This is a genomic window from Vibrio campbellii CAIM 519 = NBRC 15631 = ATCC 25920 (assembly GCF_002163755.1).
Classification (GTDB): Bacteria; Pseudomonadota; Gammaproteobacteria; order Enterobacterales; family Vibrionaceae; genus Vibrio; species Vibrio campbellii.
The window spans coordinates 576,715-692,057 of the sequence record NZ_CP015864.1 but is presented as its reverse complement, the minus strand read 5'-3'; the positions used below and the strand labels follow the sequence as shown (position 1 = coordinate 692,057).

At 44.6% G+C, this 115,343-nt stretch carries 103 protein-coding genes and 3 pseudogenes (1 of these 106 running past the window's edge); 62 read left to right on the top strand and 44 right to left on the bottom strand.

From position 1 onward, the window contains the following. From A8140_RS18970 to A8140_RS18915, 8 genes and pseudogenes are all read left to right on the top strand, one after another. On the top strand, positions 1-258 hold the 3' portion of the coding sequence (locus A8140_RS18970) for a cytidine deaminase (RefSeq protein WP_010648722.1). The gene continues 153 nt to the left of window position 1, outside the view; 258 of the gene's 411 nt are visible here — the last part of the coding sequence; its start codon lies off the left edge, out of view; it ends in the stop codon at positions 256-258. Between the two features lie 134 nt (positions 259-392). Continuing rightward, positions 393-727 (top strand): annotated as a pseudogene (locus tag A8140_RS25460) (5-carboxymethyl-2-hydroxymuconate Delta-isomerase). A 139-nt stretch (positions 728-866) separates the two neighbouring features. Continuing rightward, positions 867-1,391 (top strand): GNAT family N-acetyltransferase, encoded by a 525-nt coding sequence (locus A8140_RS18950; RefSeq protein ID WP_005530754.1) that lies wholly within the window; start codon positions 867-869, stop codon positions 1,389-1,391. A gap of 167 nt (positions 1,392-1,558) precedes the next feature. Next, the gene (locus tag A8140_RS18940) at positions 1,559-2,194 is read left to right on the top strand and encodes a LysE family translocator (RefSeq protein ID WP_005530757.1); all 636 of its coding nucleotides are present in this window, start codon (positions 1,559-1,561) and stop codon (positions 2,192-2,194) included. A 154-nt stretch (positions 2,195-2,348) separates the two neighbouring features. Further along, positions 2,349-3,086, top strand: a complete 738-nt coding sequence (locus tag A8140_RS18935; RefSeq protein ID WP_005530759.1) for an SDR family NAD(P)-dependent oxidoreductase — start codon at positions 2,349-2,351, stop codon at positions 3,084-3,086. Between the two features lie 146 nt (positions 3,087-3,232). Continuing rightward, a complete protein-coding gene (locus A8140_RS18930) occupies positions 3,233-3,769 on the top strand; it encodes a GNAT family N-acetyltransferase (RefSeq protein WP_005530760.1) in 537 nt (178 codons plus the stop codon). 365 nt (positions 3,770-4,134) lie between these two features. Beyond that, entirely contained in the window at positions 4,135-4,596 is a 462-nt protein-coding gene (locus A8140_RS18925) for an SAM-dependent methyltransferase (RefSeq protein ID WP_005530762.1), read from the top strand. Between the two features lie 156 nt (positions 4,597-4,752). Beyond that, positions 4,753-5,208 (top strand): GNAT family N-acetyltransferase, encoded by a 456-nt coding sequence (locus tag A8140_RS18915; protein WP_005530766.1) that lies wholly within the window; start codon positions 4,753-4,755, stop codon positions 5,206-5,208. A gap of 249 nt (positions 5,209-5,457) precedes the next feature. Here the strand turns inward: A8140_RS18915 and gcvP are convergent, their stop codons facing one another. From gcvP to A8140_RS18900, 3 genes are all read right to left on the bottom strand, one after another. Next, on the bottom strand, positions 5,458-8,322 hold the full coding sequence (gene gcvP / locus A8140_RS18910; protein WP_005530769.1) for an aminomethyl-transferring glycine dehydrogenase: 2,865 nt from the start codon (positions 8,320-8,322) through the stop codon (positions 5,458-5,460). Between the two features lie 129 nt (positions 8,323-8,451). Further along, positions 8,452-8,832: a glycine cleavage system protein GcvH gene (gene gcvH, locus A8140_RS18905; RefSeq protein ID WP_005431364.1), complete on the bottom strand. Its 381-nt coding sequence runs from the start codon at positions 8,830-8,832 to the stop codon at positions 8,452-8,454. A gap of 51 nt (positions 8,833-8,883) precedes the next feature. Beyond that, positions 8,884-10,179: a serine hydroxymethyltransferase gene (locus A8140_RS18900; protein ID WP_005530771.1), complete on the bottom strand. Its 1,296-nt coding sequence runs from the start codon at positions 10,177-10,179 to the stop codon at positions 8,884-8,886. A 378-nt stretch (positions 10,180-10,557) separates the two neighbouring features. Between A8140_RS18900 and A8140_RS18895 the strand changes: the two genes are divergently transcribed. Both A8140_RS18895 and gcvT read left to right on the top strand, forming a co-directional pair. Next, positions 10,558-11,181, top strand: coding sequence for a helix-turn-helix domain-containing protein (locus A8140_RS18895; protein ID WP_005431308.1), 624 nt, complete (start codon positions 10,558-10,560; stop codon positions 11,179-11,181). A gap of 267 nt (positions 11,182-11,448) precedes the next feature. Continuing rightward, the gene (gene gcvT, locus A8140_RS18890; RefSeq protein WP_005530773.1) at positions 11,449-12,567 is read left to right on the top strand and encodes a glycine cleavage system aminomethyltransferase GcvT; all 1,119 of its coding nucleotides are present in this window, start codon (positions 11,449-11,451) and stop codon (positions 12,565-12,567) included. Positions 12,568-12,776: 209 nt separating this feature from the next. Here the strand turns inward: gcvT and A8140_RS18885 are convergent, their stop codons facing one another. Then, on the bottom strand, positions 12,777-13,502 hold the full coding sequence (locus A8140_RS18885) for a TetR/AcrR family transcriptional regulator (protein ID WP_005530775.1): 726 nt from the start codon (positions 13,500-13,502) through the stop codon (positions 12,777-12,779). A gap of 275 nt (positions 13,503-13,777) precedes the next feature. Here A8140_RS18885 and A8140_RS18880 point away from each other — a divergent pair, with 275 nt between their 5' ends. The 4 genes from A8140_RS18880 to A8140_RS18865 all read left to right on the top strand — a co-directional run bounded on the left by A8140_RS18880 (position 13,778) and on the right by A8140_RS18865 (position 19,862). Continuing rightward, a complete protein-coding gene (locus tag A8140_RS18880) occupies positions 13,778-14,740 on the top strand; it encodes an efflux RND transporter periplasmic adaptor subunit (RefSeq protein ID WP_227740727.1) in 963 nt (320 codons plus the stop codon). Continuing rightward, positions 14,740-15,801, top strand: a complete 1,062-nt coding sequence (locus A8140_RS18875; RefSeq protein ID WP_005530779.1) for an efflux RND transporter periplasmic adaptor subunit — start codon at positions 14,740-14,742, stop codon at positions 15,799-15,801. The genes A8140_RS18880 and A8140_RS18875 overlap by 1 nt, the downstream gene beginning before the upstream one ends. Continuing rightward, the gene (locus A8140_RS18870) at positions 15,801-18,860 is read left to right on the top strand and encodes an efflux RND transporter permease subunit (protein WP_005530781.1); all 3,060 of its coding nucleotides are present in this window, start codon (positions 15,801-15,803) and stop codon (positions 18,858-18,860) included. The genes A8140_RS18875 and A8140_RS18870 overlap by 1 nt, the downstream gene beginning before the upstream one ends. A gap of 288 nt (positions 18,861-19,148) precedes the next feature. Continuing rightward, positions 19,149-19,862, top strand: coding sequence for a hypothetical protein (locus A8140_RS18865; RefSeq protein ID WP_005530782.1), 714 nt, complete (start codon positions 19,149-19,151; stop codon positions 19,860-19,862). A gap of 231 nt (positions 19,863-20,093) precedes the next feature. On the opposite strand, the gene fruA is transcribed toward A8140_RS18865, so the two are convergent. From fruA to fruB, 3 genes are read right to left on the bottom strand one after another with little or no spacing between them, the layout of a single operon-like run. Next, positions 20,094-21,839 carry a PTS fructose transporter subunit IIBC gene (gene fruA, locus A8140_RS18860; RefSeq protein WP_005530785.1) on the bottom strand — a complete coding sequence of 582 codons (1,746 nt, stop codon included), beginning with the start codon at positions 21,837-21,839 and terminating at the stop codon, positions 20,094-20,096. 19 nt (positions 21,840-21,858) lie between these two features. Next, positions 21,859-22,833 (bottom strand): 1-phosphofructokinase, encoded by a 975-nt coding sequence (gene pfkB, locus A8140_RS18855; protein WP_005530787.1) that lies wholly within the window; start codon positions 22,831-22,833, stop codon positions 21,859-21,861. Between the two features lie 11 nt (positions 22,834-22,844). Further along, positions 22,845-23,978, bottom strand: a complete 1,134-nt coding sequence (fruB, locus tag A8140_RS18850; RefSeq protein ID WP_005530788.1) for a fused PTS fructose transporter subunit IIA/HPr protein — start codon at positions 23,976-23,978, stop codon at positions 22,845-22,847. 394 nt (positions 23,979-24,372) lie between these two features. On the opposite strand from fruB, the gene cra reads away from it, so the two are divergent. Further along, positions 24,373-25,368, top strand: a complete 996-nt coding sequence (cra, locus tag A8140_RS18845; protein ID WP_005530790.1) for a catabolite repressor/activator — start codon at positions 24,373-24,375, stop codon at positions 25,366-25,368. Here the strand turns inward: cra and A8140_RS18840 are convergent. After that, positions 25,358-26,311: an endonuclease/exonuclease/phosphatase family protein gene (locus A8140_RS18840; RefSeq protein ID WP_005530792.1), complete on the bottom strand. Its 954-nt coding sequence runs from the start codon at positions 26,309-26,311 to the stop codon at positions 25,358-25,360. The two genes, cra and A8140_RS18840, sit on opposite strands and share 11 nt — an antisense overlap. A gap of 126 nt (positions 26,312-26,437) precedes the next feature. Between A8140_RS18840 and A8140_RS18835 the strand changes: the two genes are divergently transcribed. After that, complete coding sequence (locus tag A8140_RS18835; RefSeq protein ID WP_005530793.1) at positions 26,438-26,977, top strand: RNA-binding S4 domain-containing protein; 540 nt, start codon at positions 26,438-26,440, stop codon at positions 26,975-26,977. A 113-nt stretch (positions 26,978-27,090) separates the two neighbouring features. Here A8140_RS18835 and A8140_RS18830 read toward each other — a convergent pair whose 3' ends face one another. The 7 genes from A8140_RS18830 to A8140_RS18800 all read right to left on the bottom strand — a co-directional run bounded on the left by A8140_RS18830 (position 27,091) and on the right by A8140_RS18800 (position 33,645). Further along, on the bottom strand, positions 27,091-27,909 hold the full coding sequence (locus tag A8140_RS18830; RefSeq protein WP_005530795.1) for an EAL domain-containing protein: 819 nt from the start codon (positions 27,907-27,909) through the stop codon (positions 27,091-27,093). A 92-nt stretch (positions 27,910-28,001) separates the two neighbouring features. Beyond that, the gene (locus A8140_RS18825) at positions 28,002-28,922 is read right to left on the bottom strand and encodes an amino acid ABC transporter permease (protein WP_005530798.1); all 921 of its coding nucleotides are present in this window, start codon (positions 28,920-28,922) and stop codon (positions 28,002-28,004) included. Between the two features lie 170 nt (positions 28,923-29,092). Next, positions 29,093-29,911 (bottom strand): transporter substrate-binding domain-containing protein, encoded by an 819-nt coding sequence (locus tag A8140_RS18820; RefSeq protein WP_005530799.1) that lies wholly within the window; start codon positions 29,909-29,911, stop codon positions 29,093-29,095. A 9-nt stretch (positions 29,912-29,920) separates the two neighbouring features. After that, the gene (locus A8140_RS18815) at positions 29,921-30,718 is read right to left on the bottom strand and encodes an amino acid ABC transporter permease (protein WP_005530801.1); all 798 of its coding nucleotides are present in this window, start codon (positions 30,716-30,718) and stop codon (positions 29,921-29,923) included. Between the two features lie 3 nt (positions 30,719-30,721). Beyond that, entirely contained in the window at positions 30,722-31,456 is a 735-nt protein-coding gene (locus A8140_RS18810) for an amino acid ABC transporter ATP-binding protein (RefSeq protein WP_038863588.1), read from the bottom strand. A 135-nt stretch (positions 31,457-31,591) separates the two neighbouring features. After that, on the bottom strand, positions 31,592-32,230 hold the full coding sequence (locus A8140_RS18805; protein ID WP_005530803.1) for a lysoplasmalogenase: 639 nt from the start codon (positions 32,228-32,230) through the stop codon (positions 31,592-31,594). 266 nt (positions 32,231-32,496) lie between these two features. Next, complete coding sequence (locus A8140_RS18800; protein ID WP_005530805.1) at positions 32,497-33,645, bottom strand: iron-containing alcohol dehydrogenase; 1,149 nt, start codon at positions 33,643-33,645, stop codon at positions 32,497-32,499. A 181-nt stretch (positions 33,646-33,826) separates the two neighbouring features. Between A8140_RS18800 and A8140_RS18795 the strand changes: the two genes are divergently transcribed. Further along, complete coding sequence (locus tag A8140_RS18795) at positions 33,827-34,708, top strand: AraC family transcriptional regulator (RefSeq protein WP_005530807.1); 882 nt, start codon at positions 33,827-33,829, stop codon at positions 34,706-34,708. A 278-nt stretch (positions 34,709-34,986) separates the two neighbouring features. Continuing rightward, the gene (locus tag A8140_RS18785) at positions 34,987-38,148 is read left to right on the top strand and encodes a chitinase C-terminal domain-containing protein (RefSeq protein WP_005530809.1); all 3,162 of its coding nucleotides are present in this window, start codon (positions 34,987-34,989) and stop codon (positions 38,146-38,148) included. Positions 38,149-38,259: 111 nt separating this feature from the next. On the opposite strand, the gene glgC is transcribed toward A8140_RS18785, so the two are convergent. From glgC to A8140_RS18765, 4 genes are all read right to left on the bottom strand, one after another. Next, positions 38,260-39,474 carry a glucose-1-phosphate adenylyltransferase gene (gene glgC / locus A8140_RS18780; protein ID WP_005530811.1) on the bottom strand — a complete coding sequence of 405 codons (1,215 nt, stop codon included), beginning with the start codon at positions 39,472-39,474 and terminating at the stop codon, positions 38,260-38,262. 379 nt (positions 39,475-39,853) lie between these two features. Further along, positions 39,854-41,602, bottom strand: coding sequence for a formate--tetrahydrofolate ligase (locus A8140_RS18775; RefSeq protein WP_005530813.1), 1,749 nt, complete (start codon positions 41,600-41,602; stop codon positions 39,854-39,856). A gap of 236 nt (positions 41,603-41,838) precedes the next feature. Then, positions 41,839-43,143, bottom strand: coding sequence for an inosine/guanosine kinase (locus A8140_RS18770; protein WP_005530814.1), 1,305 nt, complete (start codon positions 43,141-43,143; stop codon positions 41,839-41,841). A 130-nt stretch (positions 43,144-43,273) separates the two neighbouring features. Next, on the bottom strand, positions 43,274-43,747 hold the full coding sequence (locus A8140_RS18765) for a CreA family protein (protein WP_005530816.1): 474 nt from the start codon (positions 43,745-43,747) through the stop codon (positions 43,274-43,276). 213 nt (positions 43,748-43,960) lie between these two features. On the opposite strand from A8140_RS18765, the gene A8140_RS18760 reads away from it, so the two are divergent. From A8140_RS18760 to A8140_RS18750, 3 genes and pseudogenes are all read left to right on the top strand, one after another. Continuing rightward, positions 43,961-44,470, top strand: coding sequence for a hypothetical protein (locus A8140_RS18760; RefSeq protein WP_005431602.1), 510 nt, complete (start codon positions 43,961-43,963; stop codon positions 44,468-44,470). Between the two features lie 107 nt (positions 44,471-44,577). Continuing rightward, positions 44,578-44,826 (top strand): annotated as a pseudogene (locus tag A8140_RS18755) (HD-GYP domain-containing protein); the annotation flags it as partial. Positions 44,827-45,068: 242 nt separating this feature from the next. After that, positions 45,069-45,737 (top strand): HAD-IA family hydrolase, encoded by a 669-nt coding sequence (locus A8140_RS18750; RefSeq protein ID WP_005530820.1) that lies wholly within the window; start codon positions 45,069-45,071, stop codon positions 45,735-45,737. A 520-nt stretch (positions 45,738-46,257) separates the two neighbouring features. Here A8140_RS18750 and A8140_RS18745 read toward each other — a convergent pair. After that, positions 46,258-47,688 carry a methyl-accepting chemotaxis protein gene (locus tag A8140_RS18745; RefSeq protein ID WP_005530822.1) on the bottom strand — a complete coding sequence of 477 codons (1,431 nt, stop codon included), beginning with the start codon at positions 47,686-47,688 and terminating at the stop codon, positions 46,258-46,260. Between the two features lie 608 nt (positions 47,689-48,296). On the opposite strand from A8140_RS18745, the gene A8140_RS18735 reads away from it, so the two are divergent. Both A8140_RS18735 and A8140_RS18730 read left to right on the top strand, forming a co-directional pair. Continuing rightward, on the top strand, positions 48,297-48,893 hold the full coding sequence (locus tag A8140_RS18735; protein WP_033000057.1) for an acyl carrier protein phosphodiesterase: 597 nt from the start codon (positions 48,297-48,299) through the stop codon (positions 48,891-48,893). A gap of 107 nt (positions 48,894-49,000) precedes the next feature. Then, complete coding sequence (locus A8140_RS18730; RefSeq protein ID WP_005530829.1) at positions 49,001-50,254, top strand: DEAD/DEAH box helicase; 1,254 nt, start codon at positions 49,001-49,003, stop codon at positions 50,252-50,254. A 29-nt stretch (positions 50,255-50,283) separates the two neighbouring features. Here the strand turns inward: A8140_RS18730 and A8140_RS18725 are convergent, their stop codons facing one another. Both A8140_RS18725 and A8140_RS18720 read right to left on the bottom strand, forming a co-directional pair. After that, positions 50,284-51,072 (bottom strand): EAL domain-containing protein, encoded by a 789-nt coding sequence (locus A8140_RS18725; RefSeq protein ID WP_005530830.1) that lies wholly within the window; start codon positions 51,070-51,072, stop codon positions 50,284-50,286. 196 nt (positions 51,073-51,268) lie between these two features. Continuing rightward, complete coding sequence (locus A8140_RS18720) at positions 51,269-51,901, bottom strand: hypothetical protein (RefSeq protein ID WP_005530832.1); 633 nt, start codon at positions 51,899-51,901, stop codon at positions 51,269-51,271. 130 nt (positions 51,902-52,031) lie between these two features. On the opposite strand from A8140_RS18720, the gene A8140_RS18715 reads away from it, so the two are divergent. From A8140_RS18715 to A8140_RS18705, 3 genes are all read left to right on the top strand, one after another. Next, positions 52,032-52,274, top strand: a complete 243-nt coding sequence (locus A8140_RS18715) for a DUF2164 domain-containing protein (RefSeq protein ID WP_005530834.1) — start codon at positions 52,032-52,034, stop codon at positions 52,272-52,274. Between the two features lie 174 nt (positions 52,275-52,448). Then, the gene (locus tag A8140_RS18710) at positions 52,449-52,988 is read left to right on the top strand and encodes a cytochrome b (RefSeq protein WP_005530836.1); all 540 of its coding nucleotides are present in this window, start codon (positions 52,449-52,451) and stop codon (positions 52,986-52,988) included. Then, entirely contained in the window at positions 52,985-53,554 is a 570-nt protein-coding gene (locus A8140_RS18705; RefSeq protein ID WP_005530839.1) for a YceI family protein, read from the top strand. Before A8140_RS18710 ends, A8140_RS18705 begins: the two co-directional genes overlap by 4 nt. Positions 53,555-53,671: 117 nt before the next feature. Here the strand turns inward: A8140_RS18705 and focA are convergent, their stop codons facing one another. Continuing rightward, positions 53,672-55,123 carry a formate transporter FocA gene (focA, locus tag A8140_RS18700; RefSeq protein WP_005530841.1) on the bottom strand — a complete coding sequence of 484 codons (1,452 nt, stop codon included), beginning with the start codon at positions 55,121-55,123 and terminating at the stop codon, positions 53,672-53,674. 286 nt (positions 55,124-55,409) lie between these two features. Between focA and A8140_RS18690 the strand changes: the two genes are divergently transcribed. Beyond that, positions 55,410-56,315, top strand: a complete 906-nt coding sequence (locus A8140_RS18690) for a LysR substrate-binding domain-containing protein (protein ID WP_005530843.1) — start codon at positions 55,410-55,412, stop codon at positions 56,313-56,315. Between the two features lie 296 nt (positions 56,316-56,611). Then, the gene (locus A8140_RS18685; protein ID WP_005530845.1) at positions 56,612-57,091 is read left to right on the top strand and encodes a DUF1097 domain-containing protein; all 480 of its coding nucleotides are present in this window, start codon (positions 56,612-56,614) and stop codon (positions 57,089-57,091) included. 140 nt (positions 57,092-57,231) lie between these two features. On the opposite strand, the gene A8140_RS18680 is transcribed toward A8140_RS18685, so the two are convergent. Next, positions 57,232-58,866 (bottom strand): DUF2813 domain-containing protein, encoded by a 1,635-nt coding sequence (locus A8140_RS18680; protein ID WP_005530847.1) that lies wholly within the window; start codon positions 58,864-58,866, stop codon positions 57,232-57,234. A gap of 273 nt (positions 58,867-59,139) precedes the next feature. On the opposite strand from A8140_RS18680, the gene A8140_RS18675 reads away from it, so the two are divergent. The 3 genes from A8140_RS18675 (at position 59,140) to A8140_RS18665 (ending at position 62,901) form a co-directional block, all read left to right on the top strand. Further along, a complete protein-coding gene (locus A8140_RS18675) occupies positions 59,140-60,882 on the top strand; it encodes a bifunctional metallophosphatase/5'-nucleotidase (protein WP_038863590.1) in 1,743 nt (580 codons plus the stop codon). Positions 60,883-61,411: 529 nt separating this feature from the next. After that, on the top strand, positions 61,412-62,431 hold the full coding sequence (locus tag A8140_RS18670; protein ID WP_005530850.1) for a TerC family protein: 1,020 nt from the start codon (positions 61,412-61,414) through the stop codon (positions 62,429-62,431). Positions 62,432-62,709: 278 nt separating this feature from the next. After that, the gene (locus tag A8140_RS18665) at positions 62,710-62,901 is read left to right on the top strand and encodes a hypothetical protein (RefSeq protein WP_005530851.1); all 192 of its coding nucleotides are present in this window, start codon (positions 62,710-62,712) and stop codon (positions 62,899-62,901) included. A gap of 99 nt (positions 62,902-63,000) precedes the next feature. Here A8140_RS18665 and A8140_RS18660 read toward each other — a convergent pair whose 3' ends face one another. Then, positions 63,001-63,906: a homocysteine S-methyltransferase family protein gene (locus tag A8140_RS18660; protein ID WP_033000061.1), complete on the bottom strand. Its 906-nt coding sequence runs from the start codon at positions 63,904-63,906 to the stop codon at positions 63,001-63,003. 253 nt (positions 63,907-64,159) lie between these two features. Next, positions 64,160-65,320 carry a histidine decarboxylase gene (locus A8140_RS18655; protein ID WP_038863593.1) on the bottom strand — a complete coding sequence of 387 codons (1,161 nt, stop codon included), beginning with the start codon at positions 65,318-65,320 and terminating at the stop codon, positions 64,160-64,162. A gap of 813 nt (positions 65,321-66,133) precedes the next feature. Here A8140_RS18655 and A8140_RS18650 point away from each other — a divergent pair. From A8140_RS18650 to A8140_RS18640, 3 genes are all read left to right on the top strand, one after another. Then, complete coding sequence (locus A8140_RS18650) at positions 66,134-66,724, top strand: riboflavin synthase subunit alpha (protein ID WP_331437024.1); 591 nt, start codon at positions 66,134-66,136, stop codon at positions 66,722-66,724. A 141-nt stretch (positions 66,725-66,865) separates the two neighbouring features. Beyond that, the gene (locus A8140_RS18645) at positions 66,866-67,222 is read left to right on the top strand and encodes a hypothetical protein (RefSeq protein WP_005531280.1); all 357 of its coding nucleotides are present in this window, start codon (positions 66,866-66,868) and stop codon (positions 67,220-67,222) included. Positions 67,223-67,362: 140 nt separating this feature from the next. Further along, complete coding sequence (locus tag A8140_RS18640; protein WP_005531281.1) at positions 67,363-67,794, top strand: GNAT family N-acetyltransferase; 432 nt, start codon at positions 67,363-67,365, stop codon at positions 67,792-67,794. 167 nt (positions 67,795-67,961) lie between these two features. Here the strand turns inward: A8140_RS18640 and A8140_RS18635 are convergent, their stop codons facing one another. From A8140_RS18635 to A8140_RS18610, 6 genes are all read right to left on the bottom strand, one after another. After that, positions 67,962-68,204 (bottom strand): hypothetical protein, encoded by a 243-nt coding sequence (locus tag A8140_RS18635; RefSeq protein WP_080619517.1) that lies wholly within the window; start codon positions 68,202-68,204, stop codon positions 67,962-67,964. Between the two features lie 509 nt (positions 68,205-68,713). Further along, entirely contained in the window at positions 68,714-69,142 is a 429-nt protein-coding gene (locus tag A8140_RS18630; protein ID WP_005531282.1) for an SRPBCC domain-containing protein, read from the bottom strand. Positions 69,143-69,661: 519 nt separating this feature from the next. Continuing rightward, entirely contained in the window at positions 69,662-70,219 is a 558-nt protein-coding gene (locus A8140_RS18625) for a PhnA domain-containing protein (protein ID WP_005531283.1), read from the bottom strand. A 279-nt stretch (positions 70,220-70,498) separates the two neighbouring features. Further along, positions 70,499-70,708 (bottom strand): YgdI/YgdR family lipoprotein, encoded by a 210-nt coding sequence (locus tag A8140_RS18620; RefSeq protein WP_005531284.1) that lies wholly within the window; start codon positions 70,706-70,708, stop codon positions 70,499-70,501. Between the two features lie 133 nt (positions 70,709-70,841). Next, a complete protein-coding gene (locus A8140_RS18615) occupies positions 70,842-73,250 on the bottom strand; it encodes a VolA/Pla-1 family phospholipase (RefSeq protein WP_005531286.1) in 2,409 nt (802 codons plus the stop codon). Positions 73,251-73,272: 22 nt separating this feature from the next. Further along, complete coding sequence (locus tag A8140_RS18610; RefSeq protein WP_005531288.1) at positions 73,273-74,523, bottom strand: outer membrane protein transport protein; 1,251 nt, start codon at positions 74,521-74,523, stop codon at positions 73,273-73,275. A 412-nt stretch (positions 74,524-74,935) separates the two neighbouring features. Here A8140_RS18610 and A8140_RS18605 point away from each other — a divergent pair, with 412 nt between their 5' ends. After that, complete coding sequence (locus A8140_RS18605; protein WP_050557401.1) at positions 74,936-75,964, top strand: site-2 protease family protein; 1,029 nt, start codon at positions 74,936-74,938, stop codon at positions 75,962-75,964. A gap of 77 nt (positions 75,965-76,041) precedes the next feature. Here the strand turns inward: A8140_RS18605 and A8140_RS18600 are convergent, their stop codons facing one another. Continuing rightward, the gene (locus A8140_RS18600; RefSeq protein ID WP_005531292.1) at positions 76,042-76,827 is read right to left on the bottom strand and encodes a M48 family metallopeptidase; all 786 of its coding nucleotides are present in this window, start codon (positions 76,825-76,827) and stop codon (positions 76,042-76,044) included. Positions 76,828-77,019: 192 nt separating this feature from the next. Here A8140_RS18600 and A8140_RS18595 point away from each other — a divergent pair, with 192 nt between their 5' ends. From A8140_RS18595 to cutA, 5 genes are all read left to right on the top strand, one after another. After that, on the top strand, positions 77,020-77,457 hold the full coding sequence (locus tag A8140_RS18595) for a hotdog fold thioesterase (protein WP_005531295.1): 438 nt from the start codon (positions 77,020-77,022) through the stop codon (positions 77,455-77,457). Between the two features lie 12 nt (positions 77,458-77,469). Then, positions 77,470-77,703, top strand: coding sequence for a DUF3389 domain-containing protein (locus A8140_RS18590; protein WP_005531297.1), 234 nt, complete (start codon positions 77,470-77,472; stop codon positions 77,701-77,703). 79 nt (positions 77,704-77,782) lie between these two features. Next, on the top strand, positions 77,783-79,489 hold the full coding sequence (locus tag A8140_RS18585; protein ID WP_005531299.1) for an SgrR family transcriptional regulator: 1,707 nt from the start codon (positions 77,783-77,785) through the stop codon (positions 79,487-79,489). Continuing rightward, on the top strand, positions 79,473-79,724 hold the full coding sequence (locus tag A8140_RS18580) for a hypothetical protein (protein WP_005531301.1): 252 nt from the start codon (positions 79,473-79,475) through the stop codon (positions 79,722-79,724). The genes A8140_RS18585 and A8140_RS18580 overlap by 17 nt, the downstream gene beginning before the upstream one ends. Before the next feature lie 9 nt (positions 79,725-79,733). Then, positions 79,734-80,066 (top strand): divalent-cation tolerance protein CutA, encoded by a 333-nt coding sequence (cutA, locus tag A8140_RS18575; protein WP_005531303.1) that lies wholly within the window; start codon positions 79,734-79,736, stop codon positions 80,064-80,066. On the opposite strand, the gene A8140_RS18570 is transcribed toward cutA, so the two are convergent. Next, complete coding sequence (locus A8140_RS18570) at positions 80,028-80,624, bottom strand: DUF2238 domain-containing protein (RefSeq protein WP_005531305.1); 597 nt, start codon at positions 80,622-80,624, stop codon at positions 80,028-80,030. The genes cutA and A8140_RS18570 overlap by 39 nt on opposite strands. Before the next feature lie 222 nt (positions 80,625-80,846). Between A8140_RS18570 and A8140_RS18565 the strand changes: the two genes are divergently transcribed. Further along, positions 80,847-81,686, top strand: a complete 840-nt coding sequence (locus A8140_RS18565) for an isopenicillin N synthase family dioxygenase (protein ID WP_005531307.1) — start codon at positions 80,847-80,849, stop codon at positions 81,684-81,686. Between the two features lie 113 nt (positions 81,687-81,799). Beyond that, a complete protein-coding gene (locus A8140_RS18560; protein ID WP_005531308.1) occupies positions 81,800-82,420 on the top strand; it encodes a DNA-J related domain-containing protein in 621 nt (206 codons plus the stop codon). A gap of 115 nt (positions 82,421-82,535) precedes the next feature. On the opposite strand, the gene A8140_RS18555 is transcribed toward A8140_RS18560, so the two are convergent. From A8140_RS18555 to A8140_RS18540, 4 genes are all read right to left on the bottom strand, one after another. Continuing rightward, on the bottom strand, positions 82,536-84,191 hold the full coding sequence (locus tag A8140_RS18555) for an ABC-ATPase domain-containing protein (protein ID WP_005531310.1): 1,656 nt from the start codon (positions 84,189-84,191) through the stop codon (positions 82,536-82,538). A gap of 72 nt (positions 84,192-84,263) precedes the next feature. Further along, on the bottom strand, positions 84,264-86,174 hold the full coding sequence (locus A8140_RS18550) for a bifunctional diguanylate cyclase/phosphodiesterase (protein ID WP_005531312.1): 1,911 nt from the start codon (positions 86,172-86,174) through the stop codon (positions 84,264-84,266). 206 nt (positions 86,175-86,380) lie between these two features. Beyond that, entirely contained in the window at positions 86,381-87,580 is a 1,200-nt protein-coding gene (gene fabV / locus A8140_RS18545; protein ID WP_005531314.1) for an enoyl-ACP reductase FabV, read from the bottom strand. Positions 87,581-87,663: 83 nt separating this feature from the next. Further along, positions 87,664-88,266, bottom strand: coding sequence for an arylesterase (locus A8140_RS18540; RefSeq protein WP_005531316.1), 603 nt, complete (start codon positions 88,264-88,266; stop codon positions 87,664-87,666). Between A8140_RS18540 and A8140_RS18535 the strand changes: the two genes are divergently transcribed. The 3 genes from A8140_RS18535 to A8140_RS18525 all read left to right on the top strand — a co-directional run bounded on the left by A8140_RS18535 (position 88,265) and on the right by A8140_RS18525 (position 93,200). Further along, entirely contained in the window at positions 88,265-88,966 is a 702-nt protein-coding gene (locus tag A8140_RS18535) for an ABC transporter ATP-binding protein (RefSeq protein ID WP_005531318.1), read from the top strand. The genes A8140_RS18540 and A8140_RS18535 overlap by 2 nt on opposite strands. Continuing rightward, a complete protein-coding gene (locus A8140_RS18530) occupies positions 88,957-91,413 on the top strand; it encodes an ABC transporter permease (RefSeq protein ID WP_038863211.1) in 2,457 nt (818 codons plus the stop codon). The genes A8140_RS18535 and A8140_RS18530 overlap by 10 nt, the downstream gene beginning before the upstream one ends. A 353-nt stretch (positions 91,414-91,766) precedes the next feature. Next, complete coding sequence (locus tag A8140_RS18525; RefSeq protein ID WP_005531320.1) at positions 91,767-93,200, top strand: FAD-dependent oxidoreductase; 1,434 nt, start codon at positions 91,767-91,769, stop codon at positions 93,198-93,200. A 53-nt stretch (positions 93,201-93,253) separates the two neighbouring features. Here the strand turns inward: A8140_RS18525 and A8140_RS18520 are convergent, their stop codons facing one another. From A8140_RS18520 to A8140_RS18510, 3 genes are read right to left on the bottom strand one after another with little or no spacing between them, the layout of a single operon-like run. Beyond that, on the bottom strand, positions 93,254-94,189 hold the full coding sequence (locus tag A8140_RS18520) for a 5-oxoprolinase subunit C family protein (protein ID WP_005531322.1): 936 nt from the start codon (positions 94,187-94,189) through the stop codon (positions 93,254-93,256). Further along, complete coding sequence (locus A8140_RS18515; RefSeq protein ID WP_005531324.1) at positions 94,186-94,869, bottom strand: 5-oxoprolinase subunit B family protein; 684 nt, start codon at positions 94,867-94,869, stop codon at positions 94,186-94,188. Before A8140_RS18515 ends, A8140_RS18520 begins: the two co-directional genes overlap by 4 nt. Then, a complete protein-coding gene (locus A8140_RS18510; RefSeq protein WP_005427206.1) occupies positions 94,869-95,624 on the bottom strand; it encodes a 5-oxoprolinase subunit PxpA in 756 nt (251 codons plus the stop codon). The genes A8140_RS18515 and A8140_RS18510 overlap by 1 nt, the downstream gene beginning before the upstream one ends. A gap of 286 nt (positions 95,625-95,910) precedes the next feature. On the opposite strand from A8140_RS18510, the pseudogene A8140_RS18505 reads away from it, so the two are divergent. Together A8140_RS18505 and galE are read left to right on the top strand one after the other, a co-directional pair. Beyond that, positions 95,911-97,869 (top strand): annotated as a pseudogene (locus A8140_RS18505) (diguanylate cyclase domain-containing protein). 54 nt (positions 97,870-97,923) lie between these two features. Beyond that, complete coding sequence (gene galE / locus A8140_RS18500; protein WP_005531327.1) at positions 97,924-98,940, top strand: UDP-glucose 4-epimerase GalE; 1,017 nt, start codon at positions 97,924-97,926, stop codon at positions 98,938-98,940. A 469-nt stretch (positions 98,941-99,409) separates the two neighbouring features. Here the strand turns inward: galE and A8140_RS18490 are convergent, their stop codons facing one another. Then, complete coding sequence (locus tag A8140_RS18490) at positions 99,410-101,581, bottom strand: TonB-dependent hemoglobin/transferrin/lactoferrin family receptor (RefSeq protein WP_038863218.1); 2,172 nt, start codon at positions 101,579-101,581, stop codon at positions 99,410-99,412. Between the two features lie 233 nt (positions 101,582-101,814). Here A8140_RS18490 and A8140_RS18485 point away from each other — a divergent pair, with 233 nt between their 5' ends. Beyond that, positions 101,815-102,702 carry a LysR family transcriptional regulator gene (locus tag A8140_RS18485; RefSeq protein WP_005531328.1) on the top strand — a complete coding sequence of 296 codons (888 nt, stop codon included), beginning with the start codon at positions 101,815-101,817 and terminating at the stop codon, positions 102,700-102,702. 124 nt (positions 102,703-102,826) lie between these two features. On the opposite strand, the gene A8140_RS18480 is transcribed toward A8140_RS18485, so the two are convergent. Next, complete coding sequence (locus tag A8140_RS18480) at positions 102,827-105,460, bottom strand: bifunctional acetate--CoA ligase family protein/GNAT family N-acetyltransferase (RefSeq protein WP_005531331.1); 2,634 nt, start codon at positions 105,458-105,460, stop codon at positions 102,827-102,829. A gap of 230 nt (positions 105,461-105,690) precedes the next feature. On the opposite strand from A8140_RS18480, the gene A8140_RS18475 reads away from it, so the two are divergent. The 4 genes from A8140_RS18475 to yciH all read left to right on the top strand — a co-directional run bounded on the left by A8140_RS18475 (position 105,691) and on the right by yciH (position 108,228). After that, the gene (locus tag A8140_RS18475; RefSeq protein WP_005427030.1) at positions 105,691-106,260 is read left to right on the top strand and encodes an SPOR domain-containing protein; all 570 of its coding nucleotides are present in this window, start codon (positions 105,691-105,693) and stop codon (positions 106,258-106,260) included. Positions 106,261-106,410: 150 nt separating this feature from the next. Continuing rightward, positions 106,411-107,400: a D-alanine--D-alanine ligase gene (locus A8140_RS18470; RefSeq protein WP_005531333.1), complete on the top strand. Its 990-nt coding sequence runs from the start codon at positions 106,411-106,413 to the stop codon at positions 107,398-107,400. Between the two features lie 128 nt (positions 107,401-107,528). Continuing rightward, a complete protein-coding gene (locus A8140_RS18465) occupies positions 107,529-107,912 on the top strand; it encodes a DUF3319 domain-containing protein (RefSeq protein WP_005531335.1) in 384 nt (127 codons plus the stop codon). Positions 107,913-107,916: 4 nt separating this feature from the next. Further along, positions 107,917-108,228: a stress response translation initiation inhibitor YciH gene (gene yciH, locus A8140_RS18460; protein ID WP_005531338.1), complete on the top strand. Its 312-nt coding sequence runs from the start codon at positions 107,917-107,919 to the stop codon at positions 108,226-108,228. Positions 108,229-108,530: 302 nt separating this feature from the next. Here yciH and A8140_RS18455 read toward each other — a convergent pair whose 3' ends face one another. Beyond that, positions 108,531-108,899, bottom strand: a complete 369-nt coding sequence (locus tag A8140_RS18455) for a DUF3693 domain-containing protein (RefSeq protein WP_005531340.1) — start codon at positions 108,897-108,899, stop codon at positions 108,531-108,533. Positions 108,900-109,102: 203 nt separating this feature from the next. On the opposite strand from A8140_RS18455, the gene A8140_RS18450 reads away from it, so the two are divergent. From A8140_RS18450 to A8140_RS25455, 10 genes are all read left to right on the top strand, one after another. Continuing rightward, positions 109,103-109,504 carry a hypothetical protein gene (locus A8140_RS18450; protein WP_005531342.1) on the top strand — a complete coding sequence of 134 codons (402 nt, stop codon included), beginning with the start codon at positions 109,103-109,105 and terminating at the stop codon, positions 109,502-109,504. Between the two features lie 3 nt (positions 109,505-109,507). Beyond that, positions 109,508-109,723 (top strand): hypothetical protein, encoded by a 216-nt coding sequence (locus A8140_RS18445; protein ID WP_005531344.1) that lies wholly within the window; start codon positions 109,508-109,510, stop codon positions 109,721-109,723. After that, entirely contained in the window at positions 109,707-110,852 is a 1,146-nt protein-coding gene (locus A8140_RS18440) for a replication initiation factor domain-containing protein (protein WP_005531346.1), read from the top strand. Before A8140_RS18445 ends, A8140_RS18440 begins: the two co-directional genes overlap by 17 nt. 3 nt (positions 110,853-110,855) lie before the next feature. Then, positions 110,856-111,212, top strand: a complete 357-nt coding sequence (locus tag A8140_RS18435; protein WP_005531348.1) for a DUF1293 family protein — start codon at positions 110,856-110,858, stop codon at positions 111,210-111,212. Between the two features lie 9 nt (positions 111,213-111,221). Further along, entirely contained in the window at positions 111,222-111,467 is a 246-nt protein-coding gene (locus A8140_RS18430; RefSeq protein WP_005531350.1) for a hypothetical protein, read from the top strand. Positions 111,468-111,490: 23 nt separating this feature from the next. Continuing rightward, positions 111,491-111,703 (top strand): hypothetical protein, encoded by a 213-nt coding sequence (locus A8140_RS18425; RefSeq protein ID WP_005531352.1) that lies wholly within the window; start codon positions 111,491-111,493, stop codon positions 111,701-111,703. Positions 111,704-111,829: 126 nt separating this feature from the next. Next, positions 111,830-113,269 carry a hypothetical protein gene (locus A8140_RS18420; RefSeq protein WP_005531354.1) on the top strand — a complete coding sequence of 480 codons (1,440 nt, stop codon included), beginning with the start codon at positions 111,830-111,832 and terminating at the stop codon, positions 113,267-113,269. Between the two features lie 2 nt (positions 113,270-113,271). After that, positions 113,272-113,604, top strand: coding sequence for a DUF2523 family protein (locus A8140_RS18415; RefSeq protein WP_038863206.1), 333 nt, complete (start codon positions 113,272-113,274; stop codon positions 113,602-113,604). Next, entirely contained in the window at positions 113,604-115,016 is a 1,413-nt protein-coding gene (locus A8140_RS18410) for a zonular occludens toxin domain-containing protein (RefSeq protein WP_005531358.1), read from the top strand. The genes A8140_RS18415 and A8140_RS18410 overlap by 1 nt, the downstream gene beginning before the upstream one ends. Before the next feature lie 42 nt (positions 115,017-115,058). Continuing rightward, positions 115,059-115,217: a hypothetical protein gene (locus A8140_RS25455; protein ID WP_005531359.1), complete on the top strand. Its 159-nt coding sequence runs from the start codon at positions 115,059-115,061 to the stop codon at positions 115,215-115,217. Positions 115,218-115,343 lie beyond the last annotated feature (126 nt).

Sequence of the window (115,343 nt, the reverse complement as noted above, 5' to 3'; positions counted from 1 at the left end):
CTATGCATGGAAGTGGGTGCTTATTTAGAGGCTCACAAACTCAATGAGCGAGTGACTCACTCATTATGTCTGTGTCGTGAGAACGAGAACGATGAATTTCTAATCTTGTCACCATGCGGAGTTTGCCAAGAGCGTCTTGTCCACTGGGGTGGGGATGTCAAAGCAGCTATAACAACTCCAGAGAATGCATTGGTTTTCAAAACTATACGAGAATTAATGCCTCATCATTGGTCACTTGTAAACGGTAAAGCGCTATAACAAACTGTTCAAGAGTGATTCGCAACGCGTGGCATTTTCACTATGCGTTGCGTTTGGTGTTTAAGATGGTATGTGGGAGCATCGGTATTGCGTTGCTCACACCTTAACAGGGCGTTATATTTAAGGAGCAAGTTTTGCCTCATTGTATTATTGAACATTCATCACCTATCGAGCCAGTAGAGTTGAATCAGAAGGTGTTTTTGGGGCTCTAGAGTCGAATTTGTTTGAGCCAGATGGTAGCGATATAAAGGTTAGAAGTATCGCATATGAAAATTATCAAACGGGCTCTAACAAAGAGAACTTTATTCATGTAACTCTATGTATTCTTTCCGGTCGCAGCGAGCAGGACAAGTTACTTTTGTCTAATAGTGTTATGTCTAAGCTGAAATCAATCCAGTTAGTCGGTGCTTCTTTAACGGTAGAGGTTGTCGATATAGACAGAAACAGCTATTCCAAGCAGGTAGTTTAAATATAACAATCTGTTTAAGAGTGATTCGCAACGCTTGGCATTTTTGCTATGCGTTGCGTTCTGTGTTTAAGGTGGTTTGCGGTAGCTTCGGTATTGCGTTGCTCACACCTTAACAGGGCGTTAGGCGAATGGAGGCATAATGAACTACGAGAATGACGTTTTTAGAATTAGGGAGCTTCGAGAAACTGATGCAGACTCATTGTTTAGTTTGTACTCTGGCTCAATTTCTTCTGCAAAGTACATTTCGACATTGCCTCATGATACGGTGGGAACTACGCTCTCAAAAATTCAGCAATGGAGAAAATCCTATTTGGAAAGCCGTCCCAAAGTGCTAGTTTATGGTGTCGCAGAAAGCCAAAATGACTTTGTGTTTGGGGTGGTTGTGTTTGTGTTCAATGAACAGCATGCTGAGATCCATTTTGGTATATCAGACAAATTTAGTAATCGTGGAATTGCGACGCAATTGTGTCGTACTGGCTTGGAATATTTAAACAGCTTGGGTATCAAGGAAGTAAGAACAAATCCATTTGTTGGGCACATAGCAAGTGTAAGGGTTTTAGAAAAGTCAGGTTTTTCAAATCATGGAACGCTAAAAAACTATGCGCGTTTTCCAACTTTAGGTGACGGTCTTTTCAATTGTGCAGATATGCGCATAAGCCTTTGAAAATTCGCCTAACAAATTGTTCAAGAGGGATTCGCAACGCGTGGCATTTTTACTATGCGTTGGGTTTAGTGTTTAAGGCGGTATGCGGCGGCATCGGTATTGCGTTGCTCACCCCTTAACAAGGCGTTAGGGCTCAATCGCGCAAGTTATTACAAGGATAATTATAAATGCTGGAGCAATACTTATTTCTACTGCCAATCGCTATGCTGTTACTCTTTGGTGCGATGACACCAGGCCCTTCATTTATCTTGGTAGCGCAAACAGCTATGTCAAAATCTAGATCTGAAGCCATGTGTATTTCTATTGGTTTAGGTTTAGGGGCAAGCATATTTGCATTTATTGCCTCAATGGGGCTCATTGCACTTTTTGATGCTGTGCCAGAATTTTACGTAGCTTTCAAAGTTTTTGGTGGTCTATATCTATGTTATCTGGGCGTGAAAATGTGGCGATCGAGCAAAAGCAAAGTGAACTCTACTGACGCAGAGCTAACTAACAAACCAGCTCATTTTAAGGCAGTATTTCTTGGCTTGGCGACACAGTTAAGTAATCCAAAGACTGCAATTGTATTTAGCAGTGTGTTTGCAGCTATGTTACCCGTGAAAGTGCCTGCTCATACAACATCAGTATTGGTTGCGGGTGTGTTTGTCTTAAATTTCTCTTGGTACTTCCTAGTTTCTGTTTTGTTGTCAAGCCCAAAGGCTCAAGCCAGCTATTTGCGGTTTAAGTCCTACATCAACAAAGGTGCAAGTGTATTAATGGGGTCAATGGGCAGTAAATTTGTTGCTGAGAGTTTCAAGTCCTAACAAGCAATTTAAGAGGGATTCACAACGCTTGGCGCCCTCACTTCAAGTCAGTTTAGTGCTTATGGCACAATGCTTTAGGCTTGGGTGGAGGCGTTGTTCACCCCTTAACAGGGCGTTAGCCGTCAAAGCACACAAATAGGAAAGGAGTACTAAATTGAAAATCGCATTAGTCACTGGTGGTTCAAAAGGAATCGGTTTGTATTCAGTTCTTCGGCTCGTGAAACAGGGATATAAAGTTGTTACGTGCTCACGTTCGAGGGAGGTTTGGCAACATGCCATGCAGAAATACCCAGAATTACAAACTGTCGATTACCAGTTGGTTGATATTGCCGATGAACAACAGTTAGACGGTTTATTTACTCACATCGCGGAGAGCTACGGGAAGTTGGATGTAGCGGTCAACAACGCTTCTCCGGCTCTTGCTTCTAGAGGCTACCTGCCAGAAATTGATGTAACACTTCTCAAAGAAACGCTTCATGTGGATTTTTTGTGCCAAGCTTTGTGTTTAAGGTCTGAACTGAAACTAATGGAAGCAGGGGCCTCCATAGTAAATGTAAGCTCTGTAAATGGTCTTAGACCAACTCCTAATGCATCAATGTATAGTGCTGCTAAACACGCCCTTGAGGGGCTGACTAGATCTGTTGCCCTAGAAAGCATCAAATCTGGAATTCGAATCAATGCGGTTGCCCCAGGTGTAACGTGGACTCCTCGATGGGAAGAAAGGCAACTTGAAAACTCTAATATCCGCGCAGATGTTTCTGATGTAGTACCAATCAATCGCTTTGGAGAAATCGACGAAATCGTCAATGCCATTGAGTTTTTGTTATCAGATAAAGCCAGCTATATCGTGGGTCACACGTTGGTAGTTGATGGTGGGCTATCGTTGGCATGAGCGACTAACAAGTATACGGATTCCCAACGCTTGGCACTTTCGGTTTACTTCAGTTTAAGTGCTTATGTCATAATGGTTTAGGTAGGGTGGTAGCGTTGCTCACCACTTAACGCGGCGTTATGCCTCACAAGGAAAAGGAACTTTCGATGTTTAAACTCGAGACTAAGCGTCTGATTATTAGGGATATGACTCTGAACGATGAAGATGCTTTTGTTGCTATATCTCAGGATGCTAAATATCAGCGTTTCTATGACGAAAGCGATTGCGACCCTAATAAATACCGAGAGTTAACAAGCTTGTTTGTCGCTCAGGCTTCTGAGAAGCCAAGAAGATCATACCAATTAGCTGTCGAGTGTAAGGTGTCAGGTGAGTTCGTTGGGACTGTTTGTTTACGGCTAGAGGACAATCACCAGGCTTCGATGGGGTGTGCATTTTCGAGAGCCTCTCAAGGTAATAAGTTAAGCCATGAAGCAGCCTTGGCTCTGGCAGATTTTGGGTTCTCGGAGTTGAGAGTTCACCGCATTTATGCGGAGACAATCAGTAAAAACCTGCCAGCTATTAAGCTCTGTAAGTCTCTGGGTATGCGCCAAGAAGCACATTTTATGGAGCATCGTTTTTTCAAAGGACAGTGGTGGGATACAGTTGTTTTGGCAGTCCTTCGTGCCGAGTGGGGCAAGGCATAATAAGAGACTATGGTTTCAAGATACTTTTTTATACCTGATCTTGATGCAACTAAGTCATTTAAGCTAACAAGGTTTTGTCCAAAAGCTTCTCAGGCTGAATTTTTAGCCGTGGCACTTTTTAGCTCGAAAGTGCCCCTTTATGGCTTAGGGCAGATACTCACACACATTCTGTAAACTGCGTTTGTCCTACAAAAAGTTATTTAAACTCAGCACACTAAGGAATTATGCATTCACTGTGCACTCTAACTTTTTAACTCACTCATTAGGCTATTGATTTTCAGTTGAAGAGTTAAACGATAGACCGCATTATATCTACGTAAAGAGCGCCTTATAGATAGCGTTAGCACCCGGAGGAGAAAATAATCATGGAAGAAATTAGGCTTGTTCCTATAGGAAAAGTTGAATCAACCAGAAGTGAGATGATTGACGATAATTGGGATAAAGAAAACGCCTCTATAGCTATTGATGCTGCGTTCGGGGCGGAAGCTCTTATCGAACTTTCTGATTTTTCTCATGTTGAAGTGACTTTTTATTTCAACAAAGTTGATAAGTCAAAGATTATAACGGGTGCAAGGCATCCAAGAAATAACACTGATTGGCCGAAAGTTGGTGTTTTTGCCCAAAGAGGTAAAAACCGACCGAACCGTTTAGGTTCTACAATTTGTGAAGTGATTTCTGTTTGTGGGAATGTGCTACATGTTAGAGGATTGGATGCTATAGACGGTACGCCAGTGGTAGACATTAAGCCAGTAATGGGTGAATTCTTACCAAGAACAACCGTCGAGCAGCCCGAGTGGTCAAAAGAAATTATGTCAAATTACTGGTAGTCAGAGTGCTAGCAAATTGTTCAAGAGTGATTCGTAACGCGCGGCATTTTTACTATGCGTTGGTTATTGTGTTTAAGTTGGTATGCGGTAGCTTCAGCATTGCGTTGCTCCCCCCTAAGCGGGGCGCTAGCAGCCAAAAGTAATAAGGAACTATAGATGGAATTAAAGTATCGTTCAGCTGATTTTGAAGATTTGGAAAGTCTTGTTGCTTTGCTTTCAAATGACCCGCTTGGTAGTAAAAGAGAAGACGCGTCTGTTCCGCTGAATAGTGCGTACATTGAAGCGTTTGAAGCGATTACACGAGATCCAAACAACGAATTACTGGTTGTTGAACTGGAAAACTCTCTAGTCGGGATGCTTCAAATTACTTTTATTCCCTACCTTACACATATTGGTGGTTGGCGTTGTCTTATCGAAGGTGTTCGAATCCATAGTGACTACCGTGGACAAGGCTTCGGTGAGCAAATGTTCGCACATGCTATCGAACTGGCAAAAAGCAAAGGCTGTACCATCGTTCAGTTAACAAGTGACAAGCAGCGTCCTGATGCAATCAGGTTCTATGAAAAACTTGGATTCAAAGCAACACATGAAGGGTTTAAACTCGCGTTATAGGCTGTCTGCTAACAATCTGTTTAAGATTGATTCGCAACGTGTAGTATTTTCACTATGCGTACTGCTGATCTGATCAAGTGATGCTGGATAATCACATAACGAATTTATCGATACTTTTACTAATTTAAGCTTTGTTAAAGTAGCAATCTTGCTAAAACGGAATTGTCCATAAACAAGTTTTAAAAGTCTTGCTCCAAAACAAAAAGGCGAACCATTCGGTTCGCCTTTGTCTATTTAGATTCTACAAAATTAATCTTCGTAGTTATCAATGCTTGGGCACGAGCAGATTAGGTTACGGTCGCCGTATACGTTATCCACGCGGTTTACTGTTGGCCAGTACTTCCAAGATTTGGTTGCTTTTGAAGGGAAGCAGCCAAGTTCACGAGAGTAAGGGCGATCCCATTCTTCTTTCGCTAGGTCAATTTGAGTGTGTGGCGCGTTAACAAGCGGGTTGTTATCTAGCGGCCATTCACCGTTCTTAACCTTAGTCATTTCTTCACGGATTGCGATCATCGCATCACAGAAACGGTCTAGCTCTTCTAGATCTTCCGATTCCGTTGGCTCAACCATTAGCGTACCTGCTACAGGGAACGACATAGTTGGAGCGTGGAAACCGTAGTCCATTAGACGCTTCGCGATATCTTCTTCGCCGATGCCTGTGTCTTCTTTTAGTGGACGAATGTCGATAATACATTCGTGCGCTACACGGCCGTTTGAGCCACGGTAAAGAATAGGGTAGTGAGGGCGCAATTGCTCCATCACGTAGTTTGCGTTCAGAATCGCTACTTTTGTTGCGTCTGTTAGGCCAACTTCGCCCATCATTGCGATGTAAGCCCAAGAGATAGGCAGGATAGACGCGCTACCCATGTCTGCTGCGGATACTGCGAAGTTTTCGCCGTCTGCACCGTTTTCAATGTGACCTGGTAGGAAAGGCGCTAGGTGCGATTTCACACCGATAGGACCCATGCCTGGACCGCCACCACCGTGTGGGATACAGAAGGTTTTGTGTAGGTTTAGGTGAGAAACGTCAGAGCCGATGAATCCCGGCGTTGTTAGACCAACCTGTGCGTTCATGTTTGCGCCGTCTAGGTAAACCTGACCGCCCGCGGCATGAACCATTTCACACACTTCTTTCACTTGCTCCTCGTATACGCCGTGCGTAGAAGGGTAAGTGATCATGATGCTTGATAGGTTGTCTTTGTGCTTCTCGATTTTCGCTGCTAGGTCAGTGACGTCGATGTTACCTTCTTCATCACACTTAACCACAACCACTTTCATTGACACCATAGACGCTGTCGCAGGGTTAGTGCCGTGCGCAGAGCTTGGGATCAAACATACGTTGCGGTGACCTTCGCCACGGCTTTCGTGGTAGCGTTGAATCGCGATAAGACCTGCGTACTCACCCGATGCACCAGAGTTTGGTTGTAGTGAGAAAGCATCGTAGCCTGTGATTTCACATAGCTTTTCTTTCAGATCTTTTGCTAGTGCTGCGTAACCGGCTGCTTGTTCTGCTGGTGCGAACGGGTGGATCGAACCAAACTCAGGCCATGTTACTGGGATCATCTCTGCTGCTGCGTTCAGCTTCATCGTACAGCTGCCCAGTGGGATCATGCCGTGCGTTAGCGAGAAGTCTTTGTTCTCTAGCTGTTTTAGGTAACGCATCATCTGTGTTTCGCTGTGGTGCGTGTTAAACACAGGGTGCGTTAGGTATTCTGTTGTGCGGCGCAGTGCTTCTGGAATCGCTGCAAACTCGTTGCCTGCAATTTCCGTTGATAGTGCTGCGACTTCTTCTCTCACACCGAATACTGCGAATAGGGCTTCTACGTCTGCCACGGTTGTAGTTTCGTCGAAGCTTGCACCTAGCTGAGTACCCAACTTACGTAGGTTGATGTCTGCTGCTAGTGCTTTCGCGTAAAGGTCTTCAGTTTGTGCACCAGTATTGATGGTGATGGTGTCGAAGAAGCTGTTGTGAGCAAGCTCGAAGCCGCCTTTAGTTAGGCCAGCAGCTAGGATAGCGGTCATGTGGTGCGTACGACGAGCAATTGTGCGTAGACCTTCTGCGCCGTGGTAAACCGCGTAGAAAGACGCCATGTTCGCTAGTAGCGCTTGAGCCGTACAGATGTTTGATGTCGCTTTTTCACGACGGATGTGTTGCTCACGCGTTTGCATTGCCATGCGCAGTGCTTGGTTGCCGTTAGTATCGATAGAAACACCGATAACACGACCTGGCATTGTACGCTTGTGCTTGTCACGTGTTGCCATGAAGGCTGCGTGTGGACCGCCGTAACCCATAGGAACGCCGAAACGTTGTGCTGAACCGATTGCTACGTCTGCGCCCATTTCACCCGCAGGCTTTAGTAGGGCAGAAGCCAATAGGTCAGTTGCTACCGTTACTAGCGTTTTGTTTGATTGCGCTTTTGCGATGATGTCCGTTAGGTCACGAACTTCACCCGTTGTGCCTGGGTATTGAACGAGTGCGCCGAATACGTCTTGTTCTGGCAGTGAATCTAGAGAACCAACTAGGACTTCAAAGCCGATGAATTTCGCACGAGTTTTTACTACTTCGATGGTTTGTGGGTGAACGTCGTCAGCAACGAAGAATACGTCACTCTTGCTCTTACCCGCACGCTTACAAAGTGTCATCGCTTCTGCGGCTGCCGTTGCTTCATCAAGCAGTGACGCGTTTGCGATTTCCATACCAGTAAGATCCATCACCATTTGTTGGTAGTTTAGAAGTGATTCCAAACGACCTTGTGAGATCTCTGGTTGGTAAGGTGTGTAAGCGGTGTACCAGCCCGGGTTTTCCATCACGTTACGTAGGATTACGTTTGGCGTGAAGGTGTTGTAGTAACCCTGACCGATGAAAGTACGTTTGATTTGGTTTTGATCTGCGAATTTACGCATTGCTGCCAGCATGTCTGCTTCGCTTTTTGCTTCTGCCAAGTTCATTGGCTGCTCAAGGCGAATTTGTGCTGGTACGGTTTCGTCGATAAGCGAATCTAGGCTTACTGCGTTGATCGCTTCCAACATTTTCTGTTGGTCAGATTTGTTTGGTCCGTTGTGGCGAGCAACGAACTCATTTTGTGTGCTGAGGCTTTGAAGTAATTCAGTCATTGTCCTTTACCTACTCCTTGGTTCGGGTAACGGATTTGCGTTACTGATAAATTAAATTATACGTCCGAACCTAGAAAAAAAGCTGTCCACTAATCGTTATGCTAGGGGACAGCTTTCGTCTCATCCTAATTACTCTTCTTCGATAGAGCTTAGGTATTCTTCCGCATCTTTTAAGTCATCCAACTCAGATGGGTCTGAAAGCTTCACTTTCACAATCCAACCACCTTCGTATGGTTCTTCGTTGATTAGCTCTGGGCTGTCTTCTAGTTCTTCGTTGATTTCAACTACTTCGCCAGTGATTGGTGAGTAGATGTCTGAAGCCGCTTTTACAGACTCCACCAAAGAAAAGCTTTCGCCCGCTTCGACTTCATCTTCCACGTCTGGTAGGTCAACGAATACCACGTCACCTAGCATTTCTTGAGCGTGCTCAGAAATACCGATAGTTGCTGTGCCGTCACCGTTGTCACGTACCCACTCGTGGCTATCTGTAAACTTCAGTGTTTTGTCCATTGCTTAATCTCCAAATAACTTGTCAGGATTTATTCTGATATAAAAAATCGTTTACTGGTAAAGAGGGAAGCGACTGCAAAGCTCTTTAACTTGCTTGCGTACGCGTTTTTCTACTTCTGCGTCACCTTCTGGGTTGCTAACCAAACCATCCAGTACGTCACCAATCCAATTACCAATGAGTTTAAATTCTTCAGCGCCAAAGCCGCGGCTTGTACCCGCAGGCGTACCTAAACGGATGCCCGATGTAATCATAGGCTTCTCTGTGTCGAATGGGATGCCATTTTTGTTACATGTGATGCCTGCACGCTCTAGTGCTTCTTCTGCTTTGTTACCTTTCAAACCTTTAGGACGAAGGTCAACCAGCATTAGATGCGTGTCAGTACCACCAGTTACGATGTCGCAACCGCGAGTTTGCAATACTTCTGCCATGACTTTTGCGTTACTGATAACTGAATCAATATAAGTTTTGAATTCAGGACCTAGGGCTTCACCGAATGCCACTGCTTTAGAAGCAATCACGTGCATCAGTGGGCCGCCTTGTAAACCTGGGAATACCGCAGAGTTGATTTTCTTAATGATGTCTTCGTGGTTAGTCAGGATCATACCGCCACGTGGGCCACGCAATGTTTTGTGTGTTGTCGTAGTAACAACGTGCGCGTGAGGAAGCGGGCTAGGGTGCGCGCCTGTTGCGATAAGACCAGCGATATGCGCCATGTCGACCATAAGAATCGCGTTAACTTCGTCTGCGATTTCACGGAATTTTGCGAAATCGATAGTACGTGGAATTGCACTACCACCTGCGATGATCATTTTAGGTTGGTGCTCAAGTGCTAGCTCACGAACGTCGTCGTAGTTGATTTCTAGTGTTTCGCGGTCAACGCCGTATTGCACTGCGTTAAACCATTTACCAGAAAGTGCAGGGCGAGCACCGTGAGTTAGGTGGCCACCTGCGTCTAGAGACATACCAAGAATGGTGTCGCCAGGTTGAAGCAGTGCCAGTTTTACAGCACCGTTTGCTTGTGCGCCTGAGTGTGGTTGAACGTTTGCGTATTCACAATTGAAAAGTTTTTTCGCGCGTTCGATAGCAATGGCTTCCACTGTATCTACGTGCTCACAACCACCATAGTAACGGCGACCTGGGTAACCTTCAGCGTATTTGTTTGTTAGGCATGTGCCTTGAGCTTGCATTACCGCTTTAGAAACGATGTTCTCAGAAGCGATAAGTTCGATTTGTTCGTTTTGGCGAGCGAATTCTGCCTGAATTCCAGCAAAGACAGCGTCATCTGTCGCAGAGAGGTTGGTAGAGAAAAAGTTTTCCAAGCTGTGGTTAGGGTAACTCTTGTTCATGGTAGTTGACCTTCCAAATCTGAAAATGAACCTGCAGTAAAAATAGTTGTTTGATTGCGATGGTGGTTCATTTGTCCTCAAAACAGCTGAACTGCATAGCAGAACAGAGTGACTTTCGGCCCGAATAAGTGGGCAAAACTCCGTCGGATTGTGGTTTTCCTTCTCCAATCTCTTACGGAAATGTGCATCTCTACATCTAACAAGTTGGTAACATAGCGCCTGCGGCACGAACAATCAACCAAAAATTTCCTATAGGAAACGAGATTTCTGGTTTTGTTAACAAGAGCACGCTTTAATTAACTCGATGGACTTTTATCCACTATAGGCTTCATGCACAATGCTAATAGAAAGGAATAAGGGAGTTTTAAAGAGGGATTTATGGCAGAAAGTATTTACGATGAATACCCGTCAATGACGTTGGCAAAAGAGCAGCAAGACCAAAATATTGAACCGCTTAAGCTCGGTCAACGCATCAAAGATATCCGCTCCAAACTCGGCATTACGTTAGAAGAGGCAAGCCAACGTACTGGCCTAGCGCGTTCTACGCTAAGTAAGATAGAGAACGAACAGATTTCTCCGACGTTCCAAGCCATGCAAAAATTAGCGCACGGCTTGCAAATTGATATGCCGCAACTGTTTGAACCACCTAGAAAAAAGGTTGCGACAGGGCGTAGAGATGTGACCAAGAAGAAAGAGGGTAAACCACACCCAACCCAAACCTACGAGCATGAGCTTCTGGCGACTCAACTTTCCAATAAGAAAATGATGCCTTTTAAGAGCCAAATCCGTGCCCGCAGTTTTGATGAATACAAAGACTGGGTTCGTCATGATGGCGAAGAGTTTTTGCTTATCTTGTCCGGTGAAGTGATGTTTTATTCTGAGTTCTATGAGCCTGTTGTATTAAGCGAAGGCGACAGTGTGTATTACGATGCGAACATGGGTCATATGTTGACCAGTGTGAGTGAGGAAGACGCGCACATTTTGTGGGTCACAGCCAAATAGTGTTAAATAGCTGTAAATTTCCTATAGTGAAGGCAAACGATTGCTATTGGTTTTAAATGCGTTATGATGGCGCTCTGTTGATGATATCTCACTCAACAGAGCGCCTTTTTTGTGCGTTTTGTTGTGATTAAAATGTTAAAAGTCACACTTTTGAAAGTCGAGGGATGTCTTGTTCGTGCAAAATTGAACCAAGCGTGTTTATTATTGGAAACATTATTCGATGCGAATGCCGACAGCATTCTCGGGTCTATCTAAATGGAGACGAAAATGACTCAAGAACTTCTGAAAACACCACTGCATGCACTTCATGTTGAAGTAGGCGCAAAGATGGTCCCGTTCGCGGGTTACGACATGCCAGTTCAATACCCACTAGGCGTAAAGAAAGAACACTTACACACTCGTGATGCAGCAGGTCTGTTCGATGTTTCTCACATGGGTCAACTTCGTTTGATTGGTGACGGTGCAGCAGCATTCCTAGAAACTTTGGTTCCAGTGGACATTATTGACCTAGGTGCAGGTAAACAGCGTTACGCGTTCTTCACTAACGAGCAGGGCGGCATCATGGATGACTTGATGGTGGCTAACCTTGGCGATCATCTGTTTGTTGTAGTAAACGCAGCATGTAAAGAACAAGACATTGCACACCTTCAAGCGCATCTTCCTTCTGGCATTGAGCTAGAAATTATCGATGATCGTGCACTGCTTGCGATTCAAGGTCCTAAAGCGGCAGAGGTACTAGCACGCTTTGCTCCTGAAGTTGCAGAGATGCTGTTTATGGATGTTCGCAAAGTTGAACTACTCGGCGTTGAGTGCATTATTTCTCGTAGTGGTTACACGGGCGAAGATGGTTACGAAATCTCGGTACCGGCTGACAAAGCAGAAGAGCTTGCTCGTAAGCTAACTGGCGAAGAAGAAGTTGAGTGGATCGGCCTTGGCGCACGTGACTCACTGCGTCTAGAGTGTGGTCTGTGTCTATACGGTCATGACCTAGACACAACAACAACGCCTGTTGAAGCAAGCCTACTATGGGGCATTCAAAAAGTACGTCGCGCTGATGGCGAGCGTGCTGGTGGTTTCCCAGGTGCAGACATCATTCTTAAGCAAATCGAAACGAAAGATGTTGCTCGTAAGCGTATTGGTTTAGTAGGTCAAACCAAAGCACCAGTACGTGAAGGTGCAGAACTGTACGATGCAGACGGCAACAAGATTGGTGTGGTAACCAGTGGTACAGCAGGTCCTAACGCAGGTAAGCCAGTATCAATGGGTTATGTACGCGCAGACCTTGCGGCGATCGGTATAGAGTTGTTCGCAGAAGTACGTGGCAAAATGCTACCAATGACGGTAGAAAAAATGCCGTTCGTTCCACAACGCTACTACCGCGGATAATTAGCTTATTGGTTTAGTGAGCTAATTAAAGATCGTCATTCAGCGAGACTAGGAATCTACCTCCCACGCGCTGCATAACTACAGTGCTGCGTTTAGGAATAAGTAACTATGAAGTAGCTTCCTTTCGTTTCATATCTGAAGCGACAAGTACAAACAAAAATGCCGAGCTCAGTGCTCGGCATTTTTTATGTTTGTTGAACAGGCGTCTGTTAAGCGGTCAGTTCTTCAATTGGACAGCACATTTTAATCACGATTTCACTCAAATGCTCTGGGTGAATCATGTCTTCTTTGCTGATGCCAAATTGGTTCGCCATTATGGTGTTGAACAGCTCCCAGTGGTTGATCAGTAGCTTATCTCGGTTTTCTGCCATCGCTGGCCATGTTTTTTGCATCATCGGCGTTAGGCTCACTGCGCCATGAGCGAACAACAGCATTTGCCATTTTGATTCCCATTGATCGGTCGGTGTTTCAGGGAACTCCCGATTATATTCTGAGAATAGCTGAGTGAAGATCGCCGCGAATTCATCTTCCGAACGCAAGAAGTATTGCAGTAGGGCGTCGTCGTCTTGGCGAATCGCATCTGCAATCATTTGGATTGGGTGCGGGTTCATGAGTGCAAATGCCAACATTCTTACCATGAACAAGTAGATTTTTTGATTAGACGGAGTGTTTTCTGGCATTTCGTTGACCAGCTGCGCCATATAGCTTTGCAAGAAGTCATCCATGCCGTCGCTCACTGCTTGCCAGATCTTCTCTTTACTGCCGAAGTGGTGGCGAATCAAACTATGGGACACACCAGCTTTCTCACTGATGTTGCGAAGCGAAACTCGTTCGTACCCTAACTCACAGAACATATCTGCCGCGACTCTAAGAATCAGGCACTTAGTTTGCTCAGCAGCTTCGGCACTTCTACGGCCTTGCTTTCTTTCTGTCATAGTTCGAATTTTCCCGAATATTAATCAACGCGCCTATTTTTACCAGAAACCGGACACTTTGACTAATTATTTTATTATCCATATGGAAAATATGTTGATCATTTTTTTTGTGATTAATATACTGCACGACTGTGTAATAAATATAAGGACGATGGAGAAAGCCAGTGCGAAAACAATACTTAAAGCGCACATTTGTCGGAGCAGCGGTGGCATTGAGCCTCGCCACGATGCTGACAGGGTGTAACAAAGCCGTATCAGAGCCGTCCGAGCCTTAAATCAAACCGGTAAAATTGCTGGCTGTTAATGATCTAACGGTTGCCGATTCCGATGCATTCCTTGCACGAATAGATGCAACCTACAGAGCGCAACTTTCATTTCAGGTAGGTGGTGAAATTGAGAAGTTGGTCGTGAGAATGGGTGAAGAGGTGAAGCAGGGCGATGTACTTGCAACGCTAGACCCAAAAGATTTGCAGCTGGCGCTTGATGCATCACAAGCGCAGTACGCATTAGCAAAAACGCAATGGGAACGCTCAAAAAGCTTGTACAACAAGAAGCTTATCAGCACGGATAGCTATGACCAGCAAGAAACCCAATACAAAGCGGCACTGGCAAACTTAGAGCAAGCAAAAACCGACCTGAGCTACACAGAGATTCATGCCCCGTTTGATGGTGTTGTGTCTTATACCTATGTGAAGCCTTATCAAGTGGTTGCGGCTAAGCAAGAAATCCTAAACCTAATCGACAACACCACGTTGGACGTGTCGTTCACTCTTCCGGTGACTTACGCCGAAGCAGTGTCACTCAACGCACTTAAAGATGCAGAGATGTGGGTGACGATGGACAGCGAGCCAAACAAACGCATCCAAGGCACGTTCAAAGAAATCTCAACCCAACCGAATGCCGATACCAACAGCTATGAAGCGATCGTGACGATTACTCGTCCTTCTGATCGTAACTTGCTAACGGGCATGACAGGCCAAGTACACATTGCGAAGCAAAACGTATCGAACGCGATGATGCTGCCAAATGCGGCTTGGGTGTCGAAAGATGCCGCTCATGGTGAGGTTTGGGTAATGGATAGCGATACACAGCAAGTAAATAAAGTGACATTGTCACTAAATGCGAACGGCGCTGTGGAGTCTGGTTTAGATAACAACGACTACGTGGTTATTGCAGGTGTTGAACGCTTGGTGGAAGGCCAAGTTGTGAAAGCTTGGGCTCGTGAGGAAGGTATCTAATGAAACGTTCATTATTCACAGTATCGGCTATCGCACTGGCGGTACTCACTGGTTGTAATAGCACGGATGAAGTCGTGACAGAACAGCCTCTGTATGTCTCGACAGTATCAGTCGATGTTCCCGTAATAAGCCAATACCGTACATTTAAAGGTCAGGTTGTGCCTGCCGAGCAAACGCCAATTGCATTCCGTCGCGCAGGCGAAGTTCAGCATGTGTTAGTCAAAGCGGGTGACACGGTGAAACAAGGCCAGATGATCGCCAAGCTAGATGACAGCAAAGAGAAGCAAGCGGTCAACGACGCAGAAGCACAATACACACTCGCCATTCGCCAGCTTAAACGTGGTGAAGAGCTGCATAACCGCCAAATGATTTCTAAAGCGGAGTTGGATGAGCTAACGGCGAACAAAGAACTGGCCGAGGCAAACTTTTACAACGCAACCAACCAATTGAACTACACACGTTTGTTTGCACCGTTTGCGGGCAAGGTTTCGGATGTTTTCAAAGAGCGTTTTGAGCGTGTTGCGATTGGTGAGCCGGTTTTAAACCTTTATCAGAGCGACAAAGTGTACGTTCGTATCGAGTTGTCAGACAACGTACTTGCGATGGTAAATCCAAATACACAAAGCATGAGCTACCAGCCTCAAGCCACGTTCTCGGGTGACGCGAAATCTTACTCTTTGTTTTACTTAGAGCACACAAGTGAGCCGAATGCTCAAACGCAAACCTACCAAATGTATTTAACAATGCCACAGCCTGAGGAAGAGATTCTGCCGGGTTCCAGCGTAAGCGTTGCAGTAGATATGGTCGCAGCAGGCATTACTTCTATTGATGGTTACAACATTCCAATGACTGCATTACAAGCGGGCAATCAAGATGGTGAGTTTTTCGTTTGGAAATTGAATAGTGACGCGGTCACTAAAGTGGAAGTAACCATCGACCAAGTTAATGGCGAAGGTGCGATTGTGTCGTCAGGTGTTGCTCAAGGCGATGTATTAGTGAATTCCAGCTTACGCAAACTGCGCGAAGGTAAGCATGTGGATGTGGTGGAGAAACAACAATAATGAGCATTGCTGAATACTCAATTAAGAACAAAGTCATCAGCTGGCTGTTCATCGTTATTCTAGCGATCGGCGGTGTGACGTCGTTCCTAGAACTGGGTCGATTGGAAGACCCGGCATTTACCATCAAAGATGCGATGGTGATTGCGACTTATCCTAGTGCGACTTCTAAAGAAGTAGAAGAAGAGCTGACGTATCCGCTTGAGAAAGAGATTCGTAAGCTGCCTTATATCGATAAGATCACGTCGACGTCCTCTAGTGGTATGTCTCAGATTATGGTGAGCATGAAGATGGACTACGATCCGGATGAATTGCCGCAAATCTGGGATGAAATGCGCCGTAAAATCAACGATCTGCAACCAACTTTGCCGCAAGGCGTTCAATCTCTGCAAATCATTGATGACTTTGGTGACGTGTACGGCGTAATGCTAATGCTAACGGGTGACGACTACGATTACGTAGAACTCAAACGTTACGCAGACCAACTGACGCGTGAACTCGAACTGATCGATGGCGTGGGAAAAGTTGATATCGCTGGCGAGCAACAAGAGATGCTGTTTGTTGAGATTTCATTGGATCGCTTAGCGGCTTTGAACCTCGACATGAATGTAATTTCTGGCTTGCTAAACCAACAGAACAATGTGGTCTCTGCAGGTGAGGTGATGGTAAATGGCGAGAGCCTTATTATTCGCCCAAGCGGTACATTAAACACGGTTGAAGCACTAGAGAACCTGATTATTCACGGTCGCGATACGGGTAATTTGATTCGCCTAAAAGATGTCGCAACCATCAGCCGTGGCATTCAAGAAAAGCCTGGCAATGTGCTGCTGTATAACGGTAAGAAAGCAATCAACATCGGTATTTCGTTTGCGTCTGGCGTAAACGTAGTAGAAGTCGGTCAACGTATTGAAGCGGAACTAGCAAGCCTTGAGACCATCAAGCCGGCTGGTATCGATATGAACTACTTCTACAACCAATCACAAGAAGTAGACGATTCAGTTAAAGCGTTTGTTATTAGCTTGGCAGAAGCCGTTGCTATCGTAATCATCGTACTGCTGTTCACCATGGGTTTACGCAGTGGCGTGATCATCGGCTTGGTTCTGTTGTTGACGGTATTCGGTACCTTCATCTTGATGAACTACAACAACATTGAGCTTCACCGTATCTCACTTGGTGCGCTGATCATTGCGCTTGGTATGTTGGTGGACAATGCCATCGTGGTGGTGGAAGGGATATTGGTTGGTCTTAAGAAAGGACGAACCAAAGTTCAAGCTGCTACAGATATCGTCAAACAAACTCAGTGGCCACTGCTTGGTGCGACCGTCATTGCTATTACCGCATTTGCGCCTATCGGTCTGTCACAAGACGCGACCGGTGAGTTCATGGGCTCTCTGTTCTGGGTTCTATGCTTCTCACTATTCTTGAGCTGGATTACGGCGATTACGCTAACGCCATTCCTAGCAGACCTTCTATTGAAAGAAGAAGACAAGAATGCAGATGCAGAAGACGAAGACCCGTACAAAGGTTGGTTATTTGTCGCGTTTGGTGCGTCTCTTAAACTTGCGCTTCGTTTCCGTTGGTTAACAGTAGCGGGCATGGTCGCGCTGTTAGTTGGTGCTGTGGTTGCGTTTGGCAGTGTCAAGCAACAGTTCTTCCCACCATCCAACACGCCGATGTTCTACGTTGATATGTGGATGCCAGAAGGCACAGACATTCGCGAGACTATTAAGAAAGCAGAAGAAGTAGAAAGCTACATTCGTACACAAGATGATGTCGATTTTGTTTCAGCTTCGATTGGTCAAGGTTTGCAGCGTTTCGCTCTGACTTACCAACCAGAGAAAAGCTACGAAGCGTACGCACAGTTCCAAGTTCGCACGACAGACCGTGAGTACATGTTTAAGCTGCTGCACAAGTTGGATGACAGCCTAGCGAAGACGTTCGACAAACCAACGTTTCAGTTCAAGTTGATGGAATTCGGCCCGTCTCCAGCGTCTAAGATTGAAGCGCGTATTACTGGCCCAGATCCACAAGTGCTGCGTGACTTAGCAGTGCAAGTCGAAGACATTCTGCATACTGATCCGGGAGCTCGTAATATCCGTCATGACTGGCGTGAGCGCACTAAAGAGTTAGTGCCTGTATTTAACGAGTCTAAAGCGCGCCGCTTAGGTATCTCGAAAGAAGATCTTTCAAGCACACTACAAATGGCGTTTGGTGGTAGCACACTGGGCTTCCTACGCGATGGTGCGCATATTCTGCCTATCATGACGCGTCTGCCAGAAGCGGAACGTGTGGATTTTGAATCACTGCAGAGCGTGAATATCTGGAGTCCATCGCTTCAAAGCTACATTCCAGTAGACCAAGTGATTGATGGAGTGAAACTGGATTGGGAAGAGCCGTTAATTCAGCGTCGTGACCGCAAGCGTACTCTAACGGTACTGGCTGACCACGATGTACTGAGTGACGATACAGCGGCAAGCTTGTTTGCTCGTGTTCAACCAAAAGTGATGGCACTGCATATTCCAGAAGGGTACGAAATCACTTGGGGTGGCGAGTACGAGTCATCGAAAGATGCGCAAGAAGGTCTGTTTGGCTCACTGCCAATGGGTTACCTGTTGATGTTCATCATTACGATGCTGCTGTTTAACTCACTGAAGAAGCCACTGGTTATTTGGTTCACAGTTCCGCTGTCTATCATCGGTGTGTCGTTTGGTTTGTTAACCACGAATATGCCATTCAGCTTTACCGCGTTCCTTGGTCTATTAAGTTTGAGCGGTATGATTCTGAAAAACGGTATCGTACTTCTTGACCAGATTAACCTAGAGCTAGCGTCAGGTAAGGATCCTTACTTAGCGATTGTCGACAGTGCGATTAGCCGCGTTCGACCAGTAAGTATGGCGGCGCTGACCACCATCCTCGGTATGATTCCATTGGTGTTTGATGCATTCTTCGGATCAATGGCGATTACGATTATGGCAGGCCTTGGTTTTGCTACAGTTTTGACTTTGATTGTTATACCAGTCATGTTTGCAATTCTGTTTAAGATCAAACCAACCACTGCATAAGGGACTTCCTGACTTTAATTATTGTCAGATTCCTGCCTAGCTCTGAGGGTATTCCTCAGGGCTTTTTTGATCGGAGAGGATTAAGATGCGAGATGCGAGATATGAGACTCGAGAGGAAAGAGAGAGAAAGATAATGGAGGCGAGAGTGTAGAGTTGAGGGGAGAATGAAGGCGAAAACCAGCGCTGGTGGTTTAGTGTACACCTCACTGATTTTTATGATTTTCTTACAAGCGATTGATAAATCTTGCGTATACTAAGAGCACATCATCAATAAAAGAGCGAACGCAAATGAACAATCGCGGATTACACGGACTCTTCCTTTTAGGCTCACTAACGCTAATTGGCTGTTCTTCAATAGACGGCATCTCTACCGATAACGTAGACTCTCAAGCGCCAGTGGAATTAAAAAGCGCGGATGCAGCCACAATTGCAACTTGGATCGACAAAAGCGTTCTGATGCCACAGGGCCTTTCTTTAGAAACAGATAAAATTCGTTATGTTACTGGATCAGCGGATTTGAATAGTGACGGCACAGCAGAGCATTTGGTGTTATTCCAAGACCGTTTCTTCTGTGGAAGTGGTGGTTGCACGGCGTATATGTTCGATAACAACGGCAAAGTACTGAACCGCATGTCGGTAACAAGAACACCAATTGCACTCATTGACAGCTACAGTAACGGTTGGCAAGACTTTGTCGTGTGGAGTAATGGTGCTTACCGTCAGATGAGTTACAACGGTGAATCTTACCCAACGAACCCTTCACTAGAACCTAAAGTTGATCGTAATACACAGGTACAAACCGCGACGGCGTATGTTATGGCGACCGAGTTATACCAACAAGATGGTTACGATATTATGCCAGCCGATGATAAGCAGATTTGGACCCCGGCGAACGTGTATCACTTCACCTTTAAACACCATGGTGACCCGCACAATATTTACAATGCGACAGTGAACTTGAGCAGCGGTGATGTGGATGTTGAATCAGTACCAATGCAATAAATTGTCGGTTTAAACACTGCCAACTTAAACAAGAAAGGGCGAACACTTATTACAAGCGTTCGCCCTTTGTTTTTGGGGGGACCTTGTGCCCGATATGGTATTTGTTATCCCATGGCAATCGAGGTTGCTTGGGCATAATAAAAAACACCTCCCAAAGCCGAGGCTAGAGGGAGGTGTCGAATGCCAAATCGAGGGAGGCATTGTTAACTGTTATTTAATCGCAGTTTGCAATTAAGCTGCAGCTTGTTGTTTCGCTTCTGATTTGTTCTTTAGGAACGCGTAAGTGAAGCCCGTTACCGCTGTACCTGCTGCAATTGCTACCAAGTACATCAGTACTGGCGAGATTGCGTTAGGGATAAGCAGCACGAACAAACCACCGTGTGGTGCCATCAGTTTTGCACCGAACAGCATAGAAAGTGCACCTGTTAGTGCGCCACCTGCCATACATGATGGGATAACACGCATTGGATCTTTCGCTGCAAATGGGATTGCACCTTCAGAGATAAAGCACAGACCAAGAACGAATGATGCTTTACCCGCTTCACGCTCGCTTTGCTCAAACTTGGTTTTAGCAAGGAATGTCGCAAGGCCCATACCAAGCGCAGGAACCATACCTGCCGCCATGATTGCCGCCATTGGTGCGTAAGTTTGTGAAGCCAATAGACCCACACCGAATGCGTAAGCTGCTTTGTTTACTGGACCACCTAGGTCGAAACACATCATTGCGCCAAGGATAATACCCAGTAGAACTGCGCTGTCAGAACCCATGTTGTTTAGGAAGTCAGTTAGGCCGACCATGATGCCTGAAACCGGACCGCCTACGATGTAAATCATCACCAGACCCGTGAACAGTGTTGCCACGAAAGGAATGATAAGGATCGGTTTAAGCGCTTCCATTGATTGTGGAAGTTTTACTTTGTCTGCTAGAAACTTCGCTGCGTAACCGGCTATAAAACCTGCTGCTATGCCACCAAGGAAACCTGCGCCAGTTGAGCTTGCTAGCATACCGCCCACAAGACCCGGAGCCAGACCTGGACGGTCGGCAATAGAAAAGGCGATGTAACCAGCAAGAACTGGAATCATCAATGCGAATGCAGAGCCACCACCAATGTTCATCAGTGCTGCTGCCAGCGTACCTTCTTCTTTAAATGCTTCGATACCAAATACGAAGGATAGGGCGATGATCAAACCACCTGCAACCACAACTGGAAGCATGTGAGATACACCTGTCATTAGGTGCTTGTATGCGCCTTTCTTCTCTTCTGTCGCTGATGATGCGCTAGAAGAGCCAGAGTGTTGGTATACGCTTGCTTGTTCAAATGCTTTGTCCATTTCTTCCGCTGTTTTCTTCAGCGCTGGAGCTGTTTTAGTGCGGTACACTTTTTTGCCGTTGAAGCGGTCAAGAGGTACTTCAATATCCGCTGCGATGATCACTAAATCTGCGTCTGCGATTTCTTGATCAGTCAGTTGGTTTTTCGCACCTACTGAGCCACGCGTTTCCACTTTGATTTGGTGACCACGACGTTTACCTTCTTCCTCTAGCGCCTCTGCTGCCATGAAGGTGTGTGCTACGCCAGTTGGACATGCTGTGATCGCAACGATCTTCTTCGTTGCAGATGCGCTTTCTGCTGGTGCTGCTACTTGTGCCGTATCTGTGGTTGCTTGCTCTAGTGTTGCTGAGTTTTCAACCGCAGTCTGTAGGAAAGCCATTGCGTCTTTTGCAACGGTGCTGATATCTGCTTGGTAGACTTTTTTACCTACGAAACGAGAAGTATCAACTGGAGTGTTAGCCGCAATTACGATCGCTTCTGCTTGTTCAATGTCAGCGTCTGTAAGCAGTGTTGGTTCAACCACGTTTGATTGGCATTCAATCTTAGCGTTCCAACCCAACTTAGCTGCTGCTTGTTCTAGTAGGCCTGCCGCAATGATGCTGTTCGCAACACCACTTGGACAAGCTGTAATAATGGCAATATTCATACTGATAACCTTCTGTTCCTTAGTTTTTGTCTAAGTTCGTATTAGGGTAAAGCTCGGTAACTTCGGTTTGGAGCTTAATGTTCTCCAGTTCTTCCTGACTGGTTAGGCCAACGCCAACTTGGCTCACTGCTAGGGCAGAAAGCGCCGTAGCGAAGCGCAGTAAATCATTCTCCGGCATCACTTGCATGTGACCCCAGCACAAGCCAGCCACAAGCGTATCGCCTGCGCCGACGGTGCTTACAACATTCATTCGTGGTGGTTGGGCACGCAGCCATTCACCTTGGTTCAGCCACATCACGCCGTCTGCACCCATAGAAACCACGATGTTCTCAATGCCTTTGTCGCTTAGCGTCTGCGCTGCTTCTTGGCATTGCTCTGGTGTGGTTAGGTGCTCGCCAACAAAGTCGCTTAGCTCTTCATCGTTTGGTTTGATCAGCCATGGGTGAGCATCGATGCCCGCACGCAGCGCAGCTTTGCTGCTATCGAACAAGACTTTCTTACCTTGCTGATGCAGCTTTTCAATCCATGCCGCGCATTGCTCTGCAGTAACACCGCCCGGTAGGCTGCCTGCCAATACAAAGTAATCGTGTGTTTCTGCAAGGCGGAATAGGGTTTCTTCAAAGCGTGCGATTTCTTCTGCCGTAACTTGAACGCCAGGGAAGTTGATGTCGCTCACTTGGCCACCTGCTTCAACCAATTTCACGTTGATGCGAGTTGCTCCTTCTACTTCAACGAATTCGTTTTTAACATCGATATCGCTAAATAGCTGGTGGAAGAGCTCTGGGTTGTCTTTGCCAAGAAAGCCAGTCACTGTTACGTCTGCACCTAGGTCACTAAGTACTTTCGCTACGTTTACGCCTTTACCAGCCGCATGTAGGTTGCTCTTTTCAACTAGGCTGACAGAACCCACTTTAATTGAGTCCAGCGAACCTGTTAGGTCAAGGGCAGGGTTAAGCGTGATGGTAACGACTTTGTTTGTTTTCAATGCTGTCATTCTCTCGCCCCTTAACCTTCGCCTAGACCAGATGCGATTGCTTTGCCGATTGAATCAAGTGCTTGTGCAGCATCTGGACCTTCAGCAGAGAATTGAAGCTGGTGGCCGTGTTTCACGCCTAGCGCGATAACTTTCATTAGGCTCTTCGCGTTTACTGTTTTACCCGAACCGTCAAGGTTAGCTACGCGGATGTTCGATTCGAACTTCTTCGCTTCTGCAACTAGCATCGCGCCTGGTCGAGCGTGTAGGCCGTGTGCGTTTTTGATCTTGAAGATTGCTGTGTTGCCATCTTCGGCCGCTTCTGTTGCCATTTCTTCGCCTTTAAATAGCGCAAGAATTTGTTCAGCAGAATCATCAAGCAGTTTGCTGTGTTTGTTATTGAATACAAGCTTTGAAATCGTGCTTAGGATAGATTGGTGTGCATTGTTGCAAGCAGCAAAAGCGACTAGAGCTCGTACTTTCTCGCCTTCGAACTCACAATCATTTGCTGTCGATACAAAAGCAACACCAGTACGGGTTACTTGCTTATCACTACCAACTAGCCATAGACCTTGGCCTAGATGTGTAGGCGTTTTTGTTACTAGGTCTGCAACGAACTCTGTACCTGCACAACCTGTGTTTTTAAGTAGGCCGCCAGCAACCGCGCTCATCTGAATCATGTCGCTCGCTGGGAATTGCAGTTGAATGAGAGATGCATCGAAATCGGCTTCTAGCTGAACGTCGCCATGAAGCAGGGCGATGATGTCGTCTTCATTTTTCGCCTTGCGTAGACGCTCTTCAACGCCGTCGGCACCCAATACTTTTGTTAGCTGCTTAAGAATGCCTAAGTGCTCGTCCGATTTCGCGGCGATACCGATAGCAACGAATACTTTGTTGCCGTCGCCCCATTCAACGCCTTCTGGGAGGTGGTGTACAGCAACGCCAGTGGTTTTCACCATTGAGCGCGTGTCAGTCGTACCGTGAGGAATTGCGATGCCGTTACCTAGAAACGTAGAGTTCTGGTTTTCACGGTTTAGCATGCCTTCTACATAACCTTGTTCTACCAGACCTTTGTCTGTAAGGCTTTGAGCGATGTTTTTGATCGCTTCAAATTTATCTGTAGCGGATTGAGATAGGGTAATGTCGTTCTTACTTAGCTTAAGCATGGTGCTTCTCCAGCCTTAAGGTCTTTATTTCTAATTCATCTTGGTTACGCAGCGTTTGGGCTGCGTAACGCGTGGTTCTGTTGTTGCTGAACTCAATTTATTCACTAAGCAGTATTGCTTAACAGGCAACTGAATCGATTCAGCAATTAGTCAAATTTTTAAAAGCATTCAGCAAAACCGTTTTTAAAATCAGGGGCTAACCGTTCACGGCTCTATTATTTTAATAGCCTAGCAAACCGTGTATGTGTTGCTTGATTTTGGTGACTCTCGCCAATTTTTAAGTTTTGCTGAATCCTTTCAGCTTTTATACTGAATCGGTTCAGCATATAATTCAACTTATCGAAGGATCGTTGATGTATTAATATGATCCCGCGCACAGAACAGGGCTTAGAATATGACACTGGATGAAATAGCAAAATTAGCTGGGGTTTCCAAGACCACGGCAAGCTATGTGATTAACGGTAAAGCGCAGAAATACCGCATCAGCGAAAAGACTCAAAAGAAAGTCATGGCGGTGGTTGAGCATTACAATTACAAACCGGATCACGCCGCTTCTTCTTTGAGAGCGGGTAACTCTCGCTCGTTTGGTTTGATCATTCCAGACTTAGAAAACACCAGTTACGCACGTTTAGCAAAACTGATTGAACAGAACTCTCGTAAAGCAGGCTATCAAATTTTGATTGGTTGCTCAGACGACAATCCGCAAACTGAAGAGAAGGTGGCTGAGGCGCTGGTTAGCCGTCGCATTGATGCGTTGTTTGTTGCCAGTAGTATGCCTGCCGCCAGTGAGTACTACTTAAAGCTGCAAAACTCGGGCACACCGGTTATCGCACTCGACCGTCCTATGGATGATGAACACTTTTGTTGTGTGATCAGTGAAGATTTCGATGCGGCATTTGAGCTGACAGAATCGGTACTGTCTTCGGAGATTGAGTCCATCGGTCTGATTGGCGCATTAGAAGAACTTCAAGTTTCTAAAGAGCGTGAACTGGGTTTCCGCTCTGCTTGTCATCAAGAAGGTAACGAAGCTTTGGTAGGTTATGGCCAGCACTTCTCCCGTGAAGAAGGGAAGAAGGTTCTGGAAGGTTGGATTGCAAAAGGCCAGCTACCTGATGCGGTAGTGACCATGTCATACACCTTATTAGAAGGCGTGTTGGACGTAATGTTAGAAAAGCCTGAACTGATGGGCAAAGTGCGTTTGGCTACCTTTGGTGATAACCGCTTGCTCGATTTTCTGCCAATCAAAATCAACTCGCTACCGCAGCAATTTGAGCTGATTGCCGACAGCGCTATGGAGTTGGCTCTCAATGCTTCAGCAAAACGCTATAAGGCTGGGGTGGAGTTGATTCCGCGTAAGATCGTGAAACGTCACAACGACGCTAAAGCTTAATTTCTACTGTCAGCGCCACAAAGGCGTGGTCGCTGGCGTTTTTATCTCTCTCAAAAGACGGGTTAATTAGGTGTGTATCCAGCACTTGATAATTCGTCACTTCTGCTATGGATACATCGGCGTGCGCATCAAACTCCTGTGACAGTAGTATGTAATCCAACACGTTTCCTTTCGCGAAGTGGTAGTGTGTTGCTGGTCTTGATTCTAACGATGGTGCCACTTGCAATTCCCAGCCATCACAAAGCTGCAAGTCAGTGACACTGTCACCGATTTGTTCAACCAAAACGTTATTAACGCTTGTTTTAGTGATGGCTTGGTTCATGTCACCCATCAACAATGTCGGCATCGGGTTATTCGCATAGTGCTTTTGCATTGCATCGCGCAGCATTGCAGCTTCCCAACCCCGTTGTTGTGTTGATAGCCAGCGGGCAATGGGTCTGCTGGCCTGTTCTGGTGTCTCTGAGTCTGCAGGGCGTTGTGACTTCAAGTGCGTGACGTACACGCAGATATGCCCAATAATTGGATGAATAATGGTTGCCCGAACGGGTTTGCGGCTGAACGGCGGCGCGTCGATATCGCCAAAGGCATTGAGCGTATCTCTATCGAACGTGACCGCTTCAAAGCTCTCTATGGGAAAACGAGAGGCTACGGCAACAACAGGACGAGAGTATATATAGTCACCCTCGATATGCGGTGTATCGACACAGGCAAAGTATTGGTAACCGATCTCTGCAAAGAAGGTTTGGGTTTCTTCAATGCTAAACACTTCTTGCAAGCCGATGATGTCGGGATTGAGTTGGTCGAACTGCGATTTGGTCCAAGTGAGCTTGTCCTGCCAATCGTCGAGGGAGTAAATGTTCTCGAAATCATAATACGCGCCAGGAGGGGCGACAAAGTTCAATAGGTTGGCGGTGGCAAAGGTAATGTGGTTCTTATTAGACAAAATATCGCTCGTTCAAGGAGTTATTGGGTGAGTATATACCCAATTGGACAAGTTGAGTGAAGATCACGTTTCTATTTGTACGCATTCCGTTTAAACTCCGTTCATCAAGAATAATGAGTAACGAACATGACCCAAGATTACGAACACGAAGAGTATTTAGAAGGCGAAGAGATTGAGATCGAAGCGATCGGTATCGACGTTGACGCGCACCCAATTGAGCTGTATAAGCTTTTCAAAATCGCAAACTTGGTGAGTGGCGGTGGTGAAGCAAAACACATCATCGAAGAAGGTTATGTAGCGGTAAATGGTGAGCTAGAAACGCGTAAACGTCGCAAAATGTACGACGGTGATTTCTTTGAGTTCAACCAAGAATACTATGTTGTTGTGTGTGATGCGCCAGTGACTGAGCCAGAAACTGCAGAGCAAAAAGCAGAGAAGAAGGCGAAGAAAGAAGCGCAAACGGCTCGTAAAGAAAAGTCTCGCTCGAAAAAGAACGAGAAAGCGAACGTTAAGGGCCCTAAGTCGACTGGTCGTAAAGCTGCACACAAAGAGCGTAAAGCACAGAAAGAAGCGTTGTCTCAATCTGCTAAGAAAGGCAAGAAAGACGACAAGCCTCAAGCGGCTCGCGATCCTAAGAGTGGCCGCAACTCTATCGACTTCTTCTAAACGTCTCATTTCGATATCAGAATCGACATAAATAGAAAAGCGCCGCCTTGGTGAGTAACCTAGGCGGCGCTTTTGTATCTAAAACGATTTCATTCGTCTCTGTGTTATCGCTTTTAATGCAATACCTTAGCTGGGGCTTTTTGCTCAGTCCAATGGTGAATCGAGTTTGGTTTCGCCAGATAAAAACCTTGGTAGTAATCCAAGTCCAGTGCTTGCATTGCGGATAGCTGGCCGTTTTCCTCTACGCCTTCAATCACGACTTTAGCGTTCATCTGATCGGCGAGTTCGACTGCATTGGCTATCGCGAGTGTATCACCAGAGCAATAGTCGAGTAGGTAAGAGCGGTCGATCTTGATGATATCAGGGCAAAGCTGCTTCGCTCGTGGCATATCAGAATGGTGAGAGCCAAAGTCATCAATCGCAAACAAGAAGCCATTGGCGCGCATAAGTTTTACGGCTTGGCTCAAAAGCTCTGTATCGCCACAGGCTTCTTCTACCACTTCAAAGACGACATCAGAAGGTGCCATACCCAATTCAGATAATCGCTTGTAGAGTAATCCGTTATCTTTAAAGCCCATGTCATTGGTAAGCGTTAATAACGTTTGGGGCATTACGTTGAGAAACAGTTTGACCGGCGAGCCCGCAAAGTGACGAGCGAAGTTTCGGATGTGAATTGCTCGGGATAGGAACTCGATGCAAATTCGAAAGTGGGTATCAATGCTGCTATCAGTAAAGAACAAATCGGGACGAATGTAGGCACCATCTACACCACGAATGCGCAGTAGGGCTTCCATACCGATCATTTTCTGGTGTTTATCAAAGATAGGCTGATAAACACTGTGAAAAGTGTATTGATTGAGTACGACGTAGTATTCACCAAGGCTGTCCTGCCTTATGTACTGCTCGTAATCGGACTGCTTCTTTAACTCCATGAAAAACGCCAAAATAATAGCATGCGAAGGACTGTAACAGGATGGAATTCCGATTTGAAGCGCTACGCTGGCTTATTTTTAAGCCTATTGAGTTAATTTGAATTAGATTCCGATTTTTTCTCGATGTATCTGAAAAACATTGATAGACCGAAACAAATCAGGAAGTAAACGAAGCCGACAATCAACCAAATTTCGAAAATGTAGCCAGATGAGTTTGCCATCTCTGTTCCGACAAAGGTCATTTCTTGAATCGAGATAAGAGATACGATGGAGGTGTCTTTAACCAGAGAGATGGTCTGACCTGCCAGTGCTGGTGTAATGGCTTTCAATACTTGCGGCGCAATGACAAAGCGGTATTTAACCCAAGATGATAATCCGAGCGAATCTGCGGCTTCCCATTGGCCTTTATCGACGCTTTGCAACCCAGCACGAACGACTTCTGCGATGTAAGCCGAGGAAAGTAGACCAACACAAAGGACACCAGAGGCTAAGTTTTCCCAAAGGTTAGCAGGACCAAAGAAGAAGCTTTGAACTGCGTTAGGTTCGCCGCGGTAGTTGCGTAAAATGTCTTCTAGCCCAAGTAGTGGGATTAACTGGTTAGAGATGAAGAAGTAGAAGATGAAGACGAACACCAAAGGTGGAATGTTTCGTACCAATTGAATAAACGCATTGGCAGGTGTGCGCAGCCATACCGAATCAGAAAAGCGAGCTAGTCCTAGCAAGGTACCTAGTACTAAGGCGAATACGATGCCCCAGACGCTAAGGCGCAGCGTTGAAATTAAGCCTTGAAAGAAATACGGTAAGCCGCCGTCTGCTCTTGGTGTGAACAACAGGTCAATGGCTTCTTTCCAATGCCAGATGTAATTTACGCCAACGGTAGAGCGATGATAAAGCCAAACACCAGCCAATGCACAGATGGCCAGCAGCACCCAATCAAGTAGGTTAAAACGACTTAAGAAAAAGCCTGAATTGGTTTTGGTTGGTGCAACGCGAGTGGTGGTTTGTCCGCTCAAGGTTTGACTCCGGTAGTAAAGATAAATACCGACCCGTTAAACGAGTCGGTCATTGTATTTATTGTAAAAATTGTATTTATTGTAAAAGTTGCAATGGCTGTGAAAGTGCTCATTATTCTGACGCTATGAGCAACCGTGACAGCTTATGACTTTATGAGTAACAGCGAGGGCTATTGGCCTTGTGCAACTTGGTCTTGCCAATCTAGCGTCGAGAACCAGTACTCGTAACGCTCATCTAGCCAACCGTCTTGCGTGCGTGCTTCAATCCACTGGTTGAAGAAGGCTTTTTTATCTTCTTCACCTAGACGAACGGCGAAGGCTTCGTTGCCTTTTGACAGACGCTCTGAAAACGGAATGAACAATTTGTCTGCGTGCTTGATCGCTTCGTGCTCTGGTTTCGGGCTTGATGCAATCACCGCGTGGGCATTGCCGTTTAGTACTTCTTGGAATGCTTGAGCGTCGTCATCGAACTGAAGGATCTTCGCTTTAGGGAAAGTCTCACGCGCTACTTGCACAGTGAACGCCCCACGACGAGCGGCAATCTTCACACGGCGAGAGTCAAAATCTGAAAACTCGCTAAAACCTTCTGCTAGTTCTTTGTTTGCGGCAACTTGTACGCCAGAATGCGAATAAGGTTCAGTGAAAAGCACGCTTTTCGAACGCTCTGGAGTGACCGACATGCCACCGATGATTACGTCGAACTTCTTAGCAAGAAGAGCTGGGATGATGCCGTCCCACGCGGTTGGGACAAACTCGACTTTGAGGCCTGAATCTGCGGCTAAGCGTTTTGCCACGTCGATTTCAAAACCAATCAGTTCACCTTGTTTGTTACGCATTGCCCAAGGCACGAATGTCGACATACCAACGCGCAACGTGCCACGCTCTTTGATTTGATCTACGTTCGGCGTTGCGGCTTCTTCATTGGCTAATGATGGTAACGCAATCGCAAGCCCCAATAATGCAGTAATGGTCGCTTTGAATAACTTCATGTTATCTCCTTATAATTTGCGCCAACTGGCTCCTAGTTTGTGTTCCAGCCAAGCGGATAAGCCAGAAAGTGATAATGTGAGAGCAAGGTAGATTGCTGCCACGGTAAACCAGATTTCAAAAGGCATCGCCGTTTCAGAGACGATGTTTCTCGCTTCGGTGGTGAGGTCGAAGATCGCCATAACACTCACAATCGAAGAGTTTTTAATCAGTGACACGACTTCGTTGGTCAGTGGTGGCAAAGTACGTTGGAGTACCTGAGGAAGAATCACATCTTTGTACGCAAAGAGAGGGGACAGTCCCAAGCTTTTCGCTGCCTCAAATTGACCTTTGGGAATGCTGTTTAAGCCTGCACGGAAGATCTCCGCGGTGTACGCCCCTTGGAAAAGGGACAGCGCTAAAACGGCGGTACTGAATCTGTCTAGGCCGATGACAGGGCCAAACACGAAGTAGAGTAGGTAGATTTGCACCAACAATGGCGTATTACGAATTAACTCGACGTAAGTAGTGCCGATCGCATTACCAACTTTGGAGTTGCTTAGACGCAGCAGTGCGGTAACCAAACCAATCACTAATGTGAAGAACAGGCTAATGGCAGAAATTTTTAGTGTGACGATGAGGCCTTCTATTAACTCGGCTGGCCACCATTCGCCATCTTCGTAAAACGCGATGTAGTCAGGCACACGCTCCCACTGCCATTGATAACCCATCGCTTGTGCGCCGGAATCAAGCACCCAAACGATCGCAATCAGTAGAATCGCGATTTGGAGTAGGGCTTGTAAAACGGGTTTTAGGACTCGAAATACCATTGGTTAGTAGCTCAGAATCTGATTCAAAAACGCTTGTGTACGAGGGTGTTGAGGGGTTTCAAACAGTGCAACGGGTGAGTTCATTTCGATGATTTCACCCTCGTCCATAAATACCACTCGATTCGCTACTTTTTTCGCAAATCCCATTTCGTGAGTCACACAAATCATGGTCATGCCACTTTGTGCTAACTCCACCATCACGTCCAACACTTCGTTGATCATTTCAGGATCGAGCGCCGAGGTTGGCTCGTCAAACAGCAATAAATCTGGCTCCATACAGAGCGAGCGTGCGATAGCCACACGTTGCTGCTGACCACCAGACAGTTGAATTGGGTATTTGTTGGCTTGCTCTTCGATATTAACGCGCTTGAGATAGTGCATTGCACGTTCTTCTGCTTCCTGCTTCGATAGCTTCAGAGTGCGGATTGGGGCAAGAGTCAGGTTTTCTAAAACCGTGAGGTGCGGAAAAAGATGAAAGTGCTGGAATACCATGCCGACTTTACCCGGTTTTTGTGCTTTGGAATTTGCAGGATGCTCAAAGACGCTGAGCTCGCCCTCTTGGATGGATTCTAAGTGGTTGATGCATCGAATTAGCGTGGATTTACCTGAGCCGGAAGGGCCACAAACGACCACGATTTCACCGGTGTGTACTGAAAAATTAATGTCTTTAAGGGCGTGGTATTCACCATACCACTTGTTTACGCCGCTGAACTCTACGACGATATTTTTCTCTTTCAAGGCTGCCAACTTTTAGAATAAATTTTTTTCTACAATAACAATTTATTAACCGTATTGCACCTGTTTATCAGAGGTAAGCTGTCCAACTGGTGAGCAAATAACTCATGACAAAACTAACCGATAATATAGTCAGTTTTAGAGAAAACGGATCACAATTGCGAAGACAGACATGGTGATAAGAAACTGTGCCGAGTAATAAGTTGTCATCACCACTTGGCGAGAAAATACCGATGTACTGCCAAATCGTTCGAAGGCAAGGACAACACCAGACATGGTGAAGATAAAACTGCCTAGTACGGCGAACGCCGACGATTGGGTTTTACCACTGGCGTAGTATTCCAATGCCATCCAAAGCATGGTCATCAAAACAAAGATGTAGCTAGCTACCGACCACTTTTCTTTCCCTAAATCGGGCTTAAAAAAGAAATAGGCACACAGCCCTGCGCCAAATACGGCAAAGGGAATCCATGGAGTAAAATGCCAAGCCGCCATATTGATGAAACCCAAGGCATAACTAATTTGAGCAAGGCAAAACAGTTTAATGCCCGCAACAAATTTGTCTTTTGGGTGCATCAAAATTAAGTCACCCATGAGTGACAGTGAGAGCCCGCCAATGATCCACTGGGTGTAGGGTAGGTGACTTGCTGGAGACAGCATTAACATCCCAATCATTGCTGTGATTGGAAGCGGTTTGGTCAAAAAGAATAACCACTTAGGGCCAGTCTTAATGCTGATGATATGTATGAGCGCGCAAGCTACGACAATCAGCCACATACGAATAACTCTTGAATAGACGACTAAACGCTCATTTTTTATGAGCAAGCAAAAAAGTGACAATTCGATTGGTAAGCACTTGGTTTGTTTTTGGTCATCGGCTTACACAACAACATCGAACTATCGCCTGTTTGTAATTTTTTTAGCAGAAAAGTTCAATTTACATCGTTTTGTCAGTGTGCGGCTAAATTACCATAAAAAAACGGCATTGTGTCTGCGCGGACACAATACCGTTAAAAAAGGCAGTAATTTGATAGATCGAGTCGTTATGCGACTGCTAGATCAAGAATTTTTCGACTGTTTTCTAGGTCAATCGCTTGGTTCTCACCAAGAACGGTCATGCCATGCTTTGATAGCTGTGCAATGACTGAGTCAATAGCGGCTTCACGATCATCACCGTAACCTTCAAGTTGAGTTGCGACGTCTAGCTGATGGTAGAAAGCTTCGATCGCTTGAATCGTGCGCTCTGCCAAATCTTCACCTTCTGATAAGCCAAACACGTTGCGACCCATTTGCTCAAGCTTAGGGCGTTTGAATTGCATTTGGTTACGAAGTAGTGATGGTTGGATGATCGCTAGTGAACGTGCGTGGTCTACGTGCCAAAGTGCCGTTAGTTCGTGACCAATCATGTGTGTTGCCCAGTCTTGAGGAACACCGCTACCGATAAGACCGTTCAATGCTTGGTTTGCTGTCCACATTAGGTTGGCACGCCATTGGTCGTTATCGCGCTCTGCGAACTGATCGCACAGTACTTTAAGGTTTTTCAGTAGTGCTTCTGCGTAACCGTCTTGAACCATCGCGCCTGTCGGTAGTGTTAGATATTGCTCACAAACGTGAACCCATGCATCCACGAGACCATTGATAAGCTGACGCTCTGGTAGGGTTTTCATTACGTCTGGGTCAAGAACTGCAAACTTCGGTTGAACTGCAGGTGCTAGGAACGCCAATTTATCTTGCGTTTCTTTTTTAGTGATTACCGCGCCCATGTTTGACTCAGAACCTGTCGCAGGCAACGTAAGAATGGCAGCAAGTGACGTTGCTTCGGTTACTTGATGCTTGCCTACCATGATGTCCCAACCATCACCGTCGTATTTTGCTGATGCTGCGACGTACTTAGAACCATCGATAACTGAACCACCGCCTACAGCTAGGATAAAATCAACGTTTTGTTCTTTTACGATAGCTACCGCTTTATCTAGTGTTTCTTTAGTTGGGTTTGGCTCAACACCCGAAAACTCAAGCCACTCCCGGCCTTCCAATGCTTGCGCTACTTGATCGTAAACACCGTTCTTCTTGATCGAGCCGCCGCCGTAGATCACAAGTACTTTTTGGTCGGCAGGAATTGCGTCTTTGATTGCCGCGATTTGGCCTTGGCCGAAGAAGATTTGAGTTGGGTTGACGTATGAAAAGTTCATTATTATACCTCTTGCTTCCAATGTGAGGAGAGTGAATATGTGCATATTAGTACGTGCTAGAGTGGCTGAGTAGGCCGATTTCTGCAAATTTATTGCCTATTCCTACATAATTGCATGCATTGCTCTGGAACTGAGTGACGAACTCCAAGTATAGTGTGTGGCAAATGAATGGAGTGACAAAATGAAGACACTTGCTGAGAGCATGCAGCAATACGCGACGAAATTCGGCTTAGACGATCTCGAAGGGATTAAAGAAACCGCCATTGATGGGGTGTGGTTTTACCGCAGTAGTAAAGGGAATAATCGCCAACCTTTCGTGTACCAGTCTGGCATTATCGTGTTGGGACAAGGGTACAAGAACATCCATATTGGCCAAAGTCCGGTACGTTATGGACCCGATGATTATTTGGTGGTTGGCGTCCCGATGCCGCTCGAGTGTGAAGCGATTGCCGTCGACAATGAACCCTTACTAGGTATCTCTATCGATATTTCTCCAGCACTGCTACAAAAGCTCGTGAATAAGTTGGAATCACAACGTTTTACTAATGTGTGTGAAGACGCCACTCGCTGCGGGTTGAAGTCGGTACAAATGAACGAGCAAATGCTTGATGCATGTAAACGCCTGATGACGACGTTATGTGACGAGCTAGAGGTTGCCATGCTCGGTGAGATGCTTTTAGAAGAGATAGTTTATCGAGCATTGGTAAGCGAATCTGGCCATGTTCTCTTTGAATTGGCGCACCAAGAAGGCTTTTATGCTCGCGTAGCTAAAGCTCTCAATCGTGTTCATCAGGAATATCACGAACAACTGAATGTACAATCCTTGGCGGAAGAGGCGAACATGAGCGTATCTGCGTTTCATCAAGCCTTCAGAAGTGTCACTCTAGAGTCGCCTTTGCAATACATAAAAAAGGTGCGTCTCAACAAAGCGCGTGAACTTATCCAAGTAGAAGGGCGCAGAGTGAATGATGCTGCGAGGCTAGTAGGCTACAGCAGTCCGTCACAGTTCAGTCGCGAATATAAAAGACATTTTAATGAAACACCAAGAGCAACAAAGGCTTAGTGATCTTTATTTCAAGATTAGGACTTTTTTTCTCTTTTTTATTAATTTGCGATCGATATATTTATTTGAGTAGTGAAATTAGTTGTTGGTGCAAAATAAGATGTCAATTCTTGCAATATATGAGTGGATTCTTGAGAGGTGTTGCTGAAAATTTATAAATAAGTAGTGTGAAATTCTGTACTTGTACTTAAGTTATTTTACGTCGAAACAAAAGTAAAAGGTACGCAAAGATAAAGCGTATTTTGTATTGTATTAACAATAACTTAAGGAAGAGTAATATGTACCTTAGAAACGGGAAAGCAGGAAAGAGTGTATTCACACTCAGTACTTTGACTGCATCTTGTCTAATGGCATTCAACAGCTACGCAGCCGTTGACTGTACACCTTTAGAAGCTTGGGATTCATCGAAAGTTTATAATGGTGGTGACCAAGTTCAGCACGAAAATAGCGCATTTAAAGCGCGCTACTGGACGCAAAACAACAACCCTGCTCAGTCAGGTGAATGGGGTGAGTGGGAAAACCTTGGCACTTGTGATGGCGGCCCTGTTGATCCACCACTTAACGAAGTACCGACTGTTTCACTAACTTCTCCTTCTGCGTCGGCTTCTATCACAGCTGGTGACGTTGTTAATCTTGCAGCAGACGCTGCAGACACTGACGGCACAGTCAGCAAAGTTGAATTCTTTGTTGATGGCGCATTGGTTGGCACATCAACCGCAGCACCTTTTACTGCTTCATGGACGGCGACAGAGGGTGTTCACGAGTTCTCAACTAAAGCTTACGACGATAAAAACGCAGCGAGCACTGTGAGTGCTGTTACGCTTACAGTTGCTACTGGTCAACCTGGTAACGAAGTACCAACGGTAGATGTAGCGCTATCAACCACTTCTGTTGAGTTTGGCGGTAAGGTAACGGTTTCTGCTACTGCGGCAGACGCGGATGGTACGGTTGCTAAAGTTGAGTTCTTTGCCGCAGGAGCTTTGATTGGTACAGCGACCGCTGCGCCTTACGCTGTTGATTTCACTCCAGCAGCGGCTGGCTCGGTATCGATTTATGCCAAAGCGACTGACGATGCTGGCGCAACAACAGATTCTTCCCTTGTATCACTATCAGTAAATGGTGGTGCAGTAACCTTAAACTGTCGTCCTGATGGCCTGTACCAAACGGCTGGTGTGGATGTACCTTACTGTACGATTTACGACAAAGACGGCCGTGAATTGATGGGGGCAGATCACCCACGTCGTGTGATTGGTTACTTCACAAGCTGGCGTAGTGGTGATGACCCACAAGCGGCTTACCTTGTGAAAGACATTCCTTGGGATCAGCTAACTCACATTAACTACGCGTTTGTAAGCATCGGTTCAGACGGTAAAGTGAACGTTGGTGACGTGACTGATCCAACTAACCCTGCAACTGGTAAAACTTGGCCGGGTGTAGAAGTAGACCCATCACTAGGCTTTAAAGGTCACTTCGGTGCACTTGCTACTTACAAGCAAAAACATGACGTTAAAACGCTGATCTCGATCGGTGGTTGGGCTGAAACAGGTGGCCACTTCGGCGCAGACGGTAATCGTGTTGCGGATGGTGGCTTCTACACGATGACAACCAACGCAGACGGTTCAATCAACCACGCAGGTATCGAGAAGTTCGCGACTTCTGCAGTTGAAATGATGCGTACGTACAAATTCGATGGTCTAGACATCGACTACGAGTACCCAACGTCTATGGCGGGTGCAGGTAACCCTTACGATAAAGATTTCATGGAACCACGTCGTCCATACCTATGGGCTTCATACCAAGAGCTAATGAAGGTCCTACGTGAGAAACTGGACGCAGCATCTGCACAAGATGGTATCCACTACATGCTGACTATCGCAGCGCCTTCGTCGGGTTACCTTCTGCGTGGTATGGAAACCTTTGATGTTACTAAGTACCTAGATTACGTGAACATCATGTCTTACGACTTGCACGGTGCTTGGAACGATCACGTTGGTCACAACGCGGCACTATTTGATACAGGTAAAGACTCTGAGCTTGCTCAATGGAACGTATACGATACAGCGGCTTACGGTGGTATTGGTTACTTGAACACTGACTGGGCTTACCATTACTTCCGTGGTTCAATGCCTGCTGGTCGTATCAATATTGGTGTGCCTTACTACACTCGCGGTTGGCAAGGTGTAACTGGTGGTGAAAATGGTCTTTGGGGCCGCGCTGCACTACCTAACCAAGCAGAGTGTGCGCCGGGTACTGGCGAAGGTGAGAAGAACAACTGTGGTCACGGCGCTATCGGTATCGATAACATGTGGCATGACACTGACCCTAAAGGCAACGAAATGGGCGCAGGTTCAAACCCAATGTGGCACGCGAAGAACCTAGAGAAAGGTATTTGGGGTTCTTACGCTCAAGCTTACGGACTTGACCCTGTAAATGATCCTTCCGATAAGTTTGTTGGTTCTTACACGCGTAACTACGATGATGTTGCAGTAGCACCATGGCTATGGAACGCAGAGAAGAGTGTATTCCTATCAACAGAAGACAAAGCGTCTGTTGAAGTGAAAGCGGACTACGTTATCGATAAAGAGATCGGCGGTATCATGTTCTGGGAACTAGCAGGTGACTACAACTGTTACGTACTAGACGCGAACGGTAACCGTACTACGATTGATGCAACTGAACAGGCTTGTGCGGCGGGTAATGGTGAGTACCACATGGGTAACACTATGACTAAAGCGATTTACGACAAGTTTAAGTCTGCAACACCTTACGGTAACAAGATTGCGACAGGTGGTATCCTAACAGAGGCTGTTGATATCGCAGTGAGCGTTGGTGGCTTTAAAGTGGGTGACCAAAACTACCCAATCAACCCTAAGATCACGTTCACAAACAACACAGGTCAAGCGATTCCTGGTGGTACTGAATTCCAGTTCGATATTCCTGTATCGGCACCGGATAACGCGAAAGATCAGTCTGGTGGTGGCCTAAGCGTGATTGCTTCTGGACATACTCGTGCGAACAACATTGGTGGTTTGGAAGGTGTAATGCACCGTGTATCTTTCTCGCTACCAGCATGGAAAGATCTACCAGCGGGCGGCACTTACGAGCTTGATATGGTTTACTACCTACCAATCTCTGGCCCAGCTAACTACACGGTGATTTCTGGTGGTAAAGAGTTTGCGTTCAAGTTTGAGCAACCAGACCTACCAATCGGTGACTTAAACTCTGGCACTGGTGGTGGCGGTGGTAGTGAGCCTGGTACTTGTGACACAACTGGCCTTGTGACTTACCCAGACTTCCCACAAACGGACTGGCAAGGTAACCCAAGCCACGCGAACCAAGGTGATAAAGTGATTCACAATGGTGTGGTATACCAAGCGAACTGGTGGACAGCATCAGAGCCGGGTAGTGACGGTAGCTGGTCGACAGTATGTAACGTTTAATCCAGATTGAATGGATAACAAAAGCGCGCGATTTAAATCGCGCGCTTTTTTATTGTGGGGGATATGATTTTGTTGCTTTGGATTATTGCAAATAGACGCTTGAGTAAACGATCAGAACTCATAACCTTCAGGAATAACCACGATCCCTTTTTCTGATACATGAAATCGTTTGGCGTCTTCGATTTTGTTGATACCAATTTGTGCGTGCGGTGGAATACGAACGTGCTTGTCAATAATGCAACTGACGAGCTGACAGCCTTCACCCACCTCAACATCATCGAAAATAATACTATCGACGACGGTTGCGCTGTCTTGAATACGCACGTTGGACGCGATAACAGAGTGCTGAACGGAACCTCCGGAGTTAATGACACCATTGGCAATGATGGAGTTAATAAAAATCCCTTCATTACCTGTCGCCGATGATACGGTTCTTGCTGGTGGAAATTGGGCTTCATAAGTACGCACTGCCCAATTTGGCTGATACAAGTTCATTGGTGGAACGGGTTCTAACAAATCCATGTTGGCCTCGTAGAAAGAATCGATCGTCCCTACATCGCGCCAGTAACAATCTTTGTCTACACGACCTTTACTACCGCAGAACTTATAAGCGTAAACGGATTGAGTGTCGATCAGCTTAGGTATGATGTCTTTTCCAAAGTCATGGCTTGAGTCTTCAAGCTTTGAATCTTCTTCTAGTGCTTCCTGCAGAACGTCCATATCAAAGATGTAAATGCCCATAGAGGCAAGGCTCTGAGTTGGGTCATCAGGCAGGGTAGGCGGGTTCTCCGGTTTCTCGATAAAGGATTCAACTAAGCCGTTTTCTTTGATTCCCATTACACCAAAAGCCGTGGCATCCTCTACCGGGACATCCATACAAGCAACGGTGAGTTTTGCGCCGTTTTCTTTGTGCTCTTCCAGCATCGCAGCGTAATCCATGCGGTAGATATGGTCACCAGAAAGAACAACCACATACTTGGCATCATTGCGAGAGAGTAACCACATGTTGTGATAGATAGCATCTGCTGTGCCTTCATACCATGCACCACCTTTGCGCATTTGGGGTGGAACGGCTGTGATGTATTCACCAAGTTCGGGATTAAAGATCGACCAACCATCTCGCAAGTGTTTTTGTAGCGAGTGTGATTTGTATTGAGTTAAAACCAATATCTTCCTCAAACCTGAATGAAGACAGTTAGTTAGAGTGAAATCGATAATACGATATTTACCACCAAATGGGACGGCTGGTTTGGCTCTATCATCGGTAAGTGGGCTCAATCTTGATCCCATACCGCCAGCTAAAATTACAGCGAGTGCGTCTTGCATAATGTTCCCTTTCCCTTGTATTACGTACTTCGAAAGCGACTTAAAGCCCGAGGAGTTAGCCAACTGCAGGAGGCTTTCGAGTGACGTTGTTGAGTGTCCTTTGAACTTATAAATGGTAATGCTATTTAACGTAGTACAAGATTCGAGCCATAGAATTTTGTTAACAAAATCAATGCACTCAGCAGAAGAGGGTGTTGTCGCTGCACTAAATTAGGGAGTGGGAAAATATACTATGCACTATAGTGGTGAGAGTGGTGTAATTACTCCAATTTTCAAAAGCCGGTTTACAATGTAAAGAGTTTCAAAAACAGTACATTAGAGCATTATCATAGCAAAACGGGAGCCAAACGGCTCCCGTTTCTCGTCAATCTTCTTGTTTTTATGAAAGGCCGATAATATTGCCTTGATCATCAAGATCTAAGTTCATGAATGCAGGTTTGTCTGGCAGACCTGGCATAGTCATTACGTTCCCGGACAGTGCGTAAACAAAGCCCGCGCCGGCACATAAACGCAGCTCACGAATTGGTACGGCAAAACCACTTGGCGCGCCTTTTATGGCTGAATCCGTTGTGATTGAAAGCGGTGTTTTCGCAATGCACACCGCTAAGTCATCAAAGCCTAATTTCTCAAAGTGTGCCAGTTGTTGTTTCGCTAGCTCGCTCATTTCGATGTTTGATGCACCATAGCCCACTTCACATACTGCCATCAGCTTTTCTTTCAAGGATTGCTTCTTGGTGTAAAGAGGGCGGAATTGAGCGCCTTGCTCACAAGTTTCAACAACGTGCTGTGCGAGTTCAATAGCGCCTTCGCCACCTTGTGCAAATGCGGTGCTTACTGCCACTTTTACCTTAGGGTTAAAGCGCTCAATCAATGCTTTAAGCTCTGCCAATTCTTGTTCTGAATCTTGTGGGAACTGGTTGATGGCAACAACTGCAGGGATTCCGTATTTATGCACGTTATTAATGTGCCATTTCAGGTTTTCGAATCCGGCTTCAAGTGCGGCTTGGTCTGGATTGAAAATAGAGTCTGGAATCGCCATACCTGGTCGTAAGTCGTAGTGACCTGAATTTGCTTTCAAACCACGAAGGGTCGCGACAATTACCACACAATCTGGTGCACGATCAGCGGCTGATGCTTTAATGTTACAGGCTTTCTCAAAGCCCATGTCTGAGCCAAATCCAGCTTCCGTGACAACGTAACTAGAAAGTTTTAATGCAATCTGGTCTGCAATGATGGAAGAGTTACCGTGAGCGATGTTGGCAAATGGACCTGCGTGGATCAGAGTAGGTACGCCCTCAAGCGTTTGCATTAGAGTAGGGGCAATGGTCTCTTTCAATGTGACCGCCATGGCACCAGCAACTTGCAAATCTTCAGTCGTCACTGGGTTACCATTCAAATCATAAGCAACGACGATGCGACCAATACGTTGACGAAGATCTTTAAGGTCATTTGCTAGCGCAAGGATAGCCATGAGCTCGGACGCGGCAGAAATATCAAAACCTTCTTCACGTTCGAAGCCGTTGATGTTCTTACCTTCTTCATTCAAGCCTATTTTCACCATGCGCAGTGCTCGGTCGTTGTGGTCCATCACACGTTTCCATGTGATTCGCTCAACATCGATCTTCAGCGCTCTTAAACCCGTACGAGCTTCAAATGCATCGTAACCTTCACGTTGTTCATGGTAGAGACGTGCATCAAGTGCTGCTGACGCTAGGTTATGCGCGGCCGTGACAGCATGGATATCGCCAGTTAAATGAAGGTTGAGCTCGTCCATTGGCGCTACTTGAGAGTAACCGCCACCAGCAGCGCCACCTTTGACACCAAAGACAGGCCCCATAGAAGGCTGACGAATACACGCCATCACAGATTGGTTAATCTTGGATAGACCTTGAGATAGACCGATTGTGGTAACCGTTTTGCCTTCACCCAGTGGGGTAGGCGTAATTGCAGTGACCAACACCAATTTACCATCTTGATTGTCAGTTAGACGCTCAAGACATTGGGGATGAACTTTAGCTTTGTGTTTTCCGTGCGTATCGAGTTCGTGTGGCAAAAGACCAGCGTTTGCGGCGACAGTAGCGATAGAAGACAACGGTGTGTTTCGGCAAATTTCAATATCAGACTGCATGGATACTCCCAAAAAATGGCTAACACGTGGCGTTCAACACCAGGCAAGTAAAAGCTTGCTTAGTGTTGCGCAAACGTTTGCGCGAGAATAATACTGGTAAAATAAGAGGTGTAAAGCAGTTCGTTCGCCTTAGCGTGCTACATCATAACAAAAAACACTAAATACTGCGCTAGATCAAAACAAAAAGGCCACCTAATGGTGACCTTTGCGTGTTTTTTGCTCTAAATGCTTGGTTCTTAGCGATCCCAGTATGTCTCTTCTAAGCTGTCTTCACGCTCTGGTAGTGCGCGAGATAGGCGAGGAGAGTGCTGAGTTAGTACTTCGTAGCTTACGCGGTTTGCGTACTTACAAATCTGAGATAGAGAAGAGTAAGTTAGGCAACGTACTTCGTGTTTCTCTGAACCTGGTACTTCTTTTTGGTGGAAAGAGTTGGCCGCCATATCGTGCAGAAGTGCAGACAGTGCCGCATCACCTGCGCCATTGGTGTTCTTGATTTCAAGAGGACCACCAAGGTAAGGACCAATATGAGAGTACACTTTCATTGGTGCTTTACAGTCGTCTTTGCGCATTGCACGGCTAAATTCAAACTTGTTGAACTGTTCGATAGAGCCCTCAAGAATGTCATGTGTGGTTTCACGTTTTACTTTCTCTTCCGTGTAACCCGCCATGTATAGACCATCTGGGCCAGCAGTACAAAGTACAAGGTCGACCCACTCAAGTGCTTTATCTGCAGCCGCAAGAGGGTCGGTTTCACCTGTTAGTGCTGCGCCTTCTTCTTCGTTCATTGCAACGACAGATACGTTGTCGCGAATGTACTCTTGCCACCATTCTGCATTGCCTTCAATCACGTATTTTGTACCTAGAGTCAGTACTACAGGGACTTCGTGCTTCTTAGCAAATTCGATTGCGCGCTGAACCGCTTGAGGCATTTGGTCCTCTTTCTTACCACGCATAAGGTAGGAAGAAACCACAAGAGCTGATGCTTTAGTAAAGACTTCTTCAGGGATGCTTTCCGGAGACAGCTTGTTCATGTGGCCTTCGTTAATTGCGAAGGTACGCTCGCCGTCTTGAGAAATTAGCGTGTAGCAACGACCAATAGGACCATCTACTGTTTGTAAGTGGTTAAGGTTCATGCGAGAAGAGGTACGGCATAGGTAGCGGTATGCAAAAGAACCTACTTGGATGTTCTTCGACATTACGCCTAAGAGTACTGATTTGCTATCAGCCAAAACAGAGTAGTTATGTAGTGTGTTGCCGATAGTATCACCAGGGTATTGGTGAGTAATCAGACCTTGTTCTACTAACTCTTCATACAATGCGTCTGCTTTGCTCTCTTCAAGAACGAGAGAATGACCTTTACTAAGGTTGTATTTTTCTAAAAACGCATCGTCTACGCGCGCTTCGATATCAACGATGGTTTGACCAACACCGACAATCGTTGGGCGGTACAGCTTAGGCGCCTGTTGGATTTGGTTGACTAATGGATCTCGAGCGTGAGTTGGAAAGTAGTGTTTAGATTTTCGCTGACCAGGAAACTTCATGCTTGTTCTTGAGTGAGAAAAAAAGAGACGGGATTGTATCACAAAATTTTGAAATTCGTTGCGTTTTATTACAAAGAAATTTGCCCGCTGAAAAATGCAGCGGGCTGATGTTTTTACAAGCGATTTGGGGTTAATTTGTAGGAGTTACAGTCGGTTCGACGTAAGCTTTGGTTCCGTACAATGGGACCGTTGATAGGCTGTGCTTAAAGCTGCCTTCTGTCTCTGTTGTTGTGTAAGACAAGTAAAGCAATGTTTGGTTTTCAGGATCGTAGATACGACGCACTTTCATGGTTTTGAAGAAGATACTCTTCGACTTCCTAAAGACCACTTCGCCAGACTTGCTCTTATCGATTTTTGCAATCATTTCTGGGGTAATGTCACCAGTTTGGCGACAAGAGATAGAGCTGTCACTTGGATCGGACAAGCTCAGGTTTGCTTCGATAGAGGCGATGTGACAAGTAACACCTGTCACCACTTCATCTTGTAGGTGACCGATTTTAATGTCTTTCATTGTGAACATACCAAGCGACACGTCACCGACTTCATTGTCGCTACAGCCAGCTAATACAGTGATCAATCCAAGCGCAAGCAAGCTCTTTTTCATTTTTCTTCCCTTAAATAGGCTAATTTATTAACTCAATTTATCAGACGTGCACGGTTAAAACAAAATTTGGCGTTACCTCAGGACTTTAGCTAGGTTTGTAAGAGGCTTCATGCTAATGTACCGCTCCAGAACAGGTGAGCACTACATTTCTAATCAAAGTCCTGTCTTTTACTCGCTGTAAGTTTCATCATTAGCAGCGCTTAAGGTAAGAAAATGAACGAACAACAGTTAGAAAGCATTAAAAGAAAAAACGCGTGGTTGCATGATTTGGTGGAAGTTGAGTTTCCAACAAAAGAGAGTTTGGAAGGCCGCGCAATCTACACACGAATGCTTGAAGAGCAATCGTACCAAGTTGTCGAAAAGTCGTTACTACTAGATAAAGAGCAGCGTTTGACCGCTGAAGATATCTTTCTTGTCGATTTTCATCGACTTACGGTCATGTTTTCTATTTTGCAGTCGCAACGTTGGTCTGATAAGCATGAACAAGAAATGATTGTCGAGTACCTTACTCAAATCATACTCTCACCGGAATTTGAACTTTACGTTGGTTTTGCTGAGGGCGAAGCAGTTGGCGCCGCGATTGTAAGTCAATATGAAGGCAATACCGTTATTTCTGACACTGTGGTTTCTCAAAATTTAGATAAGACTCAGTTTGTCTCAGATTTAGCGAAAAAATTGAACGCCGATCAAAAATTGTATGAAACAATAGTTTTAGAAAATTGATTCAAGTCGAGGCTCGCTTGGGCTTCGACATTTAATATAAGCACAACTCCTTCCTCGGCTGGGTAAAGCATGACTGAGCGTTTACTGCACATGGCCACTAATACAATACGGGTTACCCGAATGGTTTGAAGGGTGAAGAGATTCATCTCTTTGCACTTATTGTTGCGATTGCGGATGTGTTTGATGCTCTACTTAGTGAGCGTTGCTATAAACGTGCTTGGATAATTGAGGAAGTGGGTGAACTATTCAAGCGTGAGCAAGGCAAACACGTTGACACAGCCCTGAGTCAATTACTACTGGATAATTTAGATGACTTTATAGAAGTACGCTTTATGTATCCAGATAACGATATTTAATTCAATCTATCATTGCCGAGTGAAGTTTCATATTTCTAACTTATGGGGCTCCATTCGGTGACCTTGCTTAAAAAAACGTTAATTCCCTTTTCTCATTTCCACGAAATGCCAAGTCTATCGTTTAAACATTTCAAAACTTACCTATTATGTTGATACATATTTAGTACAAATAAATAAGCTAATAAGAACAACGTTAAGTGTTCAACGAATGGTTTGAGATATTTGTTGGCGGGGGAAGGCGTATGGCTATCAACAATATTAAGTGCGTCATATTCGATTGTGACGGTACGCTGGTCGACAGCGAAAGCCTGTGTTGTCATGCATTGGTTAATGTGTTTGAGCAATACGGCGTAGAGATGAGTTTTGAAGAGTGCGTTGCACATTTCAAAGGTGGCAAGTTGGCCGATATCCTGCGTGATGCCAAAGCGTTCATGAACGTTAATGTGTCTATTGATGTTCTTGAACCACAATACCGTGAGGAGCTAAAGAAGCTGTTTGTCCGCCACCTAAAACCAATGGATGGCGCAAAGCGTCTTATTCAATTCTTGGATTCACACAACATCGAGTATTGTGTGGCTTCTAATGGACCGAAAGACAAGATCGAATACTCGCTTGAGCTAACAGGGCTGCTAGATGCGTTTAAAGGAAAAGTCTTTTCTGCTTTCGACGCGAATAGTTGGAAGCCAGAGCCTGATTTGATCATGTATAGCGCGATGAATATGGGTTTTCTGCCAAGCGATTGTTTGTATATTGATGACACCCCAAAGGGCGTTGAGGCTGGATTAAACGCAGGTGTGAAAACAGTGCAGCTTTACAACGGCGCGCCAATCAACCGAGTGGAAGACGAGCGCGTTATCCGAATTCATCATCTTGACGAACTAAAAGAGCAGCTCTTGGGCTGCTCAATTTAATGACAAACGTTACTCAAGTTATGGATATGTTTGAATTTGGCTTGTAGAAACGGAGTTTGGTGTAAGCATTGGATGGAAGAGAAGTTTTTCGTATGGAACCCGCAAGAAGCGCATGTGAATTTCTCACCGTCGGATGAAATTATATATTCATCGCATTGACAGAGTGGACACTGAAGATCTTCAGTGTCTTTTGTTTTGTAATTATTCATATTGTTCACCAGCAGCAAAATTAAATTGGCAAAATGTAGAATAGCTGAACACCTATCCTTTGAACATTCTTTCATCAAATTCCGAAGATTATTTCGATTCACTTCAAAGTAAATTAATTTGCTACTCAGTTAATACTTGATTAAATAAATACACGTTTGTTTAAAAATCGAGGAAACGCTATGGCTATGGTGCTTTCCTAGGCAACGTTAAAACACCTAGTGAAAAAGGGCTCCAAAAACGGAGCCCTTTGCATTTGGTATCCCTTAGATTGTATCGATTTGAACCTACTAACCTGATGGCGAAACGGTATTTAAGCCGTTCGGTAGCGTTTCAATACTTCGCCAAGTGAAACAGAAGCGTGGGTTAAATTGGTTACGCCTACTGTCGATTGCTGTGCCACTTCACGGATGGTGTTGGATTGTGAGCGTATATCTGACAGCTCAGATGCAATGTCATTTGCAACCGCACTTTGTTCTTCTGCTGACGTCGAGATCTGAATACTCATGTCCATCAAAGATCGTGCAGAATCAGCGATAGCAGTCACGTCCCCTCCAATTTCATCAATCAATTGACTACTGGTTTGAGCTTGCTGAACGGTACGATCAGTAATTGATGCAATGTTTCGACTTTCAGATTGAAGCTTTTCAATCATGGCTTGGATCTCAACTGTCGCTTGCTGGGTACGGCTTGCAAGGGTACGGACTTCGTCTGCAACTACGGCAAACCCACGGCCTTGCTCACCCGCACGAGCGGCTTCAATAGCAGCATTTAATGCGAGCAGGTTAGTTTGCTCTGAGATGGCGTTGATCGTCGTGATGACATCATTAATCTGCGTCGTGTTTTCATTCAAACTGCTTACTGACGTTGACGCCTGTTCGATGTAACTTGAAAGGGTTTCAATCTCTGAAATGACGCTTTGGACGCGAGTGCGGCTATTTTCAATCTGCTGGGCATCATGGTCTGATTGAAGTGTCGCTTGTTGAGAAATACTCGACACCTCTTTTGCTGACGCCGTCATCTCTTCCATTGCCGTGGCGACAGAATCCAGCGTTTGATACTGATGCGCAATTTGAGTTTCACTCAACTTCATGTCTTGTTCGAACGCGGCAGAAGTTTCGCTCATTGTATTGGCATTGTCTTTTACGCTGTTTACTAATTCAGTTAGCGTATCCATTGATTTATCGAGCGCACAGCCAATCGTACCAAACTCATCTCGCCCTGGATGGAAACCAAGACGAGAGGTTAAGTCTCCCTCGCCAATCTTTTGTGTGGTGGTGTAAAGTACCCAAAGTGCGCCGCCAAGGAAAGTGGCAACCCAGTAATTGAATAGGGCAAACGGCACCACCCAAAGAAAGCTCAGAAGAAAAGAGGTCAGGGCGTCAGATTTAGCTTGCTCAAATTGGCGTGAAAGGTTTTCTGTCAGTTGAATTGCCTGACCGGAATTCAGCTTCGCGTAAGCCGTTACCGTTCCATTGTTGAACGTCGTATCACCGGCGTTACTTGTACTCACCACACCATTTAGGTTCGCCAAGCTTTGAGGCTGCGCTTGGATAATACCCGCAAGTTTGGCTTCTACAGTAAGGATAGACTGGTCTTCAAACTGCTGAATATCATTGAAATATCGGCTTCCTGCCACTGAAGTCAGAGTCACTAGGAATAGAAGAAAAATGACCCAGATTTTGTCGTTGATAGACATTTTAATAAATAGCTTATCTATCGTTCTAAACTCAACTTCTCTCATTAATCGCTCCATTTGAGATGAAAAGGGGTGAACTAAATTAGAGAACTATCGAAACAAAATATGAGATGGTAATCAGCAAAATATGTAACGAGCAGTTGATTGATTTCAAATTATGAGAACTGTGATCACATCTAACGGTATGTTATATCTATTAATGGCAATTAAATTGATTAATTTTAACAATGAGTTGCATATGAATTAGCGGCAAATTTTACTAAAAGTCAGTAGGTTAGGATAGATGTTGCGCAAACGTTTACTTATGATTTCTGTCATAGCTTTCTAAATCTTTACTTCTCGCTGTCATGAATGTGTCATATAAAGGCTATAAAAAGGAGTTACTGTCATCGATGAAGAAAAGAAATGGCAGTAAAGATTGAAGCAAGATTGCTTCAGGAGATGTAACACAAAGGAGGTCACAATGAGCGACCAATACCACAACGACGAATGCCTAGAGATGCTTGATGCACTTGAAATCGGTATAATCTTGTCGGACTACATTGGCTCAGAAGACGAAGCCGAATAAGTACAATTAGTACTCTCACCGCGTCACAACAGACGTTATACTTAAGTTCATGTAAGACGAGCCAAAAGGCCACTCACAGCGTCTAATGAACTTTCTAGCCCACCTGCATATTGCAGATCACTGTAATAGCCACTTAATGGGAAACTTGCTTGGAGATTTCGTAAAGGGAGATCCAAGCAAGCAGTATCAGACTGATATTTCCAATGGCATAAAACTCCACCGTTTTGTCGATCGTATCACCGATCACCATTCCATTGTTGAAGAGTGCAAGCCGCATTTTACGGGCGTGTCACGTCGCTTTGCGCCAATTGCACTGGATATGTTTTGGGACCATTGCTTAGCGAAGCACTGGCATGCATTTAGTCACCAGTCTTTAGATTCGTTTGTCCGATACGCGTATCAGCAAGTGAATAACCAAATCTCTAATGAGTTACCACCAAGATTTTTATTGCTTCACAGTCGAATGTGGAGTGGAGGGTGGCTGCAGTCTTATCGAGACTTGGAGAACATCGAGTTTGCGCTTCATCGAATGTCACAAAGAAGCCCTCGTATGGCCGACCTCACTACGACATTTGAAGTTCTCGATCGCGAATATGAACAATTGGAAGGGAAGTTTTCGGCGCTTTATCAAGATGTTCTGGAGCAGTCCGGCCAATTCCATCAACAGTTAGTGAATTCGTAAGTGAGTTCATTCATAACTCAATAATTTCATAGCGCCTTGTCTGCTAAAGGTAGTATGACCAAAGGCGCTCTGGTAAACTCTGCGCTCCAAAAATTATGAGGTTTATCATGTCCGTTAATTTCGCTGATCTTGGCATTGAACAACAGTTGGTTGATACCCTAAGCGGTATGAATATTGTTTCTCCGACACCTGTTCAAGAAAAGTCGATTCCACCCGTATTGGAAGGCAAAGATCTCCTGGCTGCTGCGCAAACAGGTACTGGCAAAACTGCAGCATTTGGCTTACCTATCATCCAATCAGTTCAGCAGAAGAAACGTAACGGCGCGCCACAAGCACTTATTCTTGTACCTACGCGAGAGCTTGCTCAACAAGTTATGGACAACCTGACCCAGTACGCAGCAAATACGGACCTTAAGATTGTTTGTGTTTATGGTGGTACGAGCATCGGCGTTCAAAAGAAAAAGTTGGAAGAGGGCGCAGATATTCTTATCGCGACGCCAGGTCGTTTGCTGGATCACTTGTTTAACGGCAATGTAATCATCGCTAAAACGGGCATTCTTGTACTTGATGAAGCAGACCGCATGTTAGACATGGGTTTCTGGCCAGATCTGCAACGCATTCTTCGTCGTTTACCTCAAGATAAACAAACCATGCTGTTCTCAGCAACGTTTGAGAAGCGCATTAAAACCATTGCTTATAAACTGATGGACTCTCCAGTTGAAGTGGAAGTGTCGCCAGCCAACACTACGGCAGAAACCGTTAAGCAAATGGTTTATCCAGTTGATAAAAAGCGTAAACGTGAGCTATTGGCTTACTTAATTGGTTCTCGTAACTGGCAACAAGTGCTTGTCTTTACAAAAACCAAGCAAGGCAGTGATGAGCTAGCAAAAGAGCTTAAACTGGATGGGATCAAAGCGGTCTCTATCAACGGCGACAAATCTCAAGGTGCTCGTCAACGTGCTCTTGATGAATTTAAAGCAGGTAAAGTACGTGCGTTAATCGCAACCGATGTGGCTGCTCGTGGTCTGGACATTCAAGAGCTAGAGCAAGTGGTGAACTTCGATATGCCGTTTAAAGCCGAAGATTATGTTCATCGTATCGGGCGTACAGGTCGCGCTGGTAAATCAGGCTTGGCGGTTTCTTTAATGAGCCGCGACGAAGAGTACTTATTGACGGCGATTGAAAACCTACTTGACCAACGTTTACCGCAAGAGTGGTTAGAAGGTTTCGAACCGAGTTTAATCGAAGAGGTTGAGCCAGAGCGTAATGGTGGTGGTCGCCGTAAGAGTCGCTCTTCGGAAAAACGTAAGATGAAAGCGAAACTCGCTATTCATAAAAACCGCGGTAAAAACCGAAAATAAAAGGTGATGGCAGTTATCAATGACTTTGATTACGCCGTCTTAACTTCTTGGTAGGCTTCAAGCGTTTGAGGCATCGCCAGTAAATAGCCTTGATACATATCGAAACCGAGCTTTTTCATTAAATTAAGTTGATGCTCGGTTTCAATTCCTTCTATAACGGTTTTTGAGCGAATATCTTTTGCCAAAGACAATGCTTCCATCAAACAAGCAAAGTCGCCACTCTCATATCGCAAAAGTAATGATCGGTCTATTTTGATGATGTTTGGTCTTACGCATTTCACGCGTTCAACCGTTGAGGCGTCAACTCCGTAATCATCGATGGCAAGCATATAGCCGTTATCACTGAGCTCTTTCGTCGCTTTATAAAGACAGTTCTCGTCACTCGCATCCAACTCCACTAATTCCATCACGATTTGCTCACGGCGAAGATCTGCTTCGATGATGGCTTGCTTCAATAGGTTGCTGTACGACATGTCTTTCGCGAGCATTTCTGATGCTTTAGGTAAGACATTAAGAAAAAGCTTTTTGTTGCTAAACTTGGATTGGCAAAAATTACTGATGTGGATCAGACGGCTTAATCGCTCGACATTAATTTGGTCTTTTACTGGAATGGTATTGGATTGGAAAAATTGGTCTGGTCTTATCATTTGTCCGTCTTGGTTACTAATACGAACCAGAGCTTCAAGGCCGATGATAGAAAGATCTTTCTGATAAATAGGTTGAAACACACTCCTCAGCGTCAGTTGCTTGTAGTGTGCAATATACTGCCCATCTAATTGTTTTGAAATGCAGCCAAGCAGCTGCGTGATGCTCATCATTATTGTTGTAACCTAGACCAAGATACTTCCACTGATGCTTAACTGATTGTTGTGCATCTAGTTTTACTACAGTAGTTTGAATCTAATTGTGCCAGTGGGGTCAAGGCAAGAGAGGTAGCGTTGATTGAACGGAAATATCGACCAGCATCAAACAAATCGATGAACGGGCTGATAATCTACCCGCTGCAATTTGATGCTACCACTGTAAGACCGCATAAAGTTGAACGTATTTTCGAACCAGTTGTTGCTTGTTCGATCGGCGCAAAGGATGGCCAAATTTAATGTAGCAAGGACTAATACCAAAGCGCGTATCAAGTGAGCGGGTCAGCTGTGACTCGCTTGTGTAAAGCGTAATGCCTTGTTCTGTGTATTCAGTGATTGGCTCAGGAAGTTCACCCATCCACCAGTGCAAAAGTTCGCGGCTGGTTTTGCTGCGACTGATCCAATGGTCACTGACTAAAAACAACAAGTCGTTGGGCTGTAGGGCATAGCCATATTCGCTTTGCCATTCCATGATGGAGGAGAGCAAGTTCTCTCGACAAGAATTACCGGCACTCACCATATGATGACTTAACACCCAAACTGTGCCTATCTCAGAGGTGATTCGATAATGGTGAGGCAAGTCGGGAGAATCAAGTACTTCAATGGGTTTGATGATACTGCTGTGGCCAAAGTGACGAAACGTATGTTCCATTCGTCTTGCGAAAGCCATTCCTAGATGGTGTTCGCTCATTCCTTGGTTATGCACCGCAGGATAATGCTTCTCACAAAGTTTGAGGCAATCGTCCTGAAAATCATTGACACTTTGGATGACTAAGTCGAGTAGCAAAGAATATCCCTTAACGGTTAACAAATTGAACGGCGAAAGGTTATCATAGTACTTTTAGGATAGACTAATTTCGATAGGCAACTTCTTGATCTAAACATCAAAATTGATAATAGAGTTCCGCAGGTAAAATATGATCAAACTAGAAAGAGCACAAAAAGAAGCGTTGGCAGCCGCCATCCAAGAATATATGCAAGACGAGTTAGAAGTGGAAATCGGTCAATTTGATAGTGAATTTTTGATTGATTTCATCACGGAGAAACTGGCGCCTTTTTATTACAACAAAGGCATTGAGGACGCAAAAGCCGTTATTGAACGACGTATGCTTGAGATGAACGATGAACTGTATGAGATTGAGCAAGAAGTTCAACTCTAACTGTCCGTTTTTAAAGTGATTTAAAGTTCCTTCTAATTTTTCGAACAAGTTGTTTGAAAAGGTATTATTGGTTAGATGTAAAGGATGGTAAATAATCTGTTTCATACAAGGTAAATAAGTTAATGTTGTGTTTCTTGCTCAATATCAACTTAGGAATATATCTAGGAACGTGAGATGGAAACACTGGTAAAGAATTACAACCTACCTGCGCGATTTATGCATTGGCTATCGGCGCTTTGCATTATCGGCTTATTTGCTGTGGGTTTGTGGATGGTCGATCTTAGCTATTACAGTGAATGGTATCGTACTGCACCACATTATCACCGCTCTGTGGGCATTTTATTAGCAACCCTCACTTTGGCACGCATCGTATGGAAACATGTGACGGCGTCACCAAAAGTGGAAGGGAAACCTTATGAAGTCGTTGCCGCGAAAGCCGCGCATGGTGTGATGTATCTATTACTCATCACTATCTTTATTTCAGGTTACCTCATCTCAACATCTGATGGTCGTGGAATCGAAGTATTTAATTGGTTCACGGTGCCAGGCGCAGGGGAGTTATTCCCTAGTCAGTCGGATATTGCAGGTGAAATTCACTTCTACGCAGCTTGGGCTGTCATCCTAATGGCAGGTTTACACGCTGCTGCTGCACTAAAACATCACTTTATCGATAAAGACAACACATTAAGAAAAATGTTAGGAGCTTCAAAATGAAAAAGTCACTTTTCGCTACAGGATTAGCAATCGCTATAGCACTACCGTTTGGTGCTAACGCTGCAGATTATGTTATCGATACCAAAGGTGCTCACGCATCAATCAACTTCAAAGTTAGCCACCTAGGTTACAGCTTCATCAAAGGTCGTTTTAATACATTTTCTGGTGACTTTTCTTTTGATGAAAAAAACATCGCTGACTCTAAAGTAAACGTAGTGGTTGATACGACAAGCCTGGATTCAAACCATGCTGAACGCGACAAGCACATCCGTAGCGGCGACTTCATCGACGCAGGCAAATACAGCGAAGCGACGTTCAACAGTACAAAAGTTGTAGACAAAGGTAATGGTAAGCTAGGCGTAACGGGCGATCTGACTCTTCACGGTGTAACGAAACCAATCACAATCGAAGCGGAATTTGTTGGTGCAGGTAACGACCCATGGGGTGGTGAGCGTGCAGGTTTCATCGGTCAAACTCGTCTTGAGCTTGCTGATTTTGAAATTCCAGTAATGGGTTCTTCAAGCTACGTTGATATGGAACTGCACATCGAAGGTGTTAAGAAGTAACTTCTCGTTCTTCACCATATACCTCGTTCTTAACGACATAAATGCAGAAAGCGCTCTTAAATAAGAGCGCTTTTTATTGGTGCCAACTTGTCTTGCTAGTTGCTAGTTGTAATAGTTTTATGCCGTTTCTAGAACGTTATCTTCAATTAGGTTTAGACGCTCGCCATACACTGGGCGCAGTGCTTTAAGTACTTCGCTACGTGTCACAACGCCAGCCATCAAACCGTTTTCTAATACAGGAAGCACTTGTGGTTTGCTCACTTTGATGCTCTTAGCACGCTCTTCAAGAGAAAGAGAAGTAAAGCGTGTCGCCATGCCCATACTTGTTGTTGGGTAAAGTTGTTCCTTATCGATACATAGGAACTCAACTACATCTACCAAACGGTCACCAGCATCAATCGCTACAACGTCACGGCTCATCAAATCTACCACTTTTTGTTCTTGAACAGGGATGTAATCTTGGCACCACAATTCAACCATTACGTCGTGCGCTGAAAAGAAACCAACCAAACGATTGTCGATGTCAACAACAGGAGCACTGATTAGATTGTTGTCCAATAGGGTATCTAGTGCAGTTGAAACTGGCATTTCTACGCTCAGAGTAACTGGGCTCGGGTTCATGATTTCTTTTACAATTGATGCGTTTTTCATAGTGCTTTCCTTAACTGACGTTAGTGTTGTAGTGTTTGTAATGGATGAAATTTTTGCTGCCTTTAGTTCTGGTCGACGGTAAATACACCAGTTAGCTAAGCCAACTAACACAGCGCCACCAATGATGTTGCCTAGGGTTACTGGAATTAGGTTTGCAGTAATAAAGTGACCGACATTTAAATCTGCATATTGAGAAGCCGGCACGCCAACTGCTGTCCAGAAAGTCTCTGGTGCGAAATTCGCGATTACGATGCCTAGCGGTACCATGAACATGTTTGCTACACAGTGCTCAAAGCCACTGCTGACGAACATTGCCACTGGCATGATGGTCATCGCTGCTTTTGTCATTGCATTTGCAGAACTGAACGTTAGCCAAATAGCAAGACAAACCAATAAGTTACATAGAATCCCCAGTGCAAATGTTTGTACCAATGTGTGGTGTAGCTTGTGCTGCGCAATGTTTAGTGCGTTTAAGCCCCATTGACCCGCATCCATTTGGTACAAGCCTGCAGCGCTTACCAATGCAAGTAGGAACATCGCACCGATGAAGTTACCCACATACACCTTGCCCCAGATCGACAGCATTTTGCCGAATGAGATTTGTTTGTTTGCCCATGAGATGCTCGAAAGCACTGAGCTGGTAAACAACTCACCACCACAAATGACGATGAGTATCAAACCCATACTGAATGCTAAACCACCTGCAAGACGGCTAAGCCCCCAACCTGCATCCGCACTACCTGTTGTCACTGTGATGTAAAACAAGAATGCTAAACCGATGAATGCGCCTGCCATGATTGCCAAACCCAGTGTCATGCCGCTGGTTTTGTTTGCTTTACTAAGTGCAAACTTCTCAGCTTCAGACATCATTTCTTTTGGAGAAAAATACTGGTTATTTTGAGAGCTGGTCACCGCCATAATGACTCCTTAGTCTGTGGTTCCATATGAACTCCTTGGTTAGTGAAATCGAGACGTTGTCTGTACTCGAAAGTGAAGGTGTTATTGCTTTTTGTTGCGGTGTTCCCGAACCGCATATCCAGATTAAGCAGGTCAGAGCTACAGGTAAAATTGATAATATTTAGAATCCTCATCAGATAATTTGATAAGTTCTTAAAGGCAGGTAAAATGAACCTCATTGCGTATCAGCGCATGTACTTTGGGGTTGCGAGAGTATGGGGAATACTCGCCAATTAGGGAGGAAACTTTGCGCTACTCACTTAAGCAATTAGCGGTATTTGACGCAGTTGCAGACACCGGCAGTGTAAGCCAGGCCGCGGATAAACTGGCTCTGACACAATCGGCGACGAGCATGTCGCTTGCTCAGTTAGAAAAAATGCTTGGCAGACCTTTATTTGAAAGGCAAGGCAAGCAAATGGCTTTAACGCATTGGGGGATGTGGTTAAGACCAAAAGCAAAGCGTTTACTGCAAGACGCGCTACAAATTGAAATGGGTTTTTACGAGCAACATTTGTTGAGTGGACACATTCGATTAGGCGCAAGTCAAACACCTGCAGAGCACCTAGTTCCTGACCTTATCAGTATCATTGATAATGATTTTCCAGAGATGCGTATCTCTCTCGGCGTACAGAGTACTCAGGCCGTCATCGATGGCGTTTTGGATTACCGATATGATCTGGGCGTCATTGAAGGTCGCTGCGACGATAACCGTTTACACCAAGAAATTTGGTGCCGAGACCACCTTACTGTAGTCGCAGCGTCGCATCATCCATTTGCGCGTAACTCATCGGTGAGCTTAGCTCAACTTGAACAAGCAAAATGGGTATTGCGAGAACATGGTTCAGGTACCCGCAAGATTTTTGATAGCTCTATTCACCATCTTATTGAAGATTTAGACGTGTGGCGTGAATACGAACACGTTCCAGTATTAAGAAGTTTGGTATCAAACGGGCAGTATTTGACGTGTCTGCCTTATCTCGATGTAGAACGTTACATTGAAGCAGGGGATTTGGTGGCGTTAAATGTACCTGATCTCAAGATGGATCGAACCTTGTCGTTTATCTGGCGAGCAGATATGGCGGAAAACCCGTTAGTTGACTGTATCAAGCGTGAAGGGTTACGCATGATGAAGGGTAAACCTTCTGTGTTTTAAGCGATATTCGTAATAACTTGCTGTCATTTTAGAAAAGGCTTTGCATCTCGCGGGGCCTTTTTGTCATTTATTGCTCATTTTTCCCAACTGATTGTGATTTTCTTATTTTCGAAATCTGTTGATTTATCGGTTGCGTCAAATTTTATGTGTAAAATATGCAATGCAATAGGATCTTAGTGAGATCTAGATCACCGAAGTTCGCATGGGATATGCCTAGTATTGACTGCCTGATTTCAATGTATGAAGGCAGTTTTCAAACCAAATGGTGCGAAACTAACGAAGCGGGTAAGAATACCATGACCACACTTTTAGCTATTTCAATTACAACTGGCATTCTCTCTGGCGTATGGGGCTGGATCGCTATCTCCCTTGGCCTGTTATCTTGGGCTGGCTTTCTTGGCTGTACGAGTTACTTTGCGTCCCCGACAAGTGGCTTGAAAGGGCTAGCAGAAAGCTTGATTACCAATATGACAGGTGTTTTCTGGGCGATGGTTATCATCTATGGCTCGACTTACGTGGGTATGGAGATCATCGGATATGTAATTACAGCTATCGTAGCGTTCTTCATGTGTATTCAAGCGAAACAAGCTTGGTTAGCGTACATCCCTGGTACTTTCATTGGCTCATGCGCGACTTTTGCTGCAGACGGCAATTGGCAACTTGTGGTGCCATCGCTGATTTTAGGTGGCGTGTTTGGTTACCTAATGAAAGCAACAGGTCTTTGGTTGCATGCGAAATCAGCCGCTACTTCTTCGCTCGCAGAGCAAGTACAGTAGTGAACCCCCGATCTTATTTGTATCCGCTGTGTATTGAGAGTTATCCCGGTCAATACAGTTAATCAAAATTACTGATTCTTGATACAAGCACACCTAATAGGTGTGCTTTTTTTTGTCTGTCTATTTTTGGGTATCGCTCTTTACGTATTCCCGTTTGCCATAGTTACCACGCGTTTTAGCGTCCAGCGCAAAAGTACGGGGATGCAATCTACGCCACGCTCTTCGCAATGGGCAACAATTGCGAGTGCGAGATCCGGTTTTGCTTGTTTCTTCAAAACGCGGTTTACGACTTTCTTAGCTGGGATTGGATGATCACGAGGAACTTTGATGATGTCCTTAAAGAAAATTTCAAAGCCATTGTTATAGAGGAAGTGCTCGATATCTCTATCGGGTAGCTCGGTAAGGCGATGACGCTCTTGGTCGTTATTTAAATGGACTCTCACTGTGTGCGCGTATTTTTTACCAGCAGGGTCGCCGTCAGTCACCACATGCCAGTCGATACCAAACTCTTGCGCCACTTTAACTAATGACTTCAGACCTGATTGGGCAAATTCAACGATTTGAACTCCTTCTGCTGCGAGATCATAACCGCACTGGCGTGCCAACTCGTTAAATAGCCAGACTTCCGTTTCTCCTTCGACCAATAACCAGCAACGGGCAAATAGGGCGCCGGCGCGATGAAAACGAATATGGAAACCAATACGTCGTAATTGGTCGACACTAAAGTGATTAGTATTGAGCGATTTTGCGATGGTTCGATCCGATAAACGAACTAAACGACGAATTGATGCCAAAGGTACGGAGCCAAGTAAACGCGCACTGTTTGTCGTAAGGATCTTCTGCATCGGTAGTAACTGCAACAAACTCCAAGCGCGAGATAAGTGAGTCGGGTGCAAACGACCCTCTGGATCTTCAATTATCAAGATGGGGCGAGCGCAACGTCTTAAATCGGTGGGACCTTTTGCCTGTAGGTACGCGTTCAACAACCCCATAAGTAGCAGTCGGGTTTGTTTGTTGTTTGTTTCCCTTAAAAACTGCGACAATCCTTTTTCTGCTGACGGACTGGCGTAGAACAAGCCATCTCGCGGTTTTCTCGGGTGACCTTTTTTCACACTTCGGAATGCAAAGTAGTGCTCGACCAGAGTGTGCATTGAATCAAGGCTGCTGCGCACTTCACCTTTGTTCACATGACCAGGCATGGCAAATAGGCGGCGGCAGGTGTTATTGATGCGCTTCTCGATGCGAGCGTTCTTGTTGTCACCATTGATGTGATTTGGCTCAGGGAAACGGCGTGAGTCACGCAACCGGATCACGGGATGCAGTGTCATCAACTCTATTGCGAGTTTTTCAGAATGGTGCAGTTGTTTGGCTTCACCATCGGAGTCCAAGAATGCGTATTTGGTGGTGATGTTATGGCCGTCTCTGCTTGCGCTTAAACGGTAATAAATCACGTGCTCGTTATTTTCGTTAACACACCATGTTGGTTTGATTCGTCTGTAGCGCCCAGCATTTACTTCTTGCTTATCCTGCGCTTTGAAGCAAAGTACGATTTGAAGATGCTGGGTTTGTGGGTGTGATATTGCGTAGTCGACGTGAAAGTCCGTCATTTGGAACTGATAAAGAGAACCGTCAGCGGGCAGGGCGAGAGACAAAGCGTCGAGTAGGGAAGACTTACCCCATGTATTCTCACCGATCAAAGTTGTCAGTTCGTCAAAAGAGAGTGAAAGGCGTTTGATGCCTCTAAACCCAGAGATTTCGATGCGTTCTAGTCTCATCTCACTCCTCCTTGCAATTATTTGAATTATCGAGAGTTCTTTCGCTCCTCATAAGCATATATGAAATTGATCATGTCAAGTTAAGCTCAGTTCACAAAATTAAGAGCATTCATCCTATGAATAAAGATCGATTAGGCGTAAAGTCACTTTCAAACTTGTACGCAAGATGAATCTTGATCACGTTAAAATGAAATGACAATTTCTCTGTTTCATAAAATTCATGATTCTGTCATGATTCAGTTCTAATAATTAAAAGGAATGAAAAGAGAGAAGATGACGATGAATAAAAATCATAAGCCAGTCAGAATCAAATTGGCACACATCAATGACACTCATTCCTACTTTGAGCCAACGTCATTACAGCTAAAACTCAATATCGATAACGAAAGAACACTAGAACCTTACGTGAGTGCTGGTGGCTTTTCACGTATTGCAACTCGCGTAGAACAGTTACGCGACGACGCACAACGTCAAGGTCAGGGCATGTTATTTCTTCATGCAGGTGACTGTTTCCAAGGCACTCTGTATTTTTCGTTATTCAAAGGCAAAGCAAACGCCGATTTATTAAATGCGCTTAACATTGATGCGATGGCATTAGGCAATCACGAACTCGACATGGGTAATGAGCCGGTTGCTCTGTTTTGTCAGCGTACGCAATTCCCATTGCTCGCGGGTAACTGGGATCTGTCGAACGAATTGCCTAATAAAGAACATCGCATGGGCGATTGCGATAACGTGCTGAGTTTCGATACTGACACCCAAAGCGCGCAATACCTAGTGAAAGAGTTTCACGGAGAGAAAGTTGCCATCTTTGGTCTGTCTATCGACAAGATGAGCGATATTGCTAACCCTGATGCTGATACACCATTTATCAACGCAATCGAAACCGCAAAGCATACCGTTGAAGAGATCCACCAAGCCGGTATCAAAAATATCATTCTTTTAAGTCATTTAGGCTATGAAGGGGATTTAGAGCTCGCAGCACAAGTGGATGGCATTGGTATCATTGTTGGTGGTCATAGTCATAGGTTACAAGGTAACTTTGCATCTATTGGCTTAGGCGAAGATGATCCTTATGGCATCAAAGTCAACGATACTTTTGTGGTTCAGGCTGGCTATCATGCATTAACCATGGGGCACTGTGTACTTGAGTTTGATGAACACGGCAAAGCAACCATGTTAAGTGGTCAAAATGAATTGCTGTTGGGACGTCGAATTTTCTGGGATTCAACGCTTAATGAACAACTAGACCAAGGCGTTTTTGAAGAAGCGTGTGACTTTATCCACGGTCAACCCAATGTGGTTGTTTGTAAAAAGCACCCAGAGACACAAGCCATTTTAAGAGACAAATATATCCCCCGAGTGCGTAAGCTTCAGTCTCAAGTGATTGCCAATGTCGCAGAGAAGAAGCGCCATATTCGCATTCCGGATGAATTCGGTGGCAGTGAACTTGCCCCTTCCGTTGCGCATTCTTTCTTATATGCGCTCAACAAGCGTGGCCATAAGGTTCAATTTGCCATTCATAATGCGGGAGGCGTGCGTACATCTCTCAATCCGGGAAATATTACTGTGGCAGATGTTGCCGGACGATTGTTGCCATTTGCCGTTCCAATCGGTTGTTATGACGTGCAGGGTAAAGTGGTTCGCCTAGCATTAGAAGGCGCGATCAATAATGCACTGAACAACGGCGTTGAAGGTACAGGCTCTGGCAGCTACCCATACACACATAATTTGAATTTTGAATATCAAGCAGAGGCACCGAAGGGACAACGCATTAAAAACCTTGAGGTATTCGATGGCAATCGTTGGTGCGAAATGGAAGACGAATCTTGGTATTGTGGCGCTTCTTCTGCATACACAATGAAAGGTAAAGAAGGCTATGAAGCACTGCTCAACATGAAGGGTGAAGGCTTTGTCAGCAATCTTTCTATGGCAGATTGCTTTATCGAGTTACTAACGGATGAACCAAACTGTCTGAACCGAGGTCACAAACTTTACTCTCAGAGAAACCAGTAACGACTATTGGTATCTTTTTTGCTCTCTTTCTAATGCACATGCGATTAAGAGGGAAGAGAGTATGTGGAAGAAAGATTGGGCTGATGCTGCGGTTGTCGTAGCATGGGTAGCAGTTTGGTCAACACTGGTTTATTTTGTACCGTTAACCGGTTTTTAAAGACCGACTATTCAACAAATGAGGGGCGCATGAGTGCCCCTTTTTTGTATCTGAACGGCTTCAAATTCATAACGTTGATAAACATTCTTCACAAAATACTTTGTCGTTATAGATAACGATTTTTTGTTGGAGATCCCGCAGTGCAGGCGTATGATGGCGGCGTTTGGGGAGTAGTTAGCGCAAGTTTATTTATCGTCATCTCGTTAAGCATCAGCTTATCCGGTAAATAAAGGTGTCACCTGATTCATCAAGTGATCACTTCAACGAGACCAACGCATTCATTGGCTGGCGGACACATGACTAATGTGACTGCTGGTTTGTATTGTTTGCGGAAGGTCAGCCCGAATAATGTCCTTCCGCATGGGAGGAAGCATGTCTCTTATCGAAAATACCACCCAATTAACCCAGTCTGTTCCACTGCAAGAATCACTGACAATGTACGGTGTATTCGGCCTATTTACTTTGGTTTTAGTCTCTCTCGATATTTTTCAGACTCGTGGCGGCGTCATTACCATGAAAAAGGCGATTGGTTGGAGCGTATTCTGGTTCTTATTAGCGTTTGTCTTTGCAGGCTCAATCTATTTCTTTTGGGATTATTACGCGCCTCATAGCGTTTATACCCATGAAAAAGCAACCATATCATTCTTAACCGGTTACTTGCTTGAGAAGTCGTTAAGTGTCGACAACCTATTTGTGTTTGCGATTATCTTTGCTCAATACAAGGTGCCAGAGCATTTGCGCCCACGTGCTCTATTGTGGGGTGTGATTGGTGCGCTTGTTCTACGTGCAATTATGATTGCAGTCGGTGCTCAACTTCTAGCGCAATACCACTGGGTACTTTACCTATTTGCTGCGTTCCTCATCTGGACGGGTATTAAGCTGGCACGCGACAAAGGTGAAGAAGAAGAGGTGAACCCATATCCAGAGCAGTTCATTCGTAAGTTCTTACCAGTGACGGACGAATATCAAGGCAACCACCTGATCTTGAAACAAGCAGGTAAATGGGTCGCTACGCCAATGCTGATCGTTGTTGGTGTGATTGCTGTAATGGACGTAATGTTCGCACTGGATTCGATCCCTGCAATCTTCGCGGTATCGCGTGAACCATTCCTAGTTTTGGCGGCTAACGTGTTTGCTCTACTGGGCTTACGTTCTCTGTACTTTGTATTGCAGGCAATGTTGGATAAGTTTGTGTACCTAAAACCAGCGCTTTCAGTGATCATGATGTTCATTGGTGTGAAGATGCTATTGGTGGGTACCCAGTACGAAATTCCAACCGTTTGGTCTTTGACCTTCCTGGTGACAGTGATGACAACCGCGGTTATTGCTTCTATCTATAAGAACAGAGAAAGCGATAGTTCTAGCGTTAATATTACTAATCAAAACTCTTAAGTATTTTGTAAATTTGAAATCCTTAAAAAGATTGTTTAGTTAATTAAATGTTGCAAATCAACTTGGGTTTACACACGTAAATCCAAGTTATTCAACTAAAGATTGGCTTTATTGAATGGATATGCAGTTAGTTGGGTTTTGTATTCTTAGGGTTTGTAACGGATTTGTTTTATAAGAAAAACTAATCTGAAACACCAAATTTTGTCATTTTTTGTTCAAAGAAAAAATGACTAATATACGACCAACAAAACAAATTACTGCTTTACAGAGAGGCAATCATGGCACAAGCAATGCAAATGACAAATGTAGCTTTACCAACCTCTATGGATAAGAAAACCTACTCGGTTAACTTCAAAGGATTGATTGCTCACTTACTGGATATTCTTTTCGTAGATAACTCTGCACCTCGCAGCCACTACGCTGAAGACTTATCTGCACACATTCAGAAAGACATCGGTATGTACCGTTAATCTGAGTGAAAAGCGAATTCGAAATGCCGGCTTAATCGCCGGCATTTTTGTATCTGCAATTTACACTTTCATCAAAGAGTAGTTCGGCTACCTTTGTCCTTAAAGGGAGCGCCTCCAATCTGACAGGGCTTTGATGTGTTCTGGACCAATTCCGCAACATCCTCCCACAACGCTTGCACCGCGCTGGTACCATTCTTGTGCGAAAGCTAGGTATTCCTCTGGCGTCAGTTCTCGCATCGATTGTAATGCGCTGTTGGCTTCATGGTTAGATTTGATAGCGGTGAAGTTGTTCGCGTACACCCCAATTTCAATATCAAGATTGTGCTGGTCTAAAACCGTTTTGGTATCGCTGACAGCTTTTGCCATTACTTCAGGTACCGAGCAGTTAAAGTAAATGCTGATGGTATGGTCGGTTTGTTTGCTTTGTGTAAGTTGCTCAATGGCTTGTGTAACGGTTTCCCCTGAACGCAACAGTGCGGTTTCCAATGAATCGTCGCTAAGGGAAAAGGCGTAAGCGGTAGGTTTGGCGCTAGTTGCAAAGACACGTTGCAAACACTTAAGCTCTTTCAGACTACAAATGGTTTCGGCGATCCAAAGGTCAACATATTCTGCTTGCGCTTCAAATAAAGTTTGGAAAATGGCTTCGCCTTGAATTGGCTCAAAAAGGTCAGGGCGGTAGCTACCGAACGCGGGAGGAATGCAACCCGCAACTCGAACAGGGTTGTCTGACTTATCCGCGCATTCACGTGCAATTTTGGCGGCAAAGCGTGCTAGCTCACCGCCTTGTTGATCGTAAAGCTCTTGACCAAGGTGGAAAGGTACACAGGCGTAGCTGTTCGCAATGATAATCTCTGCACCTGCTCGGATAAAGTTGTCATGTGCTTGGTAAACGAATTCTGGTGATTCAATCAGAGCCTGTGCGCTCCAAAGCGGCTGAGAGAATGGGGCGCTCATGCGTTTAAGCTCTCGTCCCATGCCGCCATCAAGGATGGTTAACTTCTTCATACTACAATCCATCTTATTTTCCCTTTCGAACCTTAATCTAAAACTCCCAAGGGCGAAAGCTTTTCGTGATCAAAACAAATGTATGGTAGCGAAAGAAAAAATGGAAGGAAAAAATGAATATCAAAATATAAAAGACTTAAAAAGGGAACTGTTGAAATTATATAATTTCAGTTGAGGCTTATTAAAAAGGACTCAGATTAAAGTTAATCTAAACCCTTTTATTTCGTTAGGCTGCATTATGGATAATAAAATTTTAAATTTCAATTAAACAAGGAGTTGACATTTCACCACTGAAAGTGTTTTTTATATTTTTATGTAATTCTAGAATAAAATTGTCGATATCAGAAGTTTTCATGTTAGGCATGCAGATTATATGTGTTTGGCCATTTGCAGTTGCTAATTGGTATTTGTTTTTTATAAATTCAGATACTTCCGGAAATACGACGGTAATAGAGTTAGGGTTTCTCCAGGCCTTAATACCAATCTTTTTTAATTTTTTTTCAGTATATTCTGCTATTGATAAGCTATGAAATACACGTTTTTTGATACCATCAATACCTAAGCAATTTATAGCATGCCAAAGAACCATGGGTGTGAATCCGTTACGTGAACCAGAAATAGTTGTATCTAAACACCCAATATAAGCAATAGAGCGCGCTATTCTATCGACATTTGATTTACGAGCTATAATGACTCCACAAGGCACTGGTGAGCCTATAAATTTATGACCACTAAGTGAAACGCTATCAGCACCATCCTCAAAATCAAATGATGGTCTAGGTGTTAAAAAAGGATTAATTGCACCGCATAATGCACTATCACTATGGATATAATTTTTAGAAATTGAGAGCTCTTCTAGGATTATTCGTATTTTCTTTATATCATCTTTTGCTTCAGTCATTGTCGTTCCGCTATTGGAAAAGATAATAGCAGGTAAATCTTGATTATCTTCAAGCTTCTCCCTCAGGTCATCATAGTCAATAACGCCTTTGTCATCGCTCTGAATCATGATATGAGGCATATTCAATAAATGTAAGTTTTTAGCCACAGAGTAATGAGTCTCTTTTGAGAAGTAACAAATCCCTTTTGGATAAAGCTCACGTGCTAAATACAGCGCGTATAGGTTTGCTTCAGTGCTTCCATTAGTGACATACCCCCACCAATCATCTTCAGGAGCACGAAAAAGTTTGGCAAAGAATTCAATAACCTCACATTCAAATTCTCTGCTATCAACTTGCCAAGTGGACTTGGCAAAAGGATCTCCAAGGTTATTTAAAGGGTAGTTTATTAATTCAGTTAATTGTTGGTAGTCGAAGTCAGTTGAAATCGGATAGCCCATAAAACTTGTGGATTTATCGTTTATATCTTGAATAAAACGATCCAGTTTTAGCTGTTTTTGAGCAGATAAAGGCATGTTCTTTCCTTTTTTATTTAGTAAGATCGATACTTAATTAGATAATTTTCCTGTATTTAAATTTTAGATTGATAATGAAATTTTTATAAATAAGTATCGATACTTTTGTTTTTAATAAGTTGCATTTCATTTTAGAGTTATTTTTCTGCATATTAACTCAGACTTGATCATTTTGATTATAATCTATGAAATGTATTTACAAGCCTGAACCATAAGAGAAATTCTTAAATAAAGATATGACAGGCACAATAGCCGATGATTATTAAATTATCACTTTTTGTTTTTTGTTTTTTGTGAAAAATTGATCTTGCAAGCAAGTTTAATACTCCTGAATGATTTAACGATTTATAATTCAAATTGTTAATATTAAATTATTTTGAAAAATGTAATTAATAATTACATTAAATTTATTTGAAGCTAAGTAAGGATTTTAGGGTTCTAACTAAGAATTTGGACAATTTAAGGGTTAGAGTAGGTGAATTTATTCCAGAGAAGCTCTGAAGGCCGTATGTGCCTCTCCTAAAAATTACAGCAGGAAGCGATTGCGGTCGGCGTCTTATCAATCAGCGGCAGAGAAGACCAGTGCGTGACACGAAGAATAGAAAAGAGAGGTTATAACCACTCTCCGACAAGTGGGTGACTTTGCTGCAAGCGGGAGCAAAGCCCAATATCAAGTACCATGGCAACTCAGATGGTAAAGGCGGTAGCCGAAGTTGTTGATGTGACAGATCAAAGAGGGATTAGAACTTTTGTTATCGACTTCCCCAAAGGCTTTTGTACTGATCTAGAAGTCGGGGCAAGCATTGCGACGGTGTGTGCCTGACAGTTACTGAGATACAGTCAGATGTTCGTGTTAAGTTCGACGTAATGCTGCAAAGCCTCTTGATAACAACTCTGAGTAAGTATTGCTCATCCCAATTAGTGAACGCAGAGAGAGCGGCAAAAGATGGGGTAGAAATAGGTGGTCACCCGCTATCTGGGCATGTGGACTTTAATGTAGCTATCGTCGAAGTAAAACAAATTGAGGATAACTATTGTGTTCGCTTAGCGCTCCCTGATGCTTGGAAAAGGTACGTTTTCCCTAAAGGTTATATAGATCTAAATGGAGCGAGCTTGACAGTCGCTGACGTAAATAAGCATGAAGGTTGGTTTGAAGTTTGGCTTATTCCTGAGACTCGTAGAGTGACGGTTTTCGAATCAAAAGTCAGTGGTGACTTTATCAATATAGAAATTGAGTGTGGTACCCAAGTAGTTGTTGACACGGTTCGTGATACGCTAAATGAAAACCTTGGACCACTATTACCATTGTTTGAAAAACTCCTTTTAGAGCAGGGGGTTGATTTGGACTCAATAGGCTATAAATCTCAGGCACTCAGTGGGGCAAAGAACGAACAAACTGTTTAAGAGTGATTCGCAACGCGTAGCATTTTCGCTATGCGTTGTGTATTGTGTTTAAGGTGGTATGCGTAAGCATCGGTTTTGCTTTGCTCAACTCTTAGCAGGGCGTTAGTACAAAAATTCAAATAGGCTTTGGAGTATTTCAAAATGTTCTTTTCTAGCTCATCTCAACCCTTAGTTAATGGCGCTCACTTGTGCGAAGAGTTAAATAGATTTCTATCTGAAAACAAAAGTGACTTTGAACAGAAACTTATCCCAGATCTATCTCATATAGACCATATGGCTCACAACGTTAATGGTATAGAAGTCGAAAAGATTTCTTTTGTGGGCAGTAATCAATACAAACTCGATTATTCATACGATTGGGAAGTCTATCGTGGTTGCTCTGATATGAACGAAGCTGATATCGAACATGAAAGCGTATTGTTTGTCCTCAATGATGACGGCTTAATCGAATTGGATTTCCAACAATATGAAGAACGTGATACTCGCGAGGAATTTTAGTAATAACAACTTTAAGAGTGATTCGCAACGCGTAGCATTTTCGCTATGCGTTACCTCTGATGTTTAAGGTGTTATACCGCGGCATCGGTATTGCGTTGCTCAAACGATAACAGGGCGTTAGCCATCAAAATGGAGAAAACATGGAAGTACAATTTTTAGAAAAAAACTCTGATCACGAGTCAGTCCTAGAAGTGTTGTTACAACTTCGCCCAAATTACAACTTAGATACTTTGTCTGGTCAGATCGAGAAGCAGCAATCAAATGGTTACCAAGTCGTTTATATCAAATCGTCAGAGGGCGTACTAGCAGCAGCAGGCTTTAGCGTAGGTGAAAATCTTGCTCGGGGTAAGCATATCTACATTGAAGACTTAGTAACTAATGCACAATTTCGCTCGAGTGGAGTAGGTAAATTTATTATCGATTGGTTCAAAACATATGCTCTAGAAATCGGTTGCGAACAAATACATTTGGACTCTGGCGTTCAGCGTTTTTCAGCACATAAGTTCTATTTACGCGAAGGTTTCAACATCGCTAGTCACCACTTTTCTATCGTTGGCGTCCAAAACAGCTAGTAAAGCGTTTAAGACTGATTCACCACGCTTGGCATTTTGGGTTTGGGTCAAGTTTAGTGTTTACGGCGTCCAAATTGAGCGTCGTGGTAGCCTGGCTCACAACTTCTGTGAGTATAAGTTATCAAAAAGAAATGCCGTCACCTGGACGGCATTTTTGTATTGATAATCTAGCTCTTAGTTTTCTCGAACCAGTAACTGTCCATCTGAGGTATCCAGTTTCGGTTTTTATCTTTTGGTAAGACGCCAGCCCAAAGTAAGTTCAGCTGTCGATTAAAAGTTCCAATAGAGTGCCCACCTTGCGCCCCTTCAAATGAGAAAACCATTGGGCCTTTATTGCTGATTCCCGCTTGCCCCTCATGGCAGTAGATTTTCGAGGTATGTTCTACATCCGGCGTTAATGAATAGCTCATAGTTAACGTTGTACAGTCTGTACCACAAGAGCCAGGTTGGGGGTCTGTAACATACATGATTAAACTAGAAGAGTTTGTAGCAGTCCATTGCCCTGAAAGGTGTGAGCAATCAATAGGTTGTGTTTCATCTGCGTATATATTTGTAGAAGCAAGCAGACATAAAGGTATAAGGAAGCATTTATTCATTAGAAAAACCATGAGATATAAAATATAGGCCAGCAATATGCCACATTGGAGTATTGGTTGATAGCGTATATGTCTAATTCTTTATGATACCGAAAGTTAAACTAGGTTCTTCTGACGTGTTATAGAGCACAAACGCGGCTACAGCTCGCGAAATGAAAATTTTTCGGGTCATATGGCCACCACCACTGGCAAGACGCTTAATGGTGAAAATTGAGTTTAACTACTGAGCGTGATGCGTAACGCAAGGGTGTAATCGCCTTTATGATGCACAAGAAACGCGTGGTACAAATGCCACGCGTTGCGAATCACTCTTGAGCAGTTTGTTATGTGTGGGCCTCAAGGTGATGCTTCAAAGACCCTAGTAAGAAATCCCAAACCTGCGTTTCCATGAGCTTGTAGAGTTCCTCTGAATGAATGTTACTTTGTACTAACTTCAATTCTGTCCCAACTGGAGTTTCTGACAAAGAATAGCTAATTACTAGATGGTTCTCTGGGGTTCGCTCTGTTCCGTGATTATCACTCCAGTATCGATATGAATAGAGACTCGGCCTTTCCAGAGTTTCAATTGTCCCATGGTCAATAAACGGGGAGCCATTTACTTCACCTTTGTACAAAACTTCAGAGCCAACTTCCCACGTGCTTACAACTTCTTTTAATGGGAAATACTTGGGGATCTCACGACAACTCGTTAACGCCTCAAAAACCCTGCGTTTTGGAGCATTGATTTCGATTATCTTCTCTATTTCATACACTTGCTAAAATCCTTTAATTTGTCAGCAGCACATAACGCTTCTTATACGGTGATTATCCGCATTTTAACGCCGAATAATGCCGCCTTTCCTGACCATATTCAACATAATGATGTGCAACAGATATAAAACCGCTTTGTGGCGCATAACCTTGATGCCTCCGCATGATAAGTCGAAGGATTATGAGAGGGTAAGGACAAGGTGAATCTAAAGCTCATGGGACAATTTGAGTTAATTTCACTAGCTGTACTGGTTCACAGGACAAGCATTCAAAACAAAGGCATGCGTGTTCAAGTTGCACCATATAGAAATCTTTCGTCTTGATTAGTTCATACTATCAATGAGTTAGTGATGAAATTTCACGACAAAAAAGGGATCACGATTCTTTGGGACAATCGGCAAGACCAACTTCGGCCTTTGGGACAATTTGGGGGGTATAATGGGGCAATATATTCCACCGAAACAAAAAAGGCGCTCTAAAAATGCGAGCGCCTCTCTTAAATTTTCACTGGAAAACAGTCACTACTTTTTACGGCAGTATTCGGCAATCACGTACATTGACTGACCACCATTTGCCTTACCAGAAACAAGCTTCGGATCATCGCCAAGGCTTATGCCACGTATCACCGTGCCTTGTTTAATCACTTGGTTTGTACCTTTAACTGGTAGGTCTTTGATTACTGTTACGTCGTCACCTTTCTTAAGTTCAGTGCCGTTGCAGTCAACAGTTTTGTCGTCAGCAGACATACCTTTCATAGCCCAGTTCATTTGCTCTTCTTCCATGTACATCATGTCAAGAGCATCTTGAGCCCAGCTTTCAGTGTTTAGGCGAGTAAGTTGGCGCCATGCAGTTACTTGTACCGCAGGAACCTGACTCCACATGCTGTCGTTCAAGCAGCGCCAGTGGTTAATGTCTTTAGGATCTTCGATCTCACCATAACACTTATCACAAACCATGATAGCAGTATCAACCGTTACGTTACCGTGTGGTGGCACAGCGTAAGCAGTTAGTTGAGATTCAGAAGAACACAGTTCACATTTTGACTCGCAGCGAGCAAGCAGAGTAGCTTCGATAGACATAAGGACTCACCTTAGTAATGTTTTTTGGTGGCGGTATTATCCACTTTATCCTGAGAAATAAAAGGGTGTTAGAGAATTAAAGGCGAGATTTTACGATATTCCAACCTGAAAGGAGTGAAGATGTAAAATATGGGCTAAACAAATAATATCTAGAATATAAATAAAGGTGTTGATTGCTTCGAATGATGAATTAGTTGCATTGATTACTATTATTGATTGAGGCGAGAGTTCTACAAGATGAATGAGAAATGCCCCCTGATTTTCAGAGGGCACTGCGTTTTATCGTTCAATAACCTGTACGACTTTGTCTTTAGAAATGCTCATTTCTTTGCCATCTACGTCTTCATATTCGTACATGCCAGTATCTTCATTTAAGTCTGGTTTACCGTAAGAAGTGATGATTTTCCCTTCGTCCGTAGACATAAGATATTGGCTGCTGCCGCAAGCGACAAGAAGTAGTGCAGTGGCAATCACGGTCAATACGCGCATAGAGTTTTCCTTTTCAAACAATTGAGTTAGATAAAGACAACGATTTAACTATAGCAGAGGAAGTTACTCAGGGTTTGGTAGCGTAGAAACGAAAAAGCCCAGTCGAAACTGGGCTTAGGTCTAAAGTGAGAGCTTATTTAAGCACTGAGGTATTGGTGACACCACTCAGCATGTCATCCATCAGGAAGTCCGCATTTTCCATTTGCATTTCTACGTGATGGTCAAAGTCAGCCAGTGTCCCTGCTGGAGAAGCAAACGTGCTGTGCGTTGCTGTTGCGTTAAACTGAACAAAGCTTGCTGTTGCATTCACAGCAGTGTCTGAGCTGTTAACCGTTTTCATGCCTAGCTTCTTCGCAAGTGGCTCGGTACCAGCAAATGGCGCCTTAGGTACGTTGTTTGGAACGGTTGCATCACCATCTACTTCGGTCATGAAGAACGGTGTTGATAGTGAACCTGTAGACATTAGGTCACTTGCATTAGTAAATGGATCCACCGTATCTAGTGTTGTTTGCGCAGCATAGATAAAGCTAGAGAAACCAGAGTTAAGTGCTTTGAGTTGCTCTTCTGTTGCTACTTGTTCAAATGCCTCGTAACACGCTTTATCTGATAGCTCTGCACAAGATGCGTCTGCGTAGCTCGCATAGTCTGCTGACGCTGCATAAGCCAGGTTATGTTTGATCTGTGGACCAAAGTTAGACGAACCAAGCAGTAGGTTACCAATTTGGCCACCTGCGTTTTGGATTGATGCACCACTAAATGTGTACAACGCGTCTGCTGTTGGGCTACCTAACGTGTTATTTGCAGCTGCAACCGCTGAAGTGCCAACGATGCCGCCCAGTGAGTGACCAAGCATCTTCACTTTTGAGCCAGCCATTGGGTTAAAGCCTTGAAGAGGGCTGCTTGCTAGAAGGCCCGCTTGCGCTGAAACCACTAAACTTGCACGAAGACCTAGAACATCAAGCACACTTTGACGAAGGTTGTCACGTGCCACAGCCAGATTAGATAAGTTCAAGTAAGCCAGTACATCCGCGTTAGCAGAGCGTTGTTCGTCTAGGCTACGAGTACCATGGATAGGTAAGTCGATTGCAATCACAGCAACGCCAGCTTTCACCATGTTGAACGCGAAAGAGTAGGCGTTTTCTTTTGCTGATGTGATGCCGTGTTGGTAAATCACGACGTCAGTCGGTGTCCCTGTTTCTGGTGTAAACAGCAGGAACTCAACGTCTTCTAATGACTTAACCACAGGAACAGGAGAGTAGCGAGTGATGATACGGTCGCTGTCAAGTTGTGTTCCGTCCGATAGGAACAGCTCAGAGCCAACCAATTTCAACTGTTCAGTTGGATCAGTTGTTAGCTTAGTTACATCAACAGGATCATCTGCAAAGACACCGCTAGATAGTTGTTGAACCATGTTTGCTTGCTCTGCAGGATCGGCCAACGCTGCACTTAGCTTCGCAAGACTAGGCATCGCAGAAAACATCGGCTGCATGTTCCAGTCTGCACCTTTCTCTAGGTAATGAGGAAGTCGTACAACACCTTGAGTGACGTTTACATTGACTTCTGCGCCAGCGTACAAACCTTTGATTGCTGTCTTAGCGGCATCGAGATCGCTGATGTACTTATTGAAGTCTTCATCTGCATCCAGTGCTGTCACAAAGTCCTGAGTAGTACCCAATGTCATTGTGTATGCAGTAGCGAGATCAACAGAACCTTCATTTGCATCATTCTTGTAAACGGTGTTTAGCGTATTCGCACCAGTAGCGAAGCCTGTCGCAGTGACACCCTTAACGGCTGCAAGCGTGTCACCGACAGACTGAGTGCTGAACCATGAAGAGTAAACAATATCGGCAGGGTTAACACTTGCAAGGCCGAAGATACCTTCAACTGCCGTGGTCGCCGCTTGTACTGACGCTAGGTCACCTGACTCGTATACGACTTCTTTAGATTTGCCAACCGCATAGCTACCAGATGTACCGATAGGGTTACCGTTTACATCCTCAATGGCCTGCGTTACAGCGAAAATGTATTCACCTGATTCATCAAGCGAGTTCATGAATTGGATGTACAGCGAGTTGTCACTTGCTTGGACAACAAAGTCAGTGCCAAGTGTCAGTACTTTCTCGATTGGGTTAGATGCGCCATCCCAATCCGTTAGACGCTGGTTAATTTTGATCACGCTGACGCCAGACGTAACAAGACCATCTGAGAAACCGTCGCCATTAAAGTTAAGCACGATTGGCATTGATGTTGACCAGCCATCCATCGTGTTCATTGAGGCAATCGGGTTTGTTAGCGCATCATCACCGTCTGTTGGTATGCCAAGCGTCCCGTCTGTGCTATCCATCAACAAGTAAGAAGGAGCTGGGACGTCAACGTCCGCGCCTTGCAAGGTAAAGCTAATCGACGTATTGCGATCAAGTAGCGCTTGTACTGCTGGTTCAAACTTTACGGTATCAGATGTACCAGAACTTGATGTGTCATCGCCACAACCTGCAAGTAGGATCGCAGAACAAAGCAGTGATAGTTTAAACGTGTGTTTCATTGGTTTACTCCGTTAATCCTAATTACTTGAAGGTGTAGTTCATCTGTACAGCACTGATGTATGCAGTACCTTCTGAATCAAACGTGATCTCACGATCTGCTGCGTTGGTTTCGCTAAACGAGCCTGACTTACTCTTAACAAATGCAAAGCCTGCATCGAATGTTAAGTTCTCTTTCATTGCGTAAGTCACACCTGCGCTGTACCAAAAACGGTCGCTGTCAGGGATACTCAATGTTGCTTTGCCTGCTTGCTCGTCATAAGCAATACCTGCGCGAAGCGTCCATTCGCTATTCAGCGTGTAAGTACCACCGAAGGAGTAACGGTTGTTGTCTTCGTATTTTTCTGGTTTGTAGAAACATTGACCAGCGGTTCCATCATTACATTGAGGGCTGGTCGCTTTCAGCTCTTTAAAGGTGCTCCAATCTGTTTGTTGCCAACCATAGTGGATCGCCCACTGATCGTTAAGTTGATGGAACGCTGAAAGTTCGATGATAGAAGGCAGTGAGATTTGTAAGCGGCCATCCACTTTTGAAGCGGTAGCAATGCCAGAGTCGTAGCTGCTGAATTCACCCTCATCAAAGTCGAGATCAACCTTAGAGCGATAGCCAAAACCGAAGCGGTTATTTTCATTTAGCTCGTATAGAGCGCCAATGTTCCAACCCCAAGCAAATGTGTCACCTTCCATGCCAATTAGGTTGTCAGACTTTTTGCTGTCAGGGCCAAATAGCGGCGCTAACTCACCTTTGTGACGAGTCAGTTCTGCATGGGCGTAAACAAGGTTAATGCCACCACCAATACTGAACTGTTCGTTGATGCGGTAAGCAACGTTAGGGTTGATATTAACGGAAAGTAGGGAAGTATCACCTGCCATATCACCAGCAGAGATATCATCTGGGTAATCGGTTGCAACACCGTAGGTCGTGAACATGCCAATACCCCAAGCCCATTGATCATTGATCGGACTGATGTAGTAACCCGCTGGGACAATTTGTAGCGGTGCTACGTCTTTTGCATGTTCGTTGTGATAAGTGTCGTAGACGTTAACTTCAGGGTCGACGATTGACAGCGCGCCTGAAAATTGAGCTTCTTTAAAAAGTGTCATCGCAGCTGGGTTTCGTGCTAAAACGCTGGCGTTATCCGCAACCGCGCCTTCACCTGAAAATGCTCTACCAAGACCAGATGCCGAATGTTCAGCTACCTGAAAGCCCGCAGCTTGGGCATTACACGCAAACAATATTGAAATTGTCAGCAGAGAGCAGTGCTTCTTGTTCATCCTTGACCCTCCTAGGGTGTCATTATAATAGACCGAAGTCTTTGTATTTGTTGTGTGCCTTTTACACCAGTTGCTGTCGGTTCGCGTTACAACTGCAATGTAAATATAATGTTAATTGTATGTTTATTAAATTGTCAAAGATCACGCCTATATTACGTTTTAAATTTGATGCATAGGTCAAACCGCGATCAATAAGGCTATGTATTATCATGATATTTTTTTGAAGAATGGTATGACCAGAGTTGTTTTGTAAATCTTATGGTTAAAAGCTAATCAAATACGTGTTGTTAACATGGTTTGCGTTCTATTCCATTACAGGCATAATTCGCACTTTGTGTTTGTCGCATTGGAAATCGCGTTGGAATTACTACACATTGAATTTTTAGGAAAGCCATTGAGGCTCGAAGGCTCTATGGCAGGTTGGCAACAGCTGTTTTGGGATAACACTCTGGTTTCACAAATCGCAGCCAGTGATGATGAGACTGGGAAGTCGCTGCATGAATTTAAACTTTCATCTGGTGAGGAAGTTCTGCATTGCCAATTGAGCTGTGAATTAAAATGGCAACCGTTTGATTTTAAATACCAAGCAAGCATCAATGAAACACTTGTGACCGCAGGGCATCGTGAGGAGAAAGACATCGAACGCCAAGTACCAGTTGAAGCGCCACCAGCAGAAAAACGTTTTAGCTTGATAGGCCTCGTCTCGCTTGGAATGAAAGCGCTAAAAAGCGCCAAAGTGATCAAGGTTGCGTTAGCATCCGCAAGTTTGGCTGCCTATTCTTGGTTGTTTTCGATTGAGTTTGCGCTGGCTTTGGTTGCGTGTCTGGTATTCCACGAATATGGCCATATCCGTGCGATGAAGTACTTTGGCATGAAGACGAAAGGCATTTACTTAATTCCATTCTTGGGCGGCTTGGCGCTGAGCGATGAAAAGATAAATACGCGTTGGCAAGATGTGGTTATCTCCATCATGGGGCCGTTCTTTGGTTTGGTGCTCAGCATAGTATTCACCGTCTTGTATTGGATGACCGGTGAGATGATCTTTGCAGGATTGGCCGTATTTAACGCTTTGTTAAACCTATTCAACCTACTGCCAATCTTGCCGTTAGATGGCGGGCATGTACTTAAAAGCATAACCTTTTCAATGAACACATGGATAGGTTTGGCCGGTAGTATTGTCACGGCGTTGCTCGGTATCTACATCAGCTATACCTTCGGCTTAACACTACTTGGTTTCTTGTTGATGATGGGAATGCTCGAAGTGGTAATGGAATGGCGAACTCGCCATCATAGCCACTTATTGCCGTTAACACGTTATGGTCAGCTGTTATCGTTTGCGTGGTACTTGGTATCGGTTGGCGGTTTTATCGCGATCATTTGGTACTTCGCAGGGTTAGGCGATAGCTTATTAAGTTTGCCTCTGCAGATCCTCGGCACTTAAAGCATAAGTCTATCTATAAAAATAAAGCTCCATTACGGAGCTTTATTATTTAGAACTGCATTCACTACTCATTTAAACTAACCACATCTTGGCGCTTTCGCATTCGACGCAGGTAACGTTTTTATGGTTGCCTGTAAGTCTTTGATGCGAGTGCTGTGTGATGGGTGAGTAGAGAAGAACTCCGGCGGTTGTCCACCACCCGCAGCAGCCATGTTTTTCCAAAGATCAACGCTTTCATTTGGATCGAAGCCCGCTTTCGCCATGTAGCCTAAACCCACAATATCAGCTTCTGATTCTTGAGTGCGGCCATAAGGAAGTATCACACCGTACTGAACACCGACACCAAGTGCTGCCATGGTCATCTGTTGATACTCTTTATATTCAGAGGCACCAATCGCCACGTTAGCTAGCGACAATCCCGCGTTTGCTAGTTGGCTTTGAGACAAACGCTCATTGCTGTGGTCTGCTAAAACGTGTGCTACTTCGTGGCCAATGACCGTCGCAAGTTGGTCTTGGTTTTTCGCTACTTTCAGCAATCCAGTGTAAACGCCGATTTTACCGCCGGGTAGGGCAAATGCGTTGACTTGGTCACTATCAAACACCACAACCTCCCAATTTTTAAACCCTGCTTGAGGCGGGATCGTATCGGTAATTTGCTTGGCAACACATTGAACATATGCGTTGACCTTTTTATCTTTGCTTATCGGAATCTCTTGCTTCATCTGATCAAACGATTTAGCACCGAGCGAAGACATCTCTTGATCGGAAAACATAAGAATTTGATTTCGACCAGTCGGTGAGGAACTGCATGCCGTTAAGCCAGCTATTGTCAAAAGCACTGAGGCTTTGATCCATGTTCTCATAATAGGGTCCATATAAATATTTTCTTTTTTGTGCCAATAGTATAACGCTTCGTAAAGAAACGTTAAGTCATTATGTTGATGACGTTGAGGCTTGCGTTTGACCTTGAAGTCACAATGCGATCAGGACTATGCTAGGCACACTTTTCATAGATAAATCGCTCAGTGCAATACGGGGCGAGATAAGAGCGAAAAATGAGTATTTGGAAAAAGCCAATCGATTTAGACATTCTTAACGCGACGTCGAAAAACACCATGATGGAGCACCTGCAAATCGTCTATACCGATTTTACGGATGACTCACTGACTGCGACCATGCCAGTTTGCAGCTTTACACATCAGCCTCTTGGGATGCTTCATGGTGGCGCTTCTGTTGTACTCGCAGAGACCCTGGGTTCACTGGCTGCCAATTTCTGTGTTGGTGAGGGGAGTTACTGTGTTGGTCTCGACATCAATGCAAACCATATTCGAGCCATGCGCAGCGGGCACGTTATTGGCACGGCGAAGCCGGTTCACTTGGGTGTATCGACTCAAGTATGGCAAATTGAAATCACGGATGAACGCGGACGTTTGGTTTGCACAAGCCGCTTGACGATTGCCGTAAAACATCCGAAAGAAAAAACGATTCAATAAGAGAATACTCATATGGTTATTGAATTCTCTTTAGGAAAAATTATCGCAACGCAGCGTGAAGTCGTGATAAAGCTATCCGGAAGTGCGATGGTCACATTGCAAGCTCAAACCGATGCAATTCAGCTGCTTGGTCGCGGTGCTAACGTGGTTTTGGCACATGGTGCGGAAACCAAATGGTCGATCAAACTCGACGATGAAGATCAATTACGCCACCTAGCGCAAGAAATTGGTATCGACATTCAATAATTTGCACGTCGAAGTTTGCACTTTCCGTAAAAAATGAGGAAACTTAGTTTATCGTTATGAAAACTAAAATTTCCTCTTTATGAGTAGCCCTCGTTTACGCGTTCAGTTCGAAACGCTGTTTGAAAAGTTCTCTGGTAATGACACGGAAGTGCAACTCGAAGACATTACCGAAGCACTCTTTTGTACCCGCCGCAACGCTCGAATCGTTCTTAATAAGTTAGAAGAAGAAGGCTGGATCGAATGGCATCCTGCCGCAGGTCGCGGAAAACTCTCTAAACTGGTTTTTAAGCGCAATCGCAGTGATGTCAGTGAAAACCTTGCACGTCGTTACTTAGACGAAGGCAAAATCGGGCAGGCGTTAGAGGCGTTGGATAATGACGCAGCTAAACTCACTCAAGTGATTCAAGGCTACCTCGGCTTACAACACCGTCAAGGCGAGCAGGTTGTCCGTTTACCTTACTATCGTCCACTTGCGATGCTGAACCCACAAAAACCGATGCGCCGCTCTGAGCAGCATATTGCGCGCCAAGTGTTTAGTGGTTTAACTAAGCTAGATGACAATGAGCATCTTCAACCAGATCTTGCCCACTATTGGGAAGCGCTCTCAGATACCCATTGGCGTTTTTATTTGCGCCGTGGTGTTCGTTTCCATAATGGGGAACTGCTCACGACCGATTGCGTGATTGAAAGCATCAGCGTATTAAGCGAATTGAATCTATTCTCACACATCGAAAAAGTCGTTTCGCCTGAACCTTGGACAGTGGATATTCATCTTGTTCGTCCTGATAAGTACCTGCCGCTTGCTCTGAGTGAGTCTCAAGCCAAAGTCCTTTTGCCAAACAATATGCGCGCGGAAGAGTTTGATAGAAAGCCAGTAGGAACCGGGCCGTTTCAAGTTAAAGTCAACGATGACAAACGTTTAATTTTGACGGCATTCGATGGCTACTTCGGGCTACGTCCGCTCTTGGATCAAGTTGAGGTATGGGTGATCGACGAAGCATACTCCTCGATGGTGTATCCAAGCCTGACCAAACCACAAATGGACAAACAAGCGTCGACAGACGAAGTCGAGCTCGATCCCGGATGTACATTCTTATTACTGAATAAAAATACAGGTATTGCGAGAGACCCGCGTTGGGCGGAGTTTTTAAGCCAAACACTGAACAGTTACCAAGTATATGCTCATGTGCCTCAAGACAAGGTAATCGAGCTCGGTGTCCTGCAAGCGTTTGGTCTAAAACCGGGCTGGATAGACCTTAGGCCGACCATTGCCGGTGAAGCCCCTCAGAAAGACAAAGCCATTTGCGTCGCTTATCAGAAGAAGCATCCGATGTTTCCGGTCATCGCAAAGGCGATTAAAACCTTATTAAAACCTCACGGTATTGATGTTGAATTTGTTCGTTATGACACGCAACCTCCATCACCAGAAGAGGTCGATATTTGGATTAAAGCAATGGGTATTGCCACTAACCGTAACGATGCGTTAGCTGGATGGTTGCTGGATTACAGCGACATCGACAAGTTTAGTGCAGGTTATGATTTTTCTGGTTGGGCTGGGCTGGTGGACCAATGGCGAGCCGGGCAACATGCTGATTTCCCCGCTCGAGAATTGGGAAGGCAACTTGTGAAAAGCTGCCAGGTGATCCCAATGTTCCACTGTTGGTTAGGCGTGAACAAAGACCACAGTGGTGCGCTACAGAATGCCAAGTGCAATGCCCTTGGTTGGTTTGATTTCAGCAACGTGTGGGTAAAACCAAAAATAGAGCAAGATGGCGAAACCGAATAAGAAACAACCGACCAAAACGGTCGAGATATATTGTGCGAAATGTAAGACGCAGCTGTTTAAATATCGAAAAGGCGGCAAAGGCGCGCTGGTGAAGTGTTTCAAAGAACGCATTGTAGAAGACTTTACTCAGACACCTTGCATTTGCCCTGGTTGTGAACAAGAGTTTGCAAGAGATACGTTAGTAAGAGGAACACCTGCCTACAAGATGATTGGCGGCAAGGTGACGATGAAATAAGAGTCAGTTATGAGCGAACAACACGAATACTGTATGGTATTGAGTACCGCCGGTACAGAAAAGAACCGCGACGAAATCATCAAAGGTTTGTTGGAAGGAGAGCTAGCGGCTTGCATTCAAACCATGGCTATGGAAAGCCACTATGTTTGGAAAGGTGAAGTGTGCAGTGATAGTGAGTGGCTATTGATCATTAAAACGCGCAAAGATCTCTATGCTTTGGTTGAAGACAAAATAAAAGACCTGCACGAGTATGAAGTTGCTCAAATCGTGCAAGTCCCAATTGTAGAGGGGTTTAAACCTTATCTAGAGTGGCTTCGCCAGTCGACGCTGAGTTGTCAGTAAAACCAAAGATAATATCGCACCCATCGTGTCACATAACATGTCTTTCTGGGCGTCCCAGATATCTCCTTGGGAGCCTAGGAAGGCAATACCCTCATCACCGCCAGCGATTGCGGCATACCACCATTCAATGATTTCATAGCCTGCTGCCAATGACATGATGGCAAAGAGCGCGAACCAACAAGCCAATTTAGCGCTGACTTTTTTCTTGTTAATTAGGTATTCAGCAATAGGGTACGCATAGAGACCGATAGAAAAGTGAGCAACGCGGTCAAAGTTATTGCGCTCCGAACCTATCAAGTTATTGAACCAATCAAAAGGCACCTCGGCAAAGGTATATTTGGCGCCAATCGTATGAAGACACAGCCAGACAAACATCAGCACATACGCGGTGTTACTGAATTGGTAGCGAATGGACAGTGCCCAAATGGCCACAAGAATACCGATGGCAGGAACGATCTCTGCAAACCACACCGCGCGGGAATTTGGTTCTAACGCAGAAAACAAAAAAACGATCGCGTAGAAAATCGTTAAAACTAATAAAGTAGAAGTACTTTTCATAGAGAAATTGATCCTTCAATTGAAAACTGTGTTAATGATTACACTTAATTGTACGGTGTGCAATTGTTTCTTTTACAGGAGTAATGCTTACTTTTTATGTTGATATATTGCGAAACTGCTCAACAATAAAACGTTTGCGCACAAACATTTCATTAAAATTTGATTTACAACATGGCCATCCATAGAATTCAACGCTCAGTCTAATATAAAAGAAGTAATGTCATGAAACTGGAAACTGTCGATTATCTTGCTGACGACGCTGCTCAACAGTTCGTCACCTCACTGCGCGAAACAGGCTTTGGTGTCCTTAAAAACCACCCGATCCCTCAAGAGCTGGTGGAGTCTATTTACAAAAACTGGTACGAGTTTTTCTGCTCTGAGCAAAAGAACGACTTCCATTTCAATGTTGAAACACAAGACGGTTATTTTCCACCATCAGTTTCTGAAGTCGCGAAAGGCCAATCAGTAAAAGATATTAAAGAGTACTTTCATGTATACCCTTGGGGACAAATGCCTGAGCAGTTAAAAGCGGAAATTATGGAATACTATGACCGTGCTAATGCGTTTGCTCAAGAACTGCTTGGCTGGGTAGAAGAATACGCACCAAAAGAGGTACAAGAGAAATTCTCTATCGCGTTGTCTGAAATGATCAACAACAGCGATAAAACACTTCTACGCGTTCTACATTACCCACCGATGACTGGCGAAGAAGAGCCGGGCGCAATTCGTGCAGCTGCCCATGAAGACATCAACCTTCTAACAGTACTGCCAGCAGCGAACGAGCCGGGTCTTCAGGTAAAGAGCAAAGAAGGTGATTGGCTAGATGTGCCATGTGACTTCGGTAACCTAATCATCAACATTGGTGACATGCTGCAAGAAGCATCGGGTGGTTACTTCCCATCGACGACTCATCGCGTTATCAACCCAACAGGCGGTCGCCAAGAAAAATCTCGTATTTCTTTGCCACTGTTCCTACACCCAAAACCGGATACTGTGCTTTCTGAGCGTTACACCGCACACAGTTACTTGATGGAGCGTCTGAGAGAGCTGGGCGTTATTTAAGTTAACGAGCTCCTCCTTCAAAAGGCTGACGGTTTATGACTGTCAGCCTTTTTGTGTTTATGGTACAAATTGACTAGCTTTAATAACAGGTACTTAAAACGGTTAGGGGATACATGGACGAACAATTTGATGTTTGCCACAACGGACAGCAATATATGGAAAATCCATTGTTGTGGCCGATTCTAGACATTCTCCGAAAACAACCTACCAACTGGAAGGTGCACACACTCGCGCAGGAACTTGGTGAGCATGGTTACGTTCCTCAATTAGATTCATCTCCAGATAAAGACCTGTTTAAACGTAACTTCTTACTGATGAACGCCCTTTATCAGCTACAAGAAACGTTATACCCAGACGGCTGGTTGCAAGTTGAAGCAATGAATATTGTCCTCATGTCGGCCATTGAAGCCTCTCGTCACAGTATCGATACCAATGATCCTCTAAGAGAGTATTACCTTGATTGGAAGAACTACGAAGCGGATGAAGGTGAGGTACGTAGGCTGCTTAATGAATTCTGGAGCCGATACCAACGTTATATAGGTGGAAGCTCGCCTTCTGATTTAGACCGCGCCAAGGCGCTGAGTTTATTTGAGTTAAGTGCAGATGCGACTAAAGCAGAAATCCGAAAGCAGTGGCGCAAACTTGCGCTACGTTGGCATCCAGACAGAGACAATGGGGATTCAGAGCGCTTTCGGGTTTTGTGCGATGCATGGAATGTTTTACGTAACGGATGATAGGTTCTGCGTTACGACGTAACAAATTGAGTTTATTGGCGATACTCCCCAATCTAATTCAAACAAAAAAGGCAGCGTTCTATCGCTGCCTTTTTGCTATTCGTGTTGCTCAGTATTAACGAGAAGGTTTGAACTGAGACTTACGCATGCGGTTCAGTGCCGCCATGACATCTAATGTACGTGGTTTCGCGAGATCACCTTGTTTCGGCAGTGTTGCGTACCATTCGCCAGATAGCATGTCTTCAATTTCTTTCGCTGGGTGGTTACACCAACCAGGAAGTTGCGCGATCTGGAACCAAAGCCAACCGATGGTGTTGACTTCATCTGCGGACTCCAACTGCTCAAGTGCGCTCAGGTCTGTAAACTCTTTACCGAAGCGAAGAGAGTCTTTGCCTTTTGCATTCACGCGGAACTTACCGTCTGTCAGAATGTTCATCAGTGCTACACGGTTCAACGCGCGAGGACTGAACGTTTGTAGGCTCTCTTCTGATTCGTTATGACGCTGAGTAGGGTGCTGATCGATAACCTCTTTGGCTTTTTCGGTTACATCAACCGCTTGGTAGTCGTGCATTTGTATAACCGTATCCGCAACGTCTAGGTAGTCACCAGAGCCACCCATAACGATGATGGTAGAGATTTCTAACTCGTCACGCAGTTGGCCGATACGGTCGACCAATGGAGTGATGGGTTCGTCACCTTTTGCTACTAACGCCTGCATACGTTCGTCGCGAATCATAAAGTTAGTTGCTGACGTATCTTCATCGATAAGAAGTGAACTTGCGCCTGCTTCGATAGACTCTTGTAGCCAAGCCGCTTGAGAAGTTGATCCCGACGCATCTTGCGTAGAGAAATCCGCCGTGTCTTTACCCATTGGCAAGTGGTTGATGTAGTTCGATAGGTTCAAGTGATGAACACAACGACCATCTTCCGCACGGATCTTCATCGCATTCGCATCTGTTACGATGTATTCACGACCATCGCCAGGAATGTGATCATAGATAGAACGTTCTATTGCATTCAGTAGCGTTGATTTACCGTGGAAACCACCACCAACAATCAAGGTGATGCCTTTTGGAATACCTAAACCGGTTACATAGCCTTTATTTGGTGCGTGAAGAGTAACCTGAAGTGATTCTGGCGCTTTAAATTCTACCGCATCTTTCATCGGAAGATCGCAGTTACCGGCAATACGTGGAAGCACGCTGCCATTCGCAACGAAAGCGACAAGATTATTTGCTTCTAATTGTTCACGCAGTGACGCTTGATCTTCCACCACTTTACAGTGCTCAATCAATGCATCTTTGTTCAGCTCACGCTCCAGCGTTGCGCGACGAATAAACTTCGGCAAGTAGAACGTCAAAATGTTGTTCGCTTTCTTACCAAGAACAGAGCGACCTTCAGCTGGCAAATTCACGCGGAAGCGAAGCTCAATGCCTTCTTCAGTGAAAAGCACCGCAGTGTTATCTAGAACGGTTTGACCGCTTAGAGAGATAGAAACGGCGTTCTCTTGTTTTGCAAACTCATCAAAACTGCGAGCAATAAAGTCACGAGCCGCGCGTTGGAATGCAGGGGATTCGTCTTTAAGCCATTCAAGACCGGTCAAAGACCACGCGCGAGTAGCACGTAGACGAGAAGCAGAGGCGTACGGGTCACCTTGTACGTAATCAATGTACAAGTCGAAATCACCAAAGTCGTACTGACCTTTGATTTGTTGGTATGCGCGATAGTTCTGCTTTTCGATTTTCTTAAGCGTGGCAGTCAACTGATCCATGAAGATAATGGCCTTTTTATTGGAAGCGGGCGGCGATTATAGAAACCACCGCCAGCAGAGTAAAGGAAATGCTTAGGAAGAATAGGTGTATTGTCCACCTAATAGGTTTTGATTAAACAAACTTTGTTCAAATTCATTGCAAGGCATTGGCTTACCGTACAAAAAGCCTTGCCCAATATCGCAGCCTTCACCAATCAAAAATTGCTCTTGTTGAGTGGATTCAATCCCTTCAATGACCACTTGAAGTTCCAGTTTTTTGGCGATGTGGATGATAGAGCGGATGATGGCTTTGTCGTCGTCAGACTTTTCCATTTGCTGAACAAAGCTTTTATCAATTTTAATCGCATCAAACGGGTATTTTTTCAGATAACTGAAAGAGGCATAACCCGTCCCGAAGTCATCGAGTGACAATGTCACACCAAGTTCGTGTAGTTTATTCAATGTATTACGTGCAACAACCTCATCAGCAATGAGCGCGCTCTCGGTAACTTCCAGTTCGAGGAAGTGCGCGGGTAGGTGAAAGGTATCTAATAGGTGTTCAATTTGCTCTGCGAAGTTAACGTTTTGCAATTGGATAGGTGAGACATTCACGGCAATCTTAAAGTTATCCACCAGCTCAGACCATTGCTTAGCTTTATCTATTGCAGTGCGAAGGACAAACGAACCGACCTCAAAGATTAAGCCATTTTGCTCGGCCATGTGAATTAGGGCCTCATTAGAGACATCGCCCAGCACCGGATGGCGCCAACGAAGTAATGCCTCAGCACCAATCCATTTATGGTTATGTGGAAGAACCTTCGGTTGGTAGTACAGCATTAAGTCATCGTTACGAACCGCTTGCAGCAAGTAGCTCTCGAGTTTGTTATGGTCACTAATATCTTGAGACTGGCTTTCACAGAGGTAGCGATAAGATTCGCCCGACTCTTTACACAGTAACATTGCATAACACGCATTTTGCAGTAGTTGCTTCCCATAACTGTTTTTGTGGGCTTGAACTACACCCACATAAGAATTGAGGTGGACTTCGTTGTCCTCAATACAAAAGCTCCCCAAGCTGACATGAGTAATATCGTCGAGGAGGTGCTGTACCTTCGTTTCTATGTTTTCACCAGTAACGATGATAACGACGTCGTTAGAGCTCGGTCTTCCTGTGACAAAATAGCTGGATTCGGTGTGGCCAAGGCGAAAGCGAAACTCTTTCAACACCTCGTCAAAGGCTTCAAAGCCGTATTTCGTTTGTATGCTTCGAGCGTTGCTAAAGCCGACGTTAATCACCACTAAAGAGTGTTGTTCAGTATCAATGCCATCTAAGGTTTGGTCCAACACTTGTTCGAGTGCTGCTCGATTCAAAAAGCCTGTCCCTTGATCGTGAGTCTGCTGATAGTTGACTTGCTTCTCGGCGGCTTTACGGCGGTCTATCTCTCTTGTCAACGAGTAACTAAGCTGAGCAAGGTCAGTAGTGCGGGTTTCAACCCGACTTTTGAGTTCGTTATTCAAGCGGACAAGCTTATGTTGTTGAAAAACGACGGCAAGCTGCGCTTCTATAGACTCTTTAAAAGAGGCGAGAAGCTCTCGGTAGGTGTCGTTATATTGGTTTTCTTTAACATCCAACATGCAGATGGTGCCGAAGGTTTCTCCGTTCGGCCAATACAGCGGCAGCCCGCAATAAGAGAGCATTCCTAGCTCGATGTCTGGGTTATCTTTCCAATTCTCGTCAACCAGTGCATTTGGGACCAACAGCCCGCATTTGTTTTGGATAACGTGTTCACAGTAAAGACCATGTCCTAGTTTTTCTTTGTCGCCAACTTGGTAAGGGTTATTTTCGGTTTCGCTAGTGGTGTTTACTTCTATGTAGTCGGGATGTATGCGCATGATCAGTGTAGTGGGTACATCGGCAACGCGTGCTAAGAGGTTGACGATATTTTGCCAACTTCTCCGCATCGATTCGGGTATCTCGTAATCTAGTGTTTGTAATGTACCCATAAAAGCAGTCCTTTGCCGTCGGCCCACACCCTGTGAACAAGTATCATTTTTCTATTTGTAGCCAGATGTACACATCATTTAAATCCTCGACTAGATCAAGTATAGGGGGACGATTACTTCAGATAAAAAAAAGTCCTGAAAACCTTTCAGGACTCTTAAATACTTGGCACTGTCTTATAAGTGAGACGCCAGGGTTGGAAGGCAGTTTACGGTTTCAATGCTTTAAGCGTTTTCATTGAGATGTCCTGAGTGTAATCGACACCTTCAAAGTTAAAACCATTTAGCTTCATAAATTCGTCTTTAAAGCCTTCATAATCGCCGATTTCGGCAAAGTTCTCCGCGTTCATTTGTTCTAACAAAGCCAACACTTCTTTTTGGACTTCAGGATCCAATTCAAGATCATCGATACGAATCAAACGTTCGCCATCGACAGGCACTTTTGGTTGGTCATACAGCTTGGTCGTAAACAGGCGTTGCATTTGCTCAATACAACGTTCGTGCGTGCCTTTTTCTTTCATCACACGATATAGCGCCAGAAGGTAAGGGCTGAGAGCTGGGATGAAAACACTCGCTTTAGTTACCAAGGCCTTACATACAGTGGCGTACGCTCCGCCACCAAAGTTTGCCATTTTGATATTTAATGCATGACTGGTTTGGTGTAAATCTACTTTTGCGCGACCTAACGTGCCATCTAAGTAAATAGGGTGTATTACGTCCGGCCCCATGTAGGAGAAGGCGATGGTTTTACAACCTTTGGCTATCGACTCTGAGTTGATCAGTGTGTCGATCCAACTTTCCCAGTCTTCACCGCCCATCACTTTATTCGTTGCTTCCGCTTCTTCTTCTGTCGCTGGAGCGAGCGTTGATTCAACCCATTGGTCGTTTTCAAGCAGGATAGAAGCACCCGTCACCGATTCACCAATAGGTTTGATGACGCTGCGCCAGAACTCGTCGGATTCTGGTTTTGGACGAACACCAGTCGCCAGGCTGTAAATCACTAGATCTACTTCACCTTCGAAGTAGGTTTCAATCGCTTCAATCACTTGGTTACGAACAGTATCAGAAAAGGCGTCGCCTACGATGTTAACCGCAGTACGGCCATGATGAGTGGCTTCATCTTTAAAATAGATGTTGTTGTACCAACCTGCGCTGCCAACGCCCTTGTCTGATGGGCCGCGTTCAAAAGAGACGCCAATCGTGTCTGCTTCTGCACCGCCGAATGTAAGGGCGATGCGAGCGGCTAAGCCGAAACCTGAAGAAGCACCAATAATCAAAACGCGCTTGGGGCCATTTTTGATCTGTGGTGCCTGTTTTACGTATTCAATTTGCTCTTTGATGGAAGCGCGGCACCCATACGGGTGTGCCGAGCGAGCTACAACACCCTGAATTAACGGTTCTATTTGCATTGTTATTATCTAACCTTGGTGAATAAGATACCGGTTAGGGTAACGTAAAGTTAGGTAAAACTTATTGAGCTAGACCAGTAAAATTAGAGATGTTTAACCAATTCTTGAGCGACAAAGTCAGCAATGTAGGGTTGAGCTTCCGGTTTTGGGTGCAAGCCATCTTCCATCATCCACTCTGGTTTAATGATGACATGCTCTAAGAAAAACGGCATTAGCGCGACTTGCTGATGTTCTGCCAGTTTAGGGTAGATATCGTAGAACATATCGCTGTAACGCTTACCATAGTTCGGTGGGACGCGGATTTGCATCATGACGACATCCGCACCAGAATCTTTGATCATGGTAATCATTTTCGATAGGTTTGACGTAATAAGTTTAGGTGGGAAACCACGCAGGCCATCGTTAGCGCCAAGCTCAATCAGAACCAAATCGGGCGTGTGATGCTCAAGGAGAGAAGGTAACCGTGCAAGGCCATTGCCTGTGGTGTCACCAGAAATGCTACCGTTTACAACTTTTACATCTTGGCCATGTTCTAATAACGCGTCTGGGAGTAAGCTAGGCCAACTCTCCTCTATAGGCATTTGATAACCAGCGCTCAGGCTGTCGCCCAAAACAAGTAGCTTTTCGCTCGCATGTACTGTAGCGGAAAGGCAGAAAAAAAGAACTAAGGAAAGTATACGAATCATGCAAACACCTGTACTTAACGCACCTATTGTTCAAGCGAATTTGGTTTCTAAACAAGTCTCTACTAATCAAGAACAATTAACAATCCTTAAAAATGTAAATGTTGACATTAGAAAGGGTGAAAGAATTGCCATTGTCGGTACATCTGGCGCGGGAAAATCTACGCTAATGACACTCCTTGCCGGGTTGGACACACCAACGTCGGGAGAGATTACGTTGCTCGGTCATGAGCTTTCCAAAATGGACGACGAAGCACGTGCAAAAATTCGCGCTGACTCGCTGGGCTTTGTGTTTCAGAGCTTCCTTCTTATCCCGAGCCTAACTGCTCTGCGCAACGTAACGCTGCCTTGTCTTCTACGTGGTGAGGCTGAAGATGATTCAAGGGCAAAGGATTTGCTGACTACGGTAGGCCTAGAAAAGCGCTTAGATCATTTACCAAGTCAGTTATCAGGGGGGGAACAACAAAGGGTTGCCCTTGCTCGTGCGTTCATGACTCAGCCAGAGCTGTTGTTTGCAGACGAGCCAACAGGGAATTTGGACCACCAAACCGCCGAGAAAGTCATTGAGCTGCTTTTTGACTTGAACGAACAACACGGTACGACCTTAATCTTAGTTACGCATGACAGCCTTTTAGCCAGCCGTTGTGATCGAGTGTATCGAATGGAAGCCGGAGAATTGAAAGAGGAGGTGACATGTCCGTGATCTCTTCTAGTGAACAAGACTCGGCGCCAAGCCACCAAAAGGCGAAGCATTCCCCGAACAAAAGCCTAGTGCGTTGGAGCTTAGGTGAAATACGTCAAGGGAACCTGTGGCCGATCAGCATCGCATTGATTTTGGTTATTGCCAGCATCTTTGCGCTCTCTGCTTTGGCCGAGCGCATGGAACAGGTCATTGTAAAACAGGGCAAAGATGCATTAACCGCCGATGCTGTATTTGTTTCCGCTAACCCCATTCCTGATGCACTTATTGCCGCGACAGATAAACTAGAACGCTCAACCATGACGCGCTTTGCGACGATGGCATTTAGCGAGACAGGGATGCAGCTTATTTCCGTTCGAGCCGTTGATGAGCAATACCCATTGATGGGCGATCTGGTTCTCGACAGCAATTCGTCAGGTCATGTGAAGGCAAACCAACTTTGGCTAGATGAGCGCATTATGGCGCAGTTGGATGTGAATAAAGGTGACATTGTCACTATTGGCGATGCTGATTTCACGGTCTCTGGTGCTGTGTTGATGGAACCAGGACTGAGCTTCAACCCTTTCCAACAAATGCCCTCGGCGTATATTCACCAAAGTGACGTTGAGAAAACGGGCGCCATTCAGGTTGGCAGCCGTGTTCAATATCGACTGTTCCTCAAAGGTAATAATACAACGCTGACTCAACTTCAAGACAATACTGAACTCTCTCCGAGTGATCGCTGGCGCACGCAAGAAACGGCAAGTCGCAGTAATGAAGTGTTCGAGCGCACAACTCAATATCTTTCGTTAACAGTTGCGATCGTCATCATCATGGCGGCAACGACGTTGGTTTTGACTTGCCAAAGTTACGTAAACAGCCGAACTCAAACCATCGCGATGCTGAAGAGCTTGGGAGCAAGTCGTCGTTGGATTGAAAAATGGTTACTGATTCAAGTCACTATCTTGCTGGTGAGTGCGAGCATCGTTGGTCTTTTATTAGGTAGCGGCTTGGAATATTTGTTGCGAGTTCCACTCAAAGATCTTCTCCCAAACCCACTTCCTAGTTACGGCGTCACTCCGGTTTTAATCTCTGTTGTTTCAGCTGTGCTTATTACGGTACCAGCGCTTGGTATTCCTCTGCTTGGTCTAATAAAAACACCAGCATTAGAGGTGCTACAGCAAGGTTCTGGTAAGCGTTCTTGGAAGCGCATGTGGCTAGTTCTGGTCCCTGTAGTGCCATTGCTGATCCTGTACGCGAATAACACGTTAGTGTGGATTGTGCTTGCAGGCATTGTAGCCTTGTTTGTTGTGCTTGCCGTCGTGAGTGTCATGCTTACCAAGTTGTTCGCTCATATATCGACAAAGCCCGCGATGAAGCTCGCCTTAAGTCGAATTAACCGAACCCCAGTGACGAGTGGCTTGCAGTTTGGCGCCTTATCTCTGTCATTAATGCTGCTCTCTATTATTTGGCTTGTACGCAGCGATATCCTTGCTGATTGGGCGAGGACTCTACCAGCGGATGCCCCCAACGTTTTCGCATTGAATATTGCAGACTATGAGCTCGATAGCTACCTTGAGACATTGGATAAAAATGGCGTGACAAGGTCACAGGCTTTCCCAATTATTCGTGGTCGACTTGCCGAAATTAACGGTGTGAGTGTCAAAGAGATAAAATCTCAAGGTCAAGGTTCTGATGCAGTAAGCCGAGAGTTAAACCTAACATGGGGGGATGCGTTGCCAGAATACAATGACATCCTGTCAGGCACTTGGACGAACAAAGCAAGCGTGTCTGTCGAAGCACAAGTCGCGGACGAGCTTGGTATTGATCTGGGTGACAAACTGCGTTTTGTGATTAACAGTCAGAACTTCGATGCTACCGTCGACAGCATTCGTCATGTCGAGTGGCGAGATATGAAGCCAAACTTTTACTTCATCTTTTCTTCAGATGTTATGGCAAGCTTGCCGGGTTCTTATTTGATCAGCTATCGAATCGACGATGGTAATGAAGCTCTGCTGACTTCAATGTCTCGGGCTCACCCTACGGTATCAGTGCTCGATATTCGAACCATGGGCGACAAAATCCAACAACTTATCCAACAGGTAGTATCAGCGATTACCATTCTGGCGCTTCTTGGTGTCGTTGCGGGTTTGCTGTTGATATTTACACTATTACGTTTGAGCTTATCTCAGCGTCAGGAAGAGATTCGACTCTATCGAACCCTCGGTTCCAGTAAGAAACGTATCAACACGACGTTGTGGGCTGAATATGGGATTATGGCGCTTGTCGCGAGTGGTGTTGCCGTCTTTGCCGCAGAAGCGTGTGTGGCAGCAGTAATGAAGTATGGTTTCCAACTTAGTCCACAGATTCACCCTGAATTGTGGATAGCTTTACCAGTAGCTACGTTCTCTGTGTTGGCACTCGTAGTAATGAGTCTTATAAAAAGATTGTTAACACCAGTAAACACTTAGTCTGCCTTTTTTCGCAGCAAGTGGAAGCACTCCACGACACTTTTATTTTAGTTATCCACAAAAACGGTGGATAACTTTTGGGATAACTGAAGTGTTAGTAAAGTGGGGTGTTTCCGCAGGCTTTATGCCATGGGTGTTAGCGTTAAAATATTATTCACACAGGTAGAAAAAACGGCTTTCCCAACAACCTCGTCAAGCACTTTTTTAGGAAATTTTTTGCTCTCAAAAGTAACTTTTTTCGTTCACCGTTAACAAATGCAAACCCATGAACTTTTTGTGATTTTAATCATGCTCAAACCCGAGTAGAATCACATTAAGTAAAGCTTTCTCCTTATAAAATTTTCAGTGAAGCAATGAAGTCTGAGTTTCCAAATAGTAAAGATAAACACATCGCTATTATCGGTGGTGGGGTTGCGGGTTCAACTGCAGCCATTCACTTTGCCGAGTTAGGTTTCAAAGTGTCCGTAATCGAAAAAGGCGTCTCTTTAGTCAATGGTCCTCCAATTTGTCATTTACATGCTGGTGGTAACCTTTATCGAGAGATTTCCGAGCAACAGTGCTTGGATCTTCTGGCTCAGTCTATCGATACGATTCGTTTGTATCCGCATTCACTGAATGTCCGTCCTACCTTAATCGCGGTTCCACATTCTGATGGAGGTGATCCGGAAGCGTTGTTACCGCGCTTAGAGGTCATCAAATCGGCGTATCAGAAGCTCGTTCAACAAGCGCCTGATAACAAAGTGCTTGGTGAGCCCGATGAGTACTACAAGCTGTACTCGAAAGCAGAACTTCTTGCGCTGGCGCAGCAAACACAACCGCAAAGCCCAAAGAGCATTGATGAATGGTGCATTCCGTTTGCTCAACACGCAGATCTGGAAGCCCTTAAATATCCGGTCGTCGCAGTTCAGGAGTACGGATGGAGCGTGTTTAGATTAGCTGCGGTAGCGAATATGACGCTAGATCAACTGCCTAATGTAGAGGTATTGACTCAAGCGGAACTTACGCAAGCCCATTGGGATTGTTCACATTGGGCGCTCACATATCTTAAAGACGATAAGTATCAGCTTTTAAGCTGTGACTACCTAATCAATGCTTGCGGTTTTGAAACTGGTGCAGTGGATGACGCTATTGGCGTGAAACGCGATCGATTGGTTGAGTTTAAGGCGGCTTACGTTACGCGTTGGAATGAATGTACGCAGCAATGGCCAGAAGTGATCTTCCATGGCCCTCGTGGTACCGATAAAGGCATGGCTCAATTAACGCCTTATGGTGACGGTTACTTCCAATTGCACGGTATGACAAAAGGCATCACACTATTTGATGACGGCTTGGTGGAGAGCTCTAACACTTCTGCACAGCCAGAGCTGCCTCCACGATTGTTGTCTAAGATCCGAAATGGTTGGCGACAAGAAATTCTAGATGAACGTACGGGCAATGCGATTAAGCATATGGCTCAGTTTATTCCGGATTACAAAAATGCAGTTAAGGGTGGCAAAGCACTGTTTGGTGCGCAACAAATCCCGGGAACCGATCCTGTATTGCGTGCCGCTGACGTGACATTCGAAGAGAATAACTACGCTCGAATCGAAGTTGTTAAGGCTTCTTCTACCTTACTTGCCGCACAAAAGATGGCAAAACATTGGTTTGGGGTTGAGCCTGAATCCAATGTTGAAACGCAACACCCGGTCACTGTGCATTGGAGTGAAAAAGAAGTAGAACAGTTTGCGATTAAACTGACGCAAGAACGCGGCTACCCTCAAGCACTAGCAGAGCGTTACGGCATGTAACGCTCACATTTTTTTTCGATTTGGTGTGTTTCAATCTGGGCTCGGCTATCTTACTAATAACCAAAGAATTGAGCCCATTGGCACCACACATCTTGCAGACCTTGTCTGTCTCCGCGAACAAAACGCACTTCTTGTCCCGGTTTGGCTTGCGCTAATCGTGGTAAGTCAATTCTCGCCACACAGCCAAATTTAGGGTAACCACCGATGGTCTGATGATCGTTCAATAATATGATGGGATTCCCGTCGTTAGGAACCTGAATAGAGCCAAGCGCAATACCTTCTGAAAGCACCCCATCATAAGGTGGCTGTATCGCTTCGCCCTCAAGGCGATAGCCCATGCGGTTTGAATTGGGGGAGATGGTAAAGCCAGTTGAATAAAAGTCATCAATCGATTGTTGAGCAAAATCTTCGTACTGATAGCCTTCGATAACCCTAAGCGTTAAGGGTAAGTTGTAATCAGGTTTGAATCGGAACGTCATCTGCCTCGATTTTGATGAGGGAAGTGCGTGCGGTTCAAATCCAATCATATCTCCGGCTTTCAGCGGTTCGCCGTTTTGCTTCAAGCCACCCAACGACTCTCGTACGGCGGTGGATGTACTTCCTAAATGTGCTTGTACATCAAAGCCACCTTTAACTGCTAAGTAAGCACGAAGGCCATTCTTCGCGATACCAAACTTAAGTGTTTGGCCTCTACGCAGACAAAAGTCAGACCAATTGGCAATGAGCCCCCCATTAACCGTTGCGTTAAGGTCACCACCACAAATCGCCATATGACAATCGGTTAGGGCTTTAAAGCTCGCATTGCCCAATGTAATTTCGATCACAGAGCAGTTAACGGGATTGCCTAGAAGATGGTTAGACCAGCTGTAAGCGTAATCATCGACTGGACCACTTTGAGTGATACCGATGTGTGCTAACCCGAAGCGACCGAAATCTTGAATCAAAGAGAGCGGGCCTGGCTTTTCTACCAATAAACCTACGAAGCTCATAAAACGCCTCTTAAATTCACAAATTCCTGCTTGGATATCGAACCAAACGTGACCTTGTCACCCACCTCGAATGGAATGAAGGGAGGGGTATCAGTAAATAGAGAGGTTGGCGTGCGGCCTATGATATTCCACCCACCAGGGCTGTCTGCTGGATAGACTGCGGTTTTACTGTCAGCAATGGCAACACTGCCCGCAGGAACATGGGTTCGAGGTGTTTGATGCCTTGGCATTTGCAGCTCTTGAGTAACATCAGAGAGAAAAGCAAATCCAGGGGCAAACCCAATCGCCGAAACGGTATAAACCGGCTTAGTATGCAGATCAATGAGTTGATTCATTGATAATCCGTTTTGTTCGAAGCGCGCAAAATCCAGAGCGGTTTCTTGCGAATAATAAACGGGTATAGAAATATAGTTCGGTTGCTTGTTGGCCATTGACTGGACATCAAACCGGCTGACGATCTGATTGAGCTCTTGCAGAATCGTGGATTCTTGAATTCTAAAGGGCAAGTAATCGATCAATATGGTTCGATAAGAAGGAACCACGTTCATAACAATAAGTTTTAGCTTATCGACAATCTGATGCGCTAATTCACCAATATGTTCGACAGTAATGGTGTCGTCGAATCGAATTAAGATGCTGCATTCAGAAATGGGAGAGATAGAAAACTGCCCTTGATTCATTAATTTCCTCCGGTGTAGAGACTTTGACGAATCTTTTGAACGAGAGCGATGGATTCGTCGTTATCCCCATGGACACAAATTGTGTCAGCTTCGAGAAGAATGTACTGACCAGAAGCTGTTTTTACCCGACCAGATTCTGCCAGCATTCTTACTTGTTCTAAAATAGCATGTTCACTGTTTAGCACGGCATTAGGCTGAGTTCTTGGCGTAAGCATTCCATCGTCTTGATAGAGACGATCGGCAAAGGCTTCAAACAGCAATGGCACATCAAAATCGTCAGCAATTTCGAGATACTTTTCGTTTTCTTGGGAAGCTAAAATCATCAACGGCACTTTAAACAGCGCCACAGCTTTGACGACGGCAAGAAAAACGCCATCACTTTGCATCATATCGTTGTACAGCGCACCATGGGGTTTGATATAGCCAATGTCTGTGTATTGCGCTTTGCACAAAGCTTGCAGAGCTCCGACTTGGTAAATCACCATATTAGTGATTTCGTCGTTGGTCATTTTTATGCTGCGACGACCAAAACCTTGTAGGTCCGGGTAGCCTGGGTGAGCACCGATTTCTACATCGTGTTGGTTGGCGAGGGTAATCGTATCGTGCATGACATTTGGGTCAGAAGCATGAAAACCACAAGCGATGTTTGCCATATCGACAAAAGGCATCACGCGCTCATCTGCGCCCATTTTCCATGCGCCAAAGCTTTCACCCATGTCGCAATTTAGTGTTAGTTGCTGATTATTCAATGTCATACGTTTATAAAGTCCAAAGCATGCTTAAAAATGCAGGAAAATGCGTTTAAGTTCAGTGACTAACTTCATTTTTCGAGCAGAAGGTTATTGATAGAACGATGAAAAGATCATCAAGTTCTTTGAAATGATCCGAAGTTTCAAGAAATTCATGACTGATCAGTCTAATATCTGAGAATTTCAGGTTTATTTCATTGCATGTCGTGTTAATCTTATTTCTTCTTTTTGTGTGATAGTTTGCATAGCAATCCTTTTGGTCTTTTAATTGCTTTCTGCGACAGGAATATATATGTCATTACGAGCAAAGCTAATATGGCCGATTCTCGCTTTCATCACGGTCATCTTTGTTACATCTCAAAGTTACACGTCATACATTACTTATCAATCCGCGAAACATGAACTGGTTGATCAAACCAAGGTTCTCATCAACGATGTCTCTCATTCAATTAAAGATGCGCTCGCAACAAAGAACAAGCAACAAGCACAATTGATTTTGGCTGATTTCTTGAAGGAGCCAAACGTATCACGCGTCAAGCTTTACGACAAAGAGAATCAGTTATTTGCGATCTTTACTTTGGATGGTGCGACGCTCCCTTCGCCGACAGTGACAGAGCGTAGTCGTTTGCATGAGGTTGGTTACGCTCTCTAGGCACACTTTCTTTATGTATTAGAACCTATCATTCATGACGGCAAGGTTGTCGGTGCAATACGGGTCACTATTTCTCAGTTGCCTCTGATGGAAGTGAGAGATGCGCTTCTCCAAGATGGGCTGCTGTTTTTGGCTATTCTTTTGGTCGGCAGTGTTGTGTTTTACTTTGGTGTAGAGCGTCGCGTACTGCGACCAATCATTGAAGTGAATCGTGCGCTTCAGGACGTAGCAAATGGTCATCATCTTAGTGGCCGTATTGAGCATCGCGCAAAAGATGAAGTCGGTGAGTTGGTGTCTTCTTTTAACTTCATGCTCGATCGCCAACAAAGATTGGAGAAACAACGTAAGCACAGCTTGGAAGTATTAGAGCGCCGTAAAGCCTTCGCTGAAGAAGTCGTGGACTCTATTCAAGATGCACTGATCGTGACTGACAATTTAGGGCGTGTAATACATTGCAATAGGGCGACACATCGAATTTTTGAAAAGACCTACCATGGTATAGAAACCGCTAACATTTGTGATTTGATTCAAACTAAAACACCAAATGAGCTCAGACAAATTCTGAGTCGTGGCTTAGAGTGCGATGACATTCACCTTGAAAATAGGGAAGGCGAGCAGCAGCTGAGCCTAACGAGCCGACTTCTTAGCAAGCACGGCTACCTTTTATTCGTGATTCAAGACATTACTGAAATTGAAGAAGCGATGAATCGTCAGCGTGTTGCGGGGCGTGTGTTTGAGAGCAGTCAAGATGGACTTGTTGTACTGAATCATCAAGGCATCATTACCATGGTGAACCCCGCAGTGACCAAACTTGTTGGTTTGGATTCGGACCAATTAGTTGGTAAGCCATTCATAAAATCTATTCGCTGGCGCAAACTGCAAGCCATGATGCCAAGTATCCTCGAGTCGATCGATAACTATGGCATGTGGCAAGGGGAAGTCATTGAAAAGAATAATTTAGGTCAGCTCATACCTATGTTCGCAAGAGTAAATCGTATCATTAAGAGCGAAGATCATAATGCGTATGACATGGTGATTATTTTAACCGACCTCTCAAGTGCAAAAGAGATGGAGCGTCTAGAATACTTAGCTCATCACGATGCGTTGACGGGGCTGGCGAATCGTTCCAAGTTCCACCTAGAGCTTGAAGAATTAGTACAAAGATCTGGCTATCTACGTGACGAGTTTGCGGTACTTTATCTCGACTTGGAAGGCTTTAAAGGTATCAACGATACTTATGGTCATGATGCGGGCGATGAAGTGCTCAAGATCGTTGCTAAACGTATGACTGGTGCAACGCGGCACAGCGATTTAATCGCACGCTTGTCTGGCGATGAGTTCGTAATGTTGGTTAATCCTGCCAATCAAAAAATCGTAACACGAATCGCGGAACAGTTACTTGAGACGATTTGTTCGCCAATTGAATACCGAGGCTCACTACTTAAAGTTGGCGTTAGTATTGGTGTGAAACTGGTTGGTGTAAATGAACGAGATGCGACCAGAATTCTTAAGAGCGCGGATACTGCTATGTATCAAGCGAAGAAAGCGGGTAAAGGCCAAGCAATTTTAATGGGTTGCGAATCCCCAGATATAGTTTAAAAATGGGCTAGAAACCTTTAGACTAGCCCGATTCGCGTCAGAAGGAATGATAAAATGAAAGTACTTGTTACGGGTGGTATGGGCTACATTGGCAGCCATACTTGTATTCAAATGATCGAAGCTGGTATGACACCAGTGATTCTCGATAACCTTTACAACAGCAAACCAACCGTGCTCGAGCGCATTGAAAAAGTTTGCGGCGTAAAACCAGTATTCATTGAAGCTGACATTCGTGACAAAGCCGCGCTTGTCGATGCAATGAAAGCGCACAACATTGAAGCCGTTATCCACTTTGCTGGCCTTAAAGCGGTGGGTGAGTCTGTAGAAAAACCACTGGAATACTACGACAACAACGTTAACGGTACGCTTGTTCTGGTTGATGCAATGCGCGAAGCCGGCGTTAAATCTATCGTATTTAGCTCTTCTGCAACGGTTTATGGTGATCCAGCTTCTGTGCCAATTATGGAAGATTTTCCAACAAGCGCGACAAACCCATACGGCCGCAGCAAGCTGATGGTAGAAGAGTGTTTGACTGACTTCCAAAAAGCAAACCCTGATTGGAGTATCACGCTGCTTCGTTACTTCAACCCAGTTGGCTCTCACCCAACGGGTGAGCTTGGTGAAGATCCACAAGGTATTCCAAATAACTTGATGCCATTCGTTTCTCAAGTTGCAGTGGGCCGTCGTGAATTCCTATCAGTATTTGGTAGTGATTACCCAACAAAAGACGGTACAGGCGTTCGTGACTACATCCATGTAATGGATCTTTCTGATGGTCACGTAGCGGCATTAGACAAAGTAGGTAACAAAGCAGGCCTTCATATTTACAACCTTGGTACAGGCAACGGTTACAGCGTACTAGAAATGGTAAAAGCGTTCGAAGCTGCATCTGGTAAAGAAGTTCCGTTTAAGCTGGTGGATCGTCGCCCTGGTGACATTGCTGAATGTTGGGCTGACCCTTCAAAAGCAGCTAACGAACTTGGTTGGAAAGCGGTTCGTACGCTTGAAGAGATGACAAGTGATACTTGGCGTTGGCAGTCAAATAACCCACAAGGTTACCCAGACGCTTAGAACTTTAAGTTTTACACCTTATTAACAAAAAGGCGCAGTTATGCGCCTTTTTTGATCTAAATCGGAAAAATTCGTAAATTACTGGTTAAAAGGTAGCTTCAATGAATAGAAGTGCTAAACTATGTCCGATTCTTAATTTAGGTCGTAAATTTTCTCAAGACTATCGGGGTAGTTCATGGAACTTGGTCTAATCATCACTTTCATCGTAGCAGCAGCAGTTATGGTGAAGAAAGAGATGGCAAAGCAGTAAGTTTTCATTTTTCATTCTTTTCTTAACATTTTTGAAATGAAAACGGAAAAAAAGCCAGCATAATGCTGGCTTTTTTGTGTTTGTAGTGTGGAAGAAATGTTTTTCTGAGAAAAGCCTGTAAAGTATAAAAAGTACGTTAATACAGCTTTTAAGAGTTTACATAAAATAAAAAACGCCTGACACTCTCAGGCGCTTTTCACTATATCGCTAAAAATCAAATTAGAACTGGTAGTCTACCGATACACCCCAGTTACGGCCAGGCTGGCTGTAAAAATCGGTGTTGTCGGTGTTATCAAGGCTGCGAACGTCTTGGTATGTCCAATATTTCTTGTCAAACGCGTTGAACAACCCTGCTGATAAAGTCAGGTCTTTCATTGGCATATAGTAAGCGGTAATATCCATTACACCATAACCTGATGAGTCAATTTGGTCTTCGTCAGACCAGTCATCTTTTTTCGCTGCTAACTTAAGAGAAGCTAGGCCACCGAAGTGATGCTCTACGTTATCGTAACCCAAACCGATTACAGATGATAATGGTGCGACACTATCTAGAGGTTTACCCGTTGATTTATCTTCACCATCTAGGTAGGTAATAGACAATTTAGTGTACATACCTTTAGGAGCATCAAAGCTTTCATCAAGTAGAAGAGTCGAGCTGAATTCCACACCCGAAATATCCACTTCATCACGGTTCACAATAGTGAAGCGATCTTTGTTCGGATCGTTACTCGGCAAATCTTCTGCATCGATAAAGTCTTTATACTCAGTGATGAAGCCCGTAAGTTCGAATTGAGCAAAATCATTTTGTCCGCGGAAGCCAATTTCGTAAGACAAACTCTTTTCTGCTTCTAGATTTGGGTTCGGAACGAATTCAGCACCAGTGTCGTACTCGTAGTAAAGCTGCTCGACAGTTGGCGCTTTAAAACCTTGGCTGATTTGAGCGAATGAGCTTAGCTTCTCATTGATGTGATAGACTGCTCCAAGTTTTCCCGTCAAAGAATCGTTGCTGTTTTTCTTGCGCTCAGTGTTGAAACCTTCATCTGAAGAAGGGTCAGCTTCAAATGAGTCATAACGAATACCAGCATTAAGAACAAGCGTATCTTCTAGTAAGAACGCGTTGTTTTGAAGGAAAACACCCCATTCAGTTACATCTGCATCTGGAATCGTCGTTGCACCAGGGCGGCTGGTACCGTTGTCATGGAAAATATCGACGTTTGTTAGGCTAAAATCTGTTTTAACGAAGTTTAAACCGTAAGTAAGCTCATGAATGGAATTGTCTGTGGTAATTACTTTATCAAACTGTACATCTAGTTGACGCGACTTATCTTCTGCTTGTCGAAGACGCGTACGGTCACCGTCATAGCCAATGTAGCCCATATGATCAGCAACGTTAGAGAAGTTTGAGTTTTTACTCTCTGTGGTCTGAAAATTGAGATCTAATTTCATCGCGTCAAAAATTAAATTTTCTTTAGTTAACTCGTAGTTGACCCCATAACGTGTACGCGTCATCTCATCGTTGCTTTTAGAACCAGAGTAGGTAACACCTGGACTTGGGCCGAAGTTAAGAGTGTAATTACCATAACGATTATTTTCGTCGTAACTGTAGTCATAGCGCTCAAAGACAAACCCAAGTTTGAACACATCACTGGCTTTGTAGTAGGCTTTTGCAAGAATGTTACTTAAGTTTTTATCAGCAGGATTCTCCAAACCTCTATTGGGACCATCAATATCTGAACCGTCACCAAAGGTTTTAACTTCACTACCGCTTGCGTATGTTCCCATTAATAGTGTTTCAAGGTTCCCTTGGCGCATTGCCCAAGTTAATGTGTTCTTGAATTGCTCATCAGCAGAGAAGTAGCTTGATTTAATGCCAAAGCGGTTTTCATCACCATCTGTTTTCAAAACATCTGAGGGATCTTTTGTTTTTAGAACCACGACGCCACCCATTGCATCTGAACCGTAAAGGGTTGAAGATGGGCCTTTGTTAATCTCAATGCTTGTGAGTGTGTCAAGTTCAATAGCATTTGGATAAATAGCTTGAACCGCACCGCCTCCTGGATTGAATGGAGTGGCTTGCTGAACGCCATCAATAACGATTTTAACTCGGTCGCCTTCCATTCCTCGAATGTTAAAGCCAGAGATACCGAAACGACCTGAAGTAGTAGCTTCAACGCCAGGAGTGTACTGAACGGCATCATACAGATCTTTCGAAAGAGAACGCTCAATATCTTTAGAAGATACCGATTCCACAGAAGCTGATACGTCATTAATGTTTTGCTCGGTACGAGTCGCGGATACAACCACTTCATTAAATGTTGAACTATCTTCAGCGTAAGCACCTTGGGAGAGGGCGATAAGAATAGAGGCTGACAAAATTGATTTTTTATACATTGGCTTCAATACCTTAAATCCATAAGAGGCAATAACAACGTATGGCATCTTAATGCCTGCAAATGATAATTACTATTGTTCGCATTGTTATTATATTTGCTAATTCTGCTTGAATTACAATCATGCGTTCTAATATATTTAGTCTATTCAATGTGTTAACGTATCCAATACTTGTTCAACAAAATTAGTAACTATTTTAATTAATGTGATGAGAGTCACTAAAAGGAGTTCGTGTGCAAAGTCCTATTACATTAGAAGCTCTGCATATATTGGATGCAATAGATAGAAGGGGCAGTTTTGCTGCTGCCGCGAACGAGTTAGATCGCGCGCCTTCGTCACTCAGTTATCAAATACAAAAGCTTGAACAAGACCTTGATATCAACATTTTTGACCGTTCAGGCCACAAAGCACATTTCACTGAGGCGGGAAAATTGATACTTGAACGTGGCAGGGCGATTCTACAAGCAAGCGAAAAGCTCGTTAATGACGCCACCTTGCTCGCTAATGGGTGGGAGCTCGATATTACGGTCGCGTTTGATGGCATTATTCCGATTTCAAACTTTTTCTCAATGGTCGACGCGCTAGCCAACGTAAGTAGTACGCGGGTAAGACTACAAGAAGAGATTCTCGCGGGGGGATGGGAGTCACTCAATACAGGCCGTGCAGATCTGCTCGTTTGTCCTCCGCTAGACACTTTACCTCAGGACGTAAAAGCAGAAAATATCGGTAAAATGAGCATGGTATGGGTGGCTGCATCCGATCACTATGTACATAAACGGAGTGGTGACTTCGATGATGCTGCGAGGGCGAAATACCGAGTGATTGCGATCGCGGATACGGCAAGAGAACAGCCGGCAATGTCGATTAATGTTATGCAGAAACAGCCAAGGCTCACCGTCACGAACTTTCCCGCGAAAGTGGAAGCACTGACTTCCGGATTGGGGATAGGCACTCTCCCAAGCCAAATTGCTCAGCCTTTGATTGAAAGTGGCGCCTTAAAGCGAATCGAAGGTACGGAAGATCAGCCGGTCGACATTATTCTTGCGTGGCGCAGAAACGCGATGGGTGAAGCGAAATCATGGTGCGTTCAATACTTAAAGAAGAATTGGAAATTAAAGTGATGCTGTAACTTTATTTTAGTTTTGCAAGGCAAACAGTAAAGTTCGTTCAACAAAGGGACGCGATTAAGCGTCCCTTTATTTATTTTTAATCAGTTATGCCGATCTTTCTCTTGATAGGACTCAATTAGTTGAGAGGAAGAATCATATCGGCAGTACCATCAGCGAACTGTACATCCAATTCAAAACCCAAACTTTGCGCGAGTGACAACATACCTCGGTTGGTTGGCATTGTCATACCAGACATCTGCTTTGTGCCTTTCGCTTGGCAGTAAGTAATGATCTTTTGCATCAACACTTTGCCTAAACCTTTTCCTTTTAAATCTGAACGCACCAAAATGGCAAACTCTGCATCGCTGTTGTCCGGAGTAATCAGCGCGCGCGCTACACCGATGATGGAAGGACCGTTCTCATCAAACGCCACTGCAACAAACGCCATTTCTCGGTCGTAATCGATTTGAGTGAGATTCGCGAGCGCTTCATGGTTGAACTCGCCAACGTCAGAAAAGAATCGGTTGTACAGATCTTCTTTAGAGACACTATTGATGAACTCTGCGTGGATAGGTTCATCTTCCGGCAAAATAGGACGAAGCAGAATAGGTTGGCCATCTCTCAATGTGACGGTTTCAACAAATTCGGCAGGGAAAGGACGAATCGCTAACCGTTCTTGCGCATCACCTTTGTATTGCTTCAATGTTACGTCGGCATCAATAATGGTTAAGTCACTACCAGATACAAGCACTGGATGTATATCCAGTCTCTCTATTTCTGGCAACTCAACCGCCATTTGAGAGATACGAACTAAGAACTTAGACAGTTCGGTGATGTCTAGCGCATCTTTATGTTTCTGTAATCGAACCTTACCTGATTTCAGTGCAATAACAATTAAGTAGCGCGCCAGGTTCATATTGAGCGGAGGCAGGGCTGCAACCGCATCTTGCGTGATATTCCAATCTGAACCACCTTGCCCAAGTAAGATCACCGGCCCGAACACCTTGTCCACCGCGATACTGACGCGCAACTCTTCGGCGCTACCAAGCTTCGCCATCCCTTGTACCAAAAGGCCTTGAAGATTCGCGGCAGGGTAACTGAGCTTCGCGGTGTCTAAAATCGCTTGTGCGGCACTCGAGACTTCTTGGCTGTTACGTAGGTTAAGTGCGACACCGTGTACATCCGATTTATGAGGAATGTCAGGAGAGCGAAGTTTTACTGCCACCGGATAGCCGATGTTCTCTGCCATATGTACGGCTTCTGTGACTTCCGAAGCGATCCAAGTAGGGAGAATATGAAAACCAAACTGCTCAAATAGTGGACTGGATTGGTGGGTGTCTAGTGTTACTGTGTTTTTATCCAGTAATTGTTCGCGGGCCCACTCGCGCGCAGAATTTACACTACCAGAGTGTAATGGTTCCGCCGTCGTTGGTGTTTCCATCAGTTGTTTTTGGTTACGCCTGTATTCGACTAAGTGCATGTAAGCGACAACGGCACTTTCTGGCGTTCGGTAAGTAGGTATGCCAGCTTGAGTTAAAGCAAGACGAGCTTCCCGAGAGGTTTGTTCGCCAGACCAATTAGTCAGAATATTAAAGTGTTTGTGTCTCGGATGGGCTTGAATAGCTTCAATTACCGCGTGGGCGGTTTCCAAAGAGTCAGACACAGCAGAAGGGCTGTGCATGATCAAAATCGCATCGGCACAGTCGTTATTCATGAGCGTGTTTATCGTATCGACATAGCGCTTTTTCGTCGCATCGCCGGCAAGGTCGATAGGGTTCACACCACGCCAATTGGCTGGTAATACCTTGCTTAACTGATCGGCAGATACCTCATCAAGTGAAGCAAGCTTACCGCCGCGTTCTAGCAACGTATCTACTGCCATAACAGCAGGTCCGCCACCGTTAGTAATGATCGCAAGACGTTCACCACGAAGTGGAACAGAGTGGGTCAGAGTTTCTACAGCGGCAAACAATTCGTGAGTGTTACCTACGCGTAGCATACCGGTTCTACGAATCGCCGAGTCATAAATCACATCCAACGAATCAACGTCTTGATCACCCAGAGTTCTAGCCTGAGTCGATTTACCGGCTTTCAAAACCAAAATGCGTCGGTTACGAGAGGCTGCACGAGCAGCAGACATGAAGCGGCGCGCATCTTTAATCGTATCCACGTAAAGAAGAATGGCCTCTGTTTTTGCATCCATACTTAAGTAATCGAGCAATTCTGCAAAATCAACATCTTGTCCTTGGCCAATAGAAATAAAAGAGGAGAAACCGATATTCTTGTCATTCGCCCAATCTAATACCGTTGTGCAAACGGCTGCGGATTGAGAGATAAAAGCAATCTTGCCGGGTAACGCAGCAACAGGAGAAAACGAGCAATTGAAGTTATGCCAAGGGAGAATAACGCCAAGACTATTTGGCCCAATAACTCGGATGTTTAAGTCAGCAACATCGATATTTTCGGCATCGTCAGAAATAACAATCGCGAATTCTGTCCCTCGCTCATCCAGTTCTTTCAGTAACTTCTTATTGCGTGCCACATTAGTACAGAGGATGGCGATATCAGGGGTATAGGGCAGGGAAGCAATGTTTGGATAAGCAATAACACCAGACACCGAATTGTATTTTGGTGTCACCGGCATGATGGCCCCGCCAAAACCACTTTGAAGCAAATTGCGCATTACAATTTGGCCTGCGCGCAGCGCTTTTTGAGATGCACCAATCACAGCAACAGAATTCGGTTTGAAGAGTTTTTGTAGCTTATTCATTGGGACTCCTTTGCCATCGAGAACGGTCGGTCATTCCTCATACAATCATAAACGAATAAGCTTCTCTTTAAATATGAACAAGCCAGACATTGGTGCAAAACTAAACCATGCGTACAGAGTTTGTGTCGCTCATCACACCAAAATCACAGTTTATTGTGTTTGGTGCTTGATAAAATAGCCTGCTATCGGCATGATTTATCGTAATATTTATCCAGAGCGTTTGTTACTTCATGAAAAAAATCGCAATCATCGGCTTGTCAGTACTGCTTTCTGCTTGTGCATCGGAATCTTACATCACTGACGTAACGTCAGAAAGCTACCGAGAAGACTACCAATCTCAGTCTATTTCAAAGCCAATTATGTCGTCTGAGAACGCAGTGGTAGAGAAAGACGTAGAACCAACAGTCGTAAAAATGACTGCGAAGCCTGAAGAGAAAAAGGTCGTTAAGTTAACACCTAAAGATCAGGCGAAACCAGTTAAGATCATTCCGCCTAGCAAGAAGCAAGCGGGCATCCAACGCTTTGGTTACACCATCCAAGTTGTTGCCGTAGGCAGCCAAGCAAAAGTCGATCAGTTTGCGCGTCAGCTACCACAAAACAGCCAGCCAATTTGGGAAAACTACAAAGTTGTAAATGGAACTAAGTGGTTCTCAGTACTTTACGGTGACTACGCAACAAGTGCAGAAGCAAAGCAAGCAATCTCGACATTGCCAACGCATTTCCAACAGCTTAAGCCATTTGTGAAAAGCATTGATGCCATTAAGAACTCGGCTTATCCAACGCTTAACAAACTAAATTAATAGAACAAGAGAAGGGAGCGTTTTGCTCCCTTTTTTCTTTGGTCAAATCCTATTCGAACAGCATTCCTCACAGTAAAATTACTGTACGTTACTACTCAAAGGTTTATCATACTGAATAGTATCTTTTGGAGATCACGGAAAGATTGATTCATGATTAAAAATATTCTTTTACTATGCGGTGGCGGCTCTTCAGAGCACGAGATTTCACTACTTTCTGCAAACTTTGTAGAGCAACAGCTGAATCTGATTGAAAACGTAAGCGTTACACGCGTAGAAATCAAAAATGAAGGTTGGGTAACAAACCAAGGTGAATTGGTTTATTTAGACCTTAACCGGAAAAAGCTGTGTTCAGACAACCTAAGCCTAGACGTTGATTTCATTGTCCCTTGTATTCATGGTTTCCCTGGCGAAACCGGTGACATTCAATCTATGTTTGAAATCGCGGGCATTCCTTACCTAGGCTGTGGCCCTGAAGCAAGCAGCAACAGCTTCAACAAAATCACATCTAAGCTTTGGTACGATGCGATTGGCATTCCGAACACTCCATACTTATTCTTAACACGTAACGATGAGCAAGCTCATGAACAAGCGTTACAAGCGTTTGATAAATGGGGAAAAGTGTTTGTCAAAGCTGCACGTCAAGGTTCTTCTGTAGGTTGTTACAGTGTCACCGATAAGCAATCTGTGTCCCAAGCTGTGAACGATGCATTTGGTTACTCAGAGCAAGTCTTGGTAGAAAAGTCAGTCAAACCTCGTGAACTGGAAGTTGCCGCTTATGAGATGAACGGCGAGTTACACATTACTAAGCCTGGTGAAGTGATAGCGCCTGATGGTGCCTTCTATTCTTACGATGAGAAGTACAGCACGTCTAGTCATTCACTGACTGAAGTAGAAGCGAAAAACCTGACAGAAGAGCAGGTGGAAGCGATTCGAGTTGCTTCGGAAACCGTCTTTAAGCAAATGAATTTACGTCATTTATCGCGCATCGACTTCTTCCTAACAGAAGATGGTGAGATTTACCTTAACGAAGTCAACACCTTCCCAGGAATGACGCCAATCTCGATGTTCCCGAAAATGCTACAAAACAACGGTCACAAGTTCCATGAGTTCTTAGCAGATTGTATTAATACTGCAATCTAACTAACGTTACCGTCGTTCATTTTGTGGTAAACCTAAGCATAACTGAGTAATGGCACAGTACTAAACTTTGACTATTACTCGGTTGCATTTATGATTGTATCAAAGCACTAAATAGATGGCTCAGTGGTATGGCAATTTCAAATTATAGAGGTTTTAACCTGCAATCAGGCGGACCTGACGGTGCCGTTTGGAAGGTCAAGATCAAGAACCACGTTCTACAAGGCAGTTTAACGGCGGTAAAAAAGAGCATAGATTGGTGGTGTGACACGGCATCTATCATTGACCCTAAAGAGTTTGCGACTCTTGGTCAGAGAGCGCAAAGCACCAGCAGTCCAACATCTGAAGTATTTAACGGCTACACGATAAAGAACGATACAGGATTGGCAAATTCTTGGTACTGTATGTTCAACGGCAAGTTGATAAAAGGTGCCAAACCTGCCATTCAACGCCATATCGAAGCGTATTTGGTTGCAAAACAAAAAGCGCTACAAGCACAACAACAAAAGAAATAAGAATATGACACTCGTATATTCAACAGAGACTGGTCGCATCAAACCAGAAGAAGAAAAAGTCGAACGTCCTAAAGGCGACGGCATTGTTCGTATTCAACGACAAACCAAAGGCCGTAAAGGCAAAGGTGTTTGCATCGTGACGGGTTTGGATTTGGATGACGCGCCACTGAAATTACTAGCAGCTGAACTTAAGAAAGTTTGCGGCTGTGGTGGCTCTGTAAAAGATGGCAACATCGAAATCCAAGGTGATGCTCGTGACAAGATCAAAGCACATCTTGAAAAGAAAGGTATGACGGTAAAATTAGCCGGTGGTTAATTCAAACTGAGCAAAAGATTTTCAAGAGCGTCGACTATGACGCTCTTTTTTTTATCTGCAGTTTGGACAAGTTTGTAGAACTTAACCCAGATAAACATCTGCAAAGCACGACACACAAAACAGCTATTGAAAGAACCCCAGCTAATAGCAGAGCAAGCAATCGTAGATTGATAGATCCATATTAGCTATTTTATGGTAAATAACGGTTATGTTTAATGACGCTATCCAAAGCGCCGTATTTTAAAATCTGAGAGGGATAGGAGACCAATCCAGAGAAGATTTGGTGTACGTTGATATGATATTTAACATAATATACATAATGCGAACTGTTGTAGTGATTCCACTGGGCTTGAAAACGCTACGGCAAATCCCGCACAAGCCATTGAAATACTTGGTAATCCAAGCCCGTTAAACTTTTTTGCAATGTTCGCCCAAGCTTGTTGAGCTTCGAACGTTTTCGCTTTATCAGCTGCTAGATAAACAAGGACAGATTCTGTATCTGCTCCAATCTCTTTTGCCAGAAAAAGTGCTTCATTTTCCGAGAGATACCTTTGCCCGTTTCTTATCGCACTAATCTTTTGACGACTTAAACCTAAATCATGGGCAACTTGCTTATCTTGGATATAGTTCTTCGCCTTTTTGTAGGCATCTAACAGTTCATTTGTGTACATAGGAATCCTCCAGTCCTGATTATTGTATACCCACAGTCCACAAAAAGCGGGCTTTACAGTCCTGATTTTTGTGTCTTATAGTCCACACAAATCAGGACTCATGTACTTCAGTCCTTAATTTTAGACCACCTTGGTTTGGGCGTTTGCCCTTGACGCTTTCGTCTGGCCTCGGTGGTCACTCCTAACTAGTCAAGGTGGTTTCTATGTCAAAATTCTCTAGCTTAATCGAGGTTAATCCTCATAACCCTTCAATACGTTCTATAGATTTCGGAAATCTTCGTCTTACTCATTTTGGTAATCAAAACGCCTATAGAATCCGAATTTCATTTTGTGATATCGGTGTTCACTACTCACAAGAAACGTATGTGTTACCGAGTCAACTTGAGCATGTTATTGAAATTGACCAACACGGTGAAGTTTGGGTAGTCCTTCGAGATGTAGACAACCGTCAAATTTTTCTATCTGTAGCCTGTCAGCATGCCTATGCATCAATCTGTGAACTTTTCTCAATGCCTGTCAGTGATGCTGTTATTCGCGCCTTTGAGATTGAGGAGCAACTTGCAGTAAAGCGTGACGCCGTAACTGAGTCTAACTCAGAGGCATAACCCATGAACGAAGCCCAAACCATCTATTACGATTTGTTGCCTGATTACACGGTTTCTGTGTTGGTCAAAGGCTGTGAAGAATGGGATTTGCTTAAGTCTATGTCTCATCTTGAATCTTGGGCTTCGTCTGAATTTGTCTCTTACGAGTTGGTATCTATCACCAACACCACTTACCAAGAACGCGTTGATTTAGGGGTCTTCGATGACTACTGCAACTAACATCCTTAAGAAATTCGATGAGCAGTCTGTTCATATTGACTACCTATGTTTTACATTTGCAGTCAAGGACTTACGCCATTGTCACAACGCGATTCAACGTCTGCACAAGCATGAGGAATACAAAGGTTTAGCACCTAAATCACTGTTACAACGTAACTGTAAAGCACCCAAATTCCCTGCTCCACCTCAGTTTAATGCGACCATCGCAGGCACTGCTGAAGAGATTGAAGCGTACAACAACGCCTTTGATATCTGTTACCGCAATTACCTAGAAGATTGCCTGCGCATCTTCACCAATCAGGTGCTTGGCTTGTCGCTTTCTGCACCTCGTGGTCTTGGCTTTCAGTTCTATTCTGAATCTATGAAGTTGACCTCACCAGACGGTGAAGACTTCTGTGGTTTCGTGGGTATTGGTGGCAACAATGACACGGTGCATTTCCAAATTAATGGCACTGGTTGTAAGCATGTGTTTGCCCGTCGCGCGCCTTGGTCGCTGCATGATTGGCTGGCAAACGTTCTTGGTGTTCAAACGCTCGCGCGTGTCGATCTCGCTTACGATGATTACGACGGTATCTTTGATTGTGAATACGCGCGCAAGGCTTGGAATGATGATGCTTTCCGTACAGCTGAGCGTGGCCGTAATCCAGTTCTGCATGTTGACCATACGATTGCGGGCTTTCGTGATGGCCGTCCTGATTACACCAAAGAGCAATACTCTGTCGGCTCTCGCACTTCTCGTATCTACTGGCGTATCTACAACAAGGCTCTTGAGCAGAAACTCGCGAACACGGGTTTGGTTTGGTATCGCTCAGAAGTCGAACTAAAAAAATGGAACATCGATGTGCTGTTGAATCCTGCTGGCGCGTTCGCGGCCATCAACGACTTCGCAGCGTCGATTTCTACTGCAAAACAATTCAATACAAAACCTGTCCCGACTAAACGTGCGGCGCTCGACCTGTTGGCTTCGGCTCACTGGATGCGTCGCCAGTACGGGAAAATCCTGAACTCTTTAATCGAATTCCATGAGGGCGACATTGAAACCGTTGTCGGCTCGCTCGTCCGTGATGGAACCAAATTCACCTTCCCCGATACCTACGGCAAGTTGGTGACTCACATATTGGAGACCTAACAAATGGCTAAATCTGTTTTTGTCCTAGGCATGGACATCACTTGGAACTCGGCACGTGGTGACAGTGCGCAACTGAACATCTCACGTCCACTACGTGAAATTAACTCGGAGAAATTCAAGCGCCGCACCATCGGCGAATCTGGCGACGTTAACCCGCAATGGGATCAACCTTTAATGATTGAACACAGTTACGCCCTGCTCCTTGAGCGCACTGGTGCTCTGGTTCCTCGTCGTGAGTACCAGCTACAACTTGAAATCAATCCAGAAGATCCATTGGCGGGTGCCATCGTGACAGCACTCATCCCTGTTGATGCAGAAATTAAGAAGCACTTCGAAGCTTCAATGAAGGCTCAAGGTTAACAACAACTTATGACAGTTTCAGTCTGTGCTCAGGTTCTTACCAATGGTGACATTAAGGCTTTGCCTTATGAGCCTTTGGATAACTGCACCTTTCTCATTCTCAGCAATGACGAAGTCAAACGCATGAGCTTGGGCAAAGATTTGAACTTCGATATTGATGCGGCATTTTTTACCGAAATCACGGGTTATTTGCTGCTTTCATTCGTGTCTGGGCATGTGCTCGGACGGATCCTTAAAGGGCTCGGTAGAGCCTAACTTACTCATTTGGAGATATAACTATGTTGAAGAACACACTTAAAAACGCAGCTAAAGTTTCTGTTTTAACTGTCGTTTCTAGCTCTGCTTTTGCTGACGGCTCGGCGGTAACAACAAAAATCAATGAAGCGGTTTCTCAAGGGCAATCTAACTACACGTTAGTTGTCGTTGGCATCCTTTCCATGGCTGCTATTGGTTTCGGTCTTTACATGATTAAAGGCACTATGCGTTCTTAATTATGCAGGAGACTTTGACCTCCATATTAACTTTACTTTTTGCCATCGCTCACACTTCTGCTTTTATCGGTGGTTTCAAGTCTGGTATCAACGCCTCCTAGAGAGGCGTTTTTTATAGAGTTATTTATGAGAAATTTCACTTTTTTTTTGTTGGCTAGTCTTTTGTATTTGCCACTTTCTGCCTCTGCCTCTAATAGCTATGAACAATATTATCTTGGTTATAATTGTGGCGGTTCTAGTCTTCCTACTAGTTCATTAGATTCTTTATTAGCAAGATTCCTTACTGGTACTCAATGTGTAGGTTCCACTTATAAGCCACTTTATGATGGTAAGATTGATGGTGGTCAGCTTTGCGGTAAAATGAAAGATCACGGTGCTGAGTATTGTGAAACATGGAAAAAAACAACTGTTTTTTGTCCTGATGGTGAAATCCTAGATGAAAATGGGCAATGTGCTCCACCGCCAACGCCTTTCTGTGAGGAACAATCAACGATTGATGCAATGAGTCAGTATCATGACTCATGTACTGCCAAAGGTGGTACACCAAAAATTTTCTGTGACAACAATACCCAGTCTTTTGATGCTGATTGTGAACTTCCTGACCAACCTTGTAATCCTGATTCCGATGATTGGCCTGCTTGCATGGACGATGACCCCGAACCTGACCAATGTGACTCCACCTCTCCAGACTGGGTTGATTCTGTGGGCAAGTGCTGCAATGAAAGCAATAACTATTGCGATGAAAAACCGCCAGAACCGTGCACTATTTTTAATAGTGACGCGCCTCACTGTCAGAACGACGATGATGACATTGAGCCCCCAACGCCTGACGACGATTTAGAAGATCCTGAATTCCCTGACTTTCCTGATACTGGCGGCTCCGGTGATTCTGATGGCTCTGGTAATTCTGACATCCCCGAACCGCCTGTTGATGATGAAAGTGACGCTAATAAGGCAATCAAAGCGCTTAACAAGGATATGAACAAACAGCTAACTCAAATCAACAATGATTTGAACAGCAACCACAAAACTTCTTTGGAGGCGTTAGGATCTCTTAAGTCTTCTTTGGATCTCAATACTAAATCCGTCGTCGATGGTGCTAACCATACTGCTTCTGCTGTTAACTCACAGACTTCTGTCTTAACTGAACTTGGCAACAAAACGAATGGATTATTGAAGTCCATCAATGGGCTTTTAAAGGGGGGGTTTGATCGTTTAAACGAGTCTTTAGAAGGTTTGAAGGATGCTCTAAAAGTCGATCCTGTTGCTGTTAATCCCCAACGTTTGTACGAATCAGGTGATCTTTCTCGATTACGTTCGGAGGTTGAATCTTTGAAGTCAGACTATGAGGCTGAGCTTCGTAGTATGAAGTCATATTTCAACTTCACTTCTGGTGTTTCCTCTGGTGATTTTAATTCTCACGATTTGGCTCTTAACTGGCATGGCCACGCCGTGACTGCAACTAATCAAGTCTTTATTTCGATGAGGGACAACGCCTCGATCATCGCGGCTGTTGTCCTCTTTGTGTTTGGTATTGCTGGTATCAAAGAGATTATGAGGGTTTAACGATGATTGAATTTTTTGATTACATGGCGAACGTGGGCGCAACTGTCCTTGGCTACTTTGAAGCTCTTCCTTCGTTTTTCGATGATTTTTTTGTTTGGCTTGAAGTTTGGTGGATTAAAGCAAAATTAAGTGCATCACTTTATTTTGTGAAGATCAGCTTTCTCGTTGCAAAAACTCTACTTGAAGAAATTGGTTTCGCTACTTTATTTGTTGAGCTGTTTAACAAGCTTCCATCTGAAATTCGTTACTGGTTTACCCTTTACAAAGTCCCTCAAGGCTTTTCGCTTTATGTCAATTGTGCCACTACGGCTATGGTGATGAGGATGTCTCGATAATGGCTATTACTATTCGCACGGGTGGCAACGGCTCGTATAAATCAGCGTATACTGCTTGGTTTACAATTCTTCCTGCATTGAAAGCGGGTCGCGTTGTTGTGACGAATCTTGAAGGGATGCAGCCTCTCCATATCATCGAGGAGCGGCTCAATATTAAGTTTCCATCCACGACCAAGTTAATCCGCATCTTTTCGCGTTCTGAAGTCGGCATCGACTTATGGCAGCACTTTTTCTGTTGGTGTCCTCTGAATGCACTTGTTGTTATCGATGAATGTCAGGACATCTTCTCCAAGAACGTTGGGTTCGATGGCCGTAAGATTAAACAGCGCCCTCTTTCGGACTTTCTAGATCATCTACCTGACTGGTATCAAGAGTTCTTTGACTCTCGGCACGTTCCCGTTAATTTGGAGACACTGAAAGAGTCTGAGATAGATGACTTGGGCTGTGCTGAATACGATGAAAATGGCCGGATTATCTACCCATTGACTTACAATGAGGGCTTTATGCGCCATCGTAAGTACAACTGGGACATTGAACTTTTGTCACCAGATTGGCAACAGATAGACAGCTCAATCAAAGCATGTGCAGAGCAAGCATTCTTTCATAAGAATCGTGACAAGATGTTTTTTGCTAAAAGAAAGCCCTATATATATCAGCACCCTACCAATGTCACTAAGCCGGTCATTCCAATTAAAAAAGACCCTGGTCTATTCACTGAAAAAGTCCCAATTGAGGCACACCTGCTTTACAAGTCTACGGGGACAGGTGCCATCACTAAATCAGGCGGCATGAATACACTTTTCCGCTCTCCTAAGTTTCTGTTTGTTTGTCTCTTTATCGTTTTATCTGTGGGGTATGTTATTTATGGCGTTTTGGATCTTCTTATTAAAGATGAAAGTCAGACTTCAACAGTCGAATCTCAAACGGCTGATGTGGTGCAAACTGTGGAACCTGTTCACTCTGAGCAAGCTTCGCAGGGTTCTCAAGGGGATCCTGTTTTATCTAATGGTGGGACTGGCTCTACGCTTCATCAGCAAGGCGGTGATCCTTTTGTTCCTATAACTGACGTTCTCTATTTTCAGGGGCTTGAACGAGCCTATATCTCTGGTTTTCATACCTCTAAAAAGCGTTATTACGTCAAGGGTAAGCCTTACACTGATAAGAGAACCGATATTGTCATCAACGCTTACACCACAACGGGCACCTACTCAATCAATGCAAACTACCTAAAAGCCATCGATGTCCAATTTGAAGTCCTCGATTACTGCCTGATGGTTCTAAAGAGAGGCGAACTACAGTCTTTGCTCACTTGTGAGCCAAACGCCCTACCACAAAAGGAAGCGTATACCGACATCGTTCAGGTTGGCGCTGAAAAGGCTAAGGCAATCACGGACAACTCATATTTGCTTTAGCCACTAGTGGCCACAAGTAGTACTTTTCGGAGAGTAAAATTTATGAATGAATATGTAACACATGGGCAGTTGGTCGAAATCATCGAGCTGTTCGACCACCTCTCAATGATGAACGCGATCATCACTATCATTGTTTACGATCTCTTTCGCAGCGGTGTTCGAATGCTGTCTGATTATCTTAATAAGGAAAAAGGACAATGAACATATCACCAGAAGGATTTAAGCGTGCGGTCTACAACTCACCGTTTGGGGCGTTCGCTCTCGTTGGCCCGCCCACAATCACACAGTACCAAGAACGAAGGCTATTTGTGCTGAGGCTTGAGATAG

Bases quoted from the DNA above. Each gene is read 5' to 3' on its own strand.
- A8140_RS18950 (WP_005530754.1), top strand. From the start codon at position 867: ATGAACTACGAGAATGACGTTTTTAGAATTAGGGAGCTTCGAGAAACT.
- A8140_RS18940 (WP_005530757.1), top strand. From the start codon at position 1,559: ATGCTGGAGCAATACTTATTTCTACTGCCAATCGCTATGCTGTTACTC.
- A8140_RS18930 (WP_005530760.1), top strand. From the start codon at position 3,233: ATGTTTAAACTCGAGACTAAGCGTCTGATTATTAGGGATATGACTCTG.
- A8140_RS18925 (WP_005530762.1), top strand. From the start codon at position 4,135: ATGGAAGAAATTAGGCTTGTTCCTATAGGAAAAGTTGAATCAACCAGA.
- A8140_RS18915 (WP_005530766.1), top strand. From the start codon at position 4,753: ATGGAATTAAAGTATCGTTCAGCTGATTTTGAAGATTTGGAAAGTCTT.
- gcvP (WP_005530769.1), bottom strand. From the start codon at position 8,322: ATGACTGAATTACTTCAAAGCCTCAGCACACAAAATGAGTTCGTTGCT.
- gcvH (WP_005431364.1), bottom strand. From the start codon at position 8,832: ATGGACAAAACACTGAAGTTTACAGATAGCCACGAGTGGGTACGTGAC.
- A8140_RS18900 (WP_005530771.1), bottom strand. From the start codon at position 10,179: ATGAACAAGAGTTACCCTAACCACAGCTTGGAAAACTTTTTCTCTACC.
- A8140_RS18895 (WP_005431308.1), top strand. From the start codon at position 10,558: ATGGCAGAAAGTATTTACGATGAATACCCGTCAATGACGTTGGCAAAA.
- gcvT (WP_005530773.1), top strand. From the start codon at position 11,449: ATGACTCAAGAACTTCTGAAAACACCACTGCATGCACTTCATGTTGAA.
- A8140_RS18885 (WP_005530775.1), bottom strand. From the start codon at position 13,502: ATGACAGAAAGAAAGCAAGGCCGTAGAAGTGCCGAAGCTGCTGAGCAA.
- A8140_RS18875 (WP_005530779.1), top strand. From the start codon at position 14,740: ATGAAACGTTCATTATTCACAGTATCGGCTATCGCACTGGCGGTACTC.
- A8140_RS18870 (WP_005530781.1), top strand. From the start codon at position 15,801: ATGAGCATTGCTGAATACTCAATTAAGAACAAAGTCATCAGCTGGCTG.
- A8140_RS18865 (WP_005530782.1), top strand. From the start codon at position 19,149: ATGAACAATCGCGGATTACACGGACTCTTCCTTTTAGGCTCACTAACG.
- fruA (WP_005530785.1), bottom strand. From the start codon at position 21,839: ATGAATATTGCCATTATTACAGCTTGTCCAAGTGGTGTTGCGAACAGC.
- pfkB (WP_005530787.1), bottom strand. From the start codon at position 22,833: ATGACAGCATTGAAAACAAACAAAGTCGTTACCATCACGCTTAACCCT.
- fruB (WP_005530788.1), bottom strand. From the start codon at position 23,978: ATGCTTAAGCTAAGTAAGAACGACATTACCCTATCTCAATCCGCTACA.
- cra (WP_005530790.1), top strand. From the start codon at position 24,373: ATGACACTGGATGAAATAGCAAAATTAGCTGGGGTTTCCAAGACCACG.
- A8140_RS18835 (WP_005530793.1), top strand. From the start codon at position 26,438: ATGACCCAAGATTACGAACACGAAGAGTATTTAGAAGGCGAAGAGATT.
- A8140_RS18830 (WP_005530795.1), bottom strand. From the start codon at position 27,909: ATGGAGTTAAAGAAGCAGTCCGATTACGAGCAGTACATAAGGCAGGAC.
- A8140_RS18820 (WP_005530799.1), bottom strand. From the start codon at position 29,911: ATGAAGTTATTCAAAGCGACCATTACTGCATTATTGGGGCTTGCGATT.
- A8140_RS18815 (WP_005530801.1), bottom strand. From the start codon at position 30,718: ATGGTATTTCGAGTCCTAAAACCCGTTTTACAAGCCCTACTCCAAATC.
- A8140_RS18805 (WP_005530803.1), bottom strand. From the start codon at position 32,230: ATGTGGCTGATTGTCGTAGCTTGCGCGCTCATACATATCATCAGCATT.
- A8140_RS18800 (WP_005530805.1), bottom strand. From the start codon at position 33,645: ATGAACTTTTCATACGTCAACCCAACTCAAATCTTCTTCGGCCAAGGC.
- A8140_RS18795 (WP_005530807.1), top strand. From the start codon at position 33,827: ATGAAGACACTTGCTGAGAGCATGCAGCAATACGCGACGAAATTCGGC.
- A8140_RS18785 (WP_005530809.1), top strand. From the start codon at position 34,987: ATGTACCTTAGAAACGGGAAAGCAGGAAAGAGTGTATTCACACTCAGT.
- glgC (WP_005530811.1), bottom strand. From the start codon at position 39,474: ATGCAAGACGCACTCGCTGTAATTTTAGCTGGCGGTATGGGATCAAGA.
- A8140_RS18775 (WP_005530813.1), bottom strand. From the start codon at position 41,602: ATGCAGTCTGATATTGAAATTTGCCGAAACACACCGTTGTCTTCTATC.
- A8140_RS18770 (WP_005530814.1), bottom strand. From the start codon at position 43,143: ATGAAGTTTCCTGGTCAGCGAAAATCTAAACACTACTTTCCAACTCAC.
- A8140_RS18765 (WP_005530816.1), bottom strand. From the start codon at position 43,747: ATGAAAAAGAGCTTGCTTGCGCTTGGATTGATCACTGTATTAGCTGGC.
- A8140_RS18760 (WP_005431602.1), top strand. From the start codon at position 43,961: ATGAACGAACAACAGTTAGAAAGCATTAAAAGAAAAAACGCGTGGTTG.
- A8140_RS18750 (WP_005530820.1), top strand. From the start codon at position 45,069: ATGGCTATCAACAATATTAAGTGCGTCATATTCGATTGTGACGGTACG.
- A8140_RS18745 (WP_005530822.1), bottom strand. From the start codon at position 47,688: ATGAGAGAAGTTGAGTTTAGAACGATAGATAAGCTATTTATTAAAATG.
- A8140_RS18735 (WP_033000057.1), top strand. From the start codon at position 48,297: ATGAACTTTCTAGCCCACCTGCATATTGCAGATCACTGTAATAGCCAC.
- A8140_RS18730 (WP_005530829.1), top strand. From the start codon at position 49,001: ATGTCCGTTAATTTCGCTGATCTTGGCATTGAACAACAGTTGGTTGAT.
- A8140_RS18725 (WP_005530830.1), bottom strand. From the start codon at position 51,072: ATGATGAGCATCACGCAGCTGCTTGGCTGCATTTCAAAACAATTAGAT.
- A8140_RS18715 (WP_005530834.1), top strand. From the start codon at position 52,032: ATGATCAAACTAGAAAGAGCACAAAAAGAAGCGTTGGCAGCCGCCATC.
- A8140_RS18710 (WP_005530836.1), top strand. From the start codon at position 52,449: ATGGAAACACTGGTAAAGAATTACAACCTACCTGCGCGATTTATGCAT.
- A8140_RS18705 (WP_005530839.1), top strand. From the start codon at position 52,985: ATGAAAAAGTCACTTTTCGCTACAGGATTAGCAATCGCTATAGCACTA.
- focA (WP_005530841.1), bottom strand. From the start codon at position 55,123: ATGGCGGTGACCAGCTCTCAAAATAACCAGTATTTTTCTCCAAAAGAA.
- A8140_RS18685 (WP_005530845.1), top strand. From the start codon at position 56,612: ATGACCACACTTTTAGCTATTTCAATTACAACTGGCATTCTCTCTGGC.
- A8140_RS18680 (WP_005530847.1), bottom strand. From the start codon at position 58,866: ATGAGACTAGAACGCATCGAAATCTCTGGGTTTAGAGGCATCAAACGC.
- A8140_RS18675 (WP_038863590.1), top strand. From the start codon at position 59,140: ATGACGATGAATAAAAATCATAAGCCAGTCAGAATCAAATTGGCACAC.
- A8140_RS18670 (WP_005530850.1), top strand. From the start codon at position 61,412: ATGTCTCTTATCGAAAATACCACCCAATTAACCCAGTCTGTTCCACTG.
- A8140_RS18665 (WP_005530851.1), top strand. From the start codon at position 62,710: ATGGCACAAGCAATGCAAATGACAAATGTAGCTTTACCAACCTCTATG.
- A8140_RS18660 (WP_033000061.1), bottom strand. From the start codon at position 63,906: ATGAAGAAGTTAACCATCCTTGATGGCGGCATGGGACGAGAGCTTAAA.
- A8140_RS18655 (WP_038863593.1), bottom strand. From the start codon at position 65,320: ATGCCTTTATCTGCTCAAAAACAGCTAAAACTGGATCGTTTTATTCAA.
- A8140_RS18645 (WP_005531280.1), top strand. From the start codon at position 66,866: ATGTTCTTTTCTAGCTCATCTCAACCCTTAGTTAATGGCGCTCACTTG.
- A8140_RS18640 (WP_005531281.1), top strand. From the start codon at position 67,363: ATGGAAGTACAATTTTTAGAAAAAAACTCTGATCACGAGTCAGTCCTA.
- A8140_RS18635 (WP_080619517.1), bottom strand. From the start codon at position 68,204: ATGAGCTATTCATTAACGCCGGATGTAGAACATACCTCGAAAATCTAC.
- A8140_RS18625 (WP_005531283.1), bottom strand. From the start codon at position 70,219: ATGTCTATCGAAGCTACTCTGCTTGCTCGCTGCGAGTCAAAATGTGAA.
- A8140_RS18620 (WP_005531284.1), bottom strand. From the start codon at position 70,708: ATGCGCGTATTGACCGTGATTGCCACTGCACTACTTCTTGTCGCTTGC.
- A8140_RS18615 (WP_005531286.1), bottom strand. From the start codon at position 73,250: ATGAAACACACGTTTAAACTATCACTGCTTTGTTCTGCGATCCTACTT.
- A8140_RS18610 (WP_005531288.1), bottom strand. From the start codon at position 74,523: ATGAACAAGAAGCACTGCTCTCTGCTGACAATTTCAATATTGTTTGCG.
- A8140_RS18605 (WP_050557401.1), top strand. From the start codon at position 74,936: ATGGCAGGTTGGCAACAGCTGTTTTGGGATAACACTCTGGTTTCACAA.
- A8140_RS18600 (WP_005531292.1), bottom strand. From the start codon at position 76,827: ATGAGAACATGGATCAAAGCCTCAGTGCTTTTGACAATAGCTGGCTTA.
- A8140_RS18595 (WP_005531295.1), top strand. From the start codon at position 77,020: ATGAGTATTTGGAAAAAGCCAATCGATTTAGACATTCTTAACGCGACG.
- A8140_RS18590 (WP_005531297.1), top strand. From the start codon at position 77,470: ATGGTTATTGAATTCTCTTTAGGAAAAATTATCGCAACGCAGCGTGAA.
- A8140_RS18585 (WP_005531299.1), top strand. From the start codon at position 77,783: ATGAGTAGCCCTCGTTTACGCGTTCAGTTCGAAACGCTGTTTGAAAAG.
- A8140_RS18580 (WP_005531301.1), top strand. From the start codon at position 79,473: ATGGCGAAACCGAATAAGAAACAACCGACCAAAACGGTCGAGATATAT.
- cutA (WP_005531303.1), top strand. From the start codon at position 79,734: ATGAGCGAACAACACGAATACTGTATGGTATTGAGTACCGCCGGTACA.
- A8140_RS18570 (WP_005531305.1), bottom strand. From the start codon at position 80,624: ATGAAAAGTACTTCTACTTTATTAGTTTTAACGATTTTCTACGCGATC.
- A8140_RS18565 (WP_005531307.1), top strand. From the start codon at position 80,847: ATGAAACTGGAAACTGTCGATTATCTTGCTGACGACGCTGCTCAACAG.
- A8140_RS18560 (WP_005531308.1), top strand. From the start codon at position 81,800: ATGGACGAACAATTTGATGTTTGCCACAACGGACAGCAATATATGGAA.
- A8140_RS18555 (WP_005531310.1), bottom strand. From the start codon at position 84,191: ATGGATCAGTTGACTGCCACGCTTAAGAAAATCGAAAAGCAGAACTAT.
- A8140_RS18550 (WP_005531312.1), bottom strand. From the start codon at position 86,174: ATGGGTACATTACAAACACTAGATTACGAGATACCCGAATCGATGCGG.
- fabV (WP_005531314.1), bottom strand. From the start codon at position 87,580: ATGCAAATAGAACCGTTAATTCAGGGTGTTGTAGCTCGCTCGGCACAC.
- A8140_RS18535 (WP_005531318.1), top strand. From the start codon at position 88,265: ATGCAAACACCTGTACTTAACGCACCTATTGTTCAAGCGAATTTGGTT.
- A8140_RS18540 (WP_005531316.1), bottom strand. From the start codon at position 88,266: ATGATTCGTATACTTTCCTTAGTTCTTTTTTTCTGCCTTTCCGCTACA.
- A8140_RS18530 (WP_038863211.1), top strand. From the start codon at position 88,957: ATGTCCGTGATCTCTTCTAGTGAACAAGACTCGGCGCCAAGCCACCAA.
- A8140_RS18525 (WP_005531320.1), top strand. From the start codon at position 91,767: ATGAAGTCTGAGTTTCCAAATAGTAAAGATAAACACATCGCTATTATC.
- A8140_RS18520 (WP_005531322.1), bottom strand. From the start codon at position 94,189: ATGAGCTTCGTAGGTTTATTGGTAGAAAAGCCAGGCCCGCTCTCTTTG.
- A8140_RS18515 (WP_005531324.1), bottom strand. From the start codon at position 94,869: ATGAATCAAGGGCAGTTTTCTATCTCTCCCATTTCTGAATGCAGCATC.
- A8140_RS18510 (WP_005427206.1), bottom strand. From the start codon at position 95,624: ATGACATTGAATAATCAGCAACTAACACTAAATTGCGACATGGGTGAA.
- galE (WP_005531327.1), top strand. From the start codon at position 97,924: ATGAAAGTACTTGTTACGGGTGGTATGGGCTACATTGGCAGCCATACT.
- A8140_RS18490 (WP_038863218.1), bottom strand. From the start codon at position 101,581: ATGTATAAAAAATCAATTTTGTCAGCCTCTATTCTTATCGCCCTCTCC.
- A8140_RS18480 (WP_005531331.1), bottom strand. From the start codon at position 105,460: ATGAATAAGCTACAAAAACTCTTCAAACCGAATTCTGTTGCTGTGATT.
- A8140_RS18475 (WP_005427030.1), top strand. From the start codon at position 105,691: ATGAAAAAAATCGCAATCATCGGCTTGTCAGTACTGCTTTCTGCTTGT.
- A8140_RS18470 (WP_005531333.1), top strand. From the start codon at position 106,411: ATGATTAAAAATATTCTTTTACTATGCGGTGGCGGCTCTTCAGAGCAC.
- A8140_RS18465 (WP_005531335.1), top strand. From the start codon at position 107,529: ATGGCAATTTCAAATTATAGAGGTTTTAACCTGCAATCAGGCGGACCT.
- yciH (WP_005531338.1), top strand. From the start codon at position 107,917: ATGACACTCGTATATTCAACAGAGACTGGTCGCATCAAACCAGAAGAA.
- A8140_RS18455 (WP_005531340.1), bottom strand. From the start codon at position 108,899: ATGTACACAAATGAACTGTTAGATGCCTACAAAAAGGCGAAGAACTAT.
- A8140_RS18450 (WP_005531342.1), top strand. From the start codon at position 109,103: ATGTCAAAATTCTCTAGCTTAATCGAGGTTAATCCTCATAACCCTTCA.
- A8140_RS18445 (WP_005531344.1), top strand. From the start codon at position 109,508: ATGAACGAAGCCCAAACCATCTATTACGATTTGTTGCCTGATTACACG.
- A8140_RS18440 (WP_005531346.1), top strand. From the start codon at position 109,707: ATGACTACTGCAACTAACATCCTTAAGAAATTCGATGAGCAGTCTGTT.
- A8140_RS18435 (WP_005531348.1), top strand. From the start codon at position 110,856: ATGGCTAAATCTGTTTTTGTCCTAGGCATGGACATCACTTGGAACTCG.
- A8140_RS18430 (WP_005531350.1), top strand. From the start codon at position 111,222: ATGACAGTTTCAGTCTGTGCTCAGGTTCTTACCAATGGTGACATTAAG.
- A8140_RS18425 (WP_005531352.1), top strand. From the start codon at position 111,491: ATGTTGAAGAACACACTTAAAAACGCAGCTAAAGTTTCTGTTTTAACT.
- A8140_RS18420 (WP_005531354.1), top strand. From the start codon at position 111,830: ATGAGAAATTTCACTTTTTTTTTGTTGGCTAGTCTTTTGTATTTGCCA.
- A8140_RS18415 (WP_038863206.1), top strand. From the start codon at position 113,272: ATGATTGAATTTTTTGATTACATGGCGAACGTGGGCGCAACTGTCCTT.
- A8140_RS18410 (WP_005531358.1), top strand. From the start codon at position 113,604: ATGGCTATTACTATTCGCACGGGTGGCAACGGCTCGTATAAATCAGCG.
- A8140_RS25455 (WP_005531359.1), top strand. From the start codon at position 115,059: ATGAATGAATATGTAACACATGGGCAGTTGGTCGAAATCATCGAGCTG.